This window comes from Streptomyces sp. NPDC004667, assembly GCF_040609475.1.
GTDB lineage: Bacteria > Actinomycetota > Actinomycetes > Streptomycetales > Streptomycetaceae > Streptomyces.
Window position 1 is genome coordinate 1 of sequence record NZ_JBEXKC010000026.1, and the last position, 97,638, is coordinate 97,638.

Annotated in this window: 70 protein-coding genes, 1 tRNA gene and 2 pseudogenes; 44 read left to right on the plus strand and 29 right to left on the minus strand. The window is 73.8% G+C overall.

What is annotated here, in order from left to right; all coding sequences use genetic code 11:
• Nucleotides 1–148: 148 nt before the first annotated feature.
• Nucleotides 149–2,209, minus strand: coding sequence for a SpoIIE family protein phosphatase (locus ABZW32_RS16875; protein WP_356216570.1), 2,061 nt, complete (start codon nucleotides 2,207–2,209; stop codon nucleotides 149–151).
• Between the two features lie 7 nt (nucleotides 2,210–2,216).
• Nucleotides 2,217–3,944 (minus strand): DUF6777 domain-containing protein, encoded by a 1,728-nt coding sequence (locus ABZW32_RS16880; protein ID WP_356216400.1) that lies wholly within the window; start codon nucleotides 3,942–3,944, stop codon nucleotides 2,217–2,219.
• Between the two features lie 152 nt (nucleotides 3,945–4,096).
• Here ABZW32_RS16880 and ABZW32_RS16885 point away from each other — a divergent pair, with 152 nt between their 5' ends.
• The 3 genes from ABZW32_RS16885 to ABZW32_RS16895 are packed head-to-tail and all read left to right on the plus strand — an operon-like array spanning nucleotide 4,097 to nucleotide 7,024.
• Complete coding sequence (locus ABZW32_RS16885) at nucleotides 4,097–5,008, plus strand: YndJ family protein (RefSeq protein WP_356216402.1); 912 nt, start codon at nucleotides 4,097–4,099, stop codon at nucleotides 5,006–5,008.
• 25 nt (nucleotides 5,009–5,033) lie between these two features.
• Nucleotides 5,034–5,573, plus strand: coding sequence for a DUF1990 domain-containing protein (locus tag ABZW32_RS16890; RefSeq protein ID WP_356216404.1), 540 nt, complete (start codon nucleotides 5,034–5,036; stop codon nucleotides 5,571–5,573).
• Nucleotides 5,574–5,584: 11 nt separating this feature from the next.
• The gene (locus ABZW32_RS16895) at nucleotides 5,585–7,024 is read left to right on the plus strand and encodes a lipase maturation factor family protein (RefSeq protein ID WP_356216406.1); all 1,440 of its coding nucleotides are present in this window, start codon (nucleotides 5,585–5,587) and stop codon (nucleotides 7,022–7,024) included.
• On the opposite strand, the gene ABZW32_RS16900 is transcribed toward ABZW32_RS16895, so the two are convergent.
• Both ABZW32_RS16900 and ABZW32_RS16905 read right to left on the minus strand, forming a co-directional pair.
• Entirely contained in the window at nucleotides 7,010–8,008 is a 999-nt protein-coding gene (locus ABZW32_RS16900; protein ID WP_356216408.1) for an NAD-dependent epimerase/dehydratase family protein, read from the minus strand. The genes ABZW32_RS16895 and ABZW32_RS16900 overlap by 15 nt on opposite strands.
• A gap of 174 nt (nucleotides 8,009–8,182) precedes the next feature.
• A complete protein-coding gene (locus tag ABZW32_RS16905) occupies nucleotides 8,183–8,353 on the minus strand; it encodes a hypothetical protein (RefSeq protein ID WP_167456775.1) in 171 nt (56 codons plus the stop codon).
• A 287-nt stretch (nucleotides 8,354–8,640) separates the two neighbouring features.
• On the opposite strand from ABZW32_RS16905, the gene ABZW32_RS16910 reads away from it, so the two are divergent.
• Nucleotides 8,641–9,075 carry a hypothetical protein gene (locus tag ABZW32_RS16910; protein ID WP_356216410.1) on the plus strand — a complete coding sequence of 145 codons (435 nt, stop codon included), beginning with the start codon at nucleotides 8,641–8,643 and terminating at the stop codon, nucleotides 9,073–9,075.
• 93 nt (nucleotides 9,076–9,168) lie between these two features.
• On the opposite strand, the gene ABZW32_RS16915 is transcribed toward ABZW32_RS16910, so the two are convergent.
• Nucleotides 9,169–10,644 carry an SDR family NAD(P)-dependent oxidoreductase gene (locus ABZW32_RS16915; protein ID WP_356216412.1) on the minus strand — a complete coding sequence of 492 codons (1,476 nt, stop codon included), beginning with the start codon at nucleotides 10,642–10,644 and terminating at the stop codon, nucleotides 9,169–9,171.
• Between the two features lie 324 nt (nucleotides 10,645–10,968).
• Here ABZW32_RS16915 and ABZW32_RS16920 point away from each other — a divergent pair.
• A pseudogene (locus ABZW32_RS16920) lies at nucleotides 10,969–11,781 on the plus strand (DMT family transporter); the annotation flags it as partial.
• Nucleotides 11,782–11,805: 24 nt separating this feature from the next.
• Here the strand turns inward: ABZW32_RS16920 and ABZW32_RS16925 are convergent.
• The 4 genes from ABZW32_RS16925 to panD form a co-directional block, all read right to left on the minus strand.
• Nucleotides 11,806–13,158 (minus strand): transglycosylase family protein, encoded by a 1,353-nt coding sequence (locus ABZW32_RS16925; RefSeq protein WP_356216415.1) that lies wholly within the window; start codon nucleotides 13,156–13,158, stop codon nucleotides 11,806–11,808.
• A gap of 432 nt (nucleotides 13,159–13,590) precedes the next feature.
• Nucleotides 13,591–14,241, minus strand: coding sequence for an aspartate/glutamate racemase family protein (locus tag ABZW32_RS16930; RefSeq protein ID WP_356216418.1), 651 nt, complete (start codon nucleotides 14,239–14,241; stop codon nucleotides 13,591–13,593).
• A complete protein-coding gene (locus ABZW32_RS16935; RefSeq protein WP_356216420.1) occupies nucleotides 14,235–14,576 on the minus strand; it encodes a GNAT family N-acetyltransferase in 342 nt (113 codons plus the stop codon). Before ABZW32_RS16935 ends, ABZW32_RS16930 begins: the two co-directional genes overlap by 7 nt.
• Before the next feature lie 14 nt (nucleotides 14,577–14,590).
• Nucleotides 14,591–15,010 (minus strand): aspartate 1-decarboxylase, encoded by a 420-nt coding sequence (gene panD / locus ABZW32_RS16940; RefSeq protein ID WP_356216423.1) that lies wholly within the window; start codon nucleotides 15,008–15,010, stop codon nucleotides 14,591–14,593.
• 395 nt (nucleotides 15,011–15,405) lie between these two features.
• Between panD and ABZW32_RS16945 the strand changes: the two are divergent.
• Nucleotides 15,406–15,890: pseudogene (locus tag ABZW32_RS16945) on the plus strand (transposase); the annotation flags it as partial.
• Nucleotides 15,891–16,290: 400 nt separating this feature from the next.
• On the opposite strand, the gene ABZW32_RS16950 reads toward ABZW32_RS16945, so the two are convergent.
• The 4 genes from ABZW32_RS16950 to ABZW32_RS16965 form a co-directional block, all read right to left on the minus strand.
• Entirely contained in the window at nucleotides 16,291–21,777 is a 5,487-nt protein-coding gene (locus ABZW32_RS16950) for an Ig-like domain repeat protein (protein WP_356216426.1), read from the minus strand.
• A gap of 552 nt (nucleotides 21,778–22,329) precedes the next feature.
• Nucleotides 22,330–22,485, minus strand: a complete 156-nt coding sequence (locus ABZW32_RS16955) for a hypothetical protein (protein WP_351148445.1) — start codon at nucleotides 22,483–22,485, stop codon at nucleotides 22,330–22,332.
• A gap of 190 nt (nucleotides 22,486–22,675) precedes the next feature.
• Nucleotides 22,676–22,963 (minus strand): hypothetical protein, encoded by a 288-nt coding sequence (locus tag ABZW32_RS16960; RefSeq protein ID WP_328960952.1) that lies wholly within the window; start codon nucleotides 22,961–22,963, stop codon nucleotides 22,676–22,678.
• A 275-nt stretch (nucleotides 22,964–23,238) separates the two neighbouring features.
• Nucleotides 23,239–23,514 (minus strand): transposase, encoded by a 276-nt coding sequence (locus ABZW32_RS16965; RefSeq protein WP_356216430.1) that lies wholly within the window; start codon nucleotides 23,512–23,514, stop codon nucleotides 23,239–23,241.
• Between the two features lie 50 nt (nucleotides 23,515–23,564).
• On the opposite strand from ABZW32_RS16965, the gene ABZW32_RS16970 reads away from it, so the two are divergent.
• Complete coding sequence (locus ABZW32_RS16970) at nucleotides 23,565–24,536, plus strand: hypothetical protein (protein WP_356216433.1); 972 nt, start codon at nucleotides 23,565–23,567, stop codon at nucleotides 24,534–24,536.
• A 31-nt stretch (nucleotides 24,537–24,567) separates the two neighbouring features.
• On the opposite strand, the gene ABZW32_RS16975 is transcribed toward ABZW32_RS16970, so the two are convergent.
• Both ABZW32_RS16975 and ABZW32_RS16980 read right to left on the minus strand, forming a co-directional pair.
• Nucleotides 24,568–26,208: a serine/threonine-protein kinase gene (locus ABZW32_RS16975; RefSeq protein ID WP_356216435.1), complete on the minus strand. Its 1,641-nt coding sequence runs from the start codon at nucleotides 26,206–26,208 to the stop codon at nucleotides 24,568–24,570.
• 205 nt (nucleotides 26,209–26,413) lie between these two features.
• Nucleotides 26,414–29,833 (minus strand): CHAT domain-containing protein, encoded by a 3,420-nt coding sequence (locus ABZW32_RS16980; protein ID WP_356216438.1) that lies wholly within the window; start codon nucleotides 29,831–29,833, stop codon nucleotides 26,414–26,416.
• 269 nt (nucleotides 29,834–30,102) lie between these two features.
• Between ABZW32_RS16980 and ABZW32_RS16985 the strand changes: the two genes are divergently transcribed.
• The 18 genes from ABZW32_RS16985 (at nucleotide 30,103) to ABZW32_RS17070 (ending at nucleotide 55,844) form a co-directional block, all read left to right on the plus strand.
• The gene (locus ABZW32_RS16985) at nucleotides 30,103–30,645 is read left to right on the plus strand and encodes a hypothetical protein (RefSeq protein WP_356216440.1); all 543 of its coding nucleotides are present in this window, start codon (nucleotides 30,103–30,105) and stop codon (nucleotides 30,643–30,645) included.
• A 114-nt stretch (nucleotides 30,646–30,759) separates the two neighbouring features.
• Nucleotides 30,760–34,233 carry a CHAT domain-containing protein gene (locus ABZW32_RS16990; RefSeq protein WP_356216442.1) on the plus strand — a complete coding sequence of 1,158 codons (3,474 nt, stop codon included), beginning with the start codon at nucleotides 30,760–30,762 and terminating at the stop codon, nucleotides 34,231–34,233.
• The gene (locus ABZW32_RS16995) at nucleotides 34,230–34,949 is read left to right on the plus strand and encodes a hypothetical protein (protein WP_356216445.1); all 720 of its coding nucleotides are present in this window, start codon (nucleotides 34,230–34,232) and stop codon (nucleotides 34,947–34,949) included. The genes ABZW32_RS16990 and ABZW32_RS16995 overlap by 4 nt, the downstream gene beginning before the upstream one ends.
• Nucleotides 34,946–35,632, plus strand: a complete 687-nt coding sequence (locus ABZW32_RS17000; protein ID WP_356216446.1) for an RES family NAD+ phosphorylase — start codon at nucleotides 34,946–34,948, stop codon at nucleotides 35,630–35,632. The genes ABZW32_RS16995 and ABZW32_RS17000 overlap by 4 nt, the downstream gene beginning before the upstream one ends.
• Before the next feature lie 60 nt (nucleotides 35,633–35,692).
• On the plus strand, nucleotides 35,693–36,814 hold the full coding sequence (locus ABZW32_RS17005) for a macro domain-containing protein (RefSeq protein WP_356216449.1): 1,122 nt from the start codon (nucleotides 35,693–35,695) through the stop codon (nucleotides 36,812–36,814).
• A 134-nt stretch (nucleotides 36,815–36,948) separates the two neighbouring features.
• On the plus strand, nucleotides 36,949–37,194 hold the full coding sequence (locus ABZW32_RS17010) for a hypothetical protein (protein ID WP_356216452.1): 246 nt from the start codon (nucleotides 36,949–36,951) through the stop codon (nucleotides 37,192–37,194).
• The gene (locus tag ABZW32_RS17015; RefSeq protein WP_356216454.1) at nucleotides 37,187–37,957 is read left to right on the plus strand and encodes a hypothetical protein; all 771 of its coding nucleotides are present in this window, start codon (nucleotides 37,187–37,189) and stop codon (nucleotides 37,955–37,957) included. Before ABZW32_RS17010 ends, ABZW32_RS17015 begins: the two co-directional genes overlap by 8 nt.
• Entirely contained in the window at nucleotides 37,954–38,847 is an 894-nt protein-coding gene (locus tag ABZW32_RS17020; RefSeq protein ID WP_356216456.1) for a protein phosphatase 2C domain-containing protein, read from the plus strand. The genes ABZW32_RS17015 and ABZW32_RS17020 overlap by 4 nt, the downstream gene beginning before the upstream one ends.
• Nucleotides 38,844–39,986: a hypothetical protein gene (locus ABZW32_RS17025; protein ID WP_356216459.1), complete on the plus strand. Its 1,143-nt coding sequence runs from the start codon at nucleotides 38,844–38,846 to the stop codon at nucleotides 39,984–39,986. Before ABZW32_RS17020 ends, ABZW32_RS17025 begins: the two co-directional genes overlap by 4 nt.
• Nucleotides 39,974–40,624, plus strand: a complete 651-nt coding sequence (locus ABZW32_RS17030) for a 4Fe-4S single cluster domain-containing protein (RefSeq protein WP_356216462.1) — start codon at nucleotides 39,974–39,976, stop codon at nucleotides 40,622–40,624. Before ABZW32_RS17025 ends, ABZW32_RS17030 begins: the two co-directional genes overlap by 13 nt.
• On the plus strand, nucleotides 40,621–42,087 hold the full coding sequence (locus tag ABZW32_RS17035) for a hypothetical protein (RefSeq protein WP_356216465.1): 1,467 nt from the start codon (nucleotides 40,621–40,623) through the stop codon (nucleotides 42,085–42,087). The genes ABZW32_RS17030 and ABZW32_RS17035 overlap by 4 nt, the downstream gene beginning before the upstream one ends.
• Entirely contained in the window at nucleotides 42,084–44,192 is a 2,109-nt protein-coding gene (locus tag ABZW32_RS17040) for an AAA family ATPase (RefSeq protein WP_356216467.1), read from the plus strand. Before ABZW32_RS17035 ends, ABZW32_RS17040 begins: the two co-directional genes overlap by 4 nt.
• The gene (locus ABZW32_RS17045; RefSeq protein ID WP_356216470.1) at nucleotides 44,189–46,369 is read left to right on the plus strand and encodes an Hsp70 family protein; all 2,181 of its coding nucleotides are present in this window, start codon (nucleotides 44,189–44,191) and stop codon (nucleotides 46,367–46,369) included. Before ABZW32_RS17040 ends, ABZW32_RS17045 begins: the two co-directional genes overlap by 4 nt.
• Nucleotides 46,369–47,559, plus strand: coding sequence for a hypothetical protein (locus ABZW32_RS17050; RefSeq protein WP_356216473.1), 1,191 nt, complete (start codon nucleotides 46,369–46,371; stop codon nucleotides 47,557–47,559). Before ABZW32_RS17045 ends, ABZW32_RS17050 begins: the two co-directional genes overlap by 1 nt.
• Nucleotides 47,556–50,051, plus strand: coding sequence for a GTPase-associated protein 1-related protein (locus ABZW32_RS17055; protein ID WP_356216475.1), 2,496 nt, complete (start codon nucleotides 47,556–47,558; stop codon nucleotides 50,049–50,051). Before ABZW32_RS17050 ends, ABZW32_RS17055 begins: the two co-directional genes overlap by 4 nt.
• Nucleotides 50,052–50,057: 6 nt before the next feature.
• On the plus strand, nucleotides 50,058–51,608 hold the full coding sequence (locus ABZW32_RS17060) for a hypothetical protein (protein ID WP_356216478.1): 1,551 nt from the start codon (nucleotides 50,058–50,060) through the stop codon (nucleotides 51,606–51,608).
• A gap of 123 nt (nucleotides 51,609–51,731) precedes the next feature.
• Complete coding sequence (locus ABZW32_RS17065; RefSeq protein ID WP_356216481.1) at nucleotides 51,732–54,584, plus strand: SpoIIE family protein phosphatase; 2,853 nt, start codon at nucleotides 51,732–51,734, stop codon at nucleotides 54,582–54,584.
• Between the two features lie 255 nt (nucleotides 54,585–54,839).
• Nucleotides 54,840–55,844: an extracellular solute-binding protein gene (locus ABZW32_RS17070; protein ID WP_356216573.1), complete on the plus strand. Its 1,005-nt coding sequence runs from the start codon at nucleotides 54,840–54,842 to the stop codon at nucleotides 55,842–55,844.
• Nucleotides 55,845–55,871: 27 nt separating this feature from the next.
• On the opposite strand, the gene ABZW32_RS17075 is transcribed toward ABZW32_RS17070, so the two are convergent.
• A complete protein-coding gene (locus ABZW32_RS17075; protein ID WP_356216484.1) occupies nucleotides 55,872–56,828 on the minus strand; it encodes a DUF4344 domain-containing metallopeptidase in 957 nt (318 codons plus the stop codon).
• Nucleotides 56,829–57,287: 459 nt separating this feature from the next.
• Here ABZW32_RS17075 and ABZW32_RS17080 point away from each other — a divergent pair, with 459 nt between their 5' ends.
• The 3 genes from ABZW32_RS17080 (at nucleotide 57,288) to ABZW32_RS17090 (ending at nucleotide 60,232) form a co-directional block, all read left to right on the plus strand.
• A complete protein-coding gene (locus ABZW32_RS17080; RefSeq protein WP_356216487.1) occupies nucleotides 57,288–58,040 on the plus strand; it encodes a DUF4142 domain-containing protein in 753 nt (250 codons plus the stop codon).
• A 9-nt stretch (nucleotides 58,041–58,049) separates the two neighbouring features.
• Nucleotides 58,050–59,465 (plus strand): DUF1996 domain-containing protein, encoded by a 1,416-nt coding sequence (locus ABZW32_RS17085; RefSeq protein ID WP_356216490.1) that lies wholly within the window; start codon nucleotides 58,050–58,052, stop codon nucleotides 59,463–59,465.
• 284 nt (nucleotides 59,466–59,749) lie between these two features.
• A complete protein-coding gene (locus tag ABZW32_RS17090; protein WP_356216493.1) occupies nucleotides 59,750–60,232 on the plus strand; it encodes a hypothetical protein in 483 nt (160 codons plus the stop codon).
• On the opposite strand, the gene ABZW32_RS17095 is transcribed toward ABZW32_RS17090, so the two are convergent.
• Nucleotides 60,219–61,412: a helix-turn-helix domain-containing protein gene (locus ABZW32_RS17095; RefSeq protein ID WP_356216496.1), complete on the minus strand. Its 1,194-nt coding sequence runs from the start codon at nucleotides 61,410–61,412 to the stop codon at nucleotides 60,219–60,221. The two genes, ABZW32_RS17090 and ABZW32_RS17095, sit on opposite strands and share 14 nt — an antisense overlap.
• Nucleotides 61,413–62,046: 634 nt before the next feature.
• Here ABZW32_RS17095 and ABZW32_RS17100 point away from each other — a divergent pair.
• The 4 genes from ABZW32_RS17100 (at nucleotide 62,047) to ABZW32_RS17115 (ending at nucleotide 66,515) form a co-directional block, all read left to right on the plus strand.
• Nucleotides 62,047–63,225, plus strand: coding sequence for a hypothetical protein (locus ABZW32_RS17100; RefSeq protein ID WP_356216498.1), 1,179 nt, complete (start codon nucleotides 62,047–62,049; stop codon nucleotides 63,223–63,225).
• Nucleotides 63,222–64,670, plus strand: coding sequence for an NADH-ubiquinone oxidoreductase-F iron-sulfur binding region domain-containing protein (locus ABZW32_RS17105; protein WP_356216501.1), 1,449 nt, complete (start codon nucleotides 63,222–63,224; stop codon nucleotides 64,668–64,670). The genes ABZW32_RS17100 and ABZW32_RS17105 overlap by 4 nt, the downstream gene beginning before the upstream one ends.
• A gap of 156 nt (nucleotides 64,671–64,826) precedes the next feature.
• Entirely contained in the window at nucleotides 64,827–65,858 is a 1,032-nt protein-coding gene (locus tag ABZW32_RS17110; RefSeq protein ID WP_356216504.1) for an SCO0930 family lipoprotein, read from the plus strand.
• Nucleotides 65,859–65,948: 90 nt separating this feature from the next.
• Nucleotides 65,949–66,515, plus strand: a complete 567-nt coding sequence (locus ABZW32_RS17115) for a hypothetical protein (RefSeq protein WP_356216507.1) — start codon at nucleotides 65,949–65,951, stop codon at nucleotides 66,513–66,515.
• A gap of 83 nt (nucleotides 66,516–66,598) precedes the next feature.
• On the opposite strand, the gene ABZW32_RS17120 is transcribed toward ABZW32_RS17115, so the two are convergent.
• Nucleotides 66,599–67,513, minus strand: a complete 915-nt coding sequence (locus tag ABZW32_RS17120; protein ID WP_356216510.1) for a cobalamin-binding protein — start codon at nucleotides 67,511–67,513, stop codon at nucleotides 66,599–66,601.
• A 213-nt stretch (nucleotides 67,514–67,726) separates the two neighbouring features.
• Here ABZW32_RS17120 and ABZW32_RS17125 point away from each other — a divergent pair, with 213 nt between their 5' ends.
• Nucleotides 67,727–69,304, plus strand: coding sequence for an alpha/beta fold hydrolase (locus tag ABZW32_RS17125; RefSeq protein ID WP_356216513.1), 1,578 nt, complete (start codon nucleotides 67,727–67,729; stop codon nucleotides 69,302–69,304).
• Between the two features lie 31 nt (nucleotides 69,305–69,335).
• Here the strand turns inward: ABZW32_RS17125 and ABZW32_RS17130 are convergent, their stop codons facing one another.
• Genes ABZW32_RS17130 through ABZW32_RS17140 form a run of 3 tightly spaced genes read right to left on the minus strand, consistent with a single transcriptional unit; the run spans nucleotide 69,336 to nucleotide 73,132 of the window.
• Entirely contained in the window at nucleotides 69,336–70,649 is a 1,314-nt protein-coding gene (locus ABZW32_RS17130) for an MFS transporter (protein WP_356216515.1), read from the minus strand.
• Complete coding sequence (locus tag ABZW32_RS17135) at nucleotides 70,646–71,059, minus strand: PaaI family thioesterase (RefSeq protein WP_356216518.1); 414 nt, start codon at nucleotides 71,057–71,059, stop codon at nucleotides 70,646–70,648. The genes ABZW32_RS17130 and ABZW32_RS17135 overlap by 4 nt, the downstream gene beginning before the upstream one ends.
• A gap of 57 nt (nucleotides 71,060–71,116) precedes the next feature.
• Nucleotides 71,117–73,132, minus strand: a complete 2,016-nt coding sequence (locus ABZW32_RS17140; RefSeq protein WP_356216521.1) for an NADPH-dependent 2,4-dienoyl-CoA reductase — start codon at nucleotides 73,130–73,132, stop codon at nucleotides 71,117–71,119.
• A gap of 192 nt (nucleotides 73,133–73,324) precedes the next feature.
• Between ABZW32_RS17140 and ABZW32_RS17145 the strand changes: the two genes are divergently transcribed.
• The gene (locus tag ABZW32_RS17145; RefSeq protein WP_356216524.1) at nucleotides 73,325–74,800 is read left to right on the plus strand and encodes an alpha/beta fold hydrolase; all 1,476 of its coding nucleotides are present in this window, start codon (nucleotides 73,325–73,327) and stop codon (nucleotides 74,798–74,800) included.
• Here ABZW32_RS17145 and ABZW32_RS17150 read toward each other — a convergent pair.
• The 5 genes from ABZW32_RS17150 to ABZW32_RS17170 form a co-directional block, all read right to left on the minus strand.
• Nucleotides 74,763–75,638: a GNAT family N-acetyltransferase gene (locus ABZW32_RS17150; protein WP_356216526.1), complete on the minus strand. Its 876-nt coding sequence runs from the start codon at nucleotides 75,636–75,638 to the stop codon at nucleotides 74,763–74,765. The two genes, ABZW32_RS17145 and ABZW32_RS17150, sit on opposite strands and share 38 nt — an antisense overlap.
• Nucleotides 75,639–75,647: 9 nt before the next feature.
• On the minus strand, nucleotides 75,648–78,677 hold the full coding sequence (locus ABZW32_RS17155; protein ID WP_356216529.1) for a glycoside hydrolase family 38 C-terminal domain-containing protein: 3,030 nt from the start codon (nucleotides 78,675–78,677) through the stop codon (nucleotides 75,648–75,650).
• A 108-nt stretch (nucleotides 78,678–78,785) separates the two neighbouring features.
• On the minus strand, nucleotides 78,786–79,637 hold the full coding sequence (locus ABZW32_RS17160) for a carbohydrate ABC transporter permease (protein ID WP_356216532.1): 852 nt from the start codon (nucleotides 79,635–79,637) through the stop codon (nucleotides 78,786–78,788).
• Nucleotides 79,634–80,455 (minus strand): sugar ABC transporter permease, encoded by an 822-nt coding sequence (locus ABZW32_RS17165; protein WP_356216575.1) that lies wholly within the window; start codon nucleotides 80,453–80,455, stop codon nucleotides 79,634–79,636. Before ABZW32_RS17165 ends, ABZW32_RS17160 begins: the two co-directional genes overlap by 4 nt.
• 77 nt (nucleotides 80,456–80,532) lie before the next feature.
• Nucleotides 80,533–81,864 carry a sugar ABC transporter substrate-binding protein gene (locus ABZW32_RS17170; protein ID WP_356216535.1) on the minus strand — a complete coding sequence of 444 codons (1,332 nt, stop codon included), beginning with the start codon at nucleotides 81,862–81,864 and terminating at the stop codon, nucleotides 80,533–80,535.
• Between the two features lie 412 nt (nucleotides 81,865–82,276).
• Between ABZW32_RS17170 and ABZW32_RS17175 the strand changes: the two genes are divergently transcribed.
• From ABZW32_RS17175 to ABZW32_RS17210, 8 genes are all read left to right on the plus strand, one after another.
• Nucleotides 82,277–82,351, plus strand: a tRNA-Ala gene (locus tag ABZW32_RS17175).
• Nucleotides 82,351–84,663 (plus strand): hypothetical protein, encoded by a 2,313-nt coding sequence (locus ABZW32_RS17180; protein WP_356216538.1) that lies wholly within the window; start codon nucleotides 82,351–82,353, stop codon nucleotides 84,661–84,663. The genes ABZW32_RS17175 and ABZW32_RS17180 overlap by 1 nt, the downstream gene beginning before the upstream one ends.
• A 289-nt stretch (nucleotides 84,664–84,952) precedes the next feature.
• Complete coding sequence (gene mdlC / locus ABZW32_RS17185) at nucleotides 84,953–86,563, plus strand: benzoylformate decarboxylase (protein WP_356216540.1); 1,611 nt, start codon at nucleotides 84,953–84,955, stop codon at nucleotides 86,561–86,563.
• A 63-nt stretch (nucleotides 86,564–86,626) separates the two neighbouring features.
• Nucleotides 86,627–88,039, plus strand: coding sequence for an FAD-linked oxidase C-terminal domain-containing protein (locus tag ABZW32_RS17190; protein WP_356216543.1), 1,413 nt, complete (start codon nucleotides 86,627–86,629; stop codon nucleotides 88,037–88,039).
• Nucleotides 88,036–89,442: a cytochrome P450 gene (locus ABZW32_RS17195; protein WP_356216546.1), complete on the plus strand. Its 1,407-nt coding sequence runs from the start codon at nucleotides 88,036–88,038 to the stop codon at nucleotides 89,440–89,442. Before ABZW32_RS17190 ends, ABZW32_RS17195 begins: the two co-directional genes overlap by 4 nt.
• Before the next feature lie 62 nt (nucleotides 89,443–89,504).
• Entirely contained in the window at nucleotides 89,505–90,875 is a 1,371-nt protein-coding gene (locus tag ABZW32_RS17200; RefSeq protein ID WP_356216549.1) for a hypothetical protein, read from the plus strand.
• A gap of 8 nt (nucleotides 90,876–90,883) precedes the next feature.
• Complete coding sequence (locus tag ABZW32_RS17205) at nucleotides 90,884–92,788, plus strand: peroxidase family protein (protein ID WP_356216551.1); 1,905 nt, start codon at nucleotides 90,884–90,886, stop codon at nucleotides 92,786–92,788.
• Nucleotides 92,785–93,009: a hypothetical protein gene (locus tag ABZW32_RS17210; protein ID WP_356216554.1), complete on the plus strand. Its 225-nt coding sequence runs from the start codon at nucleotides 92,785–92,787 to the stop codon at nucleotides 93,007–93,009. The genes ABZW32_RS17205 and ABZW32_RS17210 overlap by 4 nt, the downstream gene beginning before the upstream one ends.
• 16 nt (nucleotides 93,010–93,025) lie before the next feature.
• Here the strand turns inward: ABZW32_RS17210 and ABZW32_RS17215 are convergent, their stop codons facing one another.
• A complete protein-coding gene (locus tag ABZW32_RS17215; RefSeq protein WP_356216556.1) occupies nucleotides 93,026–93,382 on the minus strand; it encodes a hypothetical protein in 357 nt (118 codons plus the stop codon).
• A 190-nt stretch (nucleotides 93,383–93,572) separates the two neighbouring features.
• On the opposite strand from ABZW32_RS17215, the gene ABZW32_RS17220 reads away from it, so the two are divergent.
• Nucleotides 93,573–94,025, plus strand: coding sequence for a universal stress protein (locus ABZW32_RS17220; RefSeq protein ID WP_356216558.1), 453 nt, complete (start codon nucleotides 93,573–93,575; stop codon nucleotides 94,023–94,025).
• A gap of 19 nt (nucleotides 94,026–94,044) precedes the next feature.
• On the opposite strand, the gene ABZW32_RS17225 is transcribed toward ABZW32_RS17220, so the two are convergent.
• Nucleotides 94,045–94,965: a serine/threonine dehydratase gene (locus ABZW32_RS17225; RefSeq protein ID WP_356216561.1), complete on the minus strand. Its 921-nt coding sequence runs from the start codon at nucleotides 94,963–94,965 to the stop codon at nucleotides 94,045–94,047.
• Between the two features lie 14 nt (nucleotides 94,966–94,979).
• On the minus strand, nucleotides 94,980–95,621 hold the full coding sequence (locus ABZW32_RS17230) for a TetR/AcrR family transcriptional regulator C-terminal domain-containing protein (RefSeq protein WP_356216564.1): 642 nt from the start codon (nucleotides 95,619–95,621) through the stop codon (nucleotides 94,980–94,982).
• A 193-nt stretch (nucleotides 95,622–95,814) separates the two neighbouring features.
• On the opposite strand from ABZW32_RS17230, the gene ABZW32_RS17235 reads away from it, so the two are divergent.
• A complete protein-coding gene (locus ABZW32_RS17235) occupies nucleotides 95,815–97,497 on the plus strand; it encodes a ricin-type beta-trefoil lectin domain protein (protein ID WP_356216567.1) in 1,683 nt (560 codons plus the stop codon).
• Nucleotides 97,498–97,638 lie beyond the last annotated feature (141 nt).

Consider the following 97,638-nt stretch of genomic DNA (forward strand, 5'->3'; position numbering starts at 1 on the left):
CGTGGGGCGGCTGTCGCTCAACATCGATCAACCTCGAACATATCTAGATATCTCTCCCGGGGCGGATGGGGGACCCGCTTCACTGAGGGCAGGTAGCAGGCAGGCAGGCAGGGCAGGCCGGGCCGGGCCGCGCCGGGCCGCGCCGGGGTCAGTCCACGACGAATTCGCACCAGACGCACTTGCCGCTGCCCCGCGGCTCCACTCCCCAGACGTCCGCCAGCCGGTCGACCAGCATCAGGCCCCGTCCCGAGACCCCCGAGTCCCCGGCCTCGCGGCGCCGCGGGAGGGCGCTGGAGCGGTCCTCCACCTCCACCCGCAGCCGCCGCTGGGTGCCGGCCAGGACGCGCAGGGTCACGATCGCGGGGCCGTCCGTGTGCATCAGGGCGTTCACGATCAGTTCGTCGGCGACCAGTTCGATCTCGTCGGCGCGGCCCCGCGCGCCCCACGCCCGTACGGCCGCACCGATCATGTGCCGGGCGGCGACGAGCGCCTCGGGGTCCCCGGGGGCCACGTGCTGCTGGAGCCGGCCGCCGCCCTGCGGGACGTCCTCGCCCCGGCGCCGGAGCAGGATCAGGGCCATGTCGTCGTCGCCCCGGTCGTCGACGACCTCGCACAGCCGGTCGGCGAGCAGCTGGAGGTCGCCCGGCCCGCCGCGCACCAGGTCGGTGAGGAAGCGGATGCCGTCGTCCAGGTCCGCGCCGGGCTGCTCGACCAGTCCGTCGGTGCACATAAGGAGCGTTTCCCCCGGATCCAGTTCCACAGTGGTGACCGGGTACTCCAGGCGGCCGAACTCGGCGGACAGTCCGAGCGGCAGCCCGCCCTCCACCGGCAGCCGGCGGCAGTCGCCGTCCCGGGTGCGCAGCAGCGGGTCGATGTGGCCGGCGCGCACGATCTGCAGGACCCCGGTGGTCAGGTCGGCTTCCGCGTAGGTGCAGGTGGCGAAGCGGTCGGTGTCGAGTTCGTGCAGGAAGACCGAGGCGCGGGCCATCACGGTGGCCGGGGAGTGCCCTTCGGCGGCGTAGGCGCGCAGCACGATGCGCAGTTGTCCCATCACGGCGGCGGCGTGGGTGTCGTGTCCCTGGACGTCGCCGATGACGGCGCCGACGCGGCCTCCCGGCAGCGGGATGACGTCGTACCAGTCCCCGCCGATGTCCTGGCCCATCCGGGCGGACCGGTAGCGGACGGCGATCTGCGCTCCGGGGACGGAGGGGATCCGGCGGGGCAGCATCGCCTGCTGGAGGCCTTCGGCGAGGTCGTGCTCCTGTTCGAGCAGCATCGCGCGCTGGAGGCTCTGCGCGATGCTGCTGCCGAGCGCGACGAGCAGGTTGCGTTCGTCCTGGGTGAAGCCGTCCTTGTCCTGGTAGAGGAGGCCGATCGCGCCGATGGGCCGGGCCTGGGCGATGAGCGGCAGGTAGGCGGCGGCCGAGATGTCCATCGAGGCGATCCGCGACCAGAGGCCGGGATAGCCCTCGGCGAACTCCTGCGCCGAGTCGAGGAAGCGCGGCTGGAGCGAGCGCACGACCTCGCTCATCGGGTACTGCTCGTCGATGCGCGTGTAGCGGGTGCCGGGGACGAAGCTCCCGGGTGGCCCTTCGGCCACCAGGTGGATCCGGCCCGCCTCGACGAGGCCCATGACCATGCCCATGGAACCGAGCCGTTCCAGGCCGTGGGCGTCGCCGAGGGCGTCGATGACGTCCTTGACGGTGCGGGCGTGGGCGAGGGCGGCGGTGGTGCTCTCGACCACGGACGTCTGGCGGCGGCGCTCGTCGTCGAGGCCGAGGCGCTCGGCCGAGTGGCTGAGCTCCTCGGTCGCGTCGCGGACGATGCCGATGATCCGGTACGGGCGGCCGTCGTCGCCGCGCATGACGCGCCCCTGGGTGTGGGTCCAGCGGAGCCGGCCGTCGTGGCAGCGGATGCGGAAGTAGGCGCCGTAGCTGTCGAGCCCGCTCTTGAGGGCACTGGAGACGAGGGCGTCCAGCCGGGCGGCCTCGGCGGGCGGGACGCGGGGGCCCAGTGACTCGGGCCGCCCGTCGTACGCGTCGGAGGTCGTGTCGAAGACGTCGAGGGCGGCCGCGTCCAGGTGCATGAGCCCGGTGACCAGGTCCCAGTCGAAACTGCCCATCCGGTTCAGTGAGAGCGACCGGTCCGGCTGTGCGGGCCAGTCCTCCGGTGGAGATGCGGTGCTCGACACCGGTCCACCATGACACAGGGGCCGGTCAGGCGCTCTCCAGATTGGAGGCGGAGTCGAAGGGCGCCTGCTGCTGGTCCGGGAATCCGAAGGGGTCGGCGGGCACGGCCGGGTCGTGCGGCTGCGCGTCGCCCGGGGCGAGGGGCGCCCCCGGGTCGGCCGGGGGCTGGGCGGGCACGGCGGGCTGGGCGGGCAGGTCCTGGAACGGGTCCGGCGGGAGGGCGCCCGCGCCGGGCCGGTCGGCGGGAACATCGGCGGGAACATCGGCGGGTGCGTCGGCGCGGGGCTTCTGCGGGGTGGCGGGCGTGTTCTGGGCACCGTCGGCCGCCCGGCCGGGGACGCACGGGGTCGCGGAGGGGGCGGCGGGGTCCGCCGGGTCCCCGGGGGCGGCGGGCAGTCCAGGGGGCCCGGCGGGCGGGCCGAGGGGCGGGGCCGTCTCGTCGAGAGGTCCGGCGGGCAGGTCCAGGGGAGGCGCCGTCTCGTCCAGCGGCGGGGCCGTTTCATTCAGGGGCGGGGCCGTTTCGTTCAGCGGGGGCGCCGTCTCGTTCACAGGGGGCGCTGCTTCGTTCAAGGGAGGCGCCTTCTCGTTCAGGAGCGCGGCCGACGGGCCGAGGAGGGGCGCCGGGGCGTTCACGGGCCCGGCCGGCAGGTCCAGCGGGGGTGCCGTCTCGTCCAGTGGGGGTGCCGTCTCGTCCAGGGGCCCGGCGAGCGGGCCGGTGGGGGCGGCCGGCTCCCCGGGAGGGCCGGCGGGCGGGGCGCCCGGGAGGTCGGACGCGGTCCCGGAGGGCGGCGGCCCGGAAGGGGTGCCGGGCGGGGGCGCCGACGGCGGGGTGGACGGGGCCTTCGGCGGGGTGGTCCGGGCCAGGCTGTTCGGGTCCGCGCCGGCGCAGGGGTCCGAGGGATCGGGCGGGGTCGCGGGTCCGTTCGGGATGCCCGCGGCCGGGTCGTAGGGGGGCAGCACCCGGGGGACCTTGTCCTGGGCGCCGTCGTCGCCGGTCTTGCGTTCGATCCAGGTGTTGTCGGCGATGTTCACGATCACCAGGCTGTTGATCGCCTGGGCGGTCGGCTCGATGACGATGACCTGGTTGGCGTGGTAGCCGTTCCACTGGTCGCCCTTGAGCAGCGGGCTCCCCTTCGCCCCGAGTGGCGCGGCCAGCGGGTTCCCGCAGGCGCAGCGGACGCGGGGCATGCCGTGGGCGTCGACGAGGACGGCCGTACCGGCCTGGAGGACGGCCTGGTAGCCGTCGGCACGGCCGTCGCGGAAGGAGTGGTTGGTGATCCGGGTGTCCGCGCGCAGGACCACCGGGGTGAGCCCGCGCAGGAACTCGGGGATCTTCTCCCGCTCGACGCCGGCGACCTCGGCGAAGGCGCGGGACTTGCCGTCGTCCGAGGTCAGGAGGGTGACCTGGCGTTCGACGTCGCAGCTTCCGAGCCGGTTCGTCCCGCCGTACAGGCCGGGGGTGGCGGCGCCGACCGTACGGATGCCACGGCCGCTCGCGTTGGGCAGCGGCGGCTGGACGGGCGCCGACTCGGCGGTGGCCGACGAAGGGGTGAAGGGGTCGGGGCCGGGGGCGCCGACGGGCTGGAGGGCGAGCTCCATCCGGTCGGCGGCGGCGCCCTTGGTCTGTTCGGGGCCCGAACCCGAGCAGCCGGCGGCGAGGAGGCCGACGACCGCCAAGAGGGCCGCGCAGGCCGGTACGTGACGGCGCGGCGCCTGACGGTGTGTCGGTGCGGGCACGTCATTCACGTCGTTCACGCTGCTCTCCCTTTTCGCCCCGGTTGCTCCTCTCTTGTCTGCCGCATCTCCCCCGACACCGCAACCGGAGCGCCCGTCAGACCGTATTGAACATGTTCAAGGAAAAGCGTAGGGTCACGACCACGAGTTGAACGCGTTCAAAGGAGGGGACCTTGACCGTCCTCGTGAACCTGATCGTCGCCTTGGGGATGGTCTGCGCCGTCCCCCTGGGCCTGCGCCTGATCGACCCGGTCCGGCTGCGCCGCACGGCCCGGCTCTGGCCCCTCGCGGCCGTGCCGGGGGCGCTGTGCCCGTGGCTCCCGCGCGGCCCGGCGGCCACCGTCCTCGCCGCGCTCTACGCGGCCGCCGCCCTGGCCCTCGCCGGCCGGGCCGGGGCCCGGCTGCGGCGGACGCTCGCCCGGACCCCGCCCGGGGGCGGGCGGCTGCCGGACCCGGCCGAGGCGGCCGTGCTCACCGCCCTGCTATCACCCTCGGTCGCCGCGACCGCCCTGGTCGCGGAGCGGGCCGGGTACCGGCTCTTCGGCTTCGACCTGGACGTCCTGGCGCTGACCGTCCCGCACTTCCACTTCGCCGGGTTCACCGCCGCCCTGGTCGCCGGTCTGGTGTGCCGCTCGTCGGGGACCCGGCGCGGAGCGCGCTGGGCCGCGTACGCCGCGTGCAGCGTCCCGGCGGGAACCCTGCTGGTCCTGCTCGGCTACTTCGTCGACGACTGGGCCGAACTGCTGGGCGCGGTGGTGCTGACCACGGGGATGTGGGCGGTGGCCCTGGTGACCTGGCGGGACCTGCGGCCCGCCGCGCGGGACCGGAGCACCGCGACGCTGCTGGCCGTGTCGGCGGCGGTCCTCGTGGTCACGATGCTGCTCGCCCTGTGGTGGGCGACGGGCGAGGCCACCGGGATCGTCCACCCCACCCTGACCTGGATGGCCGCCACGCACGGGCTGGGCAACGCGCTCGGTTTCGCCCTGTGCTCCCTGCTGGCGTGGCGCCGGCTGACCGCCGCGACCCCCATGCCCCCCACATCCCCCTCCGTCGCCCCCGCGGCGGCGCCCGCACCCCGCACCTGACGTCCGATCGAACGGAGAACACGCCATGACCCGCCTCATCAGCGCCGGCCGGGACACCGTCAACTACCCCGACCGGGGCGCGACGGCCCGCCGGCCCCTGCCCGCCGGATACAACCACCTGCACCACCGCACCCGGATCGGCCAGGGCCGGGCCGTCTTCGAAGCCGCCGGGACCGCGGTCACCACCTTCCGCGCCCACCGGGCCTCGGGCGTGCGCGTCCGCACGCCCGAGGGCGGCGGCGCCGTCCGGCCGGGTCTGCGCGTGGAGGTGGGCATCGGCCCGGGACCGCTGCGGATCACCGCCCCCTGCCAGGTGATCTGGACCGCGTACGAGCCGACCCGCACCGGCTTCGCGTACGGCACCCTGGCCGGGCACCCCGAATGCGGGGAGGAGTCCTTCCTGGTGGAGATCGACGCCGAGGGCGCCGTGTGGTTCACGGTGACCGCCTTCAGCCGCCCGAACCGCTGGTACACCCGGCTCGCCGGTCCCCTGGTCCCCCTCCTCCAGCGCGGCTACGCGCGGTGGCTGGGCCGCCACCTGCGCGCCCTGGCCTCCGGCGCCTGATACTGGAGGGGATGGACTGGTTCACGGCGCCCGGATACTGGCTGGGCCGGCTGGTCTTCCAGCGGGCCCTGGCGGGCGTCTACGTCTTCGCGTTCCTCGGGGCCGCCCTGCAGTTCCGGGCCCTGATCGGGGCGCGCGGCATGCTGCCCGTCCCGGACTACCTGCGCTACGTGCCCTTCCGCCACGCCCCGAGCCTGTTCCAACTGCGCTACTCCGACGGGCTCTTCGCCGGCTGCGCCTGGACGGGGGCGGCCCTCGCGGCGGCGCTGGCCGCGGGCGCGGGCGACCTCGTACCGCTGGGCGCGGCCATGGGGATGTGGGCGGCGCTGTGGCTGCTCTACCTGTCGATCGTGAACGTGGGGCAGACCTGGTACTCCTTCGGCTGGGAGTCCCTGCTGCTGGAGGTCGGTTTCCTGGCCGTCTTCCTCGGCAACTCCCGGGCCGGGCCGCCCGTGCTGGTGCTGTGGCTGCTGCGGTGGGTGCTGTTCCGGGTGGAGTTCGGCGCCGGGCTGATCAAGATGCGCGGCGACGCCTGCTGGCGCAAGCTCACCTGCCTCTACCACCACCACGAGACGCAGCCGATGCCCGGTCCGCTCAGCTGGTTCTTCCACCGTCTGCCGCGCCCCGTCCACCGGGTGGAGTGCGCGGCGAACCACGTGACCCAACTGTTCGTCCCGGTGCTGCTGTTCACCCCGCAGCCGGTGGCCTCGTACGCGGCGTGCCTCATGGTGGCCACCCAGCTGTGGCTGGTGCTGTCGGGCAACTTCGCCTGGCTCAACTGGCTGACGATCACGCTCGCACTGCCGGCCGTCGACTTCACGGCGCTCGCCGGCCCCCCGCCCGCCGCCGCGTCGGTCACGGGGCCGGTCTGGTACGTCGTCCTCGTCTGCGCGGTGACGGCGCTGGTCCTGGTGCTCAGCCGGCATCCGGTGGCCAACATGATCTCGCCGCGCCAGGTGATGAACCGGTCCTTCGACCCGCTCCACCTGGTCAACACCTACGGGGCGTTCGGCACGGTCGGGCGGATCCGCGACGAGGTCGTGGTCGAGGGGACCGCCGACGCGGTGCCCCGCGAGGACGGCGCCTGGCGGGAGTACGGCTTCAAGGGCAAGCCGGGCGATCCGCTGCGGATGCCGCGCCAGTTCGCGCCGTACCACCTGCGGCTGGACTGGCTGATGTGGTTCGCGGCCCTCTCCCCCGGCTACGCCCGGGACTGGTTCGGGCCGTTCGTCGAGCGGCTGCTGGCGGGCGACCGGGACACGCTGCGGCTGATCCGCCACAACCCCTTCCCGGACGCCCCGCCGCGGTTCGTACGGGCCCGGCTCTACCGGTACCGGTTCACCACCTGGCGGGAGCTCCGCGAGACGGGCGCCTGGTGGCACCGCACGCCGCTGCGCGAGTACCTGCCGCCGACCCGGCTCGCCGGAGCCCGCGCCTCAGAGCCCGAGTAGGTCCGCCTCCCGCTCCGCGGAGATGCCCGGCGACGGCCGGTCGGAGCGCTGGGGGGCGACGCCCCCGAGGGAGCGGAGCCAGGCCCAGGTGTCGGCGGCCGTCTCCTCGACGGGGCGGCACTTCAGGCCCGTCGCCAGGGCCCGGCCGGGGTCGCCGCCGAACATGTGGGCGTGGGCCTCGCCCTCCGGGAGCCAGACGGGCAGTTCGGTCCACGGCTGGATCCCGGCCGCCTCGATCACGGTCTGGTCGGTCCAGCGCGGCTCCAGGGGTACGCCGGTGGCGGCGGCGCAGGCCTCCAGGAGACTGCCCATGGTGGCGTGGCCGAGCGGGGAGATCAGGTCGTAGGCGCCGCCGTGGCCGGCCTCCGCCGCGTCCAGGGTCCAGTGCGCGAGGTCGCGCACGTCGATGTACTGGAGCGGGAGCCCGGGGCGTCCGGGGGCGAGGAGGGGACCGCCGCGCGCGACCCGGTTGAGCCACCAGGGCAGCCGGCCGACGTTCTCGTACGGACCGAGGATCAGCCCGGCGCGCACGAGCAGCGCGCGCTCCCCGAAGGCGTCGACGGCGGCGATCTCCGCGCCCCTCTTGTCCTCGGCGTAGGCGGCGGAGTCCGCGTCGGGTGATCCTTCGACCAGCGGGCCGTCCTCGCCCGGGCCGTCCTCGCCCGGGCCGACGGTCGCGGGGTAGGCGTAGACCGAACGGGTGGAGACGTAGACGTACCGGCCGACCCGGCCGGCCAGCAGGCGGGCGCTGTCGCGGACCGCGGTGGGGGCGCCGCCCCAGGTGTCGACGACCAGGTCCCACTCCCCCTCGGCGAGGGAGTCCAGGCCGCCGGGGAGCGTGCGGTCCCCGCGCAGTGCGGAGGTTCCCGGCGGGGGCGCGTGGTGCCCCCGGTGGAAGACGGTCACCTCCCAGCCCCGCTCCAGGGCGTCTTCGGTGATCGCGCGCCCGACGAATTCGGTCCCACCCAGCATCAGCAGCTTCATGGGACCGACCATGCCGGGGCGGGCCCGGTGGGGGAAGGGATGATCGCCGACAGCGATGACGCTCACGGCGTAGGCCGGACGGGAACCCTCGCGGACGGTGCGGACGCGGGGCGGCCCCGCGACGTGCCGCGCCCCCGCCACCCTCGGGTGACGGGGGCGCGCCGGGCTTCGGCTCTAGTCGATGCCGGGCAGGATGTGCGGTTCCGCCAGGTCGTCCTCGTAGCCGGCCAGTCGGATGGGGGCGGAGCGGGCCCAGACCTCGAGGCTGCCGAGTTCGTCGGACCGCGTGCTCGCCCTCCAACCCGTGCGCTCCATGGTCGGGTCGGTCTTGGTCATCTCAGTCACCGCGCACTCCCTTGTGTCGCGTAACCCGGCGGGCTCGTCCGCGCGCCGGATAGGGATATAGAAGGTCTTCCGGACGCGGTGGCGCCATGGTGGAGCGGGGCCCGGGTGAGGCTCCTTGCGCTTCAGGGTACACATATGAGCGGGGGCCCGCTCGATGGAACGGTAAAATCCGCGCTGGACCGCTTGTTTTCTCCCCGAGTTCAGGAAGTCGCCCACCGGCGTGTCCGCCGGGACTGATCTGCTCGGGTGCGGAGGCACGCGAGCGGCGACGACAGTAGGGAGTCACGGTGGCGAGGTCAGGAGTACCCGCGTTCGGCAGTGTCGACGAGCTGATGGACCTTCTGCACGCCCATCACGAGGCCCCGGACGCTTCGGACCGCGACCTCGGACTACAGACTGCGGCGCTCCTGCGCCGCTCGCATCCGTTCGACAAGGAACTCCAAGTGGCCGGACTGCTCCACGACCTGGGGCGGCTGCTGGCCCGGGAGGGCGGCTCGGGGGCGCCCGCGGACCCGGCCGAGCGCACGGCGGAGGCGGTCCGTCCGCTGCTGGGCGACCGCGTGGCCCGGCTGCTGCGCCCGCCCGTCCCGGGCGCCGAGCCGGAAGCGGAGACACTGCGCCAGGCGGCCCGTGCGGGCCGGGCGGCGGGGCTGGACGCCGGGGTGATGGAGGACTGGCGCCCGGTGCTCGAACTCGTCGCGGCCGGGGCCTATCAACTCTGAGGCGCGATGCGCCCGAACGGGTGAGGAGGGGGCGGACGGCCCGCGCCGTCCACCCCCTCCTCACCCCGTACCGCCGCGGACGCGGCGGCGGTCCTACCAATTGGCGGGCGCGTAGTCCTTCAGGAAGACTCCGAAGAGGTCCTCGCCGGCCTCGCCCCGGACGACCGGGTCGTAGACGCGGGCCGCGCCGTCCACCAGGTCGAGGGGCGCGTGGAAGCCCTCCTCGGCCAGGCGCAGCTTGTCGAAGTGCGGACGCTCGTCGGTGATCCAGCCGGTGTCGACCGAGGTCATGAGGATGCGGTCGGTCTGGAACATCTCCTGGCCGCTGGTCCGCGTCACCATGTTCATCGCCGCCTTGGCGGCGTTGGTGTTCGGGTGCCCCGCGCCCTTGTAACCGCGGCTGAAGACGCCTTCCATGGCGGAGACGTTGACCACGTACGCACGCCCGCTGGACGCCTGCCGGGCGGCCTCGGCCATCGCCGGCCGCAGCGCGCTGATCAGGATGAACGGCGACGTGTAGTTGCACAGCTGGGTCTCCAGCAGCTCCACCGGGGAGATCTGGTCGATGGTCTGCACCCAGGTGTTGGAATCGACCACGTCGGGCAGCAGGCCGCCCGCGTCGATGGCCGTGCCGGCGAGGTGCCGCTCCAGGCTGGCGTTGCCCGCGACCAGGGCGAGGTCGGCGACCTTCTGCGCCTCCAGCCCGCTCACGCCGACGGGCAGCGCCGCCAGGCCGTCGACCGCGCCGGAGTTGAAGGCGCCGATGACGCGGTGGGCGGGGAGCTCGCCGGCGGGCAGCGGGGCGCCCTCGCCCTCGACCAGCGCGGCGTACGCGGTGGGCAGGCGGCGTACGGTCTGCGTCGCGTTGTTGATCAGGATGTCCAGCGGACCGGCCGCGGCGACCTGCTCGGCCAGCGCCACGGACTGGGCCGGGTCGCGCAGGTCGATGCCGACGACCTCCAGGCGGTGCATCCAGTCCGCCGAGTCCTCCATCGCCTTGAAGCGGCGGATCGCGTCCTTGGGGAACCGGGTGGTGATCGTGGTGTGGGCGCCGTCGCGCAGCAGCCGCAGCGCGATGTACATGCCGATCTTGGCCCGGCCGCCGGTGAGCAGCGCGCGCTTGCCGGTCAGGTCGGCGCGGGCCTCCCGCCGGGTCCGGTTCTCGACGGCGCACTCCGGGCAGAGCTGGTGGTAGAAGTAGTCGACCTCGACGTACCGCGTCTTGCAGACGTAGCAGGAGCGGGGGCGCTGGAGTATTCCGGCGATCCGGCCGGCTTCGGTGACCGAGGAGGGCAGGATGCCCTCGGTCTCGTCGTCGATGCGCTCGGCGGAGCCGGTCGCGGTCGCCTCGGTGACGGCCTTGTCGTTGGCGGTCTTGGCGGCGCGGCGCTCCTGGCGGCGGCGCTGCTTGACCGTGCGGTAGAGGCCGGCGGTGGCACGGCGTACGGTGATGGCGTCGGGGTGGTCGACATCGATCTTGTCGAGTTCGTCGAGCACGCTGAGGCAGAGGGCCAGCCGCTCGGGGTCGATGCCCGGCCCGTATGCGTGGTTGTCTTCGGTCACCGTCATGGCCGCTGCCGTTCCCTGTTCGCTCGTCCGCGTCCGCCTGCTGCGGAGGTCCCAAAACCGCCACTGTACGGAGCCGACACGCCCGGGACCAAACCCGTATCCGTGCGCCTCACCCACCGCGAACCCCCTGTCACGGTATGGATGGTTTCGTAACGCTCCGTACGCTCCGGGACACGGTCGCCGGCGACGGTTCCCGACGGAGCGCCGCCCCGCCGGAAACCGGTAGGTACTCCTTCCGGTGTATGCCAGGAGGATGACTCGCCCGCCGATCAAGGAGCCCGTGGGCGGATGAAGAGGAGCCCCGGGTGGGGCATCGTGGAATGCATGAGCGCCCTGGCCCTGTCGGTCCTCCTCTGCCTGGTCTCCGCCGTCGCGTACGCGAGCGGTGCGATCGTCCAGGAACACGTCGCGGCGAGCTCGCCGGACGACTCCTACGCACCGCTGCGCCGCGCCGCCTGGTGGGCGGCGGTCGCCCTGAACGGGCTGGGCGCCCTGCTGCACGTGGTAGCGCTCGCGTACGGGCCGCTGAGCCTGGTCCAGCCGCTGGGCGCGCTGACCATCGTCTTCGCCCTCCCGATGGCGGCCGTCTTCGTGGGACGCCGGGCGGGCGCGGCGGCCTGGCGCGGGGCCGTCCTCGCCACCGTCGGCCTGGCCGGGCTCCTCGCCCTGACCGGCGGGAACGGCGCGGGCCGGGAGGCCCTGGCCGGCACGGAACGGACCCTGCTGCTGTCGGTGACGGCGGGCGGTGCGGCGGTGCTGTTCCTGGCGGCCCGGCGGGCGCGGCGGGCGGTGCTGCGCAGCGTGCTGCTGGCGGCGGCCGCCGGTACGTCCTTCGGGATGGCCTCGGTGTTCACGAAGTCGGTCGCGGAGAGCTTCGAGGCGGGCGTGTCGGCCGGGCTGTGGCCGGACCTGGCGGCGATCGCCGTACTGGCGGCCGGCGGGCTGCTGCTCTCGCAGGCCGCGTACCGGGGTGCCGGGCTGACCGCGCCGCTGGCCACGGTGACCGTCGTCAATCCGGCGGTGGCCGCGGCGGTGGGCATCTCGTTGTTCGACGAGGGCTTCCGCTACGGCACCGCCGGAACCGTGGCCGCGCTGGCGAGCGCCGTGGTGGCGGCGGCCGGCCTGGTGCTGCTCACGGCCGTGCCGCCGCAGGTGCGGGGGTCAGATGCCGACGCCCTTGCCACGGAGGTACTTGAGCGGGTCGATGTCGGAGCCGTAGCCGGGGGCGGTGCGCATCCCGAAGTGCAGGTGGGGCCCGCTGGTGTTGCCGGTGGAGCCGGAGCGGCCGATCCGCTGACCTCCGGAGACCTGCTGGCCGGCCTTGACGCCGAGCGCGGAGAGGTGGGCGTACTGGGAGTACCGGCCGTCGGCGTGCTTGATGACGACCTGGTACCCGTAGGCTCCGGCCCAGCCCGCCGACTCCACCGTGCCCGGTCCCACGGCCTTGATGCTGGTGCCGGTCGGCACCGGGAAGTCGACGCCCGTGTGGTAGCCGCTGGACCAGGAGGACCCCGCGACGCGGTAGGCCGTTCCGAGGGCGGCGTCGACGGGGGCGGAGAAGCCGCCCGAGGCGGGCTTCTGCTCCGCTGAGGGCTTGGCGGCGGGTTTCTCCGTCGGCTTCTCGGCGGGTTTCTCCGTCGGCTTCTCGGTCGGCTTCTCCGTCGGCTTCTCCACCGGTTTGGCCTGGCCGGCGGGCTCCACGGGTTTGACCGGCTCGGCGGTGCGCGGCGGCTTCTCCGGGTTCTGCGCGGGCGGCGCGACGGGAGCGGTGGTCACCCGGAGCGTGAGCCGCTGCCCCGGGAAGATCATGTCGGGGTTGCCGCCGACCGTGCTCCGGTTGGTCTCGTAGAGGGCCTGCCAGCCGCCCTCGACGTGCTGCTCGACGGCGATCGTCGAAAGCGAGTCCCCGGGCGCGACGACGTACGGGTTCGGCAGGACGGAGGTCCCGGTCGGGCGGGGCATGACGACGGGCGTCCCGGTGGTGGCCTTGGTCGCCTGGAGCCGGTCCATCGGCGCCTGCGTCCGCGCGGGCTCGGGCTGAGCGGACTTGGCCTGGTCCGGCTCGGCCTGGTCCGGCTCGGCCTGGGACCGCGCCGGCTTCGGCGACGCCGTCCCCGCGGTGGCGGGTGACGCACCACTGCGGCTGAGTCCGGACTGCGGGCCGCAGGCGGGCCAGGCCTGCGGGCCCTGCCCCCTGAGCACCTTCTCCGCGACCGCGATCTGCTGGTCCTTGGTCGCCAGGTCGGCGCGTGCGGCGAAGGCGGTGCCGCCGAAGTCCCGCCAGGTGCTCTGGCTGAACTGGAGCCCGCCGAAGTAGCCGTTGCCGGTGTTGATCTTCCAGTCGCCGGTCGCCTCGCACTCGGCGACCTTGTTCCAGGTGTCCACGGAGGCGGCGTGCGCGGCCCCCGCCCCGATGAGCGGGAGCGCGATGCCCGCGCCACCCGCGGTGACGGCGAGCGAGGCCCGGTTGATGCTGCTCGGCTGGTACCGGCGGTGCCGGCCCCGTACACCCATGGGAGCCCCCTTGAAGACATCAGGAACCGCACAACCTAACGCCGCCCCACATGACTGACAAGAGCCACAACCAGCCGCCGTACGGCTGGAGTTGGGCATCTGTCGAACAGTGGGACGGCGTTCGCGCGGACTGACGTACGGGTTCACCCGCCAGGGGGAGGCTGCGGCCCGCCGGTCCCTCAGCCGAGCGGGCCCGGCTGCGGAACCGGAGCGGGGCCGGGCGGCGCGGGCACCGGATCGGGCTCGGGGAACGGCGCCGGAACCGGCGGCACCGGCCGCGGCACGGGCTCGGGGTCCGGGAGCGGCGGGAAGGGCGCCGGAACCGGGTCGGGCTCGGGCGGCGGGGGCTGTGTCTGCTCTGCTTTTCGCTCCATGAGTCCCACTTTCCCCCGATCCCTTCCACCATGCCCCCGGACACGGCGGCGGGGCCGGTCAGGCCGGGGGTGCGGGGGTGGTGTCCGCTCCGCGCAGCCGCAGGGCCGCGGCCAGACCGGGTCCGGGGCTGGAGAGGACGGGCACGCGGGTACGGGCGAGCGGGGCGGCCCCGGCCATGGAGGCCTGGGCCAGGACGATGACGTCGGCGTCCGTGACGGCGTCCACCGCCTCGGCCACCGCCGCGAGGTGACCGGCGGTGTCCCCGGCCACGAAGAGCTCCCAGGCCCCCTCGACGAGGCGCGTACGGACGGACACCGGGCGGCCGTCGGCCTCCCCGGCCAGCAGTTCCGCGGTCGGCGCGAGGGTCGACTCGATGGTGGCCAGTACGGCGATCCGCGGGCCCGTGCGGACGGCCTCGGCCGCCATGGGCCGGTCCACCCGCAGGACCGGGACGCCGAGGGCGGGCGCCAGGGCCTCCGCGACGGCCCCGAGGGTCGAGCAGGTGACCAGCACCGGCTCGCCCGCGTCGCCGAGCAGCCCGCGCAGGTCCTCGGCGACCGACTCCGGGCCGTGGGCGCGGGCCCGCTCCAGCAGCTCCGGGTACACCAGGTGCCGCAGCACGGCGCCCGGGTGCTCCCGGTCGCGCAGCGCGTCGAAGACCGGGACGTGCGCCGCGGAGGTGTGGAGCAGCGTCAGCCCCGTCACCACAGGCCGGAGTCGGCGTCCAGCTGCGCCTTCGCGGCTTCCACGAGAGCGGCCGGGGCCACGGGCGCCCGGTCGGGGTGCTTGGCGGCCCAGCTCGCCGCGTAGGGGCAGAGCGGGACGACCGGCACGCCCTCGGCGGCGGCGATCCCGTAGAAGGTCCCGACCAGGTCCCCGGCGATCCCGCGGCCCTCGTGGCCCGGCTCGACCACCGTGTGCACCGCGACCAGCGCGTGCGGCTCGGCGTCGAGGACGAAGTAGGCGATGAACCCGACCACCGCCCCGTCCTCGACGGCCAGCAGCCGCCCGGCCTTCCGCTCGTCCAGCAGTTCGATCGCCATGTGCCCGACTCCCCTCAGACAGCAACCGCGTGGGGGCTGCGCTCCTGATCCGTACCCGGCACCGGGGCGGACGGGTCCGACCCCAGCTCGATGATCCTGTTGTCCGCGTCCACGTGAACGACACGCGGCGAGAACACCCGCGCCTGCGCGTCCTCGATCTGCGCGTAGCTGATCAGGATGACCAGGTCCCCGGGGTGCACCAGGTGCGCGGCGGCCCCGTTGATCCCGATGACACCCGAACCGCGCTCACCCTCGATGACGTACGTCTCCAGCCGCGCACCGTTCGTGATGTCGACGATGTGCACGAGCTCCCCCGGCAGCAGGTCCGCCGCGTCGAGGAGATCGGCGTCGATCGTCACTGAACCGACATAGTGCAGGTCGGCCTGGGTGACGGTGGCCCGATGGATCTTGGACTTGAACATGGTACGAAACATGAAATAACTCCCGATATGTCTGCTCCCTGCCCGCTTCACGCAGGTCAAGGGCGGTCCCGGCAGCCTACAACCGTTCTCAAGTTCGGTTAGCTTTCCCTAGGTCTTTCAGGACTCATGCTGACCGATTGCTGGATCTTCTAATACTTCATCAGGTTGACGTGGGTTGATCCGGCCACCGCACCGCGTGAGCCCCTGGGTCCGGCACAGCCGGCCAAGGCCTCCGGCCCGCCGTCAGCGTTCCAGGAACCACCAGCGGCTCCACCCTAGCCTCGCCGTTTCGGTTGGGTACGGCAGCTGGTGGGGCGGAAACGCGAAAGTGCCTTCCTGACCTGGAACGATGAACCTTGCTGAGGGGTTCTGTCGGTCCAAGCGGGGGGCACTTTCTACAGCAGGCTATCGGGTTGCGGCCCAAGGTCCATGTCAGCGCCGATGGTTCGGGGGTGGTCGGGCATGCCGGGGCACGGCTGCTGGCGGATCTCGCTGATGCCACTGGGCTGACCGCCGCGTACTCCGCGGCTCTCAGGCCGCTTCGGCCGCGCGGGACCGGACACGATCCGGGACGGATCGCCACCGACCTGGCGGTAATGCTCGCCGACGGAGACGAGGCCATCGCGGACCTGGCAGTACTGCGCGACCAGGGCGAGGTGTTCGGCCCCGTCGCCTCGACACCGACGGCTGGCGACTGCTCGCCGACACCGACGAGAGGACACTGACCGCTCTGCGCTCGGCCCGTGCCCAGGCCCGGGAAGTCGCCTGGCTGCAAGCCGCCGAGCAAGGTGAGGGCCTACCCGCAGTCCGGGCCGCGGGACGCATGCTGCCCGGGCCGGTCCTGGACCTCGACGCCACGCTGGTCACCTGCCACTCCGAGAAAGACGAATCGGCATGTTCCTTGGCCGCTGCTGCCGCGAGCATGCCGGCGAGGCTGCCCCCGATGATGACGACACGCCTGGGGGCGTGGCTCGTGCCTCGGCTCATGGCGGGCTGCCTTCTGCGCGGGCGCGATGGTGCGCATGGACGTTCCGGACTGCGGGCGAAGCCAGCGCCAGGAACAGCGGAACTGGGGCCCCGGCGCGCAACTCCGATGTCGAAGCGACGTCTTGCAGGGACTCGGTATGCGTCCACTGCCGCTCGCGAGCGGCCCGGATCATGGTCGCATCCGCGGCGACCGCCGCGGAAGAACCACCCGTCCACGTGCGTCCGGGGCGGCGGCCGACGGCCGCCGCCCCGGACAGCCGGCCCGCCCCGGCCCGTGGCGGGCCGGAGCGGTGACCGGTGTTCGGTCAGGGAAGGAGCGGGACAAGGACGAGTGTCAGCGGCGCAGTCACGGAGGAGGCGGCGTAGCAGCTCGTCCCCGCGAAGGACGCGGTGTAGCTCGTCGCCGTGATCACAGTGCTGGGAACCGTCAGCGTCGGCGGGGCCAGTGTCGCCACCCCGCCGGCGTTGGTGAGTGCGGTCCCGAGGACGACGGGCCCGAGCGTCGTGTTCGCCCTGAAGGTGACCAGCTGTCCCGGGAGCGGAGCGGCGGTGGAGGTGACCTTGAGCGTGGCGCTCATCGACTGGATGACGAACGTGCCGTTCGTCCGCAGGCGGATCTGCGCCGGGGCCGCCGTCAGCGTCGTGGGAGCCGGGTTCACGGTCAGGTTGGCCGACGTTGCCGAGGGACTGTGACAGGTACCACCGTTGTAGACGGCGGTGACCGTGCCGCTGGCGCCCGCGGTGGTGGTGACGCAGGCCGTGCCGCCGGCGTTGAGTGTCACGGTCTGGACGAAGCCGCCGGGGCCGGTGAACGTGACCGTCCCGGCGGGCGTGCCGCTGCCCGGCGCGACGGTGGTGACCGTGGCGCAGAACGTCACCGGGCGGCCGCAGACTGCGGGGTTGGGGGTGATGGTGAGCGCGGTCGCGGTCTGGGCGTTGTTCACGGTCACGCTCGTCGCGCCCTTCACCGGCTTGAAGCATCCGTCACCGTTGTAGACGGCGGTGACCGTGCCGCTGGTGAGGCTGCTGGTGGTGACGCAGGCCGTACCGCCGGCGTTCAGGGGCACCGTCGTGTTCAGTCCGCCGGGGCCGGCGAAGGTGACGGTTCCGGTGGGGGTGCCGCTGCCGGGTGCGACTGCGGTGACCGTGGCGCACACCGTCACGGACTGGCCGCACACCGAGGGGTTGGGGGTGACCGTTACCGAGACCGCGCTGGATGCCTGGTTGACGGTCACCGGCGCGGTGCCGGTCGACGGTGAGAAGCAACCGTCGCCGTTGTAGACGGCGGTGACGGTGCCGCTGGTGAGGCTGCTGGCGGTGACGCAGGCCGTGCCGGCGGCGTTCAGAGGGACGGTCGTGTTCAGCCCGGCCCCGGTGAAGGTGACGGTTCCGGTGGGGGTGCCGCTGCCGGGTGCGACTGCGGTGACCGTCGCGCACACCGTCACGGACTGGCCGCACACCGAGGGGTTGGGGGCCACCGACACGGTGGTGGTGCTGGCCGCCGGGTTGACGGTCACCGGCGCGGTGCCGGTCGACGATGAGAGGCATGCGTCGCCGTTGTAGACGGCCGTGACGGTGCCGCTGGTGAGGCTGCTGGTGGTGACGCAGGCCGTGCCGCCGGCGTCCAGGGGTACGGTCGTGTTCAGTCCGCCGGGGCCGGTGAAGGTGACGGTTCCGGTGGGCGTGCCGCTACCGGGTGCAACCGCGGTAACCGTCGCGCACACCGTCACGGACTGGCCGCACACCGAGGGGTTGGGGGTGACCGATACGGTGGTGGTGCTGGCGGCCTGGTTGACCGTCACGTCGAAGGGAGCGCCCGAGCCGGCGAAGCAGGTGTCGCCGTTGTAGGTGGCCGAGTACGTGCCGCTGGTGAGGCTGCTGGTGGTCAGGCAGGCCGTGCCGCCGGCATCCAGCGGCAGTGTCACGTTGAGTCCGCCGGGGCCGGTGAAGGTGACGGTTCCGGTGGGGGTGCCGCTGCCGGGTGCGACTGCGGTGACGGTGGCGCACACCGTCACGGTCTCGCCGCACACCGAGGGGTTGGGGGTCACCGTTACCGAGACCGCGCTGGATGCCTGGTTGACGGTCACCGGCGCGGTGCCGGTCGACGGTGAGAAGCAACCGTCGCCGTTGTAGACGGCGGTGACGGTGCCGCTGGTGAGGCTGCTGGTGGTGACGCAGGCCGTGCCGCCGGCATCCAGCGTCAGTGTCACGTTGAGTCCGCCGGGGCCGGTGAAGGTGACGGTTCCGGTGGGGGTGCCGCTGCCGGGTGCGACTGCGGTGACGGTGGCGCACACCGTCACGGACTGGCCGCATACGGACGGGTCGGGGTCCACGGTCACCGAGACCGCGCTGGATGCCTGGTTGACGGTCACCGGCGCGGTGCCGGTCGACGAGGAGAAGCAACCGTCGCCGTTGTAGACGGCCGTGACCGTGCCGGTCTCCAGCTCGGTCGTAGTCAGGCAGGCCGTGCCGGCGGCGTTCAGGGGGACGGTCGTGTTCAGCCCGGCCCCGGTGAAGGTGACGGTTCCGGTGGGGGTGCCGCTGCCGGGTGCCACTGCGGTGACCGTCGCGCACACCGTCACGGTCTCGCCGCACACCGACGGGTCGGGCTCCACCGTCACCGACACCGCACTGGATGCCTGGTTGACCGTCACCATTGCGGCGTCTGTCGATGAGGTGAAGCATCCGTCACCGTTGTAGACGGCCATGACCGTGCCGCTGGTGAGGCTGCTGGTGGTGACGCAGGCCGTGCCGCCGGCGTCCAGGGGTACGGTCGTGTTCAGTCCGCCGGGGCCGGTGAAGGTGACGGTTCCGGTGGGCGTGCCGCTACCGGGTGCAACCGCGGTGACCGTCGCGCACACCGTCACGGACTGGCCGCACACCGAGGGGTTGGGGGCCACCGACACGGTGGTGGTGCTGGCCGCCTGGTTGACCGTCACGTCGAAGGGAGCGTCCGAGCCGGCGAAGCAGGTGTCGCCGTTGTAGGTGGCCGAGTACGTGCCGCTGGTGAGGCTGCTGGTGGTCAGGCAGGCCGTGCCGCCGGCATCCAGCGGCAGTGTCACGTTGAGTCCGCCGGGGCCGGTGAAGGTGACGGTTCCGGTGGGGGTGCCGCTACCGGGTGCCACCGCGGTGACCGTCGCGCACACCGTCACCGTCTCGCCGCACACCGACGGGTCGGGCTCCACCGTCACCGACACCGTGCTCGACGCCTGGTTGACCGTCACGTCGAAGGTGCCCGTCGACAGCAGGAAGCAGGTGTCACCGGCGTAGGTGACGGTGACCGTGCCGGTCTCCAGCGCGGTCGTGGTGACGCAGGCCGTGCCGCCGGCGTCCAGCCCCGCGACAAGAGTGCTGCCGTCGGGCAGCAGGAAGGCGACGGTTCCGGTGGGGGTGCCGCTACCGGGTGCCATTGCGGTGACGGTGGCGCACACCGTCACGGTCTCGCCGCACACCGACGGGTTGGGCTCCACCGTCACCGACACCACGCTCGACGCCTGGTTGACCGTCACGTCCAGTGAGCCCGTCGACGGCAGGAAGCAGGTGTCACCCGCGTAGGTGACGGTGACCGTGCCGGTCTCCAAGGCGGTCGTGGTGACGCAGGCTGCGCCGCCTGCGTCCAGGGTCACCGTCTCGTTGAGTCCGCCGGGGCCGGTGAAGGTGACGGTTCCGGTGGGGGTGCCGCTACCGGGTGCCACCGCGGTGACCGTCGCGCACACCGTCACGGTCTCGCCGCACACCGACGGGTTGGGCTCCACCGTCACCGACACCACGCTCGACGCCTGGTTGACCGCCAGATCCACGGTGCCGGTGGACGAGGAGAAGCATTCATCGCCGTTGTAGGTGGCGGTGACCGTGCCGGTCTCCAGCGCGGTCGTGGTCAGGCATGCGGTGCCGCCGGCGTCCAGGGTCACCGTCTCGTTCAGTCCGCCCGGGCCGGTGAAGGTCACCGTTCCAGTGGGGGTGCCGCTACCGGGTGCCACCGCGGTGACCGTCGCGCACACCGTCACGGACTGGCCGCATACCGACGGGTTGGGGTCCACCGTCACCGACACCGTGCTCGACGCCTGGTTGACGGTCACCGGCGCGGTGCCGGTGGACGAGGAGAAGCACCCGTCGCCGTTGTAGGTGGCGGTGACCGTGCCGGTCTCCAGTGCGGTCGTGGTCAGGCATGCGGTGCCGCCGGCATCCAGGGTCACCGTCTCGTTCAGTCCGCCCGGGCCGGTGAAGGTCACCGTTCCGGTGGGGGTGCCGCTACCGGGTGCCACCGCGGTGACCGTCGCGCACACCGTCACGGACTGGCCGCACACCGAGGGGTTGGGGTCCACGGTCACCGAGACCGTGCTCGACGCCTGGTTGACCGTCACGTCGAAGGTGCCGGTCGACGAGGAGAAGCAACCGTCGCCGTTGTAGACGGCTGTGACGGTGCCGCTGGTGAGGCTGCTGGTGGTGACGCAGGCCGTGCCGCCGGCGTCCAGGGGTACGGTCGTGTTCAGTCCGCCGGGGCCGGCGAAGGTGACGGTTCCGGTGGGGGTGCCGCTGCCGGGTGCGACTGCGGTGACCGTGGCGCACACCGTCACCGTCTCGCCGCACACCGACGGGTTGGGTTCGACCGTCACCGACACCGTGCTCGACGCCTGGTTGACCGTCACCGGCGCGGTGCCGTTCGATGCGGAGAAGCAATCGTCGCCGTTGTAGGTGGCGGTGACCGTGCCGGTCTCCAGCGCGGTCGTGGTGACGCAGGCTGTGCCGCCTGCGTCCAGGGTCACCGTCTCGTTGAGTCCGCCGGGGCCGGTGAAGGTGACGGTTCCGGTGGGGGTGCCGCTACCGGGTGCCACCGCGGTGACCGTCGCGCACACCGTCACGGTCTCGCCGCACACCGACGGGTCGGGCTCCACCGTCACCGACACCGTGCTCGACGCCTGGTTGACCGTCACGTCGAAGGTGCCGGTCCCGCTCGCGTAGCACTCGTCGCCGCCGTAGACGACGGTGACCGTGCCGGTCTCCAGCGCGGTCGTGGTGACGCAGGCCGTGCCGCCTGCGTCCAGGGTCACCGTCTGGTTGAGTCCGCCGGGGCCGGTGAAGGTCACCGAGCCCGACGGATTGCCGACGCCCGAGGAGACCGGTGCCACGGTGGCGCAGAGGGTCACCGTCTGACCGCACACCGACGGGTTGGGCACCACCGAGACCGTGACCGAGACGGGCGCAGGGTTGACGACGTGGAGCGTCAGCGGGGAGTTCGACCCGTTGAAGTCCGCGTCGCCGGTGTAGAAGGCGGCTGCCTGGTGGAGGCCGACGTCCAAGCCGCTGAAGCTGACCTGCGCCTGCCCGTTTATGGCCACGGGGGCGGTCAGTACCGGACCGTCGTCGCTGACGATGAAGGACACCAGCCCGGTGGGAGTTCCCGCGCCCGGCGGAACGGGGGTCACCTGGGCGGTGGCGGTCACCGTCTCTCCGCAGACCGAGGGCTCGGGGGCGAAGGCCAGCGTGGTGGTGGTGTTCGCGAGAGTGACCTCCTGGGTGTCCGCGCCCGTGGACGGGTCGTACTCCGCGTCGCCGGAGTAGTTGGCCTCCATCCCGTGGAGACCGACCTCCAGATCGCTGGTCGTGTACTGCGCCGTGCCGCTCATGTCGAGCGGCACGGTCACGACGGGCGTGCTGTCGACGACGAACTCGACGCTGCCGGTCGGGGTGGGGCCGGCGACTTCCGGCTGGACGGTGGCGGTGAAGGTGACCGACTGCCCGAAGACGGACGGATCCGGTGCCGAGGTCACGGTGGTGGTCGAACTGGCCATGCTGTGGCTCCCTTTCGGATGACCCGCGGAAGCAGATGAATCTCCTCGCCCGTATGGCGCTTGGCGAGGCATGGAACGCACGGGAAAACGCTGGCGGGACGTTCCGTTAAGAGCCCTTGTCCACATGAAGTCGGGGCACATCACCTGCTGATATCAGCAGTAGGCCTTCCGGCTGAGGACTTCGGCTAGACGGGTGAACAGAACACCACTCGTTCGGCCCAGCGCACTCAGGCGCGCGAGAGGCGATAAACCCGGATTATGCGGCGCCTTGGTGCACTCTCGCGAGAGGAAAGGTTTCCCTTTCGGTTGTTTTCCCGGGCACGTAACTGGGCGGCGCCGGGGGTGTACTCACGCTCTCAGGACAGTCTGGCGGACTCACGGGCGCAAGAGAAAGGATTCCGCGCTGAGTGAATCATGTTATTCCTTCGCGGCATTTGCAATACCAGGGGTGCCACGGCACGCCGCAGCCCCCCGGTGCACCGGCTGTCCGGTACGCCGAGGGGCTGCTGGTGGGGGCGTCGCCCTTCCGGCGGCCCGCCGGAGTGGGCGGGCCTACTGGCGGACCGCCGTGATGGAACCTTGCCCGCCTGCCCTCTTGTTGGCCGCGTCGGCCTCCTGCCGCGTGGGGTACTGGCGCGTGACCCCATTGGGCAGGACCAGCCGGTAGACGAGCGTGGACCGGCTGGCGCGTCCGCAATTGCATGCCATGGTCTTCCTCCTTCCGTTCGGCCGCTCCGGCGGCCGGTCAAGGTGGAGGGCCGGGGGAGTTCCGGGGCAGGACCGAGCCCCCGGCTCGTTCCCTTTACCCTTTACCCCCGGGCACCGCACGCCGACACTCGCCGCCGTATAGTCATATTTATACGTGGCGGCGATGATGGGGACTATTCCAACGTGCCAGTCAGTCAAGCCAGTTGGCGGCGAGGCCGGTGAGGTAGGAAAGGGTAAGCGCCGTGGCGCCCGCCTGGAACCACGTTTCCTCGCCGGCCCAGTGGGCGAGCACGGTGACGGCGCCCGCGACCCAGATGCTGACGCACCATCCGCAGGTGACCAGATAGGCCGGGTGGGAGTCTTCGCCGAAACGGTCGGCGATCCGGGAGCGGAACCCCGCGGCGAGGGCGTCCTTGGTGACGAATCGCGTGACGCGACAGACTGTGCCGAGCGACAGGAGGAAGATCAGCGCACTCATGGAGTTCATCGTAGGGTTTCCGCACTCCTCCCCTCTCGCGTTTCCCGAATCCGGCGGGAGGGCCGGATCGGCGGGGAATGCCGAGAAGCGCCTGAGCGCCGCGCGGAAGATTTCGAGTCAAGTGAGGCGGTTGTGTCACCATGTGGCTTGTGGTGTGGCCCTGCGCCTAGTGTCTCGTGATCCTGTTCATGTCAGTTCAATTTGTTATTGACGAGTTTCTTCACGTTGGTCGCGACGAGCCTGACCTTCGCGAGGGCCTCACCGGCGGTCGCGGTTTACGTGAACGGTTTCGCCGTCGTGTTCCAGGAGTTGATGTAGTCGCGGATCTGTTTGATCAGGACGTTGACGCTGGAGAACGTGCTGCGGCGGATGGACTGCCGGGTCAGGATTCCGAACCAGATCTCGATCTGATTCAGCCACGAGGAGCCGACGGGAGTGAAATGAAAGTGGACGTGCGGGTTCTTCGACAGCCACTCCTTGACCTCCGGGGTGGTGTGCGTCGAGAGGTTGTCCAGGACGACATGGACTTCCTTCCCGGCATGCGGTTGCACCGCCTTCTTCAGAAAGGCCAGGAAGTCCTTGCCTGCCGTTCCGGGTCGGCTTGCACTCGCCGAGCACCTCGCCGACGCCCACCCGGCAGGCAGCTGAGGCCGTCACCGCCCTCCGGGCGCTGACGGCGAGCGGCCGGTCGGCGGACGCGGTGGAGGTGGCCCGCGAGGTGCTCGGCGACCCGGGTCGGGCCCGGGCGCGGGCACTGGTGGTGGCCGCATGGCGGGCCAACCCGAAGGGGTGGGCGGAGAGGTACCTCATGGAGCGCCTCCTGAAGGCCGACGGTGGCGGCGTGGACGCAGAGGTGAAGGTCCACGCGGCGGACCTCGCCCCGGACGGCCGCACCCACCTGGTGATCGCCAGGGAACTCGAAACGGCCGGCCGCCCGGGCGAGGCCTTGGAGTGGGCGGAGCTCGGCCTGCGGGAAACCGTCTCCGATCAGGGACCGGACGGCGATCTGGTCGCCTTCGTCTGCGAGCGATATGCGCGGGCCGACCGGCCTGCCGACGTGGTCGCGGTCCGCCGGGACCTGATGCGCGCCCGTCCCTCACTGGCCGCCTACCAGGACCTGCGTACGGCGGCCCGTGCCACCGGAACCTGGGAGGGCTCCGAACGCGAGGACGCCCTGGAGTCGCTGAAGGCCGTCTCCCGGCCCACGACGGACCGCTGGTGCGGCGGCTCCCCGCTGGTCGACGCGCTCATCGACGACAACGACCTCCAGCCCGCCTGGCAGGCCGCTGCCGACGGCTACGCCGACCAGCGCCAGTGGCTCGTCCTGGCCGACCGGCTCCGCGACCGGCGACCGGCCGACGCTCTGACCGTCTACCTCCGGTGCATCGAGCCCCTGCGCGAGCAGAGCGGTGACCGTGCGTACGAACGCCTCGCGGAGCTCCTCCTCAGCGCTCGCGCCTGCCATCGGACACTCGGCACCGAGGCCGAGTTCGCCACCTACCTGGCCACGTTGCGCGCCGACCAGAAACGCAAGCGGAAGCTGATGGCCGTTCTCGAACAGCACGGGCTCTGAGCGACTCGCCCGCCGCAGAATCACGCGGGCGTCAGGTCCGGCGGGTCAGGTCTCCGCTGAGGCCGTCCTGGGTGACGTGCAGGGAGCCGTCGGCGTTGAGGGTCACGATGCTGTAGCCCGGGAGCTGGGTGCAGCCGCTGACGCCGGAGAGCGGGACCGGCTGGAGCACCAGCCGGGCGTCGGTCGCGCTCACGAGGGTGGCCTCACCGGTGCAGACGACCTTCCCGGTGCCGGTTCCGCCGTCGGTCTCCGTGGTGTTGATGGGGTCCCCTATCCCGCCCTGGACCAGGGTGACCCGGACCGCCATGGACACTCCGGCCGGAGAGCTCACCTTGCCGGCGAAGACGCCGACGAAGGCCTTCGGCACGACCCCGGCGTCCGATACGCCCCTGGGTGAGGGCGAGGAGGAGCCCGGGGAGGAGGCCCGGGGCGAGGGCGAGGTCGGGGCGGTGGTGCCGGTGGGCCGGCCGTCGGCGCTGTCGTGGCTGCCCCTGTCCGCGATCTGCCAGGCCACCAGGCCCGCCAGCGCCGCCGACACCACCCCGATCACCACCAGTGCGAGCAGCCTGCCGACCCACCGCCGGGGCGCGGTCGGCCGCGCCGCCGGCGGAGCCGCCGGATACGGATACGGGTACGGGCCCGGCGGTGTGGCCGGCGCGGCCACGTGTACGTACGGCGGGGCGGGTGCGGGGCCGCCGGGATGGGCGGGCGCCGGGTAGGGCACCGTGGGCGACGGGGGCGGCAGCGGCGCGGTCATCGCTGTGGGCGGAGCCGACGGAACCGGCGGAACCGGTGGCACCGCATGTGTGTCCGCGGCCTGGCCCTCCAGGTCGAGGAGTTCGACCGCCGACCGCGCCACCGCGTCCGAGAGGTTCCTCGGCAGCCAGCCGCGTTCGCCGAGGCGGGTGCCCTCCGCCCCGATCAGGTCCAGCCGGTGGCGCAGTTGTCCGGGCGTCGGCCGGCGACCGGGCTCCTTCTCCAGGCAGCCACGCACGAGGTCATGCAACTCCCCGCTGATGCCGCCGAGTTCGGGCTCCTCGTGGACGATCCGGTAGAGCAGCACGGCCGCGCTGTCCTTCTCGCCGAACGGCGCCGCCCCGGTCGCCGCGAACGCCAGCACGGCACCGAGCGCGAACACGTCCCCGGCCGGCCCGGTGGCGTCGCCCCGCGCCTGCTCGGGGGACATGAAACCGGGCGAGCCGACGACGTACCCGGACCGGGTCAGGACCGAGGTCGCGTCCAGGGCGCGGGCGATGCCGAAGTCGATGAGCCGCGGGCCGTCCAGGGCCAGCAGCACGTTGGAGGGTTTGACGTCCCGGTGGACCAGGCCCAGCTCGTGCACCGCCACCAGCGCCTCGGCGAGCCCGGCACCCAGGACCCGTACCGCGTCCGGCGGCAACGGGCCGAACCGCCGGACAGCGGCGGACAGCGAGGGCCCGGCGACGTAGCCGGTCGCCACCCACGGCTGCCCGCCCTCGGTGTCGGCGTCCAGCACCGGGGCCGTCCAGCGGCCACCGACCAGACGCGCGGCGGCCACCTCCTGCCGGAAGCGCTGCCGGAACTCCGGGTCCGCCGCGTACTCGGGGCGGACCGTCTTGACGGCCACCGTCCGTCCGCCCGCGGTGCGCCCGAGGAAGACCTGGCCCATCCCTCCGGCCCCGAGCCGTGCCACCAATCGGTAGGGTCCCATGCGCTGCGGATCGCCCGGTGCCATTGTCTCCAAGGTCTGTCGCTCCCCCGCTGGTTGTGACACAGGCCGCGATCGTAGCCACACGCCGGGGGGCGGTCCATCACTTCTCCTTCACGTCCTCCACACGAGCGATGCCCACCCCCCGTCGCCGGCACCACCCTCCGGCCGGACCGCCGCGCACGTCACCTCACCCACCGGCCGACGGCCCCGGATGGCCCTGGTGGATGAAGGCGGCCCAGGTGGCCGGGCGGTGCAGGTCCGGGCCGCGGGTCAGCTCGTCGAGGAGGCTGCCGGTCAGCGACCCCGGGTTCTTCCGGTCCGGGTCGAGCATCCACATCTGCGCGAGGTGGAGCGCGTCGACCGGGCTCAGGCCCTCGACGGTCAGGTAGTGGTGGAACACGGCCATCATCAGCGCCGCGGCCGAGTCCTGTGTGGCCCACCGGGAGCCCACCACGTCCCGCGCGCCGCCCGCCACGAAGGCGGTCGTCAGGGTCAGCGCCTCGTCGTGGTCGCGCTTGCTCAGGTCCGTCTCACAGGCACTGAGCACGACCAACGGCCCGTCCGGTGGCTCCTGTTCGTCCGTGGTGCGGTCGAGCAGCCGCGAGACGGTCAGCAGGTCGGTGGGCCGGTCCCCCTCGGGTCCGTCCGCTCCGGGTGCCAGGCGCAGCGCGGAGGTCGTCGGGTCGGTGCCGGCCGAGCCGTGGCACGCCACGTGGAGCAGGGACGGAGCACCGGCGAGTGCGTCGAGGAGGTCGCCCGGGGTGCCGGCCGCCGCGGGCTCGGCGGGCGGTTCGTAGAACTCCCCGTACAGCCGCGCCCGCGGGTACAGCGCCTGCTGGAGCGCCGTCACCTCCAACTCCGCGTACGGCAGGCTCATGGTGGGGTCCGACACCAGGACGGGGGCGTCGGCCGGGGCGCGCCGGGCGCGCCGGACCGTGTCCAGGAACTGGCGGCCGGACGCCGCGTAGCTGATGACCATGATCTGGCAGACGTAGTCGCCGGGGGCCTCGGCCGGCAGGCGGGCCGCGTGCCAGGGCACGACGCCGAGGCCGCCGCAGGGCACCAGCACGATCCGGGGCGGGCCGGGGCGGTCCTTGCGCCGGTCCTCGTTCCCGGCGAGCCGCTCCGCGATGCCGCTCATCACCGGGAGGACCACCGCCTCCGTCGCCCAGTCGCAGAGATCGGACAGCGCGTCCTCCCAGGACTGCGCGGCCTCCGGGGCGCCGGGGCGCTCCTGGTGCGCGGCCGCGGCGTCGAGGTAGCGCTCCAGGGGGCCGCTCTTCTCCCCGGACAGGAGGGGCAGGGCGCGGACTCCGGTGCCGATGTCCGGGCCCACGACCACCGCCATGCCCGGTGTGGCGCCCTCGCCCGCGAGCAGGTAGACCAGCGCGTCCGCGTTGCCCTCGGCCACCCCGGCCTTGAGCTCGTCGACCGTGGGGGTGGGGAAGAGGACGCCGCCCGGCTCGCGGAAGCCGAGGGCCTCCAGGGCGTGGCGCCGCAGGGAGCTGGGCAGTTCCCAGAGGGCCGTACCGGGCGCCCCGCCGCTTCCGGTTTCGGGTGCGGAACCGGGTGCCGATGCGGGTGCGGATCCGGGTGCCGATGCGGCTGTGTCCCGTCCGCGTTCGGCCGCCCGCCATTCGGCGGCGAGGTCGAAGTGGCCGCGGGACTCCAGCAGTTCGGGCACGGCCCTGGAGGTGGAAGCCGCTCGCAGCACCAGGGCCCGGCCCAGTTCGAGCGCGGCGACCGCGTCCTCGACCCGGCCCTGGGAGGCGGCCCAGATGGCGGCCCGCACCCCGCGGTCGGCCCCGGACCGGGCGGCGACCAGGGCGTGGTCGGAGCCGGCCTGGAGGACGACCTCACCGGCGAGCGCCCGCAGCGACTCCAGGGCTGCGTCCGTGGCGGCGTCCCGGTCCGCCGGGTCCTGGGTACGGTCCAGGCGGCGGCGGTAGTTCTCCGCGAGCAGCCACAGCGTGGGGGCCGCGAGCTGCGGCAGCCGGCCCCGCCGGACGTCGTCGCGGACCTGCTCCAGTCCGCTGATGGCCGCGTCCAGATCGGCGGGGTCCTCGGTGGTGGTGTGCCGCAAGGTGGCCGTCAGGGCGGCGAGGTATCGGGTGCCCGTGGTGGCGCCGGGGGCCGGCGGAGCCGGGTCGGGCATGAGGCCGGGGGTGTCCGCCTGCACGGCCAGCAGGGCCCGGAACACCTCGCGGGTCGCCACGAGCTCTTCGCGGGGGAACCCGGGTGCTGCCATGGGCATGTCCGCAAGGGCGGCCTCCAGCCGTGCCAGGCCGCGCGTGAGCATCTCACTGTCGCCCGTACGCGCGGCCGTCGACGTGAGGGCCGTGCCGTGGACGAGTTCCACCACCGAACGGAAGGCGTGATCGGCGGGCGTCTCACGTTCGAGGACCTCCACCTCGCCCACCAGCCTCCGGCGCTCCTCCTCGTCGTCCGCCTCCTCCGCCGCGTTCATCCTGGCGAACAGTTCGTACGCGCGGACCCCCACGGCGAGGTCCGCCACTGCGGGATCCCCGGCCTGCCACCCGGCGAGGTGCTCGACGACCGAGTCGATCTGCCCGCGGGCCTTGCCGCTGTCCGCCCTGCTGCCTCCGAGCGGTCCTGCCGTCTGGAGCACCATGCGCATCAGGTTCTCGATCTCGGAGGCCCGGTCGTGCCCCTCGGGCAGGAGGTCGAGCTGCCCGGCCAGCCGGTGGAGAAGCCGGTCGAGGGACTCGGGATCGCCGGTCTGCGCGGTCTCCGGCAGGCCGAGTACGGTGGCGAGCCACGCGCTGGTGACGGCATCGTCGGCCGCCGACTCCGACTCCGGCTGCTGCCGCGATTCCGGCTCCGACTCCCGGGCGATGGCTCCCGGTACCGGCGACTCGCGCGAGTGGGCGCGATCGGCCGGGGCCGTGGAGTCGGGCCGACCGTGCAGGACCGCCACGAGGTCCAGCAAGGTCCGCAGCTGGTCTCCGAAGGGCAGGTCGGTGGGCAGCATCGCCAGCAGTGTCCCGGGGTCGGAGAGGTCGGTCTCCGACACGTACGACAGCACCTCCCGCATCTTCTCCAGCCGGGCCCGGAGTTCCGGCGGCACCGGCAGCTGCCCCACCTCGTCGGCCAGTGCCACCATCCGGGCCGCCTCGGCGGCGGCTCCTTCCGGCCCGGCCGCCGTCGCCCGGTCGAAGACGGACCAGAAGTCCGGGGGCACCCCCGCCAAGCCACCCGGGTCGACGTGCCCCGACACCATCATCAGGAACATCGCCGCCCACCGCCTGCCGTCCTCCGCCATCCGCTCCCCGGCGACCGTCGTACGGTCCCGCACCTCCTCCAGCAGACGCCGGGCCCGTTCCGGGTCGTCCGGCAGGCCCCGCCCGGTGACGTGACGCATGGCGAGCAGGCCTCCGTGCAGCAGGGTGATCCTGCCGAGCAGCTCCGGTTCGTGGTCCAGGAGGGGACGCAACCGAGAGAGTTCGGCGTCGGAGCTCTCGAACTCCCGGGCGGACACCGCAGACCCGTCGTCGTCCCGTTCCAGCAGCCGGGCGGCGCGTTCGCCCGCCTCCGCGGCCCAGGTCCGAAGTGCCCGGACCCCGCCGCTCTCCCCGTCCTGCGCCATGCCCCACGCCCCCGTCGGCTCGGTGGTCCATCCGGTCGTTCCCGCGGACCATGATGGCCGCGGAGTGCTCCCGTCGTACCCGATCGTGGTCAACTCGCCCTTCCCGACCGGAAATCGACCGATCGCCACCCCGGCTCCGCCCATCGCACCACCGCTCCCGGCCCCAGGTGGGCGGCAACGGGGCAAACACCGGGCGAAGTCCGGGCCGGGCCTTCACCGGGCGCACCCCCGCTGCTTCGCTTGTCGTGCGGGGAACGAGGGGGGGCCGCGTGGACATCGGTGTGCTGACCGCTCTGCTGACTGCCGTCGCGGGGGTAGTCGGCACACTGATGTCCGCGCTCCTGACCCAGCGGGCGGCGGATCTCGGTCGGCGGCGCGATCAGGAACGGACCGAGGAGTTGCGGGACAGGCTCGCCTCGTCCCAGGAGCTGCGGGCCTGCTATGTGGCGCTCAACACCTCCGGCCGACACTATCTGGCCGCGCTCAACGACCAGTTGCACGCGCTGGGGCAGGACGCCGAGCTGCCCCGCGCACGGCAACGGCTCACCGGGGCGCGCGACCACCACCGGGAGGTGTACGCGCAGGCGCAGATGCGGCTGCCGGAGCGGGTGCTCGACCGGGCCGCCGCCGTCAGTCACGGTCTCGGCACGGTCTACGGCATGCTCCGGCGGCTGGACGAGGGCGTGCCGCGACCGGGGGACTCACCGGCCGCCGCACACGCGGCCATCGGATCGCTGTGGGCCCGGCTACGGGAGATGCGGCGGGAGATGCGGGCCGATCTGGGCGCCTTCGGGTCGGACTCCGGTCGTTGACCGGCAGAAGCGGGGAACTCCCCGCGACACCCACCGCGGATGTGCATAGTGGGGATTCGGAGCCTTTGGGGAACGTGTGGGGGCCGTGCGCGGCCGGAGAGGCGGAATACCGGAATGCCGGTGAGCCCCGAGGAGAGCGGTGGCGTCGAGGGCCTGCGCGTCTGGGTCTCGGACGCCGTGGAGCGGGTCAAGCGGCTGCTCCCCGGCCTGCGGGGGTCCGGTCCGCCGGCACCCCGCGCCTGCCGGGCGTCGGTCGCCGAACTCGACCGGCTCACCGGCCTGCTGGACCACGACGAGGAACTGCGCGGCTCGGTGACCGTATGGCTCGCGGGTGCGCTGACCCTGCTCCACGCGACCGGGGACGGTACGGCCGCGGACCGGGACCGGGCCGAGGCGCTGCTGCGTGACGCGCGGGACCGTACGACACCGCTGGGGGCGGTGGTGACCGAAGAGGAGCGGCGATGGGCGGCACTCTTCCTGATCACCCACGTCTCGCCGATCCAGCCCCAGGAGGGCTCCCACGGAGCCGTGCCCGACCTCTCCGGCTATCTCGACCGGTTCACCCGGGCGGGTCCCGCCGGGATGCTCACGGCCGCGTCCGAGCTGGGCGAGCTGATGGAGGACGCGGCACGGCTTCCCCTGCCCGCCGAGGTGTTGGATCCGCTGCGTCAGGTCCTGCAGGTCCTCGCGGCCCCATCCCCGCAAGGGCTCTCCGAGATGCTGTCGGGCATGGTGCCGGCCGGTTCGCCCTTCGCGGATCAGTTGCGGCAGATGATGGACGGGGCCTTCGGGGGTGCCGGGGGTTTCGGGGGCGGTCGGGAGCACGGAGGGACGACACCGCCCGGCCCGCCCCGCCAGCCGGGAGCGGGACCGGGACCCGGAGCGGCAGCGGCAGCGGCAGCGGCAGCGGGAACGGGTCCGGAGCCGAGGCCGGAGCCCGAGCCGAGGCCGGAGCCCGAGCCCAGGCCGGAGCCCGAGCCCAGGCCGACGCTCACTCCCGATGACGTCCGGAACCTGGCCCGCGCCCTGGACGCCGTGAACGCGACCACCGAGGGGCTGGACCCCCTCCTGCGCGGCGGCGACCCCCGGGCACTCAACGACCTCCTCGGCAGGCTGCGTTCCGCACAGGACCTGCCGCTTCCGGGCCCGGACCAGAGCTCCGCCCTGGAGAGCCTCAGGGCACTCCTGCTCGGTGTCAGTGCGGCCGTGGGCGGCACCCACCAGGACCAGGCGGCCGGCCGCGCCCACCTGGGCTCGGTCATCGGCCACCTGGAGGCGATCTCGGGATCGCTGCCCGGGGGCATGGGCGACCCCACCGTCCTGGGGCGCGCGATGGAGATCGCTTCCCGGGCGATGGAGGCACGGGAGGCGGAGGACCTCCCGACGCTCCACGCGCTCGTGGCAGAGGCGGAGACGCTGGGCGCGGCCGTCCCCGAGAGCGATCCGCTCCGGTTCGCGGTGGACGGTGCGCTCGGCGCCGCGCACGGCTCGCTCGGGGTGGCGACCCGGGACCGGGAGACGCTGCTGCGGGCCCTGCCCCACGTCGAGCGGGCGATGGACCGCGCCAAGGAGAGCGGACTGCCGTTCGCCGGAGAGCTGCCCGTCGCCTGGACGGGGAACCTCGGCATGATCCGCGCCGCCCTCGCCGGGGAGCCGGCGGCGGCGGTCCCCGACCACGTTCCGCCGCCCCCGGACGCCTCGATGGAGGACCTGTACACCTCCACGCTCTCCCTGCGCGTGCGCTTCGGCCTCGACCGGGACCCGGCCGTGCTCGACGCCCTGATCGGCGAACTCGAACGCCTGCGGGACGGCGTCCGGGAGGGCAGGGCGCCGCGGATCGCCGCCGACGCGCTGTGGCACCTGGCCGAGGCCTACCACCTGCGCGGGCAGTTCGGGACGGACACCTCCGCCCCGGCCGACACCGGAGCGCTCGAAGCCGCCGAGGAGGCGCTGACGGCCCTGGCCGCCGACGTCCTCCTCCAGGCGGGCGCGGAGCACGGTCTGCTGGCCGCCCGCACCGGAGCAAGCCGCGGCGTACGGGCGGCCCGGATGGCCGCCTCGTACGGAAGGCTGCACGAGGCCGTTGCCTCGCTGGAGCTGGGCCGGGCGCTGGTCCTGCAGGCGGCCTCCACCTCCTCCGCCGTACCCGAACGCCTGGAGGCGGCCGGGCGCCGGGACCTCGCCGAGGCCTGGCGGACGGCCGAGGGCGCCGCACGGGATGCCGGGGGCACCGCGGACGCGGACGGCGGTCCGGGCCGTGCGGGGGAGGTCCCCGGCGCTCTGCCGAGCACCCTGCGCCGCCAGGCCCTCGACGCCCTCGGCTACCGCCGGGACGGCGGCCTGCTGAGCACGCCCACGTTGAGCGAGCTCGCGGACGGGCTGGCCGACGCGGGTGCGGACGTACTCCTCTACCTGCTGTCCGGCGACGACGAGGGCCCGGGCCTGATGATCGCGGTGGGGCCGCGGCTGGGGGCCGGCGCGGGCGCCCTGCCCGGACTCACCGACGACGAGGACGGCCCGCTGGCACGGTACGTGGAGGCGGCGGCGGCACGGGACCTAGACCAGAACGACACGGCCGTCGCACTGGCGTGGGAAGAGGCCCTGGAGGAATTGTGCGACTGGGCGTTCCAGGCCCTCGGCCCGGTCCTCGGCGGCATCGAGGAACGCCTGGCCGCGGACGGCGGGGGACGCGGGGACGAGGACGGGCCGCTCCGCGTCGTACTGGTGCCCTGCGGGCGCCTGGGGATCGTGCCGTGGCACGCGGCGCGGCTCCCGGCCGGGGCGGCCCACGAACGGCTCTGCCAGGCGGCGGTCATCAGCTACGCGGCGTCCGGCGGCCAGTTCCTGCGGACGGCGGGACGGGCGCCGCGGGACCCGGTGGCCGCGCCCGTCCTGGTCGCCGACCCGACGATGAGCCTGGGGTTCGCCGATACGGAGGTCACCGCACTGCGGGAGGCCTTCTATCCGCACGCCCGGCTGTGCGGCGCGCTCTACGGTGAGGACCTGCCGCCCGGGACGCCCGAGGCGGTCCTGGGGTTCCTCGCAGACGGCACCTCCCTGCTGCACGTGGTCTCGCACGGATCCGCGGGCACCCGCCCCACGGTCTCGGCGCTGCACCTCGCGGCCGACGAGGAGTGCACGCCGGCACCGCTGTCCGTGACGCGGCTGCTCGACCGGGAGGGGCGACAGGACGGGTCCGACGGGCCGTTGGTGGTCCTGAGCGCGTGCCAGACGGATCTGAGCACCCGGGACCACGACGAGGCCCTGACCCTGACCACGGCGTTCGTCGCCGCCGGAGCGCGGGACGTCGTGGGCTCGCGCTGGCTGGCCCAGGACAGTGCGACGGCGCTGCTGATGGCCGTGTTCCACCACCACCTGGTCGTCGACGGGCTCGGTCCCGTGGACGCCCTGCGGGCCGCGCAGCTGTGGATGCTCGACCCCGGCCGTGAGAACCCCGGCTCCCTGCGGGGCGACCTGCTCCGGGAGATGGGACGGCCGGGACTGGAACGGACCGCGCTCTGGGCCGCCTTCGCCCATCAGGGGCATCCGGGTCCGGGCACGACGAACACAGCAGGAGGGACCACATGAACGAGGAGGGCCGCGGACCGTCCGCGGAGCCGCTGCTCGCCCTGATCGGCGAGCATCTGGAGTCCATCCGCGCGGCGCTCGACGACGAGCAGCACGCGCTGCTGCTCGCCCGGCTGACCGCGCTCGCCGAAGCGCCGCCGGACGACACCATGGCGGTGCGCAGGGCGCTCCAGGGCGTCAGGCTGGCGCTGCGGCCACTGCCGTTCGAGCATCCGGTGCGCGGTGCGCTGGACGGCGCACGCCTGGTGGCCGCAGCCCCGGGGCCGGCGGCGGTGACGGAGGCGCTGGCGCTGGTCGGCCTGATGGCGGCGCCGGAGCCGGCACCGGCCGCTCCCGGCCCCGCTCCCGCCGCGACGCCCCCCGCGGGGACCGGCGACGAGCGCACGCCGGATCCGCTGCTGCGGGAACCGGCGTTCTCGGCGGCGGAGGCGACGGCCCGCTGCGGTGGTGCGCCACCGCCCGAACTGATCAGGCTGCCGGACCCGCCGAACGGCGACCGCTACCCGCGGTTCCAGTTCCCCGCGGGCGGCGGCACCCCGCACGAGGTCGTCCTCGAAGTCAACCGGCTGCTCCTGGCGGACATCGACCCCCGGGGCGCCGCGTCCTGGTGGCTCGGCGGGAACACCTGGCTGGGCGGGACCCCCGCGTCGTTCCTGGGACGGCTGCCCGACCATGAACTCGTCGGCGCGGCCGGCGCACTCGTGGAGGGGGAATGATGGGCAACCTCCCGCCCCTGATCAGGCTCTTCCCCATGATCAAGGACGAACTGGACCCCAACCGCACGGTGGTGCCGGCCGGCACGGAGCTGTGGCGGGTACACAAGTCCAAGTACCGGCCCACCCAGTTCAACCCGACCCTCGCGGACCTCCACCTCAGCGGCGGCCGCTTCGAGGGCACGGTGCTGGACCCGTACCGGAGCCTGTACGTGGCCGACGACGCCTTGACCGCCGTCGCGGAGAGCGTGCTGCGCTCGGTGCCCTGGACGGGTGCCAGGAGGGAGATCCCGTACGCCGCCGTCCACGGCCGGGCCCTGAGCGTGCTGCGCACCACGCGCGAGCTGACCTTGGTCTCGCTGATCGAGGAGAAGGACCTGGCCGCCGTCCACCAGACCGCCAACCTCCTGGACGACGAGCGCAGTTATCCGATGGCCCGGCGGTGGACGAGCGAGATCCGGGCGCAGGCGCCCGACGCGATGGGGCTCGTCTGGCAGTCACGCCGCAACCGCCCCCGGCACTCCATGGTGCTGTTCCACGACCGCTTCGACGACTGTCACTGCGAGGCCCTGGAGGTGCTGCCGGGGCGGGGCATCGCGGACCTCGGTTCCCCCGGAGGCGTCGAGGAAACGAACGCTCTGCTCGATCCACTGCGGGCGGAGGTGTCGAAACCCGTGACGCGCTGATGCCGACGGGCCGGCCGCCGCGGCTTGTCCGCCTGTGAAGGGTGATGCCATCGTGGGCCCATGGCATTACCTCCATCTGATTACGCCGCACTCCTCGCCGAGTTGAAGGAGGTACGGCGCGCGGGACTGGTCCGGCTGAGGGGGCGCGCGCTGCCCGCCCTGGAAGCGGCTGCGGAGGCGGCCGCCACGCCCTCGGCCCGGCCGCCGGGCGCCCCCATCGAGGTGTTGCTGCGCTGCGCGGTCGCGCGCCTGGACGCGGGGACGCTGCGCAGCGCCGCCGAGTACACCCTGGGGCTGGCCCAGGGGACCCGGGACTGGCCCGCGTCCTCCCGCCGTGCCAGGGCGGCCTCGCTCTACGGGGTGAGCGTCGAGCGGTTCCGCAAGGACCAGGAGGTGATGGTGCTCGGCCAGGTCGCCGAGCACATCGTGCGGCTGGCCGCGGACGAGGGCGCCGCGGACGCCGGTACGGCCGGGGTGGACCGGGCGGACGGGGGCGGTCTGGGCACCCACCGGACCGTGGAGGTCCGGACCGCCGGCCGGACGGTCGGGCTCACCGTGCACGTGCACCCCGTGGACCTGCTGCGCGACGTGGACGTGATCGTCTCCCCGTCCAACGTCCACTTCGCGCTGCCCGAGTCGTACAAGTCGTCCATCGCCGCCTCGTTGCGGCGGGCGGCGGCGGTGCACGGCGTCACCGGCGAGGTCCTGGCGGACCCGCTGCCGACGGAACTGCGCCGGTGGGCCGAGCGGCACGGCGCGTCGGGGCGGGCGGTGCGGCCCGGCACCGTGGTGGCCACCGGCGCCGGGGCCCTGGCCGCCCAGGGCATCCGGCGCATCTACCACGCGGCGATCGCCGTGCCCCGGGCCGGGACCAACGACTACGACGTGCTGCCGGCCGACGTCACCCGGGCGGTGTCCCGGGCCCTGGCGGTGCTGGCCGAGGAGCACGGCCGCCATGCGCCGCCGCTGCGCTCGGTGTGCTTCCCGCTGCTCGGTTCCGGCCGCGGCGGCCTGTCCTACGAGGTCAGTGTGCGCGCCGTGTGGGCGGCCGTGGAGGCGGAGCTGGCGCGCGGGGCGCAGTGGGACGTCCACTTCGTGGTGCGCACGGCCGCGGCGGCCGCGGCGGTGGAGCGCGTCCCGGCCGGAATACGCCCCGCGCACGACCGGAGGCCGACCGGCTGACCCGGTGCAATGGAAGGGGGCCCGGTACGCGCGAGAGCGCACGGGGCGGCGCACAGGGGCACGGGAGGGATCTTCATGGAGGCAATCTGCGCTGACGTGACCACAGTTGACGTCGCGTCACCTAGCGTGGGCGCATGAGCCGTGGGATGCGACAGTGGGGTCATGGGGCGCCGGGCCGGGTCATCACCTGGCCGGCTCCCGACACGTACGTCCTGGTCGAGGGCGTGCTGCTGCGCGCACTCCCGGACTCCCCCGGGCTGGCGCCGGGTGCGGAGGTCGTCCTGCGGCACGACGCCGCTCGGCGCCTCCTCCTCGCGCGCGCCGCGGCCCGGACGGACGAGCGCGGGGCGGACGAGGGCGGGGCTCCGGGGAATGAGTGAGTACGGTTTCGGACTCGCGGAGGGCTGTGACGAACGGCAGCCCGTCGTACTGCTCCTCGACACCTCGCAGTCCATGGGGCGCCCCGCCGGGAACCCTCGGATCGACGAGTTGAACGAGGCTCTGACCGGTTGGTTCGACGGGGTACGGGCGGAGCCGAGGCTGCGCGCGCGGGTGGAGGTCTGCCTGATCACCTTCGACTCGCGGGTACGGGTCTTCGATCCGGACCGGGAGCGGCTGGTGCCGGTCGCGGAGGCCGACCCGGAACGGATCTTCGTCCCGGTCGACCGGATGCGCCCGCCCCGCCTGGAGGCGTCCGGGCTGACCCGGATGACCGAGGCCGTCGAGTCGGCCCTCGACCTGGCCCGCACCCGTCACCGGGCGTTGCAGGCACAGCGGGTCCAGGTGCGCAGGCCGTTCCTGTGGGTACTGACGGACGGTGCGCCGAGCGACGCGGACGGGGAGCCGATGGACGCCGCCGCGCTGGCCGCCACGGCACGCAGGGTCCGTCTCGGCGAGGAGGGCGGCGAGTGCGTGCTCCAGGCGATCGGGGTGCGCGGCGCCGACCTGGAGCTGCTGCGGGTCCTCGCGCCGAAGGGCGCTCTGATGCTGGAGGGCCTGCCCTTCGGCCAGATCCTCGATCTGCTGTTCCAGAGCTCGGACCGGATCGGCGCGGTCCGGGCGGCCGACGAGATCCACGTCCAGACGGCCCACCTCGTGGAGCAGGAGCGCCGGATGCGACTGCTCGAGGAGAAGTTCCGGTGATCGTGGCGGGGGCCGCCGTCCAGGGGACCGCGCACCTGGCCCGCGGGCAGGGGTGCCAGGACGCGTTCAAGGCGGTCGGCCTCGACGGGGCTGCCGTGCTCGCCGTCGCGGACGGCGCCGGAGGGCGCGAGCGCAGCGCACTCGGCGCGCACATCGCCGTGGACACCGCGTGCCGGGTCCTGGCCGAGGGCGTTCCCGGGGCCGAGGACGCCCCCGAGACGTGGACGGGCTGGATCGCCGCGGCGGGCGCGCGGGTGGTCGAGGGGTACCGGCGGGCGGTCGAGGGCGTGCTGTCGGCGGTGCCCGCGCCGGGAGGGCCGGTGGAGGCCGGCGCGCTGGCCGCGACCCTGGCCGCGGCGGTCGTGCGGCCGCCCTGGGTGGCGTTCGTGTCGGTCGGCGACTGCTTCGGGACGGTGCTGACCCGCGAGCCCACCGGGGCCCGCGGGGCCGCCGGGACCGGGGAGCCCACCGGGAGCGGGGAGTCCGCCGGGACCGGGGAGTCCACCGGGACCAGGGAGTCCACCGGGGTCCGGGATCGGTGTCACCTGGTCCTGCCGCCGCCGGTCCCCGGCGCGCCGGAGACGGTCTTCCTCTCCTCGCCGGGGGCTGCCCTGCGATTACGGTCCTTCGTCCTGTGGGAGCCGGACCTCAGCGGGGTCGTGCTCGCCACCGACGGCTGCGCGGCCCTGACCCTCGATCACCCCTCGGTACGCGAACTCCCGCCCGAGGCCGGCCCGTTGCCGTCCGAGCGGTTCTTCTGCGGGCTGGCCGCCACGCTCCGCTCCAACGGCGGTGACGCCGAACCCCTGCGCGCCCTGCTCTCCGGGCCCGGGGCGGCCCGCACCGGTGACGATCTGACCGTGCTCTGCGCCCTGACGGACGGCGGATGACGATGACCCTCACCGTGGTGTCCGCCGGCGGACACACGTGGCACCTCACGCGGCGGATCGGCAACGGCTCGGAAGGGGTCGTGTACGCGGTGGACCACGCGCGCCCGCTGGTCGCCAAGCTGGTCCCCGACCCGCCGGACCCGGCCGCCTACCGGCGCCGGATCGACCGGCTGGTGCGCCAGCGCCGCGAACCGCGAGCCGTCCGGCTGCTGTCCGGCGCCACCCCGCGGGTGGCCTGGCCGCTGGTGGGGGTCCGGGCCGGCGGTCCGGGCCCCGACGGGGTGGACGGCTACGTGATGGCCGACATGCGCCACGCCCACCAGCCGTTCGCCCGGCTACTGACCCCGCAGGCGCGCCGCACGCACCTCCCCAGCGCGACGTGGGCCACCGCGCTCGCCGCCGGCCTCTCGCTCGCCCGTCTCCTCGCGGACCTGCACTCCGAGGGCTATGTGGTGGGCGACCTGAAGCCGGACAACCTCTGGGTCGACGCCCACGGCGCGGTGGGCATCGCCGACGTCGACTCCTGGCAGTTCACGGACGGCGGCGAGGTGTTCGCCGGGCGGATGGGCAGCCCGGGGCACACGGCGCCCGAACGGATCGGTGCGCCCGTCGGCACCGCGCCCGACCGGGCGGCCGACGACTTCGTGCTCGCGGTCCTCGTCCACGAGCTGCTGATGTGCGGGCTCCACCCGTTCGCGGGACACCCGGCGGCGGATGCCGACTACCTCTCCCACGACGACAACGTCCTGCACGGACGGTGCCGCCTGCTCGACCGGACCTCGGTGGTCCTGCCCCGGTCGGCGCCGCCGCTCGACCTGCTCCCCCGCCGGCTCACCGCCCTGCTGCGGGCCGCGTTCGGCGGAGTGCGGCCCCCCGCGTCGGCCTGGGCCGAGGCACTGGCCGCGGAGTCCGATCCGGCGCGGCTGAGGACCTGCCGGAGGAACGCCCTGCACGTGCACACGGTGGAGCGCCCGTGGTGCCCGTGGTGCGACCTGGCCGAACACGGCGCGGACTGCTATCCGGCGCGGGTCCCGGAGCCGCCCGCCGCCGGCGCCGCGCCGCTCCCGAAGGACGCGGACGACGCGGAGGACGGGGACGACGGGGACGACGGGGAGGAGAAGACCGCATGGCAGAGGTGAACCGGCTGTCGTTGGCCCGCAGGCTCGACCGCTGCACCGTCCTGGGGCCGGGGGTCCGGGCCGTGATCTGGGTGCAGGGCTGCCCGCTGCGCTGCCGGGGCTGCGTGGCGTCGGAGACCCTGCCCTTCGAGGGCGGCACCGAGCACACCGTGACCGAACTCGCCGACTGGCTCTGCGGGTTGCCGGACATCGAGGGCGTCACCCTCTCCGGTGGCGAGCCCTTCGCCCAGGCGGCCGGGCTGGCCGCGCTGCTCGACCGCGTCCGGGAACGGCGCCCCGACTTCGGCGCGATGGCGTACTCCGGCTTCCGGTACGAGGCCCTGCGCCGGGGCGGCCCGGACCGGCGCGCGTTGCTGCGGCGCCTCGACCTCCTCGTCGACGGCCCGTACGTGGCCTCCCGGCGGCACGGCCTGCGCTGGCGCGGCTCGTCCAACCAGCGCCTCGTCGCGCTGACCGGCCGCTACGCGCACGTGGGGACCGAGCCGGACACCAGCGCGGGGGTCGAACTGTCCGTCGAGGCCGACGGATCGCTGTCCTGGGCGGGGGTGCCGCCGGCTCCGGGGTTCCGGGAAGGGCTCGAGGAACGACTCGCGGAACGGGGCTTCGTCCTGCGGGCCGAGGCAGGGAGGGAAGCATGAGCGGATCACCGAAGTACACCACCGTCACGATCGCGCCGGCCTACGCGCGGCTGGAGGCGGACCGGCGCCGGAGCCGGGAGGCGGCACGCAAACGGCTGGACGCGCAGCGGGCCAAGGAGCGGGCCGAACGCGCCGCCCGGCGGGCCCGGGAGGCGGCGGCGCGCCGGGAACGGGCGCGGGCGGAGGCCGAACGCAGGGAGGCCGAGCTGGCCGCCCGCCGTGCCGCCCGGCAGGAGGCGCACGCCGCCCGGTCGCGCCAGGAGCAGTCCGGCGCCGACGCGCGCCGGCTGGCCGAGGTGGAAGGGCTGCTGGGCCGGGTCCGCGGGCAGGACTCCGAGGTACGCGTCCTGCGGGAGCGGCTGGACCTGCTGAGGGACGGCGTCGGCCGCGCGCAGGAGCTGGGCCCGGCGATCGAGGAACTGCGCGGCAGGGTGGTCCTGCTCGGCCGGGAGGGGGAGGCTCCCGACCCGGGCGCGGGCCACGGAGCCGTCCTGGCCGGGCTGGAGGAACGCCTCGCCCGGATCGGGCCGGAGGCCCGGGAGCACGACCCGCAGGGGTACCGGCGGTGCGTCGACCTGCTCGGTGAGCTGCGCGCCGCGACCGGACCGGGCGGACGGACGCGCTTCGGGGCGTTGCTCGGCACCGTGGAACACGCGCTCACCCGGCACGCCGCGACCGGCGGGGAGCGGGCGGCCGAGGAGCTCCTGCGGGCCGGGCGGGCTCGGGAGGCCGCCCGGCGAGCCGAGGAGAGCGCCGCCGGGCGGGAGGCGGAACGGCAGGCGCGGGCCGAAGCACGGGCGCGGGCGGCGGAGGAAGCCGCGGAAGCGGAGCGGGAACGGCTCGCGGCGGCGCTGGCCGAGGCGGCGGACCGGCTCGCCGTCGTACGGCAGTCGGTGGAGGAAGCGGCCGCCGAGGCCGTGGAGCTGGCCGATCCCGAGCTCGCGGAGCGGATCGAGGCGGCGCTGACCGCCGTCACGGGCCCGCTCGCGGCCGGTTCGGCGGGGGACGCGCTGACGGCGGTCGCGGCGCTGGAGGAGTTGCTCGTCGGAGCCGAAGCACGGCTGGACGAACTCCAGTTGGCCCATATGCGCCGGATGGACCTCGCGGAGGCCCTGCGGGACGCCATGCTCGGTGAGGGTTTCTCCTTCACCGGCGGCACCGAGCGGGACGGACGCCTGCTCCTGAGCTTCGAGCGCCCGAGCGGGGCGACGTACCGGACCACGATCGGCACGGACGGCGATGACGCCGTCCTCCTCTACCAGGTCGACGGCGAGCCCGACGTCCTGCTCCGTCCGGATCCGCAGGGCGCGGCGTGCGACCGCACCGAGGACCTCCTGGAGCGGGTGCACGAGGCGATCGAGGAGCGCGAAGACTTCGTCCCCGGCGAGCTCACCTGGCAGGGCAAGCGGTCCGGGGAGCAGCCGCCGCCGTCCGCCGCGGCGGAGTGGACGTGGAGCCGGTGAGCGCGTCCGACCTGACGAAGCGGGCCGAGGGCGCCGGTGCCGTGGGCGTCCCACCGGCAGCCGACCGCCGGAGCGGGCCCCCGGGCGACGGGGCTCCGGTCACCGCGGACGGCATGATGCCGCTGTGGGCGGTGTCGCTGGACTGGGAGCTGCGCCGCGGACGCCAAGTGATCATGAACGGGCAGATCAGGGACCGCTGGTGGTTCGCCGACCGGCCGGCCTCCTTCCGCGTGGTGGTCGCCCGCCAGCTGGAGCGGCGCGGCGCGGAGACCGTCGGCTGGTGGGACCCGGTGGGCGGGCTCACCTTCCCGCTGGCGGGCCACGAGGAGCGCTTCGACCGCTTGCGGGAGGGGCGTCCGTCCGGGAGCCCGCGGACGGACGGCGGCGCGGACACTCCCTCGGAGCCCGCGGGCACCCGGCCGCCGGAGGGCCACGGGAACCCGCAGGGGGCACCCGACGGCGAGCCGGGCACGGCACGCGGACGGCGCGGCGGTGAGCGGGACCGCGGCCGGGAGCGCCTGCTGGCGCCCCGGCCGTCGGGCCGGCCGCGTGCCTTCGAGGACGTGGTGGCCACCGTGCACCGCCTCGTGGCCTCGCCGGACGCGGCGACCGCCTTCGTCTTCGAGGACGTCGACCACCACCTGCCTCCCGGCCAGGCCGAGTCCCGTCTGGGCTACCTGAGGCTGCGCGCCGCGATGACGGAGGCCGTGACCCCTCACTCGGCGCCCGGTCCGGCCCCGCACGCGCGCAACGCGGTCCTGTGCGCGGTCGGTGACATCGGCCGGCTGCCCGGCTGGTTCCACCTGGAGGACCCCCGGATCGCCGCCCTGCACATCGGCCCGCCCGACCCGAGCGAGCGCCGTCTGTGGCTCGGCTGGCTGCGGCGCTACTTCAACGGGGGGCAGGACTCCTCCCGCGCCGACCTCGAAGCCCTCGTCGGCGCCACCGACGGCATGGCGGGCTGGGACATCGACTCCCTGGCCAGGACCTCGTGGCTGCGCAACGCGCCCGTGCGCAAGCCGGACCGGCTGCTGGAGCTGCACCGGCTCAACGTGAGCGTCGACCCGTGGACCCAGCTCGACCGGGAGACCGTCGCGGGGGCCGCGAAGGCCCTCGGCACGAGGGTGGTGGGGCAGTCCACGGCCGTGAACGCGGTCGCCTCGGCCCTCCAGGCCGCGTTCGTGGGCGTCGACTTCGGCAGTTCGGGGACGGCCCGCCCCCGGGGCGCGTTCTTCTTCGTGGGGCCCACCGGTGTCGGCAAGACGGAACTCGCCAAGGCCGTGGCCGAGTTGATGTTCGGTGACCAGAGCGCCTACGCCCGCTTCGACATGAGCGAGTACCAGCAGGAGCACGCCGCAGAGCGGCTGGCCGGTGCGCCGCCCGGCTTCATCGGCCACGAACAGGGCGGCGAGCTGACCCGTCGGGTGCAGGAACGGCCGTTCAGCGTGCTGCTCTTCGACGAGATCGAGAAGGCCCACCCCAAGGTCCTGGACAAGTTCCTGCAGATCCTGGAGGACGGCCGGCTCACCGACGGGCGCGGTCAGACCGCGCACTTCTCCCAGTGTCTGATCATCTTCACCTCCAACACGGGCGCGGAGCAGGTCCAGAGCCTGCTGGAGGAGCGCGGCGAGCTCTCGTACCGGCAGCTGGAGGCGCACTTCACCCGCGCGGTGGAGGACAAGTTCGCCGCGATCGGCAGGCCCGAGATCTACGGGCGGCTCAAGCCGGGGGTGGTCGTGTTCGACATGCTGCGCCACGAGCACGTCGTCAGCATCGCCGACCGGCTGCTGCGCCAGCTCGCCGAGTCGGTCCGCGAACGCCACCGCCTGGAACTCATCCCCGACCCGGACACCCTCCACCCGTGGATCACGGACCGGATGTCGGACCCCGGGCACCAGGCGTACGGGGGACGGCAGATCCGCAACGAGCTGGAGGTGGTGCGCTCGGCCGTCGTCAGCCACCTGCTGACCCACCGCCCGGATCCGGGCAGCCGGATCCGGGTCGGCATCGCGGCCGACAGTACGGCGCGGGTCGCCCCCGAAGGGGCGTGGCGGGACGGCGACACCGCGGTGGCGCGCGCGGACGAAGGGAGCGGACCGGCATGATCGCCATCGACCTCGGGCACCGGTTCGGGCGCCTCGCACGGATCGGCCCCGACGGCCGTCCCGAAGTGACGACGACCGAGCTGACGGGCGTGGACGGGGTGCTCGACCCGGTCCGCGCGCTGCCGGGGCTGCTCGGCGCCTCCCGGGCCGGGGCGGGCTCCCCCGCCGTGGAGCCCGAGCGCGCGGCCCTCCTCGGGCTCCCGGTGTCGGGCGGGCGGGAGGAGGAGCTGCGGTACGCGGTGGAACGCGCCGGACTCGACGTCGCGCGCGTCGTACCGGAGCCCGTGGCCGTGGCCCTGCACTACGGGGCGGTCGCGGAGGGCGTGGACCACACGGTCCTCGTCTGCGACCAGGGGGCGACGACACTGGACCTGAGCGTCCTGGCGATCACCCCCGACCTCACCGTGCGCGTGGTCCGCGCCGTCGGCCTGCAGCTCGGCGGCGACGCCTGGGACGCGGCGCTCGCCGCGGAACTGCCCGGGGGCCTGCCGGAGGGCGCGGACCCGCTCGGGGCCGCGCGGGCGCTCCGGGAAGGGCTCGACGGATCGGACGTCGCCGCCGCGGCGGAGGCGGGCGGCGGGCGGCACCCGCTGCCCCCGGAACGCGCCGCCTTCGAGCGGGCCGTGGCGCCCTTGCGGGAGCGCGTGCTCGCCGCGGTCGCGGAACAACTGACCACCGCGGAACCGGCCGTGGACACGGTGCTGCTCGCCGGCGGGATGGCCGAGGCCCCCGGGCTGCGGGCCGGGATCGAGGCCCTCCCGGCCGCGCGGGGCCTTTCGGTGCGCTGCGACCGGCCCGCGCTGGCCGTCGTGCTCGGGCTGTTGTCCCTGCGGGACTTCGGCGTCCTGCGCGTCGTCACCGGATCCGCCGCGCCGCCGGCGTGGTCCGGGCCCGGGTACGCGGGGGCCGACGCCGGATACGCGGGCGCGGACGCCGGATACGCGGGGGCGGACGCCGGATACGTGGGGGCCGACGCCGGGTACCCCGGCCGGGACGCCGTCGGTGTCCGGCCGGACCCGGAGCCCGCCGTCGCCGCGACGGACCCGGAGCCCCGCACCGGGCGTCCCCGGGCGCAGGACCCCGAACCGGGGTCGCGGCAGGGCGGCGCGCCGGCCATCGACGACACCGGTCGGCCGGCGCCGGAGGCCGGGCCGGGCGGGTCCCGGAGCGCCTGCACACCGCCCGAGCCCGAAGGGCCCGTACGGGCGGACACCGGTACACCGCACGCCGATCCGCCGCACGCCGGGCCGCCGCACGCCGATCCGCCGGACGCCGGGGCTCCGGACGCCGGGGCTCCGGACACGTCGTACACCGGACCCGGGGACGCCGAAGCACCCCCCGCACGGGCCCCGTACGCCGCTGCGACCCCCGCCGAGCCCCCGTACTCCGGACCACCCCCCGCCGGGACTGCGCACGCCGGCCCGCCGGGCACCACCCCCACGGCGGCGCCGGAACCCCCGGGGGCCCGGGACGCGGACCCGCCCGGCCTCGGCGGCCCGTACGACACCACGGCCGGGGCCCCGACGGATTCCCCGTCGGAGCCTCGGGTCCTGTTCGCGGTACCGGTGGACCAGCTCCAGGTCATCCGGCGCGGGGACCACCTCCTCGTCCTCTGGGCCTGGCCCGGGGACGCCCTGAGCGCACGGGTCCGCTGGCGCCGGGAGGGAGGCACCGCCGGTGCGGGCCCAGGCGACGGGGACGTGGTGTGCCGGCGCCGGGTGTACGAGCACGACGGCGGGTTCGACCTGGCCGCGGGCCGGGAGGCCGTCACCCTCACCGTGGAGGCCCTGGTCCCCGGGCTCCACGAGGGCTGCGAGGGCGCTTCCTCGCTCGTCGTCCCCGCCGCGCCCCCCGTCGTCGCGTACGAGCCGATCGTGCGCCGGCGCCTCACGGGCCGGGTCGCCACGGTCACCTTCACCTCGGCGACCGGCTGTGACCTGCCGGGCCTCCACATCGTCCACAGCCTCGGCCGCTTCCGCCCCACCAGCACCGCCGAGGGCACCGTCCTGCACGAGGTACCCGCGCAGCGGCTGACCGCCGGCGCCCCCATGACCGTGGAGTTCCCCCTGCCCGCCACCCGCGGTCCGTCCTGGCTGGTCTGCTTCCCGGCGGACGCGGGCACCGACTCCGGAATCGACGTCCGCCCGACGGCGCTGCACAGACTGCGAGTCACCTGATGGCCAAACGCCTCATCTGCCCCTACTGCTACGAGGGCTTCACCCCGCGGGAGATCCGCTTCCGCTGCAACACCCGTCTGAGCCGGGCCGGAAAGCAGTGCGCGCGCCGCCGCGACCAGGTGCTCGACCAGCGCAAGGGACCGCGCCGCAGCCACGACCTGGGCCCGGACTTCGCCGCGGACGGCCGCAAGCCCACGGCCGTCTGCCCGGACTGCGCGGGTGAGACCACCTACCGGATCTGCCCGGTGTGCCATTCCGACCTCCCCGTGCAGTTCGGCATGGTGGAGAACCGTCTGATCGCCATGGTCGGCCCGAAGGCGTCCGGCAAGACCGTCTACATGACCGTGCTCCTGCACGAGGTGCGCCACCGGGTGGGCGAGTCCTACGGGGCCGCCCTGATGGGCACGGACGACGCGACGATGAGGCGCTACGGCTCCGACTACGAGGACCGCCTCTACCGCGACAACCAGATGTTCCCCGGCACCCAGACCGCCTCCACCACCCTCAACCGGGTGGACCCGCTGGTCTTCCGGTTCGGCCTGCGCCGGCGCACCCTGCTCGGCGAACGCCCGCAGCACACCGTCCTGTCGTTCTTCGACACCGCCGGCGAGGACTTCAGCTCCCGGGAGAGCGTGGAGCTGAACACCCGGTACCTGTCCAACGCCGACGGCATCGTGCTGCTGCTCGACCCGTTGCAGATGCCCGGGGCCCGCGACAACGCGCTGCCGGGTACGCCGCTGCCCGGCACCGAGGGCCTGGACTCGCCCTTCAACGTCCTCTCCCGGGTCACCAGCCTGCTCCTCGCGCCCCGGTCCGGCCGCTCCGACCGGTTGCTCGACACCCCCGTCGCCGTCGTCTTCTCGAAGATGGACGCCTTCTGGCACCTGCTCGAACCGGGCAGTCCGCTGCGCGACCACGCGCCCTCGCGCGGCCGGTTCGACGTCGGTGACAGCCTCAACGTCCACGAGGAGGTGCGCCGGCTCCTCAAGGACTGGGACGGGGTTCCCATCGACCAACTGCTGAACAACCACTACTCCCGCTACCGCTACTTCGGCGTCTCCGCCCTCGGCCGCAACCCCACCCCGGACGCCCGGGTCGCCCCCACCGGCATCCAGCCGTACCGGGTGGCCGACCCGCTGCTGTGGCTGCTGAGCGAGTTCGGCTCGGTACCGAAGGCGGGCCGGGGATGAAGCACTTCCAGCAGCTCTACTACACCTCCTGCGAGCACGGACTCAGCGGCTTCTCCGGCTTCCAGTTCAATGCCGTCAGCGCGGGCGTCACGGCCGAGACCCGGCTGGCCGTGGAGGCGCTGGCCGGGTACGAGCCGCCCCGCTCGCTGGTGGAGTCGGACACGCCCGAGTCACTGGAGCGCTGCCCGGTCAACCTCTGCTACCGGCCCCACGACCGGTCCGGGCGCAGCGCCACCGCCCTGTGCGTGCGGTACGTGGGCCGCGACTCCGCCCGGCGTTTCGGCAACTACTTCGCCCACGCCCTGCACAGCGACGACTTCCCGGCGGCCGGGGGCGGCCTGTTGCCGATCGAGTTGTGGAACTCTCCGGTGTGGACCCGGGCCGTGTCCCCGAGCACGGAGCTCCCGACGCTGGCCGGGCCCGCTCCCGGACCGCTCGGTGTCCGGACGGTGGGCGAGTTCCTGCGCGGCCATCCCCACGCGGCCCGGCTGCCCGAGCTGCTGGCCGCCGTGTTCGCCGCGCTGACCGAGCACGGCTCGGTGGTGGTGGTCGACCGTTCGACCGAGGAGATCGCGCACTGGTTCGCCGCGGTCTCCTACCTGCTGCCGCCACGGCTCTCCCGCGGCCTGTCCTTCGCCACCTACGTCCTGCGTCCGGCCCGCAGCCGGCTGCACCTGATCGGCACCGTGCCCGAGCCGCCGCTCGCCTTCGCTCCGGACGACGAAGCGGACTACACGGTTTTCGACTTCGCCAGGGGCGTGTTCCCCGAGGTGCCCGTCCCCGCACTGGTCCGGCTCCTGACCAGGATCGGTGTCAGCTCCGTCCGGCCCGTCTGGTCCTGGACCGCGGACTACGCGGAGGGCGGGGAGCAGACACCGGACGACTGGCACGCCCCCGTCGCCGCGGCGGCGGTCTCCGGCGGCATCGCGCTCGCCACGGCCGATGTCCACGCGGTGGTCGACTGGCTGGCCGGGGCGGCCCATCTGGGGCCGCGCCGCGCCGCCGTCGCCGCGGACATCCACCGCGAGCACCGGGACCTGGACGACGCCCGGCTGACCGCGCTGAGCGCGGCCGCGAAGGCCGGCGGTGACATGGCGGTCCACCAGGAGATCGAGGGCAAGCTGTACGGGCTGCGCATGCGGGCCTACACGACCGCCGCCGAGGACGCCGTCGAACCCGTACCGCTCACCGATCCGGTGGCCCGCGAACGGGCCGCCGCCCTGTGGCAGCGGCTGCTGGACACCGGTGCGCGGACCGCGCGCGAGCGCACGCGCCTGCTGCTCTGGGCCGTCGGCACCGGGCTGCCGGTACCGCCGCGCGTCATGGCGCGCGAGACCCTCGCCCTGTCCCACGCGCTGCTCGGGGCCATGGCGCCCCCGTCGGCGTTCCGCGAGGAGGTGGCCGACCTCGTGCGCGTCCTGCCGGTGATGGGGGCCTCGCTGGCCACGGCGGTGGAGGAGGCGCTGGAACGGCGCCCGGGGCAGGAACAGCTCTTCGCGCAGTTCCCCGCCGAGCTCCTGCACGAGAGCGACCTGGTGGGACGGCCCCTGCTCCTGGAGCACCACCTCCGGGCCAGGGCCGAGCGCGATCCCTCGAACACGGTCCCGATCATGTTCAGGATCCTGGAGATCCGCGGACGCACCTCGCCCGACGAGGAGCTGCTGCGCGGCCTGTGGCGGCAGCCCTCGCGCACCTGGACGCACCGGGAGGCGGCTCGGATCGCGACGGAGCTGTCCGTCGCGCGGCCGGTGGACGCGTCGGTCGGTGACTGGTTCGAGCGCGCCCTGAGCCAGGACATCGGGGAAGGGGACGAGGACGCCCTCGGGGGCTGTCTCCACCTGTGCCGGGTCCTCTCCGATCCGGGCCGGTTCGCTTGGCTGCCGGCGGGCGCCGCGGAGTACCTACGCGTCACCCTCGGCCTGGAGGCCGCGCTGCTCGGGGCCCGGGAGGCCACCGAACTCCTCGCCGAGTTCGTGATCCCGGAGACGGGCCGGTGGGCGGCGCCACGGGAATTGAGGCGCCGGTACCTGGTACCGAACATGCTGCGCCTGCCCGCCGATGTCGGCCGGCTCCGCGGCCGCCTGGTGGAGCTGGAGTACCGCGACCTGGACCGGTACCTGTCGCTCGTGCGCAGGAGCATGACGGGAGGCGGACGGATCGACGACGTCCTGCTCAGTCATGTCGCCACCGTCGCCACGCTGCCCGAAGGGGCCCGGCTCACCCAGGCCCAGGAGGAGACCGCGGCGGCGGTCCGGGCCCATCCCGAAGGACACTGGCGCGCGACGGACCTGGAGCGGCTGGAGCGGGTGGTGCGGCCCCACCGGGCCGCACTCGCCGACCACTACGCCGGGCGGGCCGAGGCCCGGCGGCCCGCCCGGAAGGGCCTGTTCCGGTGGGTGTGGCCCTTCGGCCGGAGCGAGGCGCCCGGCACATCGCGCACACCCCGCACGTCCCGTAAACCCCGCACGTCCCGCGAGAAGAAGGGACGGTGACATCCGGTGGCCGAAATCGCAAGGTTCGTCCTGCTGCCCGTCCTCTTCCTCGCCGGGCTCGCCGCGTACCTGCCCTTCGCCCCGCTCATCGCCGCCCTGCGGGGCCTCGCACTGGTCGTGCAGGTGCTCGCCGGGTACGGACGGACGCTGGTCGGCGTCGTGTACCGGCGCACCCCCGAGTTCCGGACGCTGCCGCCCTACCGCCCCCAGGACGAGGCGGTGAAGGCGTACCGCAACTACTTCTTCGGGCCTGCCTCCCGCGACCTGCGCCAACTGCTCACGCTGGAGGGGCGCGCGTACGCCACCACGGTCGGCGATGCCTTCCGCGCCGTGACCTCGCGGCAGTTCGTCGCCCCGGCACGGCACCGGGCGTTCACGGTTCCGTACGGTCTGACGCTGTACCTGGGACTCTGCGCGGGCGCGGCCGCGGTCCTGCCGCTGCTCGGCCTGCTGCTCGTCGTGCACGCGCTCGTCCTGGCTCTGCTGACGGCCGGGGCCCGGCTCCTCGCCGCCGCCCTGAGGGCCGTCGACCGGTCGGTGCTGTGGATGAAGCGGCTGCGCACCGGGATGCTGTGCCCGCACTGCTTCGAGCGGGTGCCCTACCCGGCGTACGACTGCCCCGGTCCCACCTGCCGGCGCCGGCACGCCGACATCCGCCCGGGGACGTACGGCATCTTCCGGCGCCGCTGCGAGTGCGGGCAGCGCATGCCGACGCTGCTGATGCTGATGGGCCGCGACGGGCGGCTCCAGGCGTACTGCGTCCACCCGCACTGCGGGAAGCCGATGAACACGGACGCCGGCCACATGCCCGAGGTGGTGATTCCGCTGATCGGCGGACAGGCCGCGGGCAAGACCCAGCTGATGGCGGCCATGCTGCTGTCCCTGGAGCACGCCGCGGCGAACGGCGGCCCGGCGATCACCCTCGCCGACGAGGAGTCGGACGCCAACTACCAGGTGCTGCGCGAGGTACTGCGGATGCGGGGGCACACCCGCGCCACCCAGAAGACCCTGCCGCGGGCGCACTCCTTCGTCCTCGGCGGCGGCCGGTCGCGGCGGCTGGTCCACCTCTTCGACACGGCGGGCGAGCGGTTCGTCGACCGCGAGGACACCGACGCGCTGCGCTACGCACGGGCCGCGCGCACCTTCGTCTTCGTATTGGACCCGATGGCGGTGAAGGCGTTCTGGACCACCATGGAACCGCCCCCCGGCCCGCTGCTGGACCGTACCCTCGGCTCCACGGTGGATCCGGAGGAGGTCTTCGCCCGCTCGGTCCAGGCCGTGGCCGCGATGGGCGCGCCCCTGCGGCGCTCGCGCCTCGCGGTCGCCATCAGCAAGACGGACCTGCTCGCCGAGCACGGCCTGGTGCCGGCCGCTCTCGAAGACGGTGACGGCGCCCGGACCTGGCTCCGTGAGGCGCTCGGCCTGCGCAGCCTCGTCCGGGCAATGGATCTGAACTTCCGGGAGGTCCGGTTCTTCCGCACGGCCGCGGTGGCGGACGAGGAGGCCGGGGTGGACGGCAGCGTCACGGGGTTCGTCGAGTGGTGCCTGCGCGGCTGATGTCGGCCGCGGGTCGAGCTGCATCCCCAGGGCAGTGACCTGACCTGCGGGGATGCCCGTATCCCGGGTGCCGGTCCGGTCGCCGCCCGCTGCCGACAGGCCGTAGAGGTTAGAAGATGGACTATGAGCAACTACCTGGGAGGCCTCCGGCGCCGGCTGCTCCGCTCGGCTCCGAGCCCCTCGGCTCCCGCTCGGCCTTCCCCCTCGGGACACCGCGGGGAGCAGGAGGGGCGGCGGGAACACGCCCCGCCCCCCGGTGGAGGGGCGCGGCGGCCCCAGCGGCTGTCCTCCCTCCTGAGCGCGCGCAGCGTGGCCGGAGAGGTGTTCCTCCTCCAGCTGGCCGTCGTGGTCCTGCTGGTCTCCGCCGCGGTCCTGGCGCTCGTGGTGCAGGCGCGGAGTTCCGCCATGCTGGACGCCCGGCACCGGACCCTCGCGGCCGCCGGAACGTTCGCGGAGTCCCCGGGGATGGTGGCCGCCGTACAGAGCGCCCACCCCAGCGCGGTGCTCCAGCCGAGCGCCGAGGCGGCCCGGAAGATCGCCGGGGTCGACGGCCTGAACGTGTACACCCTCGACGGGGTCACCCTCGCCCACAGCGACCCGCGGCAGATCGGCAAGCGCGTCGTGGGCCCCTTCGCCTCGGCGGCGGCCGGCAAGTCGTTCACCGAGACGTTCGCCGGGTCCCTGGGGCAGTCCGTGGTGTCCGTGGTCCCCGTCAAGGACGCCCGGGGCAACGTCATCGCCGTCGTCTCCTCCCCGGTCACGGTCCAGAACGTGCAGAGCATGGTGAACGGCCAGCTGCCGGTCGTCCTCGGCAGCGCGGCCGCGGTGCTCGCCCTGTCCGCGGGCGGCACCGCTCTGGTGAGCCGCCGGCTCCAGCGCCGGACCCACGGCCTGGGGCCGGAGGAAATGACGAGGATGTACGAACACCACGACGCGGTGCTGCACGCGGTCCGGGAGGGCGTGCTGATCGTCGGGGACGGCGGGCGGCTGCTGCTGGCCAACGACGAGGCGCGCCGGCTGCTCGATCTGCCGGGGGACGCGGAGGGGCGCCCCGTCACGGACCTGGGTCTGGAGGAGGGGATCGCCGAGCGGATCACATCGGGCCGTTCCGCGACCGACGAGGTGCACATGGCGGGCGATCGGCTACTGGCCGTGAACATCCGGCCCACGGCCCCGTACGGCACGGCCGGCACCGTCGTCACGCTGCGCGACACCACGGAGCTGCGGGCGCTGTCCGGCAGGGCGGAAGTGGCCCGCGAGCGGCTGAAGCTGCTCTACGACGCGGGCGTGCAGGTGGGAACGACCCTGGACGTCGAGCGCACGGCGCAGGAGCTGGCGCGGGTGGCGGTCCCCCGGTTCGCCGACGTGGTCACGGTCGACCTGCTGGAGCCGGTGCTGCGCGGCGAGGAGCCGCCCGACATGAACACCGAGATGCGCCGCACCGCCGCCGAGGGCCTCCATGGCGACCACCCGCTCTACCCCGTCGGCCGGCTGATCCGGTTCGTTCCGTCCAGCCCGATGGCCGTCGGGCTGGCCGGCGGGCACGCGGTCCTGGAAGCGGATCTGCAGGCCACCCGGCACTGGCGGGAGCAGGACCCGGCCAACGCCGAGCGGATCCTGGAACGCGGCATCCACTCCATGATCGCCGTACCCCTGCGGGCCCGGGGCGTGGTGCTGGGGATGGCCGGCTACTGGCGGGGGCGGGACGCGGCGCCGTTCGACGAGGAGGACGTGTCCTTCGCCGAGGAGCTGACCGCACGGGCGGCGCTGTCGGTCGACAACGCCCGCCGGTACACCCGTGAGCACACCGTGGCCGACACCCTGCAGCGCAGTCTGCTGCCCCGCGGCGTCCCGGAGCAGTCCGCCGTCGAGGTCGCGCACCGCTACGTGTCCGCGAAGGCCGGTGTGGGCGGCGACTGGTTCGACGTCATCCCCCTGCCCGGCGCCCGGGTGGCGCTGGTGGTCGGCGACGTCGTCGGCCACGGTCTGTACGCCGCCGCCACCATGGGTCGCCTGCGTACGGCCGTGTACAACTTCTCCACCCTCGACCTGCCTCCGGACGAGCTCCTGAGCCACCTGGACGAGCTGGTCGCCCACATCGACACCGACCAGCAGGAGTGGCAGGGAATCACCGGAGCCACCTGCCTGTGCGCCGTCTACGACCCCGTCTCGGGGCAGGTGACGGCCGCCACCGCCGGTCATCCGGGCCCCGCCCTGGTCCACCCCGACGGCAGCGTGTCCTTCCCCGAGGTGCCGGTCTCCCCGCCGCTGGGCCTGGGCGAGGGCCTGCCCATGGAGACCGCGGAGCTGACCCTGCCCGAGGGCTCGCTGCTGGCGCTCTTCACCAACGGGCTGATCGAGAGCCGCGACCGCGATGCGGACACGGGCCTGGCGGCGCTGCGCGCCGCCCTGTCCGGGCCCGCCCGGACCCCGGAGGAAACCTGCACCGCGGTGATCGAGGCGGTGCTGCCCACCCGGCCCAGCGACGACATCGCGCTGCTGGTGGCCCGGACCCGGCGGCTGGACCCGGCGCGGATCGCCGAGTGGGACGTACCTCCCGACCCGGCCCAGGTGTCCCGGGTGCGCAACGCGTGCGCCCGCCGGCTGGCGGACTGGGGCCTGGACGAGATCGCCTTCACGACGGAGCTGATCCTGAGCGAACTGATCACCAACGCCATCCGCTACGGGAGCGAGCCCATCCGGGTGAGGCTGCTGTACGACCGCAGCCTGATCTGCGAGGTCTCCGACGGGTCGAGCACCTCCCCGCACCTGCGCCGGGCCGAGGAGACCGACGAGGGCGGCCGCGGCCTGTTCCTCGTCGCGCAGTTCGCCCAGCGCTGGGGCACCCGCTACACCGCCCGCGGCAAGATCATTTGGAGCGAGCAGGCCCTCCACGAGGTGGTGGCGGGGGGCGCGCCGTCCGCAGCGCTTCCGGGGGAGGCGATCCTGGCGGGCTGGGACGACGAGCCGCTCTGAGACGCGCCGGGGGGCGGGAACGTCGGCGGACACCACCGGCTGGAACTGCGCCGCCGGGGGCATCGAACGTACGCTGGTCTCGATCGGTACGCGCCCGCCCGCCATGGAGCCTTAGTGCCCGCACCTCGTCTCCGGACAGCCAACGTCGGAGTCTGCCTCGCCCTCGCGGTGGCGCCCCTCGGCGGCTGCGGAGACAAGCCCACCCCCGTGCCCCGGACACCCGCGGCGGCCACGTCCGCCGCGGACGTCGGCGGCATGGCGGCGCTGACCGCGGCGGCGAAGAAGGAGGGCTCGCTCAACACGATCGCGCTCCCGAGGGACTGGGCCAACTACGGCGCACTGATCGACGGCTTCGAGAAGAAGTACGGGATCAAGGTCTCGGTGGAGAACCCGGAGGGCAGCAGCCAGGACGAGGTCAACGCCCTGAAGGAGCACAGGCGCGACGGCCGTGCCCCCGACGTGATCGACGTGGGGGGCTCCTTCGCCCAGTCCGCGGCCCATCAGGGCCTGCTCACGCCGTACAAGGTCGCCCCGTGGGACAGCATTCCCAAGGAGCAGAAGGACCAGCACGCCCTCTGGTCCAACAACTACGGCGGCTACGTCTCGATCGGCTGCGACGCCAAGCGCGTCAAGACCTGCCCCGCGACCTTCGCCGATCTGCGCAAGCCCGAGTACAAGGGCAAGGTCGCGCTCAACGGCGACCCGACCAGGTCGGGGTCCGCCTTCGCCGGCGTGTACGCGGCGGCCCTGGCGAACGGGGGGTCCTTCGACGACATCCAGCCCGGTATCGACTTCTTCGCCGAGCTGAGCAGGAACGGCAACTTCATCCCGGTCGAATCCACCCCTGCGACGATCGAGAAGGGTCAGACCCCGATCAGCATCGACTGGGATTTCCTCAATCTCGGATACGCCGACGAGTTCCGCAGGAAGGGCGCGGACGTCGACTGGCGGACCGCCATCCCCTTCGACGGCAGTTTCGCCGAGTACTACGCCCAAGCGGTGAACAAGGAGGCACCGCATCCGGCGGCGGCACGCCTGTGGCAGGAGTACATCTTCAGCCCGGAGGGCCAGAACATCAGGCTCGGCGCCTACGCGCGCCCCGTGCTCATGGACGCCATGGCGAAGGACGGCACCCTCGACAAGGCCGCCGCGGAGAACCTGCCGACGGTCGAGGGCACGCCGACGTTCCCGACGGAGGCACAGCGGGAGAAGGCGAGGGAGACCGTCAACCGCGAATGGGCCAAGGCGGTGTCGGGCTGAGGGCCGGACGGCCCGCAGTGGTTCCGTTCATCCCTTGCGGCGCAGCTCGTCGAGCTGCTTCTCGAAGGCCTTCGTCTCGGCGATCAGGCGCTCGCGCGCGTCCTTCTGCCGCTGGTCGCCCCGGCTCTTGAACGCCTCGGTGAAGTGCGGCTGCAGTTGGGTCCACCAGCCGTGGTCCAGCATCGCCCAGGCCTGCGGGCACAAGGGGGCACGGGTCTTCGGCAGGTAGCCCGTGCCGACCAGGGGGGCCCGGTACTTCTTCGGGTCGCTCCCCTCCAGGTAGCACAGGAAGTTGAAGACCCTCTGCTGGGTGACGGGGTGATCGCCGGAGAGCCCCTCCAGCGTCAGCTGGCCCTCCCTGCGGGCGATCTCGTCGAACAGGACGGCGGCTGCCAGCGTCGGCCCGGCCCCCACCTGGTTGATGGTGGAGAACGAGGCGTACCCGTCGGCGGCGTCCTCCTCCAGGCCGAGGTTCGCGAGCATCAGCTGGCGCTGCAGGGCGTGGCCCAGCTCGTGACCGAAGATGAACTGGGTCGACAGCGCGGTCAGGTCGTCGGCGTTGAACGTGTCCGCGGGGAGCGGGGCGGGACGCTTGACGGTCTTGACCACGTCACCGAGGGCCTTTTCGATCTCCGTCAGGAACGCCGCCGTCATGAAGATCGTCCTGCCGTCGGGCTGGGTCACCGCGTCCGTGACTCCGGGCGGGACCTTGCCGGTGACCTTCACGACCAGGTCGTGCGGGAGGACGAGCGCCTCGTTCACCCAGTCGGCGGACCGCTCCAGCACGCCGGACGCACGGACCACGTCCACGGCGTGCCGGTCCTCCGGCTTGATCGTGCCGTCCTCGTAGACCACGGTGACCCGGCCGCCCGCGGCGGCCGCGCCGCCGTCGACGCCGCACGAGACGGCGGCGAAGCCGACGGCGAGCAGCGCCCCCACGGAGGCGGTCCGCAGCAGGGCCGCGTACCCACCGGCGTTCGACACCCCGGCCGGCTCCTCTCGGTCGTCACGACGTGGCGGCGGGCGCGTGCCCGCCCGAGGGGCTCCGAGCCCGAGAACCCGACACGCGGATTATGACCGAAGGGGCTTTCCTGAACAATCGCCCGTTTAGCCCCATTTTCTTCCGCTGATACCGGGCAGCCACGACCCCGGCCCTGGCTCCCGGGGTGAACGGCGTCGCGGAGCTGCCGTGACCCTGCGTCGAACCAACCGCCGCGCATCGGAGGGTTGTTGAAAGGCCGAACGCGGCAAGATAGCAGTCCTTCGAGGACTTGCCCGGATGTTTATCCGATGGTGATGGTCCTTCCTCCGTGACGCCACACCGGGCACTAGCGTCCCGTGGCACCCCAGGAGAGCCGGATGTGCGGGTGTGAACCGCCCGGCACGCGTCGGCGGCCGGCACGGCCCCGACTCTCCTGCAGGACCACGGAGCAAGGAGGCAATGTGCTGTCATTCCGGCGGCGATCCGGCAGCGGCTTGTCGGTGGCCACGAAGTACACGATCGGAAGCGGCCTGGTCATCAGCGCCCTGGCCGTCACGCTGATCGCACTGCTGATCCCCGTGGCCAAGTACGGCGACCGCGCCTCGGCGGCCACCACGGGACCGGCGGCACCGGCAGCGGGGATCGTGGACGACGGCGCCGGGATCATGAGCACGGCGTACGGGCCGCTCACCCCCACCGACCGGGACTTCGTCCGCAAGGTGCGGCTCGCCGGGCTCTGGGAGCTGCCCGCGGGGCGACAGGCCCAGCAGCGCGGGACGCGCCCCTCCGTGCGTACGGCCGGGGAGCACCTCGTCATGGGCCACACCGACCTCGACCGCCAGGTCCTCCAGGTCGGCCAGGCCCTCGGCATCGACCTTCCCGACCGGCCCAACGCGCAGCAGCAGGGCTGGCTCGACCAGATGACGGCGGCCCAGGGCAACGAGTACGAGCGGCTGTTCGTGCAGCTGCTGCGGCGGGCCCACGGCAAGGTGTTCCAGCTGGTGGCGCAGGTCCGGGCGCAGACCCGGAACTCGATGGTGCGGGCCCTGGCCACCTCGGCCAACACCACGGTCCTGGACCACATCTCGGTCCTGGAGGAGAGCGGGCTCGTCGACTTCGACACGCTCTCCGACCCGAGCCCGGCCCCGTCCTCCCCCTCCTCACCCCTCCAACAGGGGGCGTCGTCCCCCTCCTCTGTCCGATCGACGAAGTGAAGTGATCACATGAGTCAAAAGGGCCACAGGCGCCCCCGGTTGAAACTCCTGGCCGCGGCGTGCGCGCTGGTACTGGGCGGCGGCGGGGTCGCCGTCATCGCGGGCAACGCGAACGCCGGCCAGGACGCAGGCCGCACCGGCGAGGTGACGGCGACCATCGACTGTCCGGACGTGGGCGACCGGCTCACGGACGTACCCGACCAGGCGCGGGCCGAGGTCGACCAGAACCTCGCCCAGCTCGACGGGCAGGTCGCCGACGCCTACCGGCAGCTCGCCGCGGGGCAGGTGACCAAGAAGAAGGTCCAGAAGGACGCCCTCCTGGGGCGGCTCAAGGACCAGCGCTCCACCACCATCCGGCGGGTGTCCGACGTGATCGGGCGTTCCGCCGGGCGCCCCGAGGGGCTGGACGCGCTGAGCGGATGCACCATGAAGGAGGCTCCCGCGGAAGCCGACCCCGGTGTCGGCGCGGCGGCCGACGCGGCCGTCGCCGCGGCGGCCGACCCGGCGCGCGATCCCGACGCGGCGCGCGGCATCGGGCAGAAACGGGGGCCCGCCCAGAGCGACTTCGTCAACATCGCCAAGGTACGGCCGAACGTGAACGCCCCCGCCGCCGGGCGCGGCGCCTCCACCGGCTCGTTCTCCTCGCAGTGCGGGCGCAACGAGAACGGCCACTTCAACCCCGACAACGTCATCGTCGCCCCCGGCGTCTCCAACGGCGCCCACCACATGCACGACTACGTGGGCAACAAGACGACCAACGCCTTCTCCTCCAACAACAGCCTCGCGGCGTCCGGCACGACCTGCGGCAACGGCGACCAGTCCGCCTACTACTGGCCGGTGCTGCGGCTGCGCGACGGCAAGGCGGAGAAGGACGCCAAGGCCCCGGGCGGCGGACAGGACGCCAACGTGGGCACGATCCTGCGGCCGAAGCAGGTCACGATCGACTTCAAGGGGAGCCCCGTCGGCCAGGTCAAGGCGATGCCGCGTTTCCTGCGCATCATCACGGGTGACGCGAAGGCCTTCACCAACGGCACCGCCAACGCCAACGCCTCCTGGAGCTGCACCGGTTTCGAGGACCGGCAGCTGAAGGACAAGTACCCGATCTGCCCGAAGGGCAGCGACGTGGTGCGCACCTTCACCTTCCAGAGCTGCTGGGACGGCCGCAACACCGACAGCGCCAACCACCGTACGCACGTGGCCTTCGCGGACAAGGCGGGCCGCTGCCCGAAGGGGTTCGCAGCGATCCCGCAGCTGGTGCAGCGGATCACCTACGGGGTGGCGCCCGGTGCCCGCTTCGCGGTGGACAGCTTCCCGGAGCAGCTGCACAAGCCGGTGACCGACCACGGCGACTTCATCAACGTCATGTCGAACGGGCTCATGGCCCAGGCCGTGGGCTGCATCAACAGCGGGCGCACCTGCCGCTGACACCGTCCGGGGCGTGCGGGCGCCGGCCCGGGGCTCGTCCCGGGCCGGCGCCCGCACGCCCGTACCCGTTCCCGTACCCATCCCGGACGGGTGCCGAAAGCGCCGAGGAGGAGTGCGATGCCCGGCTCACGCGACACCGCGCCACGTCACGGGGAACTCACCCGGCGCCTGCGCCTTCCCGGCGGCGATGCCGAGGACCTGGTGTCGGAGGCGTTCCTGCGGACCTTCCGGGCGGTCCGCTCCGGTTCCGGACCCCGGGGCCCTGGCGCGCGTACCTGCCGGCGGTGGTCCGGCACACGGCGATGGAGTGGCACGAGCACGCCGGACGGACCCTGCTGACGGCGGACTTCGACTCCTGGTGCCGGCAGGCGTCCGGCGGCGACCCGCAGGGACAGGTGATGGCCGACGAGGACCGCCGGATCGTGGCGCGTTCCTTCCGGGCGCTGCCGGCGCGGTGGCGGATCGTCCTGTGGCACACGCTGGTGGAGGAGGAGCCCCCGCACCGGATCGCGGCGCGGCTGGGCATCACCCCGAGGGCGCCCGCGGGGGCTGGTCCGCCACCTCGCGGGGTGCGGCCCGTGCGCGCGGGCCTACGCGGAGCCGGTGGACCTCAACGCGACGCTGCGCGGAGCCCCGGCGCCCTCACCGGCGTAGGCCGTTCGCCCCTGCGCGCGAACGGCGGCCGCCCGGCCTCCCCGTGGTTCGGGGAGGCCGGGCGTTTTCCGGTTCACGGGCGGTGCGTCCGCGCGGTGCTCAGAGGCCGTTGACCCGGGCCATCCGTCCGACGACCAGGGGGGTGAAGTCGGCGGTGACGACGCGTGCCGTCCGCCGGCCCACCCGCGAGTGCTGGCGGCGCACCTGGGCCATCAGGCGGCGGCTGCGCAGGGCCATCTCCAGTTCGAAGCGGGTCCGCGGATCGCGCAGACCGGGTCCGAAGAGCTTCTCCAGTTGCCGCATGCGGTAGCGCACGGTCTGCGGGTGCACGCTCAGGGCCTTGGCCGCCTCGGGGGCGCCGCCGCCCTCCAGCCACGCGAGCAGGGTGACCTCCAGGCGCTCGCTCTGGCGCGGGGTCAGATCGGCGAGGGGGCGCAGCCAGCGGGCGGCCAGCGCGTGGGCCAGGGGCTCGTCCTGGAGCAGCAGGAGTGTGGAGAGGTGGTCGTCCACGAAGACGGCGCGGGCGTCCGGGCCGCCTCGGTTCGGGGTCAGGGTGAGCAGACGCAGGGCCCAGCGCAGCGAGGAGGCGGTGTCACGGAGCGGGACCGCGTGGCCGACGGCCGCGAACCGGCCGCGCAGCGGGGGTTCGAGGGCGGCCCGGGTGTCCGGGTCGGGGCTGGGGAGGAGCAGGCACGGCCGGCCGGCGAACATGCCGGGGAGGGCGTCGTCGAGGACGGCCGCCAGTTGCTGGGTCTCGCCGGGCGTGGCCAGCGCGATGGCCCGTACGGCCACCGGGAGGGGCCAGCCGGCGGCCTCGGACAGCTCGGTGAGGGAGGCGTGGGAGGCCACGCGGTCGTCGGTGAGGGCCTTGAAGAGCTCCTGGCGGGCCCGGTCGCGCGGGGCCGCGGGTTCCGGGCGGGCGCCGTGGGCGCCTTCATGGGGGGCCGTGTCGTCGGGCCGCGCGGGGCCGTCGCCGTCGGGCCGCGCGGAGCCGTCGCCGTCGGGGCGGCCGGGAGCGTGACCGCCATGGCCGTGACCACCATGACCGTGGCCCCCGTGGCCGTGGCCCCCGTGACCGCCTCCCTCGAGGCTTCCGCTTCCGCGACCGTGCTCGCGCACCTCCGAGAGTCCGGGGCCCCGTACGTCCTCGTGCCGACCGCCGTGGACGGCGTCCACCGCCGCGTCGTGCCGGTCCTCGAACTCGTCCGGCGTCTTCGCGCCGGGCCCGTCGTGCGCGGCGTCCCGTAGGGGCTCGTCGCGGTACCCGAGTGCGGTGAGAAGTGCTTCTTCCACCGCTTGTCGGAGAATTTCGTCATCGATGGCATCGTTGTCATCGACAAGTATGGAAAATTCGGGAATTCCATGCAGAAGCTCCTCCACTATCTCCCCGGCCAGCGCGGGGAGTTCCCTGCGCAGGACACGGGTCCACTCGCCGCGAGGGCGGGACCAGATGCGGTTCAGAAGTTCGCACATCGTTTCCTCGTTCTTGCCGGGGTGAGGCCTGTCCGGTGCAGGAGCGACAGGCCCGCCAAGGTCGCCTGCCTCGCCAACGACCTTGCCTGTGACGACAGTTGCAGCTACCACACGCCCTCCTGGACGGTTCCGGCCACCTTCGGTCCCGCGGGTTTGCCTTGATTTTGCCGTCGGGGACGCGTAGACGGCGAGGAGTGCGGTGGCCTGTCACAACCTCCACTGGAGGGGAATCCTCCGGGCTCGTTCGACGCACCGGAGACGGGGTGCGAGAAATTATCACGTTTCGATAAATCCTGTGGAGATGCTGCGCAGCTCCACGATGCTTCTGCACTCCGGCCCCGAGCCCTTCGGCCGACGTGGGAATTCCACAGCGCTGCCGGCCACCATCGACCACAACTCCCGGGCGCCGAGCGCCAGGTGGAGTGCTCGGAGCCCAGGCGCACAGGAGAACTGGATGCCCCTGCCCCAGCCTCACATGCCCCGCTCCCACAGAGCCCGACGCGGGAGCCGCCGCGCCGCGGTGGCCCCGGCCGCCGGGAAACGGGCCGTCCGGCGGCCTCCGCTTCTGCCCGTCGCGGGCCGGCTGCGCACCAGCGTGGTCTGCGCCTCCCTCGCCGCCCTGGTCTCCCTGGCCGTGGCGGCGCGCGCGGGCGCGCTGACCCATCTGTGGGACTTCCTCGACTTCGGGTCGGGCGTCCTCTCGCTCGTCTCCCTCACCTCCACCGTCCTGTGGGGGCTGGTGGCCACGGACCGGGTGCTCCTCGGATCGGGGCACCGGCTGCTCGCCCAGGGCGTGCACCGCGGCCTGGCCGTCGCGGGGTTGGGCTTCCTCGCCCTGCACATATGGGTCAAGGTCGCCGAGGGCCACACGGGCGCGGCCTCCGCGCTGGTGCCGTTCACCGACGCGAACCGGCCCGTCGTCATCGGCCTCGGCACGCTGGCCGGATATCTCTTCGTGAGCGTGGCGGTCTCCGGCGCCCTGCGTAGTGTGTTCGCCACCAATCGCCGCTCTATGTGGTGGCGGGCCCTGCACATCGGCGCGTACCCGGCGTGGGGGGCCTCCCTCGTGCACGGGCTCAAGGCGGGCCGCCCCGCCGACCTCTGGGTGACGGCGGCCTACGTCCTCGGCGTGGCCGGCGTGATGGGGCTGCTCGCCGTCCGGCTGCGCACCCGCAGGCGCGAGGCGTCCGCCCCGGCGAGCGCCCCGCAGTCCGTCACGGCCACCCGCGGCGCCCGCGGCCCGCGTTCGCGGGGCTACCCCGTACGGGAGGTGCCCCTCGCGGGGCTGCGCGCAGAACGCGGCGGCGGACCTTCGGGTGCTCCGGACGGCCCCGCCCGACCGGCCGCGGCGACCGCACCCGTCGCACAGGGCGCACCGGCCACGCAGACCGTGCAGTTCACCCAGGACACGCAGTCCATGCGTGCCGTGCAGGACACGCAGGCCGTGCAAGCCATGCAAGACACGCAGGCCATGCAGGCCATACAGGACACGCAGGTGGCCCAGCCCCTGCAGGCCGTGCCGCCCCAGCCCGAACACCCGCCGTACGCCGCCGCCTACGCGCCCGGCCCGTCCGCAGACGCCGGCGCCGCCTTCGGCTTCGGCCCGTTCGCCGGGCGGGAGGGACGGCGGTGAGCGAAGCGCCGCGCCCCGGCCTCGGCTGCGTGGGCACCCCCCGGCTGCTGACCGGACTCGACCGGTTCCCGCGGCTCGACCGCGATGCCCACGAAGCCGCGCACGGACCGCTGCCCCGCTACCGCCCGGACGAACTCGTCGACCTCGCCGCCGACATCGACCTGCGGGGCCGCGGCGGTGCGGGCTTCCCCTTCGCGCGCAAGCTGCGCGCGGTCACCCAGTCCGCCCGAGGACGCGACGGGTTGACCGCCGTCGTCGTCAACGGCAGCGAGGGCGAGCCCAGTTGCCTCAAGGACAAGGCCCTCCTGCTGCACGCCCCGCACCTGGTGCTCGACGGGGCCCTGCTGGCCGCCGCCGCGGTCGGCGCCGAGGACGTGGTGATCGCCGTGACCCGCCCCGACGTGGAGCGTTCGGTACGTGACGCCGTCGCCGAGCGGGGCCGTGGCGGGCGCCAGGTGCGCGTGGCGCTGCTGCCCGAACGGTTCGTCACCGGCGAGGGCACCGCGATGATCAACGGCCTCAACGGCGGCGCCACGCTGCCGTCCGGACAGCGGGTGCGCACCAGCGAGCGCGGCCTCGGCGGGGTGCCCACCCTGCTGTCGAACACCGAGACCTACGCCCAGCTGGCCGTCGCCGCGCGGCTCGGCGCCGCCGGGTACCGGTCGGCCGGGCTGCCGTCCGAGCCGGGCACCGTCCTGCTGACCGTCGCCGGATCGACGGTCATCGAGGCCCCGACGGGGACCTCGCTGGCGTACGTCCTGGAGCTGTGCGGGATGCGTCCCGGGCAGGGCGTGCTCGTGGGCGGCTACCACGGCCGCTGGCTGGATCCCGGATCGGCCCTCGGTGCGGAGGTGTCCCGGCAGTCCCTCGCCGCCTTCGGCGCGGTACTGGGGGCGGGCGCGGTACTGCCGCTGCCCGAGGACACCTGTCCGGCGGGCGAGGTGGCCCGGGTGACGCGCTGGATGGCGAACGAGTCGGCGGGCCAGTGCGGTCCCTGCGTACGGGGCCTGCCCGCGCTGGCCGACGTCCTGGAGGCGGCCGTCGCGGGCGGGGGCCGCAGCGCCCTCGAAGCGGTGGAGGCGCGGATGCTCGGGGTGCGCAGACGCGGGGCGTGCAGCCACCCGGACGGCACCTCGCACTTCGTGGCCTCGGCCCTCGCCTCCTTCCCCGACGAGTTCCGCGACCACGCGCTCGGCAGCGGCTGCGGCCGGCGGGTCCTGGGGGCGCTGCCGCTGCCCGACGACGAGAGCCCGGAGCGGCTGGTCGTGGACTGGACGCTGTGCAAGGGGCACGGGCTGTGCGTGGACGTCCTGCCGGACGTCGTGCGGCTCGACGCGGACGGCTTTCCGGCACAGGCCTCCATGCCGGTGCCGGAGCGGCTGCGGCCCAAGGCCCTGCGCGCCGTGCGGCGCTGCCCGGCGCTCGCCCTTCGCATCCAGGAATGAGCCGCGCACGTCCGCGCCCCGCCCCCGAGTTCATTCTTGGCGCGATCTGACAAATTCCCGGGGATATTCGTTTCGGGGGCTCCGGGCCCCGTATCAATTACTCAGGCAATGCGAACAGAACGCGGGACCCAAACCGAAGGAGAGACCGTGAAGAGAATGCGCCGTGAAATACTCGCCGGGTCGGCGGTCGCGGTACTGCTGCTGACGGCCGGGTGCGGGCTCTCGGACAACAAGTCCTCCGCGAAGGGGGATTCCGTGCAGCCGGTGGGCGACAGCAAGGCGCTGGACGCCTACGGCTCGGGCTCGGGCTCCGGCACCGGGTCGCTGCCGGGGTACGGCAGCGATACCGGGGCCGCGCCGGCCGGCAAGGGCGGGGCGGCCGGGGAGCTGAAGGTACGGGAGGCCGCGGACCTGGGCTCCGTGGTCACGGACGCCGAGGGGTTCACCCTCTACCGGTTCGACAAGGACACGGCCAAGCCGCCCAAGTCGAACTGCGAGGGGGACTGCGCCAAGGTCTGGCCGGCGGTGTCCGCGGACGACGTCTCGGCCGGTGCCGGCATCCAGGCGGGCATGCTCGGGTCCGTGGCCCGGGCCGACGGCACGAAGCAGCTGACGGTGGGCGGCTGGCCGGTGTACCGCTACGCGAAGGACACCAAGGCGGGCGACACGCTCGGCGAGGGCGTCGGCGGCACCTGGCACGCGGTGGGCCCGGACGGGAAGCCCTCCACCGCGTCCAAGGGCGCGGGCGGCGGGGGCATGGACATGGGCACCGGCGCGGGCATGAACACGGGCTCCGGGGCGACGGAGCAGCCGCCGGCGCAGCCGCAGGTCTCACTGTCGGTGCGGCAGAACGCGCAGCTCGGCCCGATCCTCGCCGACGCCCAGGGGCGCACCCTCTACCGGTTCGACAAGGACAGCGCCTGGCCGATGAAATTCGGCTGTCTCGACGCCTGCCTCGACACGTGGAAACCGGCCCCCGCGATCGACAAGACGAAGGTGAACGGAATTGCCGCCGGATTGGTCGGATCGGTGAAACGGCCCGACGGTTCGGAACAATTGACGATCGACTGCTGGCCGGTTTACACATTCACCGGGGACAAGGAACCCGGAGACATCAACGGGCAGAACAAGCAGGGCCTCTGGTTCGCCGTGACCGACAAGGGCAAGAAGGCGAAGGCGGCCGGATAGAGCGGCCCGCACCCCCGATCCCGTGGTGCCCGGCCCCCCTCCCCGTCGGGCACCACGACCCCCTTCCCGAACCGTCAGCGAGGTTGTCCCATGCCGTCCACCGACCGACCGACGGGCCGCCTCCTGACGGCCGTTGCCGTGATGTGCGCCTCACTGCTGTGCGGGGGCTGTGGCGAGAGCCGGCCGCAGCACGGGGCCGACGCGGCGGCCGGCTCCGTACCGGCGGCGAAGGCCGCCCCGGCGTCCCCTGCCGCCCCCGCCTCCCCGGCGGCCCCCGGCACCTCCGTGGAGGAGATCGCCGGCGTGCTGGGCTGCACCGCCGAGCTGAGCGTCGAGGCGGACGAACTGCGCCAGGGGGCCTGCGAGACGGCGCAGGGCGCCTACAGCGTGACCACCTTCGCCGCGGACCAGGGCCTGCGCTCCTGGCTGGCGGAGACCCGGACGTACGGCGGCGTCTACCTGATCGGCGACCGCTGGGTGGTCACCGGCCCGTCGGCGCAGGCCCTGACCGCCCTGCACGACCGGCTGGGCGGCACCCTCGAAACCGGTACCTCCCACGAGGGCCACTCCCCCTCGGCCGCCGACCCCTCAGCGGCCGAGCCCTCAGCGGCCGACCCCTCGGCGGCGGAGCACTCCTCCTCCGGCCACGGCCACTGACGCCCCGTCGCGCCGGATCCGGCCCCGGTGCGGCGGGGTCGGCCCCGGTGCGGCGGGGCCGGCCCGTCACCCACTCCCGCCGCTCAGCCCAGCCGCTGTGCCTCGGCCGCGGTGACCGGCTCGCCCGCCCGCACCCCGTGCAGGACGTGCGCCAGCACCTCCGCGCCCCGTACGACGCGCGGGCCGGGCCGGTTGAAGTACGCGGGCCCGTCGAGCACCCACACGTTGCCCGCGCGGACGGCCGGAAGCTCGGCCCAGCCGGGCAGCTCCGTCAGCAAGTGGCTCTCGCGCAGGGTGCGTTCGGGTGCGAATCCGCAGGGCAGCACCAGCAGCACGTCGGGCCGGGCCGCCCGGACCGCGTCCCACGTCATCGGCACGGTGTGCTCGCCGGGCGCGGCGAGCAGGGGTTCCCCGCCGGCGGCGGCGATCTGGTCCGGAACCCAGTGTCCGGCCGGCCAGAGCGGGTCGAGCCACTCCACGGTGACCACGCGCGGGCGGGGCTGCCCCGCCGTCAGCCGCTCGACCTCGTCGAGCCGCGCGCGCAGCGCGTCCCGCCGCCGCTCCGCCTCCGCGCGCACGCCGAGCAGGTCGCCGACGGTGACCAGGCACTCCAGTACGTCGTCGAGGGTGCGCGGTTCCAGGCTCAGCACGCGGGAGCCGGCGTCGAGGACGCGCACCGCGCGGGAGACCGCCGCGTAGGAGACGGCGCAGACGTCGCAGAGGTCCTGGGTGAGCACGACGTCCGGGGCGAGTGCGGCCAGCGCCCCGGTGTCGAGGGTGTAGAGGGAGGAGCCGGAGTGGGCGGCCCCGCCGACCGCGTCGGAGATCTCCCGGCTGCTGAGTTCCTCGGCCGTGAACTGCGCGCGGGTGACCACGGGTACGCCCTCCACCTCGCGCGGCGGCCAGTCGCACTCGTGGGTGCGGCCGACCAGGTCGGCGGTGAGACCGAGCTCCGCGATCATGTCGGTGGCGGCGGGCAGCAGGGAGACGATGCGCATGGCGCGACTGTAGCCCGGCGGCGGCCGACGCCCCGGGCGAGGGGGTGGGACACCGCGCACGAGGCGTCAAGAGCTGCGGCGCGTCGGCCAGTTGTCCGGAATTCTGCTCATTCGTGAGGAGCACGAGGGCCGCCCTGAGGGATGATTCGCCCGGACGCCGCGTACTCCATCGTGAACGGGAACCGCCCCTCCCTCCGAAAGGAACGGCTCTTCGTGCGCCTCAGTCCGCATCCGCGCGTACCGCGCTTCGCACCCCTGCTCGCCGCCGCCGGTCTCCTCGCCACCGCCCTGCCCCTCCTGTCCGCGAACCCGGCGTCCGCCGCCCCGGCGGATGAGTACGGTCCCCGGAAGCCCTCCTGGCACCGGTGCGACGCCGGGCAGCCCGCCACGTACGAGTGCGCGACCATCAAGGTCCCGCTCGACTACCAGCGGCCCGAGGGCCGTCGGATCGATCTCGCGATATCCCGCATCAAGACCCCGAACACGGCCAAACGGCACGGGGTGATGCTGATGAACCCGGGCGGTCCCGGCGGGACGGGCCTCGACCTGCCGCTGATGATGGAGGAGTCGATGCCGAAGGAGGTCAGGGAGCGGTACGACCTGATCGGCTTCGATCCGCGCGGGGTGGGCCGGAGTTCCCCGATCACCTGCGGCCTCACCGACTCCGAACAGAACTTCGACCGCGCCTACCGGCCGGAGACCTACGCCGCCGACGTGGCCTGGGCGCGCACCGTGGCCGACAAGTGCCGGGAGAAGGCCGGCGACGTCATCCCGTACATCACCACCCGCAACACCGCCCGCGACATGGACGCCATCCGCGCGGCGCTGGGCGAGCGCACGGTCTCCTACGTCGGCTACTCCTACGGGACCTACCTGGGCGCGGTGTACTCCCAGATGTTCCCGCGGCGGACCGACCGCTTCGTCCTCGACAGCGGGGTCGACCCCGAGCGCGCCTGGCGCGGCATGATCCAGGTGTGGGCGACCGAGGCGGAACCGGCGTTCCGGCGCTGGGCCGGATGGACGGCGGAGCGCGACGGCGAGTACCACCTGGGGACGACCGCGGACGCGGTGTCCAAGACCTTCTGGGACCTGGTGGCGCGCGCCGACCGCGAACCGATCGAGCTGGAGGGGCAGAAGCTGACGGGGGATCAGATCCGTTCGGCGCGGGGCCTGTTCTTCTCCCCGGCGACGGCGGCCCCGCTCGTGAGCGCGCTCAAGGCGGCGGCCGAGGGCGGGCCGCGGCCTCCCGGCCCGGCCGCGGCGGAGCTGATGAAGGCCCTGCGTCCCGCCGAGCCCGCCCCGGACACGGGCACCGCCGTCTTCTGGTCGGTGCTGTGCGGGGACACCGACGCCTGGCCGCGCGATCCCGAGCAGTACCGGCGGGACGCGGTGAAGGACAAGCAGCGGTACCCGCTGTACGGGGACATGGCCTCCACCATCAAGCCGTGCGCGTTCTGGGGGCGTCCGCGGGAGGCGGTGACGCCGATGAAGACCCGGGCGAACGTCCTGACCGTGCAGAACGAGTGGGACTCGCAGACCCCGCTGGTCAGCGGGCAGGGCCTGCACCGCTCGCTGAAGGGCTCGCGGATGGTGCTGGCGCTGGGCGGCGAGGGGCACGGCGTGTACCTGGCCGATCCGAGGTCCTGTGCGAACGCACCGGTCAACGCCTACCTGTCCTCGGGCCGGCTGCCGGCCGCGGACGTGACCTGCCGGACCGCGCCGGCCCCGGCCGGGCGCGAGGCGGCGCCACAGCGCCCGCTGCCGCTCCCGGCGGTGCCGCAGCGCTTCTGACCGGACCGCGCCCGGCGCGGAGCCGCCCGCCCTACGGGCTCGCGATCCCGGACCCGCGTCCGGGGCGCGCGCCCGTGGCCCGCGGGGGCGTGCCCCCGGGGCCGGGGCGGCTTCCGCGCAGCGGGGTCAGCAGCCCGGCGCCGAGGATCAGCAGGCACAGGGCACCGGCGGCCAGGCTCACCGCCGGTACCCCGTGCCGGCGGGCGAGCAGGGTCAGCACCGCCGCCCCGACCGGCCCGGAGGCGTTGTGCACCGTCCAGAACGCGGAGGTGACGCGCCCCAGCAGCGGTGCGGGGGTGATCTCCTGGCGCAGGGTCATGGAGCAGACCCCGCCGAGGGTGAGCCCGAACATGAACACCACGGACGCCCCCGCGACCACCGGCACGCTCCCGCTGACCCCGGTGACCGCGACGGCCAGGGCGATCAGCGCGACGGAGCCCAGCCAGCAGGTGCCGAAGCCCAGGGCCCGGCGCAGCCGCCCGGCCGTGAAGGCGGCGGCGACGGCGCCGAGGCCGCTGACGGCGATCACGTAGCCGAGGGTGGCCGCCGAGCGGCCGAGGTCGTGCCGGACCCGGAAGATCAGCAGGTCGGTGGCGCCCATGGTGACGAAGGTGAGCAGGGTCAGCAGGACGGTCAGGGAGCGCAGCACGGGCTGGGCCCACAGGAAGCGGAACCCGGCGAGGAACCGTTCGCGGAAGCCGCCGCCCCCGTCCGGGCGCCGTTCCCCTCCGCCGTGGCGGCCGAAGCGCACCCACCGCAGGGTGAGGGCTGAGACGGCGAAGGTGGCTCCGTCCACGGCGAGTGCCCAGCCGGCGCCGGCGCCGGTGGTGATCAGCCCGGCGGCCACCGGCCCGAGGAGGGTCCCGAAGGCGAAGGTGCTCATCAGCCGGCCGTTGGCGGCGGTCAGGTCGCGCGGCGGGACCAGGCCCGGGACGGCGGTCACGTACGCGACGTCGAACAGGGTCTTGAGGACGGCCACCGGCACGGTCAGGACGTAGAGCACCCAGATCCGCGGGGCGGTCATCCAGAGCAGGGGCAGCGCGCACAGCAGGACGGCCCGCAGCAGGTCGCACCCGATCATCAGCCGCCGCCGGTCGGTGCGGTCGACCACGGAGCCGGCGAAGGTGCCGGTGAGGATCCCGGTGGCCCCGGAGACGGCGGTGAGCAGCCCGAGCTGGCCCACGTCCCCGGTGGCGTCGAAGACAAGCAGGGGCAGCGCCAGCAGGGAGACGGAGCCGCCGAGGACGGACAGGGCCTGGCCGAGCCAGAAGACGGTGAAGTCCCTGTTCCGGCCGAGCTTCACCGGCTCGTGGTCCGGATCCGGCCCGCTGTCGCCCCCGCTCACCCGAGCAGGGCGTAGACGGTGGAGGCCTTGGCGGCGGGTTCGTGGCCGCCGACGGGGGTCAGGGTGATGTCGGCGAAGGCCATCCGCTTGCCGAGTTTGGTGATCCGTACGTCGATCAGCACGTCGGAGCCGGTGACGGGCCGCTGGAAGCTCGTCGACTGCTGGACGGTGGTCATCGGGCCGTACGCGCCGCGCGCGGCGCTGATCGCGATGACGGTGGCGGTGTCGGCGGCGGCCATCAGGGCCTGGCCGCTGAGTCCGCCGCCGTCCCGGGCGAGGGTCTCGGACCAGGGCAGCCGCAGGACGGCGTGCCGTTCGCCCGTCTCCTCGACGGTGAGGCCGAGGGCGAGGACCCAGGGGGCGAAGTTGTCGTGGAGGATCTTGTCCGCGTCTGCCGGTGTCAGCGTCACCCGGAGATTGTGGCGGCCCGGCCGGGGCCGCCACAACTCCTTTGCCCCCGGGGTGGATCAGAGGCGGGCGGCGAGCTCGGTGCCCTGGCGGATGGCCCGCTTGGCGTCGAGTTCGGCGGCCACGTCGGCCCCGCCGATCAGGTGCGCCTCGATCCCGGCGGCGCGCAGTGCCTCGTGGAGTTCGCGGCGCGGCTCCTGTCCGGTGCACAGCACGACGGTGTCGGCGGGGACCAGGTGCGGCTCGCCGTCGACGGTGATGTGCAGGCCCTCGTCGTCGATCCGCTCGTACGTCGCGCCGGCGACGGAGACCACCCCGCGGTGCTTGAGCTCCGCGCGGTGGATCCAGCCGGTGGTGGTGCCGAGGCCGGCGCCGACCTTGGTGGTCTTGCGCTGGAGGAGGGTCACCCGGCGCGGGGCCGCGGGCCGCTCGGGGGCGGTGAGCCCACCGGGGCCGGCGTACGCGGTGTCGACGCCCCAGTGCCGGAAGTAGACGGCGGGGTCCTGGGAGGCGCCCTCGCCGCTGTCGGTGAGGAACTCGGCGACGTCGAAGCCGATGCCCCCGGCGCCGACGACGGCGACGCGTTCGCCGACGGGGGCGCCGTCGCGCAGGACGTCGAGGTAGCTGACGACCCCGTCCCGCTCGACGCCCTCGATGGCGGGGGTGCGGGGGGTGACGCCGGTGGCGATGACCACCTCGTCGTAGCCGGTCAGGGTCTCGACGTCGGCGCGGGTGTCGAGGCGGACCTCGACGCCGCTCGCCGTCAGCTGCGTGCCGAAGTAGCGGATGGTCTCCTCGAACTCCTCCTTGCCCGGGATGCGGCGGGCCACGTCGAGCTGGCCGCCGATGTGGCCGGAGGCCTCGAAGAGGGTGACGGCGTGGCCGCGTCCGGCGGCGGAGACGGCGCAGGCGAGTCCGGCCGGGCCGGCGCCGACGACGGCGACGCGCTTCTTCGTGCGGGTCGGGGACAGTACGAGTTCGGTCTCGTGGCAGGCGCGCGGGTTGACCAGGCAGCTGGTGATCTTGCCGCTGAAGGTGTGGTCGAGGCAGGCCTGGTTGCAGCCGATGCAGGTGTTGATGGTCTCGGGGCTGCCGGCCGCGGCCTTGGCGACGAAGTCGGCGTCGGCGAGGAAGGGGCGGGCCAGCGAGACCAGGTCGGCGCGGCCGTCGGCGAGGATCTCCTCGGCGATCTCGGGGGTGTTGATGCGGTTGCTGGTGACGAGGGGTACGGAGACCGCGCCCATCAGCCGCTTGGTGACCCAGGTGTAGGCGCCGCGCGGGACGGAGGTGGCGATGGTGGGGATGCGGGCCTCGTGCCAGCCGATGCCGGTGTTGATGATCGTGGCGCCGGCGGCCTCGATCTCCTTGGCGAGGTGGACGACCTCGTCGAGGGTGGAGCCGCCGGGGATCAGGTCGAGCATCGAGAGGCGGTAGATGACAATGAAGTCCTCGCCGACGGCGGCGCGGGTGCGGCGGACGATCTCCAGCGGGAAGCGCACGCGGTTCTCGTAGGCGCCGCCCCAGCGGTCGGTGCGCTTGTTGGTGGCGGCGGCGATGAACTCGTTGACCAGGTAGCCCTCGGAGCCCATGATCTCGACGCCGTCGTAGCCGGCCAGCTTGGCGAGGCGGGCGGCGCGGACGAAGTCCTCGACGGTGCGCTCGACCTCGATGTCGGTCAGCTCGTTCGGGACGAAGGGGCTGATGGGGGCCTGGATCGCGCTGGGGGCGACCAGGTCCTTGTGGTAGGCGTAGCGGCCGAAGTGGAGGATCTGCATCGCGATCTTCCCGCCCTCGGCGTGCACGGCCTCGGTGATCACCCGGTGTTCGGCGGCCTCCTCCTCGGTGGTGAGGCGGGAGCCGCCCTCGAAGGGGCGGCCGGCGTCGTTGGGGGCGATGCCGCCGGTGACGATCAGACCGGCGCCGCCGCGGGCGCGCTCGGCGTAGAAGGCCGCGAGGCGCTCGAAGCCGCCCGCGTGCTCTTCGAGGCCCGTGTGCATCGAGCCCATGATCACGCGGTTCGGCAGGGTGGTGAACCCGAGGTCGAGCGGGCTCAGCAGGTGCGGGTACGGGCTCATGGGTGGGCGTCTCCTCGCGCGGGGGTGATGGACCTGTTCTAGCGAGGAGGAACCGGTTTTGCAACTAGGTGCATAACCAGGGGCGGGCCTTCGCGACCGCCGCCACCGCCGGGAGCCCGCAACCCCGGGCCCGCGCCGCCGGCCCCTGTGGCGCAGTTCACGGGCGGCCCCGGCCCGGGTAGCGTCTGCCGGATGATCGATCGGCACACCGTGACGGTGAACGGGATACGCCTGTCCTACGAGGTGTCCGGCCCTCCCGACGGCGACCCGCTGCTCCTGCTGCCCGCCCTCGGCGAAGCCGCGGGCGACTGGTCCCCCGTACGGGAGGTCCTCGACCGGGAGCGCCGGGTGTACGCCGTGGACCTGCGCGGCCACGGCCTCAGCGACCGGCCCGGCGCCTACTCCCTGGAGCTCATGCGGGACGACGTCATCGGCCTCCTCGACGCCCTCGGCCTGGACCGGGTGGACCTCATCGGCCACTCCATGGGCGGGGTCGTGGCCCACCTGGTCGCCCAGGCGCGGCCCTGGCGGGTGGTCCGGCTGGTCCTGGAGGACGCCCCCGCCCCGCTGCCCCGGGAGCCGCGCCCGCCGGTCCTCCCCGAGGGGGAGCTGCCCTTCGACCGGGAGATGGTGCTCGCGGTCCGGGCCCAGCTCGACCGGCCGGACCCCGCCTGGCTGGCGGGCCTGGGGCGGATCACCGCCCCGACCCTGGTCGTGGCGGGCGGCCCGACGAGCCACGTACCGCGGGAGAACATCGCCGAACTGGTCCGCCGCATCCCCGACGCCCGCCTGCGCACCATCCCGGTGGGACACCTGGTCCACAGCGCGGCACCCCGCGAATTCACCTCGGTGGTCACGGAGTTCCTCAGGGACCTCCCGGACGCCGAAACGGCCCGGCGCTGGCTGGCCGAGGACGGCATCACCCAGACCGGCGAGGAGACCTGGTACGACGCCGATCCCCCGGCCGCCACGCTGACCCGTGCCGATGTCGCGGAGGGCCTCGGCTGCATGGCGTTCACCGACGGGGCGCTCGACGCGGCCGGCCGGCTGCGCGTGGCCATGGGGCTGATGGAGGTGCTCGGCGACCACGTCCTGGTGACCGGGCAGATCCACCGGGCCCACACCGGCGCCGACGGCCCGCTCCCGGCGGAGGCCCTGTGGGGCGGCTACCGGCGGCGGCTGGAGGCCCGCCCGGATTGCGAGGCCCTCCTCTCCTCGCTCTGGTACACCTGGTTCGAGGACCACACGACCTCGGCGGAGGCCTTCGCCGAGGTCCTCGGCGAAGACCGCGAGCGGCTGGTGCCCGGGGCCCCGGAGCCCCTGCTGCGCCGGGCCCGCCGGGTCCTGGAGAACTCCGGCCCGGTCCCCTGGGGCGCCAAGGCCCCCACCCTCCGGGCCGCCGCCGGCGTCCCCGGGCTGCGGCACGCGGTCTTCCGCGCCCTCCTGCTCGGCTACCACGACCTCTACGGGGACCTCGACCCGGCCGAGGCGCTCGTCCTCCTCGACCGGCTCGGACTCCCGGCCGACACCACGCACGCGGCGCCGCTGCGCACCGTACTGGCCGCCGGACACCGCAACCACCGCCACGGCCCGGACATCTGGAGGGCCGCGGCGGGTACCGCCGCAGGCGCTACAGGTCGATCGAGCGGAACTCCTCCAGCACCGTGAAGCCGGCGCTGTCGTACAGCCGCATCGCGACCTCGTTGCCGCCGAAGACGTTGAGCATCATCGCCTCGTCGCCGCCCTGCCGGGTGGCCCACTCGCCGACGGCCATCGCGGCCCGGCCGTAGCCCCGGCCGCGGAACTCCTCGTAGACCTCCAGCGAGAAGCCGAAGGTCACGCCCGGCAGGAAACCGTGGTTCACCCAGCCCGTGCCGATCACCTTCCCCTCGGCCTCCATGGCGTAGAAGGCCTGGCCCGGGGTCCGGTGACCCTGAGGGAGGTAGCGGGCGAAGTCCTCGTCGGACTTCGCCCTCGCCTGCTGCGGGGTCAGCGCGCCGGACCGGACGATGTCCGCGACGTACGCGGCCTGCTCGCCGGCCAACCAGCCCGGGTACTCCTCCTCGGTGAGCGGGCGGACCGTCAGGCCCGCCGGCAGCTCGGGCCGCTCGGCCGCCGCTCGCATCATGTTCCGCCCCCGCAGGGGGTAGTCGGCGAACGCTCCCGGACCGTCCGTGAGGCGCACCTCCACCCGCTCCGCGCCGCGCTCGGCGCACCACCGCTCGGCCCACGGCCGCCCCCGCGCCGCCGTCAGGTCGTGGATCCGGCCGACGGTCGCCCCGGTTCCCCCGCCGTCCCCGTCGCTGTCGCCGCCGACCAGCTCGACCGCGATCCAGCCGGTGCCGTCCGTGGCCACCGTCCAGTCCTCGATCCCCCGCTCCGCCCGCTCCAGCAGGGCCCGGGCCAGCGGCTCCGAGCATCCTGCGGCCCGGTAGCCGGCCAGCGCCCGGGCCTCGAAGTCGGCGCGCCACACGTCCCGGTCAGGGACGATCTCTATCCCGTTCATCGGAACAGCCTACTCACGGGGGCGGCACAGGCGGACCGTGACGATCTGGAACGGGCGCAGGGTGAGGACGATGGTTCCTTCGGGGGCCGGCGCGGCCACCGCCGCGCCGTCCAGGGGGCGTTCGAGGAGGTCGCTCTCGACCGCCGCCGTGATCGGGAAGGCCGGCGTGAGGGTGGCGGTGGCGCGGCCGCCACGGGATTCGTAGAGGCGGACGATCACGTCGCCGCTGCGGTCCTCGGCCAGCTTGACCGCCTCGACGACCACCGCGTCCTCGTCCACCGTGATCAACGGGGCGACCGGGCCCGCGCCGGGGACCACCCGCTCCGGCAGGTTCAGCGCGTGCCCCTCGCGCACCGCGTCCTCGATCCGCGCGCCCGGCGCCAGCGAGAAGCGCAGGGTGTGGACGCCCTGATCGGTCTCCGGGTCCGGATAGCGCGGGGCCCGCAGGAGGGAGAGGCGGACCGTGGTGGTCTGTCCGCCGTCCGGCCGCACGTCGCGCGTCACGTCGTGGCCGTACGTGGAGTCGTTGAGGACGGCGGCGCCCCATCCCGGCTCCGCCACGTGGATCCACCGGTGCGCGCAGATCTCGAACTTGGCGGCCTCCCAGGAGGTGTTGGTGTGGGTCGCCCGGTACACGTGCCCGAACTGGGTCTCGGAGGCGGACCGTTCGGCCTTCACGTCCAGGGGGAAGGCCGCCTTGAGGAACTTCTCCGTCTCGTGCCAGTCCACCTCCGTCACCATGTCCACCGTCTTGGTCCCGGCCCGCAGGGTGACCGACTGGACCACCGACGAGCGGCCGAAGGACCGGCGGACGCGGACCGTCACCGCGTCCGGTCCGGCTTCCGCCAGCGGCGGCGCGTCCACCTCCACGAGGTCGGTGACGCTGTTGCGGTAGAAGGCGTCGATGTCCCACGCGTCCCACATGTTCGGGAAGTCGGGGTGGATCTGGAGCAGGTTCGCCGCCCCTCCGGGGGCCACCGCCTCGCGGTCCGCCTCCAGGTCGTACGCGGACACGATCAGCCCGCGCCCGTCGATCCGCACCCGCAGCCGCCCGTTGGCCAGGACGTGTCCGCCGTCGGGCCGCTCCTCCACGGTGACCGGCCGCCCCTCGCGGAGCGGCACGCCCGCGCCGCCCGCCGGGATGCCGCGCCGGGCGTGCGGGGCGCAGTTGAAGACCAGCTCGGCGACACCCTCCCCGGCCAGGGCCAGCTGCGCGGCCAGGACGATCCCGTGCAGTTCCTCCCGTACCTTCGCGTACGTCGCGCGCGCCTCGCGGTGGACCCAGGCGATGGAGGAGCCGGGCAGGATGTCGTGGAACTGGTGGAGCAGGACGGTCTTCCACAGGCGCTCCAGGTCCTCGTACGGGTAGCCGGAGCCGGGCACGCGCACGGCGGCCGTGGCGGCCCACAACTCGGCCTCGCGGAGCAGGGATTCGCTGTGCCGGTTGCCCTGTTTGGTCTTGGCCTGGGAGGTGTACGTGCCGCGGTGCAGCTCCAGGTACAGCTCGCCGGCCCAGACGGGCGCGTCCGCGTACTCGGCGTGGGCCTTCTCGAAGAAGGCGTCGGGGCGTTCCATCTCCACGCGCGGGGAACCTTCGAGGTCGCGCTGGCGGCGGGCCCGGGCCAGGTGCTCGCGGGTGGGGCCGCCACCGCCGTCTCCCCAGCCGAAGGGGGCGAGCGAGCGCGAGCCCCGGCCCTTCTCGCGGTAGTTGCGGGCGGCGTGCGCGAGCTGGGCGCCGCCGAGGTCGCTGTTGTAGGTGTCGACGGGCGGGAAGTGGGTGAAGACGCGGGTGCCGTCGATGCCCTCCCACCAGAAGGTGTGGTGGGGGAAGGCGTTGACCTGCGACCAGGAGATCTTCTGGGTCAGGAACCAGCGGGAGCCGGAGAGTTTGACGATCTGCGGCAGGGCGGCGGTGTAGCCGAAGGAGTCGGGCAGCCAGACGTTGCGCGTCTCGATGCCGAACTCGTCGAGGAAGAACTTCTTTCCGTAGAGGAACTGGCGGGCCATGGCCTCGCCGCCGACCATGTTGGTGTCGGACTCCACCCACATGCCGCCCACCGGCACGAACTGCCCGTCCGCGATCTTCTTCTTGACCCGTTCGAAGAGCTGGGGCCGGTGGGTCTTGATCCAGTCGAGCTGCTGGGCCTGCGACATGGCGAAGACGAACTCGGGGTGCTCGTCCATCAGGGCGACCATGTTGGACGCGGTCCGCGACACCTTGCGCACCGTCTCGCGCAGCGGCCACAGCCAAGCCGAGTCGATGTGGGCGTGGCCGACCGCGCTGATCCGGTGCGCGGAGGCGTTCGCGGGGGCGGCGAGCACCGCGGTGAGGCGGGAGCGGGCGGCTGCGGCCGTGCCGGGGACGTCGTCGAGGTCCACCGCGTCCAGCGCGGAGTCGAGGGCCCGCAGGATCGAGTGGCGGCGGGCGTCGGACCCGTCGAGCTGGGTCATCAGGTCGTACAGGACTTCGAGGTCCTGTACGAGTTCCCAGACCTCGGTCTCGAAGACGGCGAGGTCCATCCGGGCGATCCGGTACAGGGGCTGCTCGCCGCTGGTCAGCCGGTCGCCCTCGTACGTGGGGGCGTGGTCGACCAGGACCGGGTTGGAGGCGGCCTCGACGTACCACTCGACGCGTTCGCCACCGGCCGCCGCGTCGGCCACCCGTACCCAGTCGTTGTACGGGTTGAGCGCCTTGACCTCGCTCCCGTCGGCGCGGTGGACCAGCCCCTCGCACTGGAAGCCCGGCATCATCCGGTCGAAGCCGAGGTCGAGGACGGCCTCGACCGTACGGCCCGCCCAGTCGGCCGGTACGGAGCCGGTGACCCTGAACCAGGTGGTGCCCCAGGCCGGGCCCCACGCGTCGCCGGCGGCGCAGGGCCGGTAGGGGGCGGCCAGCGCCTCTGCGACGGGGACGGGTTCGCCCGGGGCCTCCCAGCGCTCGACGGTGAGCGGGACCGGGCGGGTGCGGACGGCGGGCTTGATGCGTTCGTGCAGGACCCGGCGGAGGCGGTGTTCGGTGATGTTGCGGTCGTCGTGCATGACGGCGGCTCCCGTGGACGGAGGGTCGGACGGCGCGGGACGGCGAACGGGCGGACCGGGTGACCTCGGCCGCCCGGTGGCCCGGGTGGTCCAGGGAACCCGGACGGGTCAGGTCTTGACCGCTCCCTCGCCCACCCCCTTGAAGAAGAAACGCTGGAGGGCGAAGAAGAGCAGCATCATCGGGAGGAACGCGGCCATCGCTCCGGCCGCGATGATCCGCTGGTCGCTGGTGGTCGTGGCGCCGGCGAGGGTCTTCAGGCCGAGCTGGAGGGTGTAGTGCTCGCTGTCGGTGAGGACCAGCAGCGGCCAGAGGAAGTCGTCCCAGGCCCCCATGAAGCTGGTGATGCAGACGACGGCGAGGGACCCCTTGGCGGCCGGGAGGAAGACCCGGGTGAAACGGGTCCACTCGCCCGCCCCGTCCAGGACCGCGGCTTCCTCGATCTCCCTGGGGACGGCCAGGAAGGCCGCGCGCATGATCATGATGTTGAGGACCGAGACCGCGCCGGGGAGCCAGACCCCGATCAGGGTGTCGACCAGGCCCATCTCGCGGACCGTGAGGAACATCGAGATCATGACGGACTCGAAGGGGAACATCAGGGTGGCCACCAGGAGGGTGAAGACCGCCTCGCGGCCCCTCCACCCGGCCCGCGAAAGGGCGTAGCCGCCCATCGCCGCGAAGAGCATGTTCGAGGTGATCGCGAGGAGTGCCACCGTGAGGGTGTTGCCCACGTACCGGAGCAGCGGGAAGGACTCGGCGACGCGGAGGTAGTTGTCGAGGGTGGGCCGGGAGGGCAGCACTCCGTCGTAGACGTTCTCGGTGCGGCCCCGGAGCGAGGTCAGGAACTGCCAGACGATCGGCCCGAGGACGACCGTGAGCATCAGCAGCAGCGTCGCGTACCGGGCGGCGAGCCCGAGCAGCCGGCGCCTGCGGGCCTCCCGGGAGGGGGCGTCCGCGCTCATTCCTCGTCCCCCTTCGACAGGCGGCGTCCCAGCAGGCTGAAGACCAGTGTCAGCAGGAACAGCAGGATCGAGAGGGCACTGGCGTAGCCGGTCTCCCCGGAGAAGCCGAGGCCGACCTGCCGGATGAGGAAGGGCAGGGTGCGGGACCCGCCGCCGGGGCCGCCGCTCTCGCCGCCCAGGATGTAGATCTCGGTGAAGACGCGCAGGGCCGAGATGGCGGAGAGGGTGCCGACCAGCAGCATCATCGGTTTCACCTGCGGGACGGTGATGCTGAAGAAGCGGCGTACGGGTCCGGCGCCGTCGAGGGCGGCCGCCTCGTAGAGGGCGGGGGGAACGTTCCCGAGAGCCGCCAGGTAGAACACCATGTAGTAGCCGAGGCCCTTCCACACCGTCACGATCATCGCGGAGACCAGCAGCATGGTGCTGTCGGTGAGGAAGGGGATCGGCCCGGAGATCACGCCGATCCGCTCGAAGACCGTGTTGACGAGCCCGTCGCTGCGCAGCACCCACTGCCAGATCAGGCCGACGACGACGGCCGAGGCGATCACCGGGGTGTAGAAGGCAGAGCGGAAGAAGCCGATGCCGGGGACCTCGGTGCGGACGAGGACCGCGAGGGCCAGCGGCAGCAGGACCAGACAGGGCACGACGACGACCAGGTAGAGCACGCTGTTGCCGGTGGCCACCCAGAAGTCGGGGTCGGCCAGGGCGCGGGTGTAGTTGCCGAAGCCGACGAAGGAGCCGCCGCGCAGGATCTGGGCGTCGGTGAAGGAGAGGACGACGGTGTTGACGAAGGGCCACAGGCTGAAGAGGACCACCATCAGCAGCCCGGGGGCGAGGAAGAGGTAGGGGGTCCACCACCTGCGGTGGGGCAGTCCCGTGTCTGCCCCGGCCGGGGTCACTTCCGCACCGTCGCGGCCAGCAGCCGGTTGGCCTCCTCCTGTGCCCTGCGCACCGCCGTCCGGGCGTCCTCCTCCCCCTTGACGGCCTTCTGCATCTCGCGCGCCACCGCGTCGCCGACCTGACTGGTCCACTCGACGGGCGTGTTCGCGTCCAGGTCGGCGGTGGCGAGCTGCCGGGCGCCGATCGCGCGGGCGAGGGTCTCGGCGTCCTTGCCGTCGCCCGCGTCGGAGAAGTACGGGTCGGCCAGGCCCTTGGCGTTGGAGGGGTAGATCGTGGCCTTCTTGGAGAACTCCACCTGGTTGGGGCCGTTGGTCACCCACTTGGCGAACTCGGCGGCGGCGTCCGGGTGCCGGGTGTCCTTCCTGATGCCGAGGGACTGGGCGTAGATGCCGATGTGGCCGAGGGTGCCGGTGACCGCGCCCGCGACGCGGGTCCGGGCGTAGACCTGGGGGGCGTTGAGCCTGATGTCCTTGACGAAGCCCGGGGAGCCGGGGCCGAAGACCAGCTTGCCGCCGCCGTAGAGCTGGTTGATGTCGTCGGCCTTCAGGAGGGACTCCTTGGGCATGGCGCCCTTGGCGTAGAGGTCCTTCATCCGCTCCGCCCACGCGACGGCCTTGTCGGTGTCGAAGGTGAAGCGGTCCCGTGAGGCGTTCAGGAGCGGGACGCCCATCTTCTGCCAGTCCCCGGGCAGCCGGCCCTTGGGGTCGGCCATGAAGGCGGAGTACCGGCCGCCGGAGCGGGCGGCGATCTGCTCGGCGTAGTCGAAGAACTGCTCGACGGTGGTGGGGGGTTTGTCCGCGTCGAGGCCCGCCTCGCGGAAGAGGTCCTGGTTGTAGGTGAGGATCTCGGGGGTCACGTACCAGGGGTAGGCGTACACGCCGTCGCCCTTGCCGGGGAGTCTGAACTGCTCCCAGGCGCCGGGGACGTAGTCCTTGGCGACGGCCGCGTCGAGCGTGGCGACGTCGGCGAGCATGCCGCGGTCGCCGAGCAGCTGGAAGGAGTCCGTGGAGAGGTTGACCACGTCGGGGAGGGCTCCGGCCTGGGCGTCGGCGACGAGCTTCTCGTTGTAGCCGTCGCCCGGGACGTCCTCCCACTTCACCTTGACGTCCGGGTACTTCCGCTCGAAGGAGTCGATGACCCCCTGGACGTATCCGGTGTACACCGGCTTGAGCTGGAGGGTGCGGAAGGTGATCTCCCCGGCCACCCTGCCGGTCTTCTCCGCCTCCTTCGTGTCCCCCGCTCCGCCGAGGCCGCAGGCGGAGAGGGAGAGGAGGGAACCGGCCACCAGCGTGGCGAGGGCCGTACGGGTCAGCTGTGAACGAGTCATCGTCGCCGCCTTCCGGGGGAGTTCCGGCCTCGCTGCCGGAACGCTCCGCCCACGCTGTCCGGAAACCGAGACCCCGTCAACGAGCCCGAAAGCCCGCTGGCCGACGGCACATACGTCCCGAAACGAGACAGGCGGCCTCGGCGATACCCTCAGACCTTCCCTGAGCACCACATCGACCTGGACTGATGCGCTTTAGTTCAAAGGCCCCGAGCGAACACATCACTTCGGCAACGGACATGATTGTGCGTCAACGTTTGACTCCTTATCGACGGTTGTCCCCGGCCGGTACTAATGCGCTTTATCCCCGGGCTCGCGAAACCCCTTTACCCGCGGGTACGGCCCGTCCGCCCGGCGCCCCGCAGGAAATGCCTTGTGCGGACCCCGCCCACCGCCTAGGTTCGTGGCCTGATCACGGCGTGTAGCTCAGCAGCAGAGCACCGGGCTTGCTTCCCGGAGGGCGCAGGGGCGGAACCTGCCACGCCGGCCATGAACGCACACGCTGACCAGCAGCTCCCGCCCCCGTCCCCGTCCGTCTCCGCTTCCCCGTCCTACGCGGCGGACCGGCTCGCCAGGGCCCTGCGGACCTCGCTCACCCACGAGGACGCGGCCACCCGCGAGCGGGCCGGGGCCCGTGCCCGCCAGTGGCGGGACGTCCTGTCCGGCATGGCAGGGGGCACCCTGTCCATCGGATCGCGGACCCCCGTCGCCACGCTGCCCGCCTGGGTCACCCCGGAAGTGGTCACCGGAGGCTTCGCGACCGGCTCGGCCGCTGCGGGCGGGCCGCTGCTGCCCCACGAGGAGGAGACCGCCCGGCGGGCCGGCGTACCGGCGACCCGGTCAGCCCTCTTCGCCCACCACCTCACCGAGGACGGCCTGCGCGAGCTGTGGTCCCTGCTCGACAGCGGCCGCTTCGAGGTGCACGCGCCCGAGGAGGCGGCACTGGCGACGGTGGCGTGGCTGGTGCGCGCCGGCCGGTTCGACTCCGCCGCCGAACTCGTGGCGGAGATAGGCCCGTTCGCCGATCGGCTGCGGTTCGCCCCGCGACCCGCCGACCGGCCGGCGCCGGGCGTCGACTGCCTGCACCGCCGCACCGCGGGCGAGGCCGCCGCCGCGCTGGCCCGCCGGCGGCCCCACCCGGGGGTGGAGGCGCAGCGCGAGGCCCTGTCCGTGTGGCGGCCGTTCGAGGACGAACTGCTCGCGCACCGGCTGGCGGTGGCCGGGCCGGACGCGCCTCCCCCGGGGTGGCGCGCCGAGGGGGCCGCGCTGCTGGCCCGGTACGCCACCCTCGCCGCCGCGCACACCCGCTGCACCAAGCACCTGAATCCGAAGTCGAACGCGGCGATCCTGCGCCGCGCCCTGGCCGAGGAGCTCGCGGGCCGCGCCCTCGCGCCCCGACTGGCCGGGCTGCTGCGGGTCGCCGTCACCTCGATGGTCGCCAAGCGCGGCGTACCCGGCTCCCCCGGGCACACCCGGCTGCGCCGGGCCCGGGCCGAGCACGCGGCGCTGCCCCCGCACCACGCGCTGGCCGCGCTGGTGCTGCGGCGGATCGCCCCGCTCGACGAGGACCGCGGCATCCCGGACGTGGAGGCGGCGGTGGCTCCCGTGAGCGGGCGCGAAGCGCGTGAGACCGGGCTGCCCGAGGGCGCGGTGGTGCCGCCGGCCGTCGCCGCCACCGTCCGCGGCGCGCTGAGCGCCCCGCTGGAGGTGCTCGTGGAGCGCGGGGTGGTGCCGTCCGCCGAGGTGCTGGCCTCGCTGGTGCCGCAGCTCGTCGCCGCGGTCACCGCCGAACGGTACGCCGACGCGCCGCTGCGGACCCTGATGGCGGCCACGTACCGCGCCTTCCGGCGCCGGCGCTCCCTGCTGCTGCTCAATCTGGAACACCAGGTGCGGATCGGGGAACTCCCCTGGGTCCGGGCCGTTTCCGGCCACCTCCGCGACGGGGCGGCCGACGGGGAGCCGGCCCGCGAGGCGCTGCGCCGGCTCGGCGAACTGGCCGTGTGCGCCTTCCCGGCCACCGTGCTGCCCAATCCGCTGGTGCGGGAGCTGGGCGAGCTTTCGCGGCGGGCGGAGCTGGGCGCGCCGTTCGTGGAGGAGCTCGCCGCCGACATCTTCACGGGGACCTTCAGCCCGAAGTTCCTCGTCGCCGCGCGGATCGCCGCCGACCTCCTCGAAGGGAGCCTGTACGCGCGCTACTACGGCATCGACTACGCGGCGGTGCGCCGGATGGCGGTCGCGCAGGCCGCCGAAAGCGCGCTGCGCGGCCACCCGGCCCGCTCCGCGCCGGAGTTCGCCGCGTTGTGCGCGCAGCGGGCGGGTACCGGAACGCCGGGCTGGTCCACGGCGGCGAACGGCACCGTGATCGAGCAGGCCCAGATCCTGACCACGCACAACCTGGCCACCCTGGCCGCGCGGGCCCGGATCGCGCCGCCGCCCGGCTGGTCGCACCTGGCGCGGGACTGCTTCGGGACGGTGTGCCGGCTGCTGGCCCGGGTGGAGGGCGACCCGCGCCCGATGTCCACGATCAAGGACGCGGCGTACGCGTGGCGGCAGATGCTGTTCCACCTCTCGCTGTGCGAAGCGGCGGAGCGGGAGGCGGTCCTGGCCTGGACGGAGGCGGAGACCGCGCGCCGTTCCGGGCACGTACGGACCCTGCTGGCCCCGGCCCTCGCCGGGCTCCGGCTGGTCGCCGACGGCGGTTCCTTCGGCGCGGACGGCACCGCCGACGCCGGCCGGGCCCGCCGGCTGCTGGGGTGGAGCACCGGCCGGCACTGGATGCGGGGCAGCAGGCTGCCGGGGTAGCCGGTTCCCCGCGGGGGCGACGGCCGGGGTCAACTCCCGTCCGGCGGGAGACGCAACCTCCGCGACGCCCGGACGGTCAACCCCGCGTACGCGGGCGTCCACCGTCCGGGTGGTCGACGCGTCCGCCGTCCCGGGGGACGGCCTGCCCGGGCGGGCGGTAACACGCGGAGCGGGCGGCCGGCAGGGGGTTCTCCACGGCCGCCCCGAACGGATCATGGGTTTTGCCTTGATCAACGCAATGTGATGCATTGATCACCCACTGCTTCCGTCTGCCCTGCTGAGGAACCCCATGCGTACGGTCCGCGAGTCGGTCCTGGACGTCCTGCGCACCCGCGGGATGACCACGGTGTTCGGGAACCCGGGCTCCACCGAACTGCCCATGCTCAAGCACTTCCCCGACGACTTCCGCTACGTACTGGGCCTGCAGGAGGCCGTCGTGGTGGGGATGGCCGACGGCTTCGCCCTCGCCTCCGGCACCACCGCCCTGGTCAACCTGCACACCGGCCCGGGGACGGGCAACGCGATGGGCGCGATCCTGAACGCCCGCGCGAACCGGACCCCGATGGTGGTGACCGCCGGCCAGCAGGTGCGCGCGATGCTCACCATGGAGGCCCTGCTGGCCAATCCGCAGTCCACCCTGCTGCCCCAGCCCGCCGTCAAGTGGGCGTACGAGCCGCCGCGCCCGGCGGACGTGGCTCCGGCCCTCGCCCGCGCGGTCCAGATCGCCGAAACCCCGCCGCGGGGGCCGGTGTTCGTCTCGCTGCCGATGGACGACTTCGACGTGGTGATCGACGAGGCCGAGGACCGGGCCGCGCAGCGGACCGCCGCCCGCACCGTCACCCACGCGGCCGTACCGTCCGCCGAGGCGGTACGGGAGCTGGCCGCCCGCCTGGCGGGCGCCCGCAGCGCCGTCCTGGTCGTCGGCAACGACGTGGACGCGGGCGGGGCCTGGGAGGCGGTCGTGGACCTGGCCGACCGCACCGGACTGCCCGTGTGGTCGGCGCCCACCGAGGGCCGGTGCGCGTTCCCCAAGTCCCACCCCCACTACCGGGGGACGCTGCCGCCCGCCATCGCGCCGCTCGCGCGCTGCCTGGAGGGCCACGACCTGGTCCTCGTCATCGGCGCTCCGGTGTTCTGCTACTACCCGTACGTCCCCGGCGCCCACCTGCCCGAGGGCACCGAGCTGGTCCAGCTCACCCGCGACGCCGAGGAGGCGGCCCGCGCCCCCGTCGGTGACGCGCTGGTCGCCGACCTGGCGCTGACCGTACGGGCACTGCTGGCGGAGCTGCCGGAGCGGCGGGCCCCCGAGGCCGCGCCGCGCATCGAGCGGGCCGTCTCCTACGCGGAGACCGACGGGGTGCTGACCCCGCTCGCCGCGATGTCGGCGATCGCCCAGGGTGCCCCCGAAAACACCCTCTGGATCAACGAATCGCCGTCCAACCTGGGCCAGTTCCACGACGCGACCCGGATCAGCACCCCCGGTTCCTTCCTCTTCACCGCGGGCGGCGGCCTGGGCTTCGGTCTCGCCGCGGCCGTCGGAGCGCAGCTCGGCGCCCCCGACCGGCCGGTGGTCTGCGTCATCGGCGACGGCTCGACCCACTACGCCGTCCAGGCTCTGTGGACCGCGGCCGCCTACCGGATCCCGGTGACCTTCGTCGTCCTGAGCAACCAGCGCTACGCCATCCTCCAGTGGTTCGCCCAGGTCGAGCGGGCCCAGGGCGCGCCCGGCCTGGAGATCCCGGGCCTGGACATCACCTCGATCGCCACGGGGTACGGCGTACCGGCCCACCGGGCGACCGGCGCGGGGGAACTCACCAAGCTCGTACGGGAGTCGGCCCTCCAGCAGGACGGCCCGGTGCTCATCGACGTGCCCGTCGCCACCGAACTCCCCTCGATGTAGTCCCGGGCTCCGAGGCCCCCGCAGTCACCAGGCAGTCACCCCGCACCGTCCCGGAAGGCCGGCATGCCCCCCACCACCGACACGCCCCTCCTGCTGTCCGCGCTCCGCTCCGAGCTCCCCGACGAGGCCCTGCTCACCGACCCGGCGGTGCTGGCGGCGCACTCCCGGGACTCCGCACCCTTCTCCGCATGCGGGACCCCGGCCGTCGTGGCCGTCCCCCGGACCGCCGAGCAGGTCGCGCACGTCATGCGCACCTCCTACGCGCTCGGCGTGCCGGTGGTGCCGCAGGGCGCCCGGACCGGGCTCGCGGGCGCCGCCAACGCGGTCGACGGCTGCATCGTGCTGTCCACGGCCGCGCTGGACCGGATCCTGTCCGTCGACCCGGCCAACCGGCTGGTGCGCTGCGAACCGGGGGTGACCACGCGCCGCCTGGCCGACGCCGTCGCCGGGCACGGGCTGACGTACCCGCCGGACCCCGCCTCCTGGGAGCACTGCACCATCGGCGGGAACATCGCCACCGGCGCGGGCGGCATCTGCTGCGTGAAGTACGGGGTCACCGCCGACTACGTCCTCGGCCTGGACCTGGTCCTCCCCGACGGCCGCCGGCTGCGCACGGGCCGGGACACCGTCAAGGGCGTCGCCGGCTACGACCTCACCCGGCTGGTCGTCGGCTCCGAGGGCACCCTGGCCGTGGTCGTCGGGGCCACCCTCGCTCTGCGGCCCGCCCGGCCGCCGGCTCTCTCCCTCCTCGCGCAGTTCCCCTCCCTCAAGGCGGCCGGCGAGGCCGTCGCCGCGATCACCGCCGCCGGGCACACCCCGTCCGCGCTGGAACTCCTCGACCGGGCCACCACGGAGGCCGTCGTGGACCTCGGCCGCCACCGGCTCCTGCGCACCGGGAGCGCCGCCACGCTGATCGTGGAGAGCGACAGCACCGACCCCTCGGCCGACCTGACCGCCATGGAGTCGCTCTGCAAGGAGGCCGGGGCCGATCACATCGCCGCCGCCGCGACCGCCGAGGAGGCCCGGGAGATCATCGAGGCGCGCCGGCTGGTCAGTCCGGCGCTCGCCGCGTACATGGCCTCCCGGGGCGGTGGGCTGACCGCGTTCATCGAGGACGTGGCGGTACCCCGGTCCGCGCTGCCGGAGCTGGTCGGGCAGATCGAGCGGATCGCCTCGCACCACCGGCTGCAGATCTTCACCCTCGGCCACGCGGGGGACGGGAACCTGCACCCCACCGTGGTCTTCGACGAGTCCGACCCGGACGAGTCGGCCCGGGCCCGGTCGGCGTACGACGACATCATGGAGGCCGGTCTGGCCCTGGGGGGCACCACCACCGGGGAACACGGCGTCGGCACCCTGAAGCGGGACTGGCTGGAGCGCGAACTGGGTCCCGTGTCCCTGGAGTTGCAGCGGGGCCTCAAGCGGCTCTTCGACCCGCGGAACCTCCTCAACCCCGGAAAGGTGGTCACCGCATGACCCAGTCCGCCGAGACCGGGACCGGAGCCGCCGGGCGCCGCCCCTCCGGAGCCCCCCGGGGCGCCGGGACCGGGTCCGCCGCGCGTCCGGCGCCCGCCCCGCTGCCCCCCGTCCGGGCGGGGCTGGCGGAGACCGTCCGCTTCGTCGCGACGCACACCCTGCCCGTGTTCGTCCGGGGCGTGGCCAACCCCCGGTTCGGGGTGATGTCCCTGTACTCCCGCGTCAACCAGCCCGCCTGGTCCAACGCGACGCTGCGCGCCCTGCGGGCCCGGCACCGCGGGGCGCCCGTCATGGTGCGGGCGCTGTCCGGCGAGATGCTGGTGCTGCTGGACCAGGCCGACGTCCGGCGGTTCTTCGAGGAGCCGGTGTCCACGCTCGCCATGGACGCGAAGGACAAGTACGACAGCCTCTCGGTGTTCGAGCCGACCGGCGTGATCTGCTCGCACGGCCCGGTGCGCGAGGACCGCAGGCGGGTCAACGACCGGGCGCTCGCCGCCGACCGGCCGGTGCACCCCTCCTGCGAGGAGTTCCGTACGGTCGTCGAGGAGGAGTGCCGGCGGCTGACCGAGCGGAGCGTCGTCGGGTTCCCGCTGTTCTGGAAGACCATGACCCGCATCTCCCGGCGGGTGGTCCTCGGCGACCAGGCCGCCGAGGACCAGGAGCTGTCCGACCGGCTCGTGACCCTGCGCGGGCACGCCAACTGGATGGGCCGCAGGCGCCCGGAGGCGGCGAAGGCGCTCTACGCCGAGGTCGAGGACAGGATCGCCCGGTACGCGGCCTCCGCGCCCGCCCACACCCTGGCGGCCCGCGCGCTGGGCGAGCCCTCCCCGGACGGCACGGACCCGCTCGGGCAGACCCACCACTGGCTGCTCGGCGTGGACCTGGCCGCACCGGTGGTGCTGCGCACCCTGTTCCTGCTGGCGCACCACCCCGCGGAGCAGGAGGCGGCGCACGCCGACGCGGTGGCCTCCGCGGAGGGGCTGCCGCGGCTGCGGGCCTGTCTGGAGGAGTCGGTCCGGCTGTACCCGATCGTCCCGGACCTGGTACGGGTCACCCGTACCGAGACCGAGTGGCGCGGGGTGCGCTACCCGGCCGGGACCAACGTCCTCGTCCCGATGGGCTTCCACCAGCGCGACCCCGGACAGGTCGACGGCGGGAACCTCTTCGCACCCGGCCGCTGGCTGGTGCCGGACGTGCACGGGGACACCCGGGTGGCCCCGTTCAGCCACGGCGGGGCCCGCTGTCCGGGCGAGCACGTCGCCCTGCTGCTGACCTCCCTGGTCTGTGCCGAGGTGCTGCGCGGCCACCGCATCACCGCGGCCCGCCCGGCCCTCGACGTGGCCCGCCCGCTGCCGGGGATCCTCGACACGGCCGCCCTCCGCCTGCGCCTCACCCGCCGCTGAACCGACCCGTGAGCCGGGGCCCGGACGCCCGCGGGCGCACCGGGCCCCAGAGAGGGAGTGCCATGCCCCCAGCCGTCCCGTCCGTCACCGAACCGGACGTCGCCTCGCTGCACGCGGTCTGCGCCGAGCTGGCCGAGGCCGCCGACGCCGTGCGGGAGGCCGCCCGGTACGCCTCCCGCGTCGCCCTGGCCCCGCGTCCGGCGCCGGCCACGGCCGGCCCCCGCCCCCGCCGCCGTCGTGGCAACCGGCGGGAGCTGGTGTCCGCGCTGACGGACCCCCGGGGCTTCGGCTGGGCCCCGCACGGCCGTCACCCGCTGGCCGGGGCGCTCTGGCTGGCCGGCGTACTGACCAGCAGGGAAAGCCTGGCGGTGAGCCTGGCCGTCGAGGGGCTCAAGGCCCGGATCCGGGCGGCGTCGGTGCGCCACCCGGAACTGCTGGAGAACCCGACCACCTCCAGGGTGCTGCGCGCCATCGACGAGGACCGCCAGGCCGAGGCGGTCCGGGTGTTCAAGACGCTGCTGACGGAGAAGGGCGCCGAGTACGCACTGGCGCTGCTGGCACCGTCCTTCGCCGACATCATGGCCTGGAACGCGCTGACCGACGAGAACCCCTTCAACGACAACGCGGGCTGGCAGATCGCCACCGGCCGCCCCCTGACCTCGGACTGCTTCCTGGGGATCAGCGCGGCGCTCTGGTCGGTGCTGGACCGGGGCGCGGGACGGGCCGAACCGCACACCGCGTCGGCCGAACTGCTGGCGGACCTCGACACCTCCGGCACCATCGTGGGCTACGTCCGCAACATCGGGCGCATCGGGACCGGCGGCCTGCTACTGGTGCAGCAGGTGGCCGGGCCGGACGGCGTGGGCCGCCACGTCGTGCAACTGGCGGGCATGGGCAAGGCGTTCAACGCGGAGAGCCCACAGGACCTGGTGGGCGCCATCGACGCGGTGGGCAGCCGCGAGACCCCGTACACCCGGGCGGTCGTCAAGGCGCTGCGCCGGCTGGTCCCCTCCGGTACGGAGGTGGCCCTGGTGGGCCACAGCCAGGGCGGGATCACCGCCATGAACCTGGCGTCGAGCCGGGACTTCAACGCCCTGTACACGGTCACGCACGTGATCGCGATCGGTTCGCCCGTCGACCACAAGCGGGCCGCCGATCCGCGGACGCGGGTGGTGTCCCTGGTCAACGAGCACGACATCGTGCCCAGCCTGGAAGGGCGTTCGGCGGTCTCCCCGTACGCGCCGCCCTCCGGGTTCACCGAGTTCACCTGGGCCGACGACACCCACGCCTTCCCGCTGTGCCACGCCGCCGAGCGGTACGCACACAACCTCGAACACGACGTCCCGCACGCGCGGGCGCACGTCGACTCCGAACTCGCCCCGTTCCGCGGCCGGGTCACCGGCACGCACCTGTTCACCCTCCACGACCGCTGAGGACCGCGATGACCGAGACCACCCCCCGGACCACCGAGCAGACAGCTCCCCCCGCGCCCCCGGGGCGGAACGGAAACACGGACGGCGGGCCGCACCCGACGCTCCCGCCCCCGGGGCCGCCCGGGGTTCTGGAACGGCTGGAGTCCGCCGCGTTCTCCCTGGTCAACCGCAGCTACGAGTGGTACGAACTACCGGCGCCGCTGGGCCTGTTGAACCTGGCGGTACTCCGCGAGGACCTGCGCCGGCACAACCTGCACGACACCTTCGGCGCGGGCGGCGAGCGCGACCGGCGCCCCACCGCGCAGCCGGCGCCGTACCGCTCGTACGACGGCTCGGGCTACGACCCGTACGACGTGGACATGGGCCGGGCCGGCACCCGGCTGGACCGCAACGCGCCGCTGCACATGGCCTTCCCCGACGGGGAGGACCTGATGGCGCCGAGCCCCCGCGAGGTCAGCCGGCAGCTGCTGGCCCGGCGCGGCTTCGTGCCGGCGCCGACGCTGAACCTGCTGGCCGCGGCGTGGATCCAGTTCCAGAACCACGGCTGGGCCAACCACGGCGACAACGAGGAGGCGGAGCCGTTCACCGTCCCGCTCGCCGCCGACGACGACTGGGAGGAGCAGGCCGGCGGCTGCCCGATGCGGGTGAACCGCACCCGTCCCGACCCGGTCTCGCACACCACGCCCGGCGCCCCGCCGACGTACGAGAACACGGTCACCCACTGGTGGGACGGTTCGCAGATCTACGGCTCGGACGAGGCCCGCTGCCGTTCGCTGCGCACCGGGGAGCACGGGCACCTGATCCTCCACGACGGCCGGCTGCCCGCCGACCCGCGGCCGGGCCTGGGCTGCCTGGACGCCACGGGCCTGAACAGCGACTACTGGGCCGGGCTCTCGCTGCTGCACACGCTCTTCGCGAAGGAGCACAACTCCATCTGCGACCTGATCCGTTCGCACCACCCCACCTGGGACGACGAGCGGCTCTTCCACACGGCCCGGCTGGTCAACACGGCCCTCATGGCGAAGATCCACACGGTGGAGTGGACCCCGGGGATCCTCGACACCCCGGTACTGCGGCACTCGATGAACGCCAACTGGCACGGCCTGCTGCCGCGTTGGGTGACGCGCCGGTTCGGCCGGATCGGCGGCGAGGCCCTGAGCGGCATCCTCGGTTCGCGGACCGACCACCACGCCGCGCCCTTCTCCATGACGGAGGAGTTCGTCTCGGCGTACCGGCTGCACCCCCTGATCCCCGACGAGATCACCGTCCGCGACCACCGGCGCGGCGAGAAGCGTGATGTCATCGGCTTCGACGACATGCAGGGGGCCACGACCCGGGACTCGGTCGACGCCTACGGGACGAGCGACCTGCTCTACACCTTCGGCGTCACGCACCCCGGCGCCCTGGTCCTGCACAACCACCCGGACGCGCTGCGCAACCTCAGGCGCCTGTCGGGCGAGCACGTCGACCTCGGGACCGTGGACATCCTGCGCGACCGCGAGCGCGGCATCCCCCGCTACAACGCCTACCGGCGGATGCTGCGCAAGCGGCCCGTCACCTCCTTCGAGGAACTCACCGGCGGCCACCCGGGCGACACCCCGCTGCTGCGGGAGCTCTACGACGGCCGGCTCGACCGGGTCGACACCCTCGTCGGGAACCTCGCCGAACCCCGCCCGGCGGGCTTCGGGTTCAGCGACACCCTCTTCCGGATCTTCATCCTGATGGCCAGCCGGCGGCTGAAGAGCGACCGCTTCTTCACCACCGACTACCGGCCGGAGGTGTACACGCCGGAGGGGCTGCGCTGGATCGACCGGAACTCGATGGTCACGGTGCTGCTGCGGCACCACCCCGAACTGGCGCCCGCGCTGGCCGGGGTGACGAACGCCTTCGCGCCCTGGAAGGAGCAGGCGTGAGCGGGCTGCCCGACCCGGCGCAGGGGCTGCGCGCCCACGCCGCCACGCTGCGCGAACGCGCCCGGCGGCTGCGCGGCGCCTGCGAGCGCCTCGACTGGAGGGGCGCGCAGGCGGACGCCTTCCGGGCCCGCGTGGACGAGCTGGCCCTGCGCTGCGACACGGCCGCCGCGGGGCTGGCCCGCTCGGCCTCCCGGCTGGACGGCCGTCCGGGAGGTGGGTGACGCCCCGCCAAGGGGCCTACTTCATGCGGTACTCGGCCTTGTCCGCGAGCTTCCCGTCCTTGAAGCAGAAGCGCAGCACGTCCTTGCCGCTGTCGCCGGTGGAGACGTACCAGGCGCAGGTGCTGCCCGCGGGCTCGGCCGGACCGCCCTCCTTGAGCGCCTCCTTGACGAAGCTCTCACCGGAGGGCAGCTTGCCGCGCACCTGGTCCTCCGGGTCGCCGACCTTGACCTCCGCGAAGACCTTCGGGTCGACCAGGGTCTTGTCGGCCACGTCCATGACCTTGGAGACGCCGAAGAGGAGCGCTGCGGCGAATCCGATCCCCACCACCAGCGCCACACCGCAGCCGATCAGACATCCCTTGCGCTGAGCCATCGCCCGTTTCCTCCGTGCCGTCGCGTTCCGGCGCGTTCCCGCCGTCGTGACGACCTTCGCAGCGGGCGGGACGTGCCCGCTGTCCCCCAAAGTCTTCGGCCGCCGCGACGATCGTCGTTCGAGGTCGGGTACCCCCGTCCGTGTATACAGGGAGGGAAGGACGATCCGGACGAACCGAGAGGAACCCACTGTGAGTGAGACCATCGAGCCCCTGATCGTCGTCGGCGTGGACGGTTCGGCCCACTCGAAGGAGGCCCTGCGCTGGGCGGTGGGCCAGGCGAGGGCGACCGGGAGCCGGGTGCACGCCGTCATGGGCTGGCAGTGGAACACCAACCCGTTCGCGGTGGGCACAGCGGAACAGGCGGAACTGGTGTCCGCCGAGGAGGGGGCGCGGCAGCGGCTGGCGGACACCGTCGCCGAGGCGGTCGGTGCCTCGCCCGGCGTCCCGGTCTTCCGCCGGGTCGAACAGGGCCCGCCGGCCCAGGTCCTGGTGGAGGCCTCCCGGGAGGCGGCGCTGACGGTGGTCGGCACGCGCGGGTACGGCGGGATCAAGGGCGCCCTGCTGGGCTCGGTGAGCCAGCAGGTCGTCCAGTACGCCGCGAGCACGGTGGTCGTCGTCCGCGACGGGCAGGAGGCCCCGTAGGGTCCGGTCGCCTGATCGGTCAGAGGTCGGCGGGGTCGGTGTTGGCACCGCACAGGACGACGGCGACGCGCTCGCCCAGGGGCCGCTCCGCGGTGCGCAGGGCCGCGAGGGCGGTGGCCGCGCCGGCCTCGACCACGATGCGGTGCTCCTCCCACAGGGCCCGGCGGGCGGCGGTGATCGCCTCGTCAGGGACCAGGACCGAGGTGGCGTTCCCGGCGCGGGCGGCGGCCAGGGCGTCGGCGGAGACCCGGGTGGCTCCGAGGGAGTCGGCGGCCACGGAGGCCACGGGGACGTCGACGGGGCGGCCCGCCTCCAGGGCGGCGTTCAGGGCGCGGCAGTGCTCCGGCTCGGCCGCGACCACCCGTACGCCGTGGGCGCGGGCGGCGGTGGCGACGCCCGCGAACAGACCGCCGCCGCCGACCGCGACGACGACGGCGTCCAGGCCGGGCAGGGCGGTCCGGATCTCCTCCAGCAGGGTTCCGGCGCCCGCGGCCACGAGGGGATGGTCATAGGCGTGGCTGCTCAGGGCTCCGCTGTCGGCGGCGAACTCGCGGCAGGCGGCCAGCGCTTCGGCGTAGCGGTCCCCGACGAGCCGTACGTCGGCGCCGTAGCCGCGCAGCCGTTCCACCTTGACGCGCGGGGCGTTGGCGGGGAGGAAGACGGTGGCGGGGACGCCGTGCGCGCGGGCCGCCCAGGCGCAGGCGAGGCCCGCGTTGCCGCCGGAGGCGATGGTGACCCCGGCGGCGGGCAGGGCGCCGGCCTCGCGGTGGGCCGCGAGGAAGTTGTGGGCGCCGCGGGCCTTGAAGGAGCCGGTGTGCTGGAGGTACTCCAGGGCGTACCAGACCCCTTCGGCGGCGGGCACGACGGCGGCGGGTCGGATCGTCCCCGCCACCCGGCGGGCGGCGGCGCGGACGGCGGCGTGGTCGAGCTGCTGTTCCATGGTCGGACTGCCTTTCAGACGACGGGCCGGGCGGCCTCGATGAGCTGGCGCAGGGCGCCGTAGTACACCTCGTGGTCGGTCAGCGGGGGCAGTACGTCGGCCAGCCCGCCGGCCAGCACCGGGAACTCGGCGGGATCCAGCGCGGCGAGCGCGGCGCGCGAGGCGGCGGTGACGGCACCCGGGTCGCGGTGGTCGACGAAGGCGGCGCTGCCCAGGGTGAGCAGGTACATGCGGCGGTAGACGGTCATCGCCTCGGCGGCGCTCATCCCGGCGGCGACGCTGTCGGCGAGGGCGGGTTCGACGAGGCGGGCCAGCAGCTGACGGCCGAGCCAGGGCCGGCCGCCGCGCAGCACGAGGAGTCCGGGGTGGGCGGTGAGCAGCCGGTAGAACGCGCCGAACCGCCGCTCGGTGGCCTCGGCCCAGTCCGTACCCGCGGGGATCTCGGGAAGCTGGGCGGCGAGGTGTTCGGTGCACAGGTCGAGCAGACCGGCGAGGTCGACGCAGCGGCGCTGGACGGTGGCGTGGGAGACGCCGAGCCGGTCGGCGAGGGCGCGGAAGCTGAGGGCCCCGGGGCCTTCCTCGTCGAGGACGCGCAGGGCGGTGAGGGCGATGGCCTCCGGCGTGGCCCGGTCCAGGGCGGTGGATGTCCTCGGCATGAGATACAGCGTATCAGCCGCTGTCACATACGTCGTATCAGCCGGTCGGCGGGCCCCGGCCACACTCCCGACTGCACCCATATTGCTGGTCATTGACGTGGAAACATCGACTTATGTTGACAGCGGGTAGTCGCACCGCTGCACTGGGCGCACGAACGCCCCCGCCGGTACGCCACCACGTCAAGGAGACCCCGTGCCGCCTCGCCTGCGCGCCTCGCTCCCCTGCCTGACCGCGGCCGCCCTGCTCACCCTCGCGCTCTGCCCCGCCCCGGCGGCGGCCGAGCCGACGGCGACCTGGGACACCCCGCTCGCCCTCACCCCGCCCATGGGGTGGAACAACTGGGCGCACTACATGTGCGACGTCGACGAGGCCACCGTGGTCGCCAACGCGGACGCGCTGGTCTCCAGCGGGCTCGCGGCCAAGGGCTACGACACGGTGACCGTCGACGACTGCTGGATGGAGAAGAGCCGCGACGCGCAGGGGAACCTGGTAGTCGACACCGCGAAGTTCCCGCACGGCATGGCCTGGCTCGGCACGTACCTGCACGGCAAGGGGCTGAAGTTCGGCATCTACGAGGACGCCGGATCCCTCACCTGCGAGCGCTACCCCGGCAGCGGCGCCCCCGAGGGCGGCGGCGCGGACCACTACGCCCGCGACGCCCGGCAGTTCGCGTCCTGGAACGTGGACTACGTGAAGATGGACGGCTGCAACCTGTGGGTGCCGCCCGGCAGGACCAAGGAGGAGGCCTACCGCGACGCCTACAACTCCGTGGCCCGGGCGCTGCGCGACAGCGGCCGCCCGATGGTGCTCTCGGCCTCCGCGCCCGCCTACTTCCAGCAGGGCGAATGGGGCGGCTCCGACTGGCACAAGGTGCTCGACTGGGTCGGCGAGACCGGCCAGCTGTGGCGCGAGGGCCGCGACATCAAGGTCTACAAGCCGTCCGCCCCCGACACCTCGCGGTGGAGCTCCGTCCTCGGCAACTACGGCTACAACCGGTGGCTCGGCCGGTACGCGGGCCCCGGCAACTGGAACGACCCCGACTTCCTGATCGCCGGCGCCCCGGGGCTGACCGACGCGGAGAGCCGCAGCCAGGTCGGGCTGTGGGCGATGATGGCGGCCCCCTTCATCCTGTCCTCGGAGGTCTCCGAACTGACCCCGGGCGGCCTGGCGGCCCTCGGCAACACCCGCCTGATCGCCCTCGACCAGGACCCGATGGGCAGGCAGGGCTCGGTCGTCTCCTCCAATGCCACCTTCGACGTACTGGTCCGGCCGCTGGCGGACGGCGACCGCGCGGTGGCCGTGCTCAACCGCTCCGGCGCCACCCGGGACGTCTCGGTACCGCTGGCCGACATCGGGCTGCGGGCCTGCGCGGTGGACGCCGAAGACCTGTGGAGCGGGCGGACCACCGCGGTCTCCGACGCCCTGACCGGGCGGCTCGCCGCACACGACACGGCGGTCTGGCGGCTCACCCCGCGCGGTTGCGCCGAGGCCGTGCCCACCGGTCAGCTCAACGGTCTCGGGGCCGCGTGCGCCGACGGGGCCAACACCAGCGGCGTCGGCGCCGTCGTCCTGGCCGGGTGCACCGCCGGAGGCGACCAGCGCTGGACCCTGGGCGGCGGCGGACGGGTGCGGCTGGACGGGAAGTGCCTGACGGCGGGCGGGGACGCGGCCGTGGAGCTCACCGACTGCGCCCCCGGGCGCCAGGCGGGGCAGAGCTGGCACCACCGGCGCGACGGGGCCCTGGTCGAGGAGACGAGCGGCCTGTGCCTGACCGCCCCGGCCGCACCCGCGACCCCGGGCACCCCGGCCGAGCGGCTGCGGCTGGCCCCCTGCGGTGACCACCGGGCCGACCAGGCCTGGTCGCTGCCGGTCTGACGGGACCCCGATGACGAAGCCGCCGCCCCGCGCCCGGCGCGGTCCACGCCCGGCGCTGCCGGTGCTGGCCCTCGTACTGCTGGCCCTCGCCGGCACGGGAGCCGCACCCGGGGCGGCGGTGTGCGGGGCCACGGTGCCGGA

What these genes read in the sequence shown, in the direction of transcription:
- ABZW32_RS16890 (WP_356216404.1), top strand. Translation starts at nt 5,034, where the DNA reads ATGACCCGCCTCATCAGCGCCGGCCGGGACACCGTCAACTACCCCGAC.
- ABZW32_RS16895 (WP_356216406.1), top strand. Translation starts at nt 5,585, where the DNA reads ATGGACTGGTTCACGGCGCCCGGATACTGGCTGGGCCGGCTGGTCTTC.
- ABZW32_RS16900 (WP_356216408.1), bottom strand. Translation starts at nt 8,008, where the DNA reads ATGAAGCTGCTGATGCTGGGTGGGACCGAATTCGTCGGGCGCGCGATC.
- ABZW32_RS16915 (WP_356216412.1), bottom strand. Translation starts at nt 10,644, where the DNA reads ATGACGGTGACCGAAGACAACCACGCATACGGGCCGGGCATCGACCCC.
- ABZW32_RS16925 (WP_356216415.1), bottom strand. Translation starts at nt 13,158, where the DNA reads ATGGGTGTACGGGGCCGGCACCGCCGGTACCAGCCGAGCAGCATCAAC.
- ABZW32_RS16935 (WP_356216420.1), bottom strand. Translation starts at nt 14,576, where the DNA reads ATGGCGATCGAACTGCTGGACGAGCGGAAGGCCGGGCGGCTGCTGGCC.
- panD (WP_356216423.1), bottom strand. Translation starts at nt 15,010, where the DNA reads ATGTTTCGTACCATGTTCAAGTCCAAGATCCATCGGGCCACCGTCACC.
- ABZW32_RS16950 (WP_356216426.1), bottom strand. Translation starts at nt 21,777, where the DNA reads ATGGCCAGTTCGACCACCACCGTGACCTCGGCACCGGATCCGTCCGTC.
- ABZW32_RS16955 (WP_351148445.1), bottom strand. Translation starts at nt 22,485, where the DNA reads ATGGCATGCAATTGCGGACGCGCCAGCCGGTCCACGCTCGTCTACCGG.
- ABZW32_RS16960 (WP_328960952.1), bottom strand. Translation starts at nt 22,963, where the DNA reads ATGAGTGCGCTGATCTTCCTCCTGTCGCTCGGCACAGTCTGTCGCGTC.
- ABZW32_RS16980 (WP_356216438.1), bottom strand. Translation starts at nt 29,833, where the DNA reads ATGGCGCAGGACGGGGAGAGCGGCGGGGTCCGGGCACTTCGGACCTGG.
- ABZW32_RS16990 (WP_356216442.1), top strand. Translation starts at nt 30,760, where the DNA reads ATGCCGGTGAGCCCCGAGGAGAGCGGTGGCGTCGAGGGCCTGCGCGTC.
- ABZW32_RS16995 (WP_356216445.1), top strand. Translation starts at nt 34,230, where the DNA reads ATGAACGAGGAGGGCCGCGGACCGTCCGCGGAGCCGCTGCTCGCCCTG.
- ABZW32_RS17000 (WP_356216446.1), top strand. Translation starts at nt 34,946, where the DNA reads ATGATGGGCAACCTCCCGCCCCTGATCAGGCTCTTCCCCATGATCAAG.
- ABZW32_RS17005 (WP_356216449.1), top strand. Translation starts at nt 35,693, where the DNA reads ATGGCATTACCTCCATCTGATTACGCCGCACTCCTCGCCGAGTTGAAG.
- ABZW32_RS17010 (WP_356216452.1), top strand. Translation starts at nt 36,949, where the DNA reads ATGAGCCGTGGGATGCGACAGTGGGGTCATGGGGCGCCGGGCCGGGTC.
- ABZW32_RS17015 (WP_356216454.1), top strand. Translation starts at nt 37,187, where the DNA reads ATGAGTGAGTACGGTTTCGGACTCGCGGAGGGCTGTGACGAACGGCAG.
- ABZW32_RS17025 (WP_356216459.1), top strand. Translation starts at nt 38,844, where the DNA reads ATGACGATGACCCTCACCGTGGTGTCCGCCGGCGGACACACGTGGCAC.
- ABZW32_RS17030 (WP_356216462.1), top strand. Translation starts at nt 39,974, where the DNA reads ATGGCAGAGGTGAACCGGCTGTCGTTGGCCCGCAGGCTCGACCGCTGC.
- ABZW32_RS17035 (WP_356216465.1), top strand. Translation starts at nt 40,621, where the DNA reads ATGAGCGGATCACCGAAGTACACCACCGTCACGATCGCGCCGGCCTAC.
- ABZW32_RS17045 (WP_356216470.1), top strand. Translation starts at nt 44,189, where the DNA reads ATGATCGCCATCGACCTCGGGCACCGGTTCGGGCGCCTCGCACGGATC.
- ABZW32_RS17050 (WP_356216473.1), top strand. Translation starts at nt 46,369, where the DNA reads ATGGCCAAACGCCTCATCTGCCCCTACTGCTACGAGGGCTTCACCCCG.
- ABZW32_RS17055 (WP_356216475.1), top strand. Translation starts at nt 47,556, where the DNA reads ATGAAGCACTTCCAGCAGCTCTACTACACCTCCTGCGAGCACGGACTC.
- ABZW32_RS17065 (WP_356216481.1), top strand. Translation starts at nt 51,732, where the DNA reads ATGAGCAACTACCTGGGAGGCCTCCGGCGCCGGCTGCTCCGCTCGGCT.
- ABZW32_RS17070 (WP_356216573.1), top strand. Translation starts at nt 54,840, where the DNA reads ATGGCGGCGCTGACCGCGGCGGCGAAGAAGGAGGGCTCGCTCAACACG.
- ABZW32_RS17085 (WP_356216490.1), top strand. Translation starts at nt 58,050, where the DNA reads ATGAGTCAAAAGGGCCACAGGCGCCCCCGGTTGAAACTCCTGGCCGCG.
- ABZW32_RS17100 (WP_356216498.1), top strand. Translation starts at nt 62,047, where the DNA reads ATGCCCCTGCCCCAGCCTCACATGCCCCGCTCCCACAGAGCCCGACGC.
- ABZW32_RS17110 (WP_356216504.1), top strand. Translation starts at nt 64,827, where the DNA reads ATGCGCCGTGAAATACTCGCCGGGTCGGCGGTCGCGGTACTGCTGCTG.
- ABZW32_RS17115 (WP_356216507.1), top strand. Translation starts at nt 65,949, where the DNA reads ATGCCGTCCACCGACCGACCGACGGGCCGCCTCCTGACGGCCGTTGCC.
- ABZW32_RS17120 (WP_356216510.1), bottom strand. Translation starts at nt 67,513, where the DNA reads ATGCGCATCGTCTCCCTGCTGCCCGCCGCCACCGACATGATCGCGGAG.
- ABZW32_RS17140 (WP_356216521.1), bottom strand. Translation starts at nt 73,132, where the DNA reads ATGAGCCCGTACCCGCACCTGCTGAGCCCGCTCGACCTCGGGTTCACC.
- ABZW32_RS17145 (WP_356216524.1), top strand. Translation starts at nt 73,325, where the DNA reads ATGATCGATCGGCACACCGTGACGGTGAACGGGATACGCCTGTCCTAC.
- ABZW32_RS17150 (WP_356216526.1), bottom strand. Translation starts at nt 75,638, where the DNA reads ATGAACGGGATAGAGATCGTCCCTGACCGGGACGTGTGGCGCGCCGAC.
- ABZW32_RS17155 (WP_356216529.1), bottom strand. Translation starts at nt 78,677, where the DNA reads ATGCACGACGACCGCAACATCACCGAACACCGCCTCCGCCGGGTCCTG.
- ABZW32_RS17160 (WP_356216532.1), bottom strand. Translation starts at nt 79,637, where the DNA reads ATGAGCGCGGACGCCCCCTCCCGGGAGGCCCGCAGGCGCCGGCTGCTC.
- ABZW32_RS17165 (WP_356216575.1), bottom strand. Translation starts at nt 80,455, where the DNA reads ATGGTGGTCCTCTTCAGCCTGTGGCCCTTCGTCAACACCGTCGTCCTC.
- ABZW32_RS17170 (WP_356216535.1), bottom strand. Translation starts at nt 81,864, where the DNA reads ATGACTCGTTCACAGCTGACCCGTACGGCCCTCGCCACGCTGGTGGCC.
- ABZW32_RS17180 (WP_356216538.1), top strand. Translation starts at nt 82,351, where the DNA reads ATGAACGCACACGCTGACCAGCAGCTCCCGCCCCCGTCCCCGTCCGTC.
- mdlC (WP_356216540.1), top strand. Translation starts at nt 84,953, where the DNA reads ATGCGTACGGTCCGCGAGTCGGTCCTGGACGTCCTGCGCACCCGCGGG.
- ABZW32_RS17190 (WP_356216543.1), top strand. Translation starts at nt 86,627, where the DNA reads ATGCCCCCCACCACCGACACGCCCCTCCTGCTGTCCGCGCTCCGCTCC.
- ABZW32_RS17195 (WP_356216546.1), top strand. Translation starts at nt 88,036, where the DNA reads ATGACCCAGTCCGCCGAGACCGGGACCGGAGCCGCCGGGCGCCGCCCC.
- ABZW32_RS17200 (WP_356216549.1), top strand. Translation starts at nt 89,505, where the DNA reads ATGCCCCCAGCCGTCCCGTCCGTCACCGAACCGGACGTCGCCTCGCTG.
- ABZW32_RS17205 (WP_356216551.1), top strand. Translation starts at nt 90,884, where the DNA reads ATGACCGAGACCACCCCCCGGACCACCGAGCAGACAGCTCCCCCCGCG.
- ABZW32_RS17215 (WP_356216556.1), bottom strand. Translation starts at nt 93,382, where the DNA reads ATGGCTCAGCGCAAGGGATGTCTGATCGGCTGCGGTGTGGCGCTGGTG.
- ABZW32_RS17225 (WP_356216561.1), bottom strand. Translation starts at nt 94,965, where the DNA reads ATGGAACAGCAGCTCGACCACGCCGCCGTCCGCGCCGCCGCCCGCCGG.
- ABZW32_RS17230 (WP_356216564.1), bottom strand. Translation starts at nt 95,621, where the DNA reads ATGCCGAGGACATCCACCGCCCTGGACCGGGCCACGCCGGAGGCCATC.